At 32.2% G+C, this 115,343-nt stretch carries 91 protein-coding genes (2 of these 91 running past the window's edge); 28 read left to right on the forward strand and 63 right to left on the reverse strand.

Annotated elements, in window-relative coordinates:
• From rluF to Q4Q40_RS04100, 8 genes are all read right to left on the reverse strand, one after another.
• Positions 1–523 carry the 5' portion of a 23S rRNA pseudouridine(2604) synthase RluF gene (rluF, locus tag Q4Q40_RS04065; protein ID WP_303300424.1) on the reverse strand. Its footprint begins 257 nt before the window's first position, so the window shows 523 of its 780 coding nt (coding positions 1–523); the start codon lies at positions 521–523; its stop codon lies beyond the left edge, outside the window.
• A 19-nt stretch (positions 524–542) separates the two neighbouring features.
• The gene (locus tag Q4Q40_RS04070) at positions 543–1,370 is read right to left on the reverse strand and encodes an alpha/beta hydrolase family protein (RefSeq protein WP_303300425.1); all 828 of its coding nucleotides are present in this window, start codon (positions 1,368–1,370) and stop codon (positions 543–545) included.
• Positions 1,371–1,739, reverse strand: coding sequence for a cupin domain-containing protein (locus Q4Q40_RS04075; RefSeq protein WP_303300427.1), 369 nt, complete (start codon positions 1,737–1,739; stop codon positions 1,371–1,373).
• Between the two features lie 72 nt (positions 1,740–1,811).
• A complete protein-coding gene (locus Q4Q40_RS04080; RefSeq protein WP_303300428.1) occupies positions 1,812–2,783 on the reverse strand; it encodes a YitT family protein in 972 nt (323 codons plus the stop codon).
• 12 nt (positions 2,784–2,795) lie between these two features.
• Positions 2,796–3,356: a hypothetical protein gene (locus Q4Q40_RS04085; protein ID WP_303300430.1), complete on the reverse strand. Its 561-nt coding sequence runs from the start codon at positions 3,354–3,356 to the stop codon at positions 2,796–2,798.
• A gap of 243 nt (positions 3,357–3,599) precedes the next feature.
• Positions 3,600–5,147: a helicase HerA-like domain-containing protein gene (locus Q4Q40_RS04090; protein WP_303300431.1), complete on the reverse strand. Its 1,548-nt coding sequence runs from the start codon at positions 5,145–5,147 to the stop codon at positions 3,600–3,602.
• A gap of 203 nt (positions 5,148–5,350) precedes the next feature.
• Complete coding sequence (locus tag Q4Q40_RS04095) at positions 5,351–5,977, reverse strand: hypothetical protein (RefSeq protein WP_303300432.1); 627 nt, start codon at positions 5,975–5,977, stop codon at positions 5,351–5,353.
• A 243-nt stretch (positions 5,978–6,220) separates the two neighbouring features.
• Positions 6,221–6,898 (reverse strand): PA14 domain-containing protein, encoded by a 678-nt coding sequence (locus Q4Q40_RS04100; RefSeq protein WP_303300434.1) that lies wholly within the window; start codon positions 6,896–6,898, stop codon positions 6,221–6,223.
• Between the two features lie 119 nt (positions 6,899–7,017).
• Between Q4Q40_RS04100 and Q4Q40_RS04105 the strand changes: the two genes are divergently transcribed.
• Positions 7,018–7,647, forward strand: a complete 630-nt coding sequence (locus Q4Q40_RS04105) for a 7-carboxy-7-deazaguanine synthase QueE (RefSeq protein WP_303300435.1) — start codon at positions 7,018–7,020, stop codon at positions 7,645–7,647.
• A 140-nt stretch (positions 7,648–7,787) separates the two neighbouring features.
• Here the strand turns inward: Q4Q40_RS04105 and Q4Q40_RS04110 are convergent, their stop codons facing one another.
• The 4 genes from Q4Q40_RS04110 to Q4Q40_RS04125 form a co-directional block, all read right to left on the reverse strand.
• On the reverse strand, positions 7,788–9,065 hold the full coding sequence (locus Q4Q40_RS04110) for a YCF48-related protein (protein ID WP_303300437.1): 1,278 nt from the start codon (positions 9,063–9,065) through the stop codon (positions 7,788–7,790).
• A gap of 62 nt (positions 9,066–9,127) precedes the next feature.
• On the reverse strand, positions 9,128–12,469 hold the full coding sequence (gene gatB/aspS, locus Q4Q40_RS04115) for a bifunctional amidotransferase subunit GatB/aspartate--tRNA ligase AspS (RefSeq protein WP_303300438.1): 3,342 nt from the start codon (positions 12,467–12,469) through the stop codon (positions 9,128–9,130).
• Entirely contained in the window at positions 12,469–13,869 is a 1,401-nt protein-coding gene (locus Q4Q40_RS04120) for an amidase family protein (protein ID WP_303300440.1), read from the reverse strand. Before Q4Q40_RS04120 ends, gatB/aspS begins: the two co-directional genes overlap by 1 nt.
• Before the next feature lie 3 nt (positions 13,870–13,872).
• Entirely contained in the window at positions 13,873–14,142 is a 270-nt protein-coding gene (locus Q4Q40_RS04125; RefSeq protein ID WP_303300441.1) for an Asp-tRNA(Asn)/Glu-tRNA(Gln) amidotransferase subunit GatC, read from the reverse strand.
• A 1,528-nt stretch (positions 14,143–15,670) separates the two neighbouring features.
• Between Q4Q40_RS04125 and gyrB the strand changes: the two genes are divergently transcribed.
• The 5 genes from gyrB (at position 15,671) to secDF (ending at position 24,212) form a co-directional block, all read left to right on the forward strand.
• Complete coding sequence (gene gyrB / locus Q4Q40_RS04130; RefSeq protein ID WP_303300443.1) at positions 15,671–17,620, forward strand: DNA topoisomerase (ATP-hydrolyzing) subunit B; 1,950 nt, start codon at positions 15,671–15,673, stop codon at positions 17,618–17,620.
• 153 nt (positions 17,621–17,773) lie between these two features.
• Positions 17,774–18,775, forward strand: coding sequence for a DUF6588 family protein (locus Q4Q40_RS04135; protein WP_303300444.1), 1,002 nt, complete (start codon positions 17,774–17,776; stop codon positions 18,773–18,775).
• A 237-nt stretch (positions 18,776–19,012) separates the two neighbouring features.
• Positions 19,013–19,939: a malate dehydrogenase gene (gene mdh / locus Q4Q40_RS04140; protein ID WP_303300445.1), complete on the forward strand. Its 927-nt coding sequence runs from the start codon at positions 19,013–19,015 to the stop codon at positions 19,937–19,939.
• Between the two features lie 431 nt (positions 19,940–20,370).
• Positions 20,371–20,994 carry a hypothetical protein gene (locus Q4Q40_RS04145; protein ID WP_303300446.1) on the forward strand — a complete coding sequence of 208 codons (624 nt, stop codon included), beginning with the start codon at positions 20,371–20,373 and terminating at the stop codon, positions 20,992–20,994.
• Between the two features lie 233 nt (positions 20,995–21,227).
• Positions 21,228–24,212 carry a protein translocase subunit SecDF gene (gene secDF / locus Q4Q40_RS04150; protein WP_303300448.1) on the forward strand — a complete coding sequence of 995 codons (2,985 nt, stop codon included), beginning with the start codon at positions 21,228–21,230 and terminating at the stop codon, positions 24,210–24,212.
• 595 nt (positions 24,213–24,807) lie between these two features.
• On the opposite strand, the gene Q4Q40_RS04155 is transcribed toward secDF, so the two are convergent.
• The 7 genes from Q4Q40_RS04155 to rsfS all read right to left on the reverse strand — a co-directional run bounded on the left by Q4Q40_RS04155 (position 24,808) and on the right by rsfS (position 30,853).
• A complete protein-coding gene (locus Q4Q40_RS04155; protein ID WP_303300449.1) occupies positions 24,808–25,635 on the reverse strand; it encodes a hypothetical protein in 828 nt (275 codons plus the stop codon).
• 424 nt (positions 25,636–26,059) lie between these two features.
• Positions 26,060–26,338 (reverse strand): acyl-CoA-binding protein, encoded by a 279-nt coding sequence (locus tag Q4Q40_RS04160; protein ID WP_303300450.1) that lies wholly within the window; start codon positions 26,336–26,338, stop codon positions 26,060–26,062.
• Entirely contained in the window at positions 26,338–26,988 is a 651-nt protein-coding gene (locus tag Q4Q40_RS04165) for a phosphatidylserine decarboxylase family protein (protein ID WP_303300451.1), read from the reverse strand. The genes Q4Q40_RS04160 and Q4Q40_RS04165 overlap by 1 nt, the downstream gene beginning before the upstream one ends.
• A complete protein-coding gene (locus Q4Q40_RS04170; RefSeq protein WP_303300453.1) occupies positions 26,978–27,799 on the reverse strand; it encodes a phosphatidate cytidylyltransferase in 822 nt (273 codons plus the stop codon). The genes Q4Q40_RS04165 and Q4Q40_RS04170 overlap by 11 nt, the downstream gene beginning before the upstream one ends.
• A gap of 1 nt (position 27,800) precedes the next feature.
• Complete coding sequence (locus tag Q4Q40_RS04175) at positions 27,801–28,409, reverse strand: LUD domain-containing protein (protein ID WP_303300454.1); 609 nt, start codon at positions 28,407–28,409, stop codon at positions 27,801–27,803.
• Positions 28,410–28,531: 122 nt separating this feature from the next.
• Complete coding sequence (gene ftsH, locus Q4Q40_RS04180) at positions 28,532–30,472, reverse strand: ATP-dependent zinc metalloprotease FtsH (protein WP_303300457.1); 1,941 nt, start codon at positions 30,470–30,472, stop codon at positions 28,532–28,534.
• Between the two features lie 9 nt (positions 30,473–30,481).
• Positions 30,482–30,853, reverse strand: a complete 372-nt coding sequence (gene rsfS, locus Q4Q40_RS04185; protein ID WP_303300459.1) for a ribosome silencing factor — start codon at positions 30,851–30,853, stop codon at positions 30,482–30,484.
• Positions 30,854–30,946: 93 nt separating this feature from the next.
• Between rsfS and Q4Q40_RS04190 the strand changes: the two genes are divergently transcribed.
• Positions 30,947–31,678, forward strand: coding sequence for a biotin--[acetyl-CoA-carboxylase] ligase (locus Q4Q40_RS04190; protein ID WP_303300461.1), 732 nt, complete (start codon positions 30,947–30,949; stop codon positions 31,676–31,678).
• A gap of 25 nt (positions 31,679–31,703) precedes the next feature.
• On the opposite strand, the gene Q4Q40_RS04195 is transcribed toward Q4Q40_RS04190, so the two are convergent.
• Both Q4Q40_RS04195 and pyrE read right to left on the reverse strand, forming a co-directional pair.
• The gene (locus Q4Q40_RS04195; protein WP_303300462.1) at positions 31,704–32,099 is read right to left on the reverse strand and encodes an SRPBCC family protein; all 396 of its coding nucleotides are present in this window, start codon (positions 32,097–32,099) and stop codon (positions 31,704–31,706) included.
• Positions 32,100–32,124: 25 nt separating this feature from the next.
• Complete coding sequence (gene pyrE, locus Q4Q40_RS04200; protein WP_303300463.1) at positions 32,125–32,769, reverse strand: orotate phosphoribosyltransferase; 645 nt, start codon at positions 32,767–32,769, stop codon at positions 32,125–32,127.
• A gap of 131 nt (positions 32,770–32,900) precedes the next feature.
• On the opposite strand from pyrE, the gene Q4Q40_RS04205 reads away from it, so the two are divergent.
• On the forward strand, positions 32,901–33,482 hold the full coding sequence (locus Q4Q40_RS04205) for an NUDIX hydrolase (RefSeq protein ID WP_303300464.1): 582 nt from the start codon (positions 32,901–32,903) through the stop codon (positions 33,480–33,482).
• Between the two features lie 172 nt (positions 33,483–33,654).
• Here Q4Q40_RS04205 and Q4Q40_RS04210 read toward each other — a convergent pair whose 3' ends face one another.
• The gene (locus Q4Q40_RS04210) at positions 33,655–35,391 is read right to left on the reverse strand and encodes a M14 family metallopeptidase (protein ID WP_303300465.1); all 1,737 of its coding nucleotides are present in this window, start codon (positions 35,389–35,391) and stop codon (positions 33,655–33,657) included.
• A 158-nt stretch (positions 35,392–35,549) separates the two neighbouring features.
• On the opposite strand from Q4Q40_RS04210, the gene Q4Q40_RS04215 reads away from it, so the two are divergent.
• Positions 35,550–35,915, forward strand: a complete 366-nt coding sequence (locus Q4Q40_RS04215; protein ID WP_303300466.1) for a hypothetical protein — start codon at positions 35,550–35,552, stop codon at positions 35,913–35,915.
• Between the two features lie 109 nt (positions 35,916–36,024).
• Positions 36,025–37,647, forward strand: coding sequence for a SulP family inorganic anion transporter (locus tag Q4Q40_RS04220; RefSeq protein WP_303300467.1), 1,623 nt, complete (start codon positions 36,025–36,027; stop codon positions 37,645–37,647).
• 568 nt (positions 37,648–38,215) lie between these two features.
• Here the strand turns inward: Q4Q40_RS04220 and Q4Q40_RS04225 are convergent.
• From Q4Q40_RS04225 to Q4Q40_RS04235, 3 genes are all read right to left on the reverse strand, one after another.
• Positions 38,216–38,695: a hypothetical protein gene (locus Q4Q40_RS04225; RefSeq protein ID WP_303300468.1), complete on the reverse strand. Its 480-nt coding sequence runs from the start codon at positions 38,693–38,695 to the stop codon at positions 38,216–38,218.
• Complete coding sequence (gene coaD, locus Q4Q40_RS04230; protein WP_303300469.1) at positions 38,692–39,147, reverse strand: pantetheine-phosphate adenylyltransferase; 456 nt, start codon at positions 39,145–39,147, stop codon at positions 38,692–38,694. The genes Q4Q40_RS04225 and coaD overlap by 4 nt, the downstream gene beginning before the upstream one ends.
• Before the next feature lie 84 nt (positions 39,148–39,231).
• The gene (locus Q4Q40_RS04235) at positions 39,232–40,221 is read right to left on the reverse strand and encodes a D-alanine--D-alanine ligase (RefSeq protein ID WP_303300470.1); all 990 of its coding nucleotides are present in this window, start codon (positions 40,219–40,221) and stop codon (positions 39,232–39,234) included.
• Between the two features lie 246 nt (positions 40,222–40,467).
• On the opposite strand from Q4Q40_RS04235, the gene Q4Q40_RS04240 reads away from it, so the two are divergent.
• Positions 40,468–41,022, forward strand: a complete 555-nt coding sequence (locus tag Q4Q40_RS04240) for a PASTA domain-containing protein (RefSeq protein ID WP_303300471.1) — start codon at positions 40,468–40,470, stop codon at positions 41,020–41,022.
• A 43-nt stretch (positions 41,023–41,065) separates the two neighbouring features.
• Entirely contained in the window at positions 41,066–42,100 is a 1,035-nt protein-coding gene (locus tag Q4Q40_RS04245) for an RluA family pseudouridine synthase (protein WP_303300472.1), read from the forward strand.
• Positions 42,101–42,131: 31 nt separating this feature from the next.
• Here Q4Q40_RS04245 and Q4Q40_RS04250 read toward each other — a convergent pair whose 3' ends face one another.
• Positions 42,132–44,039 carry a lipoxygenase family protein gene (locus Q4Q40_RS04250; protein ID WP_303300473.1) on the reverse strand — a complete coding sequence of 636 codons (1,908 nt, stop codon included), beginning with the start codon at positions 44,037–44,039 and terminating at the stop codon, positions 42,132–42,134.
• A 332-nt stretch (positions 44,040–44,371) separates the two neighbouring features.
• Between Q4Q40_RS04250 and Q4Q40_RS04255 the strand changes: the two genes are divergently transcribed.
• From Q4Q40_RS04255 to Q4Q40_RS04270, 4 genes are all read left to right on the forward strand, one after another.
• Positions 44,372–45,028 (forward strand): VOC family protein, encoded by a 657-nt coding sequence (locus Q4Q40_RS04255; RefSeq protein WP_303300474.1) that lies wholly within the window; start codon positions 44,372–44,374, stop codon positions 45,026–45,028.
• A gap of 25 nt (positions 45,029–45,053) precedes the next feature.
• Positions 45,054–45,812 carry a peroxide stress protein YaaA gene (gene yaaA, locus Q4Q40_RS04260; protein ID WP_303300475.1) on the forward strand — a complete coding sequence of 253 codons (759 nt, stop codon included), beginning with the start codon at positions 45,054–45,056 and terminating at the stop codon, positions 45,810–45,812.
• 80 nt (positions 45,813–45,892) lie between these two features.
• Positions 45,893–46,615: a hypothetical protein gene (locus Q4Q40_RS04265; protein ID WP_303300476.1), complete on the forward strand. Its 723-nt coding sequence runs from the start codon at positions 45,893–45,895 to the stop codon at positions 46,613–46,615.
• 151 nt (positions 46,616–46,766) lie between these two features.
• Positions 46,767–47,447: a uracil-DNA glycosylase family protein gene (locus tag Q4Q40_RS04270; protein WP_303300477.1), complete on the forward strand. Its 681-nt coding sequence runs from the start codon at positions 46,767–46,769 to the stop codon at positions 47,445–47,447.
• 28 nt (positions 47,448–47,475) lie between these two features.
• Here Q4Q40_RS04270 and Q4Q40_RS04275 read toward each other — a convergent pair whose 3' ends face one another.
• Positions 47,476–49,329 carry a M1 family metallopeptidase gene (locus Q4Q40_RS04275; RefSeq protein ID WP_303300478.1) on the reverse strand — a complete coding sequence of 618 codons (1,854 nt, stop codon included), beginning with the start codon at positions 49,327–49,329 and terminating at the stop codon, positions 47,476–47,478.
• Between the two features lie 173 nt (positions 49,330–49,502).
• Here Q4Q40_RS04275 and Q4Q40_RS04280 point away from each other — a divergent pair, with 173 nt between their 5' ends.
• The 3 genes from Q4Q40_RS04280 to Q4Q40_RS04290 are packed head-to-tail and all read left to right on the forward strand — an operon-like array spanning position 49,503 to position 51,282.
• Positions 49,503–50,798: a DEAD/DEAH box helicase gene (locus Q4Q40_RS04280; RefSeq protein WP_303300479.1), complete on the forward strand. Its 1,296-nt coding sequence runs from the start codon at positions 49,503–49,505 to the stop codon at positions 50,796–50,798.
• Positions 50,799–50,803: 5 nt separating this feature from the next.
• The gene (locus Q4Q40_RS04285; RefSeq protein ID WP_303300480.1) at positions 50,804–51,022 is read left to right on the forward strand and encodes a DUF6500 family protein; all 219 of its coding nucleotides are present in this window, start codon (positions 50,804–50,806) and stop codon (positions 51,020–51,022) included.
• Positions 51,023–51,054: 32 nt separating this feature from the next.
• Positions 51,055–51,282, forward strand: coding sequence for a VF530 family protein (locus tag Q4Q40_RS04290; protein WP_303276709.1), 228 nt, complete (start codon positions 51,055–51,057; stop codon positions 51,280–51,282).
• Positions 51,283–51,361: 79 nt separating this feature from the next.
• Here Q4Q40_RS04290 and Q4Q40_RS04295 read toward each other — a convergent pair whose 3' ends face one another.
• The 10 genes from Q4Q40_RS04295 to Q4Q40_RS04340 all read right to left on the reverse strand — a co-directional run bounded on the left by Q4Q40_RS04295 (position 51,362) and on the right by Q4Q40_RS04340 (position 62,370).
• The gene (locus Q4Q40_RS04295; RefSeq protein WP_303300481.1) at positions 51,362–54,016 is read right to left on the reverse strand and encodes a chondroitinase-B domain-containing protein; all 2,655 of its coding nucleotides are present in this window, start codon (positions 54,014–54,016) and stop codon (positions 51,362–51,364) included.
• Between the two features lie 303 nt (positions 54,017–54,319).
• Positions 54,320–54,772: a tRNA (cytidine(34)-2'-O)-methyltransferase gene (locus Q4Q40_RS04300; RefSeq protein WP_303300482.1), complete on the reverse strand. Its 453-nt coding sequence runs from the start codon at positions 54,770–54,772 to the stop codon at positions 54,320–54,322.
• Between the two features lie 3 nt (positions 54,773–54,775).
• Positions 54,776–55,225 (reverse strand): DUF805 domain-containing protein, encoded by a 450-nt coding sequence (locus tag Q4Q40_RS04305; protein ID WP_303300483.1) that lies wholly within the window; start codon positions 55,223–55,225, stop codon positions 54,776–54,778.
• A complete protein-coding gene (gene trpA / locus Q4Q40_RS04310) occupies positions 55,218–55,988 on the reverse strand; it encodes a tryptophan synthase subunit alpha (protein ID WP_303300484.1) in 771 nt (256 codons plus the stop codon). Before trpA ends, Q4Q40_RS04305 begins: the two co-directional genes overlap by 8 nt.
• A 175-nt stretch (positions 55,989–56,163) precedes the next feature.
• Positions 56,164–57,345, reverse strand: coding sequence for a tryptophan synthase subunit beta (trpB, locus tag Q4Q40_RS04315; protein WP_303300485.1), 1,182 nt, complete (start codon positions 57,343–57,345; stop codon positions 56,164–56,166).
• 54 nt (positions 57,346–57,399) lie between these two features.
• Entirely contained in the window at positions 57,400–58,035 is a 636-nt protein-coding gene (locus tag Q4Q40_RS04320) for a phosphoribosylanthranilate isomerase (RefSeq protein WP_303300712.1), read from the reverse strand.
• A gap of 94 nt (positions 58,036–58,129) precedes the next feature.
• Entirely contained in the window at positions 58,130–58,912 is a 783-nt protein-coding gene (gene trpC / locus Q4Q40_RS04325; protein WP_303300486.1) for an indole-3-glycerol phosphate synthase TrpC, read from the reverse strand.
• A gap of 54 nt (positions 58,913–58,966) precedes the next feature.
• The gene (trpD, locus tag Q4Q40_RS04330) at positions 58,967–59,959 is read right to left on the reverse strand and encodes an anthranilate phosphoribosyltransferase (protein ID WP_303300487.1); all 993 of its coding nucleotides are present in this window, start codon (positions 59,957–59,959) and stop codon (positions 58,967–58,969) included.
• Between the two features lie 256 nt (positions 59,960–60,215).
• Positions 60,216–60,782, reverse strand: coding sequence for an anthranilate synthase component II (locus Q4Q40_RS04335; RefSeq protein WP_303300488.1), 567 nt, complete (start codon positions 60,780–60,782; stop codon positions 60,216–60,218).
• A 184-nt stretch (positions 60,783–60,966) separates the two neighbouring features.
• Entirely contained in the window at positions 60,967–62,370 is a 1,404-nt protein-coding gene (locus Q4Q40_RS04340) for an anthranilate synthase component I family protein (RefSeq protein WP_303300489.1), read from the reverse strand.
• Between the two features lie 316 nt (positions 62,371–62,686).
• Between Q4Q40_RS04340 and Q4Q40_RS04345 the strand changes: the two genes are divergently transcribed.
• The 5 genes from Q4Q40_RS04345 (at position 62,687) to Q4Q40_RS04365 (ending at position 65,270) form a co-directional block, all read left to right on the forward strand.
• Positions 62,687–63,232, forward strand: coding sequence for a TlpA disulfide reductase family protein (locus Q4Q40_RS04345; RefSeq protein ID WP_303300490.1), 546 nt, complete (start codon positions 62,687–62,689; stop codon positions 63,230–63,232).
• Between the two features lie 87 nt (positions 63,233–63,319).
• A complete protein-coding gene (locus Q4Q40_RS04350) occupies positions 63,320–63,952 on the forward strand; it encodes a thioredoxin family protein (protein ID WP_303300491.1) in 633 nt (210 codons plus the stop codon).
• 122 nt (positions 63,953–64,074) lie between these two features.
• Positions 64,075–64,395, forward strand: coding sequence for a rhodanese-like domain-containing protein (locus Q4Q40_RS04355; RefSeq protein ID WP_303300492.1), 321 nt, complete (start codon positions 64,075–64,077; stop codon positions 64,393–64,395).
• Between the two features lie 6 nt (positions 64,396–64,401).
• On the forward strand, positions 64,402–64,800 hold the full coding sequence (locus Q4Q40_RS04360) for a rhodanese-like domain-containing protein (RefSeq protein ID WP_303300493.1): 399 nt from the start codon (positions 64,402–64,404) through the stop codon (positions 64,798–64,800).
• A gap of 200 nt (positions 64,801–65,000) precedes the next feature.
• Positions 65,001–65,270, forward strand: coding sequence for a hypothetical protein (locus tag Q4Q40_RS04365; protein ID WP_303300495.1), 270 nt, complete (start codon positions 65,001–65,003; stop codon positions 65,268–65,270).
• A gap of 80 nt (positions 65,271–65,350) precedes the next feature.
• Here Q4Q40_RS04365 and Q4Q40_RS04370 read toward each other — a convergent pair whose 3' ends face one another.
• Positions 65,351–67,645, reverse strand: a complete 2,295-nt coding sequence (locus Q4Q40_RS04370) for a GH92 family glycosyl hydrolase (protein WP_303300496.1) — start codon at positions 67,643–67,645, stop codon at positions 65,351–65,353.
• A 671-nt stretch (positions 67,646–68,316) separates the two neighbouring features.
• On the opposite strand from Q4Q40_RS04370, the gene Q4Q40_RS04375 reads away from it, so the two are divergent.
• The 4 genes from Q4Q40_RS04375 (at position 68,317) to Q4Q40_RS04390 (ending at position 74,150) form a co-directional block, all read left to right on the forward strand.
• Positions 68,317–68,553 (forward strand): hypothetical protein, encoded by a 237-nt coding sequence (locus Q4Q40_RS04375; protein WP_303300497.1) that lies wholly within the window; start codon positions 68,317–68,319, stop codon positions 68,551–68,553.
• 387 nt (positions 68,554–68,940) lie between these two features.
• Positions 68,941–69,105: a hypothetical protein gene (locus Q4Q40_RS04380; RefSeq protein WP_303300499.1), complete on the forward strand. Its 165-nt coding sequence runs from the start codon at positions 68,941–68,943 to the stop codon at positions 69,103–69,105.
• Between the two features lie 388 nt (positions 69,106–69,493).
• Positions 69,494–72,538, forward strand: coding sequence for a SusC/RagA family TonB-linked outer membrane protein (locus tag Q4Q40_RS04385; RefSeq protein WP_303300500.1), 3,045 nt, complete (start codon positions 69,494–69,496; stop codon positions 72,536–72,538).
• A 16-nt stretch (positions 72,539–72,554) separates the two neighbouring features.
• Positions 72,555–74,150 carry a RagB/SusD family nutrient uptake outer membrane protein gene (locus Q4Q40_RS04390; protein ID WP_303300501.1) on the forward strand — a complete coding sequence of 532 codons (1,596 nt, stop codon included), beginning with the start codon at positions 72,555–72,557 and terminating at the stop codon, positions 74,148–74,150.
• 51 nt (positions 74,151–74,201) lie between these two features.
• Here the strand turns inward: Q4Q40_RS04390 and Q4Q40_RS04395 are convergent, their stop codons facing one another.
• From Q4Q40_RS04395 to Q4Q40_RS04515, 25 genes are all read right to left on the reverse strand, one after another.
• Positions 74,202–74,489 carry a hypothetical protein gene (locus Q4Q40_RS04395; RefSeq protein ID WP_303300502.1) on the reverse strand — a complete coding sequence of 96 codons (288 nt, stop codon included), beginning with the start codon at positions 74,487–74,489 and terminating at the stop codon, positions 74,202–74,204.
• 371 nt (positions 74,490–74,860) lie between these two features.
• On the reverse strand, positions 74,861–75,625 hold the full coding sequence (locus Q4Q40_RS04400) for an SDR family NAD(P)-dependent oxidoreductase (RefSeq protein WP_303300503.1): 765 nt from the start codon (positions 75,623–75,625) through the stop codon (positions 74,861–74,863).
• Between the two features lie 34 nt (positions 75,626–75,659).
• Positions 75,660–76,943 (reverse strand): MFS transporter, encoded by a 1,284-nt coding sequence (locus tag Q4Q40_RS04405; RefSeq protein ID WP_303300504.1) that lies wholly within the window; start codon positions 76,941–76,943, stop codon positions 75,660–75,662.
• A 197-nt stretch (positions 76,944–77,140) separates the two neighbouring features.
• Positions 77,141–77,851, reverse strand: coding sequence for a FadR/GntR family transcriptional regulator (locus Q4Q40_RS04410; RefSeq protein ID WP_303300505.1), 711 nt, complete (start codon positions 77,849–77,851; stop codon positions 77,141–77,143).
• A gap of 484 nt (positions 77,852–78,335) precedes the next feature.
• Positions 78,336–79,262 (reverse strand): polysaccharide lyase family 7 protein, encoded by a 927-nt coding sequence (locus tag Q4Q40_RS04415; RefSeq protein ID WP_303300506.1) that lies wholly within the window; start codon positions 79,260–79,262, stop codon positions 78,336–78,338.
• A gap of 40 nt (positions 79,263–79,302) precedes the next feature.
• Positions 79,303–80,610: a PKD domain-containing protein gene (locus tag Q4Q40_RS04420; RefSeq protein ID WP_303300507.1), complete on the reverse strand. Its 1,308-nt coding sequence runs from the start codon at positions 80,608–80,610 to the stop codon at positions 79,303–79,305.
• Positions 80,611–80,618: 8 nt separating this feature from the next.
• Entirely contained in the window at positions 80,619–81,539 is a 921-nt protein-coding gene (locus Q4Q40_RS04425) for a PKD domain-containing protein (protein ID WP_303300508.1), read from the reverse strand.
• Positions 81,540–81,594: 55 nt separating this feature from the next.
• Positions 81,595–83,040 carry a RagB/SusD family nutrient uptake outer membrane protein gene (locus tag Q4Q40_RS04430; RefSeq protein WP_303300509.1) on the reverse strand — a complete coding sequence of 482 codons (1,446 nt, stop codon included), beginning with the start codon at positions 83,038–83,040 and terminating at the stop codon, positions 81,595–81,597.
• An 11-nt stretch (positions 83,041–83,051) separates the two neighbouring features.
• On the reverse strand, positions 83,052–86,171 hold the full coding sequence (locus tag Q4Q40_RS04435) for a SusC/RagA family TonB-linked outer membrane protein (RefSeq protein ID WP_303300510.1): 3,120 nt from the start codon (positions 86,169–86,171) through the stop codon (positions 83,052–83,054).
• Between the two features lie 420 nt (positions 86,172–86,591).
• Positions 86,592–86,939, reverse strand: a complete 348-nt coding sequence (locus Q4Q40_RS04440) for a cupin domain-containing protein (protein ID WP_303300511.1) — start codon at positions 86,937–86,939, stop codon at positions 86,592–86,594.
• Between the two features lie 13 nt (positions 86,940–86,952).
• Complete coding sequence (locus Q4Q40_RS04445) at positions 86,953–89,223, reverse strand: alginate lyase family protein (protein WP_303300512.1); 2,271 nt, start codon at positions 89,221–89,223, stop codon at positions 86,953–86,955.
• 456 nt (positions 89,224–89,679) lie between these two features.
• Positions 89,680–90,630: a hypothetical protein gene (locus Q4Q40_RS04450; RefSeq protein WP_303300513.1), complete on the reverse strand. Its 951-nt coding sequence runs from the start codon at positions 90,628–90,630 to the stop codon at positions 89,680–89,682.
• A 5-nt stretch (positions 90,631–90,635) separates the two neighbouring features.
• Positions 90,636–92,882, reverse strand: a complete 2,247-nt coding sequence (locus Q4Q40_RS04455; RefSeq protein ID WP_303300514.1) for a heparinase II/III family protein — start codon at positions 92,880–92,882, stop codon at positions 90,636–90,638.
• An 8-nt stretch (positions 92,883–92,890) separates the two neighbouring features.
• Complete coding sequence (locus Q4Q40_RS04460) at positions 92,891–95,236, reverse strand: chondroitinase-B domain-containing protein (RefSeq protein WP_303300515.1); 2,346 nt, start codon at positions 95,234–95,236, stop codon at positions 92,891–92,893.
• 43 nt (positions 95,237–95,279) lie between these two features.
• Positions 95,280–96,236: a sugar phosphate isomerase/epimerase family protein gene (locus Q4Q40_RS04465; protein ID WP_303300516.1), complete on the reverse strand. Its 957-nt coding sequence runs from the start codon at positions 96,234–96,236 to the stop codon at positions 95,280–95,282.
• Positions 96,237–96,339: 103 nt separating this feature from the next.
• Positions 96,340–97,371 carry a T9SS type A sorting domain-containing protein gene (locus Q4Q40_RS04470; protein ID WP_303300517.1) on the reverse strand — a complete coding sequence of 344 codons (1,032 nt, stop codon included), beginning with the start codon at positions 97,369–97,371 and terminating at the stop codon, positions 96,340–96,342.
• A 491-nt stretch (positions 97,372–97,862) separates the two neighbouring features.
• On the reverse strand, positions 97,863–99,161 hold the full coding sequence (fucP, locus tag Q4Q40_RS04475) for an L-fucose:H+ symporter permease (RefSeq protein WP_303300518.1): 1,299 nt from the start codon (positions 99,159–99,161) through the stop codon (positions 97,863–97,865).
• Between the two features lie 20 nt (positions 99,162–99,181).
• Positions 99,182–100,759, reverse strand: a complete 1,578-nt coding sequence (locus Q4Q40_RS04480) for a solute:sodium symporter family transporter (protein WP_303300519.1) — start codon at positions 100,757–100,759, stop codon at positions 99,182–99,184.
• 99 nt (positions 100,760–100,858) lie between these two features.
• On the reverse strand, positions 100,859–101,737 hold the full coding sequence (locus tag Q4Q40_RS04485) for an inositol oxygenase family protein (RefSeq protein WP_303300520.1): 879 nt from the start codon (positions 101,735–101,737) through the stop codon (positions 100,859–100,861).
• Between the two features lie 119 nt (positions 101,738–101,856).
• Positions 101,857–105,891 carry a two-component regulator propeller domain-containing protein gene (locus Q4Q40_RS04490; RefSeq protein ID WP_303300521.1) on the reverse strand — a complete coding sequence of 1,345 codons (4,035 nt, stop codon included), beginning with the start codon at positions 105,889–105,891 and terminating at the stop codon, positions 101,857–101,859.
• Between the two features lie 32 nt (positions 105,892–105,923).
• Positions 105,924–107,762 carry a metallophosphoesterase family protein gene (locus Q4Q40_RS04495; RefSeq protein ID WP_303300522.1) on the reverse strand — a complete coding sequence of 613 codons (1,839 nt, stop codon included), beginning with the start codon at positions 107,760–107,762 and terminating at the stop codon, positions 105,924–105,926.
• 20 nt (positions 107,763–107,782) lie between these two features.
• Positions 107,783–110,749, reverse strand: coding sequence for a glycosyl hydrolase 115 family protein (locus Q4Q40_RS04500; RefSeq protein WP_303300523.1), 2,967 nt, complete (start codon positions 110,747–110,749; stop codon positions 107,783–107,785).
• Complete coding sequence (locus Q4Q40_RS04505) at positions 110,742–111,815, reverse strand: phosphatidylinositol-specific phospholipase C1-like protein (protein ID WP_303300524.1); 1,074 nt, start codon at positions 111,813–111,815, stop codon at positions 110,742–110,744. The genes Q4Q40_RS04500 and Q4Q40_RS04505 overlap by 8 nt, the downstream gene beginning before the upstream one ends.
• 1 nt (position 111,816) lies before the next feature.
• Positions 111,817–113,451 carry a sialate O-acetylesterase gene (locus Q4Q40_RS04510; RefSeq protein ID WP_303300525.1) on the reverse strand — a complete coding sequence of 545 codons (1,635 nt, stop codon included), beginning with the start codon at positions 113,449–113,451 and terminating at the stop codon, positions 111,817–111,819.
• A 16-nt stretch (positions 113,452–113,467) separates the two neighbouring features.
• On the reverse strand, positions 113,468–115,343 hold the 3' portion of the coding sequence (locus Q4Q40_RS04515) for a glycoside hydrolase family 3 protein (protein ID WP_303300526.1). It continues 683 nt past the right edge of the window; only the last 1,876 of its 2,559 coding nucleotides appear in the window; its start codon lies off the right edge, out of view — the gene reads right to left on this strand; the stop codon is at positions 113,468–113,470.

Below are 115,343 nucleotides of genomic sequence, written 5' to 3' on the forward strand. Positions count from 1 at the left end.
TACTTAATTTTTCGACTTTGCATTTTTTGGTGACTCTGTTTAATTCTGCTAACTGAATACCACCAGACATACGCTCTACAAATGTTTGCGATATAGGTTTGTCTACTTTTACAATATACTCTTTCTCATGGTTATTGCTAGCACGCAAAATCTTATTTACAATATCACCATCATCGGTTAAAAGAATTAAACCTTCACTAGGTTTATCTAATCTCCCAATTGGAAAAATACGTTTTGGGTAGTTTATAAAATCAATAATATTATCTTTTTCAACAGAAGTATCTGTGGTGCAAACTATTCCAATAGGTTTGTTAAAAGCTAAATAAACAAAATTTACTTTGTCGTTTTTTATTTCTTTGCCATCAACATGAACGATGTCTCCTAGTGCAATTTTTGTGCCCATTTCTGGCACAACACCATTTATGGTAACACGTCCAGCTTCAATAAGTTTATCGGCTTCTCGACGTGAACAATAACCAACCTCACTTAAAAATTTATTAATGCGTTTTAACTCTACTTCCATGTCTCAAAAGTACAACATTTTATGCGTTTAAGAAGTCGACAATATGATTGTAAACAATGTCATTTTTTAGACCATGACCAAAACCTTTTGTTCCAATAAATTGTACTGTTTCGTAGTTTTTTTTGAATTTTAATCCATCTGTATAGGGAATGATCCTATCCTTTTTATCATGGATAACTAATATTTTTGCTTTGATCTCTTTTGAGAAATTAGCAGCAGAATAGTATTCTGGTAAATGATTGTATTTTCTTAATAAAAACTGCTTGATGGCTTGAGAAACTTTTTTATTATAACCCATCATAACCTCATACCGTTTAAAAATGTCAACAAAATCTGATGGCGCACCTAACGATACTAATTTTTTTATTGATTCTAAAGGTGTCTTATACTGAGAAAAAATAGTTGCTGTACCCCCAACAGAGTGTCCTATAATAGCGTTTGCTTTAAACTTTTTTGCGATAACACTTATACACTCCGAATAAAGAATGGCGTTAAATAATTTCCCTCCAGAATCACCATGTGCTGGTGCATCGAGTGTAATAATTGTGTAACCCAAAGATTTTAAAATTTCAATTAAAGGTTTCCATCTATATGCATTACTCTCCCAACCATGAGCTAATAAAATAGTGTCTTTTTTACCTTTCCAATAATATGTTTTTATTGAGATATTTTCATGAATAATATCTTCTTGAATGGCAGTGCTGAGGTATTGGACTTCTTCTTCATTAAGTCTCCCTTTTTGTGGGATTGAAAATAACTTAATGGCTAATTTTGCAGCATATTTTGACGAAAAATAACTTATTAGGTTGATATAAAAACCAATAACTTTTAGGAGGCGCTCATTCATTTAATCTTCTCTGTTTACTAGGTCTATAGAAAAAGCAGGTGTACAAATAGCAATATACTCACATACTTCTGCGAAGGGATTAGAATATTGAACTCTAGTATGCTTCTCTACTTTAATAGATTGACCAGCCTTTAAAATAATAATTTCATCCTCAATTATAAATTGTTTTTTACCTTTTATTATAAAGGTGAATTCATCAAATTCTGGGGTTTGAAAAGGTTCGCCCCATCCAGAAGGTGCTTTCATATGTGCGATACTAATTTCTGAATTTCCATCAGTAGTTATTCCAAAATGTTCTTTTATGACTTTTCCATCTGTGGTTGGTACAATAAATGGACTATCTTGAATACTATATTTTTTTTGCTTCACAAATCTTTAATTTTGAACACTGAACACTGAACACTGAACACTGAACACTGAACACTGAACACTGAACACTACTCATTTCATAGGTTTCTTCTTAATCATACCGCCTTTTAGGTCTTTAACAATTCCCATAATAATAAATGCATTTCTATCAATTTTATCAATTTCGGTTTGTAATCTGGCGAGTTCTAAACGAGTTACTACAGTGTAAATAATATCTTTATCGTAACTATTACCTTGTTTGCCAAAACCGCCTTTGCCAGCATAAATAGTACAAGCCCGTCTCAGTTTTTCGGTTATCATTATTCTTATGTCTTCGTGTTTGTTAGATATTATGGTAACACCAATATATTCTTCTACACCATCGACTACAAAATCTACTGTTTTTGCTGCTGCTAAATAGGTAAGAATAGCATAGAGTGCTGTTTCAATAGATAACACGCAAGCCCCCACAGAGAATATTGCGATGTTTATTAATAATAATACATCACCAATGGTTAACGATAATTTTCTGCTTAAAAATATGGCTAAAACCTCAGTGCCGTCAATAACACTTCCGCCACGCATAGACATACCAATTCCTAAACCTAAAAAGAAACCACCAAAAACAGCAATTAATAACTTGTCTTCGGTAACAGTGGGATACTCTACAAAATGGACAACTAAGGCTAAAAGTGTAATCGCTATAATGCTTTTTACTGCAAATTTGAGACTAATAGTTTTAGACGCGAGAATTAAAAAAGGCAGATTTACTAAAATTAATAATAATCCTAATTCTAGAGATGTAACATTTTCTAATAATAAAGAGATCCCTGTAGCCCCACCATCAATAAATTTGTTTGGGAGTAAAAAACCTTTTAAACCAAATCCAGCAGAAAATACACCAATTATTATAAAAATGTATTCTTTAACGGCATGTGATAATTCAACTTGAAACGTTCTTACCAAAGGCACTATTTGTTTTTTGCTTACAGGCTTATTTGCTTGCTTTTTTTCAAGCCTTTTGCGAGCAAGGTCAACTAATAGTTTCGATAAGAATGGGTTCATTTTGTTTGTTTATTAATGCATATTCCAATTTAGGAAAAAGTATTTTATTTTTGCATTATCTGGAATATGTGTTGCTTCAATTTTTACATCCATATTAAACCTAAGATTGGCAGGTAATTCTTTTTTATCTATAACAAAACTTGCATTAAAATCATTAACAATAATAAGGACAGAGTTTATCAGGTTATTAATTTTTGAAATTTTATAGGTATTTGAAATATCTTTAAAAGTACTTAGAGTAGATATGCCTTTATCTGTTTTATAACGAGGATCTATAACTTGAATACTTCCGATAGTAGCTGTTGAGTCTAAAACCTGTTTTGGAGTTAGAATTAAAAGTTTTTTACCACCTTTTTCAAAAACATCTATATTGTTTTTGTTTACTACAAACTCACCTCCGCTAATAAAAGTTGTTAAAGAATCATTAGCAAAAATAAGCTTAAGGTCTTTAATTTGTGTTGAATCTGTTAGCGACCCGATATGCTGCTTTCCAATTTCAAAAGGGTCTTGTTCTTTTTTACAACTAGAAAATAAAAGGCTAATAATAATAAGGCTTAAAAATGATCTATACATTATTTAAAAATGATTTACGATTTGGTTAATATTGATTGTCATTGATTTTATTGGTCTCAAATGTAGTTAAAACTATGTGCTTTAGTGTATGTCGCTTTCAATTTCTATAAATTTTTGACACGAGTTTCACGAATTCACACGAATTAAGTTTTACCAGATTTATTATTTTATATTTCGGCATGTTACGAAATAGTCTTTTAGTCTGCCAAATCGAAACTATAAGCTTTCTGTCCAGTGGTTTAACTATTTCTTCAGAATTTTAGTTAAAATACCGAAAACACTTCTTATAAACGTAGCACTTGTAAGTACTTTAACAATGGGATTCATTCTAGAGCTTGTTCTTTTAGAACTTGTTGAGCGTGCACGCTGTTTAGACTCTGCTTTTTTTAGAGCCTCTTTTTCTTGTCTGGCTTTTTCTTTTGCTTCTTCTGCTTCGGCTAGTTCTATCTTTTTATTAAGCATCTCGTAAGCACTTTCCCTATCAATATCTTTATTGTATTTTTTTACCAATTTTGATTTTGAAAGTAATGTGCTTAATTCTATATCGCTTAAAACATCCATTCTACTCATTGGTGCTCGCATCATAGTTGCTGCCAGCGGTGTTGGTCTTCCTTTTTCATCTAAAGCAGATACTAAAGCCTCTCCAATACCTAAAGACGTTAAGACCTCTGCGGTATCATAATATTCAGAATCAGGATAGTTTTGTGCTGTCAATTTTATAGCTTTTCTATCTTTAGCAGTAAACGCTCTAAGGGCATGTTGTACTTTTAAACCAAGTTGGCCTAAAACGGCTTCTGGAACATCTGTTGGGTTTTGTGTTACAAAATATAAGCCTACACCTTTACTTCTTATTAGTTTTACGATACTTTCAATTTGATTTATTAATGCTTTTGATGCTTCATTAAAAATAAGATGTGCTTCGTCAATAAATAGAATCAATTCAGGTCTGTCACTGTCACCTTGCTCAGGAAAAGTAGAATAAATTTCAGCCAATAAACTCAGCATAAATGTTGAGAATAATTTAGGTCTATCTTGAATATCTGTTAATCGAATAATATTGATATAACCACGCCCGTTCTCATCAATTCTTAATAGATCTTGAGTATCGAAAGACGTTTCACCAAAAAATAAATCGGCACCTTGTTGTTCTAATTCAACTACTTTTCGTAAAATGGCTCCAGTTGAAGCCGTTGAAATTCTACCATAAGCTTCCGTAAACTCTTTTTTGCCTTCATTAGTAGCGTATTGTAAGATCTTTTTAAAATCTTTTAAATCTAAAACAGGTAATTTATTATCGTCACAATACTGAAAAATAACAGCTACGACACCAGATTGTGTTTCAGATAGATCTAAAATTCTTGAGAGTAGTACAGGTCCAAATTCACTAACGGTAGCTCTTAAACGCACACCATCTTGTTCGGAAAGCGTTAAAACTTCTACAGGGAAACTTTTAGCATCAAATGGCAATCCTATTTTCTCATGGCGCTCATCAATTTTTGGATGTCCTGGGCTCGGTTGTGCCAATCCACTTAAATCACCTTTAATATCCATAAGTAATACAGGGACTCCTTTATCACTTAAATTCTCAGCAAGTACTTGTAATGATTTTGTTTTTCCTGTCCCCGTAGCACCGGCAATTAAACCATGGCGATTCATAGTTTTTAAAGGTATTTTTACATGCGCATCTGTAACTGTTTCACCATCTAACATGGCTGCACCTATGGGGATAAAATCACCTTTAGTCGTATTGCCTTCAGTAATATGTTTTAAAAATTTTTCTTTATTCCCCATGAACTATAATTTTGCATAAAAATACAGGAAAAATAAGGAAGAAAAAAATAAGGTTTTTATTGTGAAAAAAGAACCTATAAACCTGAGTTCGACGTAAGGAAAATAAATGTGAATAGCATCACTATTGAAAGAAATTTTGTTGTAGAATGAGGGCTTAAGACGACAAAATAAGCTAAAGAATAAAATTTAAACAGCTTCTTAATCTATTCACGCCATTTAACCCAAATGATTGCCGCTGGATCTATAACGCCAGAACCATTATTTCTAGCTTTTAACATGATATAGTCTCCAGCATTAAAATCAATATTAAAAGTAGTTCTGGTAAAAGACCCTCCAGAAAGATTAAACCTTCCGTCTAGAGTTGGGTCTGCATTATTTGGAACTGCAGTTCCGTTAACTACAATTTCAAAACTTTTTGAAGTATTTCCTCCTGATGACTCAATTGTGATATAAACAATACTACCATCGAAAGGCATTTTTGGACCTGTATCATCCTCTGTTGTTGAATTGTTACCAATATCTCCACCAAACCAGAGCATTCGATCATCTGCTGTTGCTTCATAGCCATATTGAAGGGCCGTTGTTTCTACACTAAGCCATTTCACTCTAGTGGCGTCGTACATAAATAGTTTGTCACCTATAACAGCTAGTTGCCCTGTAACAGAGCCTACGGGGGCGGTTTGAGGATTGATCTCTAGTGCAGGCATACCTGTATTAGTAGTTTCTATTTCTAATTCTGCCGTAGGTGATGTTGTACCAATACCTACTTGGGCATGACCAAAATAATGCATACAAAAGAGTAGCATTATAGAATAAGCTATTTTTTTCATCCTTGAGAGAGGTTTTTAGCAATTTACTTTTATATTACTAATATATAAATAAAATGCTTATGTTATACAAATATTTTTAAGGCAATTTTATGTTTTATCTTCATTACAATTTTTATTTTGTTTAACCCGTTGTGTATTTATGAAAAAACACTCAACTTGTTAAAAGTTAGTAAATCGTAGTAATCACACTATAAGTCATATATGACTGTCTTTTCTAAATGCATAGTAGGTATTTTTGTTTACTTATTTAACAAAAAATTGATTCGCATTAATAAAAGAGCCTGCCGTATAGGAGTCTGGATTTGCTCCCCATGTAAATTGCATCAAACCACCTCCTGTATTTTGATAATACCAAAATTCTATTCTGTGTTCTCCTCGTGCTAATGTGACACTATTACTTATTGTAACAGGAGATTGGTCGGACCAGTTTTCAACAACCAGAACATTATCGATATATATCCTGCTTCCATCGTCAGATCTTGCGTTAAATGTAAAAACACCTGTATTTTTAACCCTTATTGTACCTGTATAATTAAGAATATACCCAAGATTGTCTGGTTCTATTGAGGCTTTTGCAGTATCGTCTAAATCGCCATTAAAAACGCCTTGAGTGGTAGGGACTCCAAGTGTACGTTTGTTATCAATATTGGGCTCTGTAGTATTTGCTGTGTCCCATGTGTAATATTGTAGTCCGGGTTGATTAATACCATTTAAGGAAGATTCAATGATATCTCCATCACTGTCTACACCTAAAAGATATGTTTCGGTTCCTGTGACAGCGCCAGTTCCATAATTAGAAAATCTGACATTACCGCCAGAGACATCAAGTTGTGCTTGTGGATTTGTTGTACCAATACCTACTTGGGAGTTACTATAATAACTACTGAATAACAGCATTATTAAACACGAGGTTTTATTCATTCTTAAGATAGATTTTAAGGGGCTAATAGTTTAAATCAATCTTCGCCAAATGTATAAAACCAAAACTGAAAATCAAAATTTAATAAAAAAAATAATGGAATTATGTATCTTTGCAAACTATGAAAAAAGCAGTTCAGTTGCAGGTCGATAAAGGCAATATGTTGCCTTTAATGGAAGCGTTTTATACTATACAAGGAGAGGGGTATCATAAAGGCACTGCGGCCTATTTTATTCGCATTGGCGGATGTGATGTAGGATGTCATTGGTGTGATGTTAAAGAAAGTTGGAATGCTGATTTACATCCACCTACCGAAACTGTTAAGATTGTAGAAAACGCTAAAAAATATAGTGATACGATTGTTGTTACTGGAGGTGAGCCATTAATGTGGGACATGACAACTTTAACAAATCAATTAAAAGATGAGGGGTTCCAAACACATATAGAAACCTCTGGAGCTTATCAATTAACTGGTACTTGGGATTGGATTTGTTTGTCGCCAAAAAAAATGAAGTTACCTACTAAGGAGGTTTATAATAATGCTGATGAGCTCAAAGTAATTGTTTATAATAAAGCCGATTTTCGCTTTGCAGAAGAACAAGCTGCTAAAGTTAATAAGGATTGCATTTTATACTTACAACCAGAGTGGAGCAAACGAGATAAGGTAGTACCAGAAATTGTAGATTATGTTATGGCAAACCCAAAATGGAAAGTGTCGTTACAAACACATAAATATTTGAATATACCTTAAGATATTAGTATTCAGTGTTCAGTGTTCGGTTAATTATTAAAATAAAAATGTTCCAGCGGTATAAAGCCATTGGAACATTTTTATTTTGTCTAACGTCTAAACTTATGGATGTTAAAGTTTACATTTTGATATAAAAAAATCTATTCTTTTAAGAATTTTATTGATTCTCTTCCTGTGTTATTATGAAAATTAATTAAATAAGTGCCAGATGAGAGGTCTTCAATATTGAACTTATATTTTTTTGTTGTTTTATTATTAATATGCTCTCTACTTAATTGTCTTATAAATTTTGCATTTAAATCATATAACTCAATAAGTAAATTATCATTCGAATCGAATTCAATATCAAACTCAAGAATTGATTTAGCAGGATTGGTTTTTAATTTAATTTTTAAAGGTGTTCTTTCTCTTTCGTCAATTCCATTAGTGCCTAAAGAATTATCATCAGTAAACTTATAGATTGAAGTTCCGCTAGCGTAAGCCAAAGTTGAGTTGACAATAAAAACTCTATTCAGATTGCTTCCAATGTTTAGATTTGTCCAAGATTCTCCACCATTTAAAGTTTCATAAAAACCTGTGGTATGACCACCCATCCATCCTTGGTTTTCGTTTATAAAACCAACAGCTTGTATCCCCGTTTCTGGTGCATCGTAGCTTATCCATGTTAAACCACCATCAACCGATTTAACTAATTTTCCTGGGTTAGGAGAGACGGCATCAATAGAACCAAAAAGTACATTTGTGTTGCTTTCTAATATTTGCATTTTCCATAAATATTCTCCCTCAAGGTTAGAATTATATATTTCTGTCCAAGAAACGCCACCATCAGTTGTTTTTAAAATGGTTGCTCCATTATCACTTTTGCCAGAAGCAAAACCAGTGTCTTCTGTTAAAAAATAAATTTCGACAAGCGCATTAGCATAGCTAGACATATCGATGTATTGCCAAGTGTTGCCACTATCGGTAGATTTGATAATAAACGCAGGCTCAAAATATGCTCCACAACCGTATATTGTAGATGAACCAACTGTATTCAGTCCACAAATTGCTTGTGGATTTGTAGATATATTGGTTACTTCTGTCCAAGTGGTTCCGCCATCGTTAGTTTTAAAAAACGCGCCATTTAATGTGCCTAAAAAACCAATGTTTTCATCTAAAAATTCAATATTTCTAAAGTAGTAATCTCCTCCAAGAATCGTTTCATTTAATTGTTCAGACCAAGTATTACCACCGTCTATAGTTTTGTATACAGCTGCATAGTAGCCATTTGCAGCCCAGCCAATATTTTCATCGATAAAGAAAACATCATCAAAACGTTGGTTATTAATATTGGACGGAATATTTGTGCATGTTTGCCAATTAGGTTGTGCATTTGCATAGAAGCAAAAAAGTAAACATATTAGCTTTAAAATTCTCATAAAATATAATTGTAGGTTAATAGGTGCAAGTTATTGAAATTTGTAAATATTCATTTAAGTAGTTAGTTATTTTTAATAACTTTAACATTCATTTCTTCTACCTTTTTATTTGATAATAAAGATGGCGCTCCAAATAATAAATCTTCACTGGTTCCTGTTTTTGGGAATGCCATGACTTCACGAATAGATGCTTTTTTCTCTAAGATCATCATCAATCTATCAATACCCCAAGCTATCCCGCCGTGTGGTGGTGCACCATAATGAAAAGATTTATACATCGTACCAACGCTTTTAAGCATTTCTTCTTTATTGTAACCCATATTTTTATAGGTTGCTTCGAGTATTTCAGGTTTGTGAGCCCGAACAGAACCACCGCCTATTTCGTAACCATTTAAGATTAAGTCGTATTGCTGCGCGATGATATCTCCAATGTTATTCTCGTTGCCCTTCATATGCTTGTCTAAATCATATATCGCTGGCATAGAGAACGGGTTGTGTGTAAATGTCCAACGCCCTTCATCCGTTTTTTCAAACATAGGAAAATCTACGACCCATGCAGGTCTTAATTCCTTTGGGTTGATTAAACGCAACATGCTACCAAGTTCTTGGCGAACGGCGTCTAATGCTTTATTTGCAGTCCCATAATCTGCTGCCGAGAAAAACACAATGTCTCCTACTTGTGCCTCAGTTGTTTTAATAATACCAGCCGCAATGGTTTCACCTAAAAACTTAATAATTGGCGATTGTAAATCATTTTCATTAACAATAATATAGGCTAAACCACCCAAACCATGCTGTTGCGCAATGGCGGTTAACTTTTCTATTTGTCCTTTAGATAAACGTTTTTTTCCTTGTTCTTCGGCAGATACTTTTATACATTTTACAATACCACCTTCTTCAATAGGTTTGCTAAATACTTGGAAGGTTGTATCTTTTACAATATCTGTAATATCCTGTAGTTGTAAACCAAAACGTAGATCTGGTCTATCACAGCCATAATTGTCCATGGCTTCTTTATAAGTAAGAACTTCAAACGGGTGTAAAATCCATTTTTTACCATATACCTTTTTAACAATATCATTGAACATATTGGTGTTCAAATCTATAATTTGTTGCATACTGGCATAAGCCATTTCTAAATCTAACTGTGTAAATTCTGGTTGCCTATCGCCACGAGAATCTTCATCTCTAAAACAACGTGCAATTTGGAAATACTTTTCGTAACCACTTACCATCAACATTTGTTTAAATTGTTGCGGTGCTTGTGGTAAGGTGTAAAATGCACCCGATTGTTTACGTGTTGGCACTATGAATTCGCGAGCACCTTCATCGGTACCTGCACTTAAAATAGGCGTTTCAATTTCTAAGAAATCTTGATCGTCTAAAATATCACGCATTAACTTGATAACCTTATGTCGGTTAACAATGACTCTACGAACATCATCATTTCTATGGTCTAAATATTTATATTGAAAACGAACATTTTCATTTGTTTTAGTGGCTCTTTTTATTTCAAAAGGCAGGGTTTTAGAAAGGTTTAAAATCTCTAAAGTAGCTGTTTCCATTTCTATTTTACCAGTTCGTAAAGCGGCATTATAATCATCTTCTTTACGCTGTACGATTGTTCCAGTAACACTGATAACCGATTCTGGTTTTAATTTTACTAACTCGTCTAAATTAGGAAATGATTCTCTGCTTAAACGTACTTGAAAAACCTCGTTACTAGAATCTCGTAAATCGATAAAAATAAGCTCTCCATGATCGCGAACACTCGATACCCACCCAGAAAAAGTCACTTCTTTAGAAATACTTTCTTCAGAAATATCTGAGATTAAATGCGTTCTGTATTCGTCTTTTATAATAATAGGAATTTCTGGTAAAACCTCTTCTTGTATTTTGGTTGTTTTTGTTTGAGCTTCGACTGCGCTCAGCCTGACATTTGTTGTTGGTTGTTTAGTCGTTTGAGAAGAATTTTGCAATTGACCAATAATCCCTTCACGAATTATTTTTCCAGAAGCGCCTTTTCCAATAATGGCAATTACTTTACCAACAAGAATACCTGCTTTGCCTTGATTTCCTGCTTTAATATCATTTGCAATAGTTTCGTTTTCTGAAATTACTGTTGCAATAGCATCCTGAATTTTAGATTCTGAAATTGTGTTTTCTTCAAAATAGTTATTGTAATCAAAATCTCTGTCTTTAAGATACGATGTAATGGCATTTTGAACTAATACAGAGGTTATTTTTTCATCCTTAAATAGTTTGAAAATTTCAATGAGGTGTTCAATTCTATGTATGTTGGCATACGCATCTGCACCAATATTATTTACTAATGTTTTTGCAACAAAAGATGGATCTTTAAGCTCATTATTGATGGCGACAAAAGTTTCAGAGCGTAATGAATCTGCTGTAAAAAATTTAGCGTCTTGTGGTAAAACGCCCCCTTTAATTAAAATAGATTCTATGGCGAACGGCAGTGTGCTAGTATCAACATTAATAGATTCTACGGCGTCTTTTATAGAAACAAAAGGTAGGTCGGGCTCTGAAATAAAACGATAATCGGCTTCAAACTCCTTTTTACGCATCGTTTTGGTTTGCTTTAAATCGGCATCCCATAAAACGGTGGTTTGATCTGGTCTAAACTCTTTATGTTCGATGTAATAGTCAAGCTGTTTTTCAATCTCTTCTTTTAAAGCCTCTACCATAAACTTAAACGAGTTTAAGTTTTTTATTTCGGTACGTGGATTTAAATTATAGCTGTGTTTTTTACGTAGCGATACAGAAACATCTGATTTAAACTCGCCTTTTTCAAGATTGGCTTCAGATATTTTTAAATTTTGAACAATACGTTGTATGTATTGTGCATAGGTTGAAGCATCTTCTATATGACGAATACAGGGTTCGGTTACAATTTCAATAAGTGGAACACCCGCTTTATTAAAATCGACTAACGACACAGTTTTTTCGTGCATCAATTTGGCAGCATCTTCTTCAATATGTACCTGTGTTAAATTAACGGTAAATTGAGAGCCATCATTTCGGAAACAAGATACTTGCCCGTCGGGTATAATGGGGTTATGAAACTGTGTTATTTGAATATTTTTCGGGTTGTCTGGGTATTCGTAATGTTTTCTATCCCAAGAAATCACTTCGTTTTCAAAAGATGATTTTACTGCTTTTCCAAAATAAATAGCTTTGTTAATAGCTTCTTTATTAATAGCGGGTAAAACACCCATTTGCCCTGTGCAAACAGAACATATATTTTCGTTTGGTGTTTCAATGTCGTCGTTCGGGCAAGAACAAAACAACTTGGTTTTTGTGTTTAATCGTACATGTGTTTCTAGTCCGATTACCAATTCTAACTCGTGGGCTTTTAATGCCGCGTCTAATTGTTCCAGTTCCATTATATCGTGTCTTTTAAGAAGTTAGCAAACTTCAAAACGAGTTCGTCATTATTTTTTGCTGCCGTAATTTGTAAACCTGTTTCTGTACCTTGAGGAACGGTTAAAGTTGGTAGTTGTCCCAAGCTAAAACCGACGGTGTAAGCATCAGATAGATACATGGCCAAAGGATTTTTTAAACTAGCGCCTATTTTTGGTGGTGTACTTGGTGTAACAGGGGATAAGATAATATCAACTTCTTCGAAATCTTTTTCAAAATTCTCAGAAATTGAATCTCTTAGGGCAAGTCCTTTTAAATATATTTCATCAGAAAACCCCTGAGATAATACTTGATTCCCCCCAACAATTCTGCGTTTGGTTTCTTCAGAGAATTTCTCAGACCGTGTTACAGCATAAGATTCTTTTAAATTTGTATCATCAATACGATCTCCATAATTGGTGCCATCTAAGCGCGATAAGTTAGAGGCTGTTTCTGCCATAGCCAATGTGTAGTAGGTAGAAACGAGAATATCAGATTTAAAGAAATCCAGTTCTTTTACTTTAATACCTTTTGCTTTTATTTTTTCAATGGATGCTAAAAAGTCTTCTTTAATTTGCGTATCAATCGCTTCGCTTTCAATAAAGTTTTTAAAGTAACCAACGGTTTTAATGCCTGTTGTGTCTAAAATGCTTGTTTCTTCAATGCTTTCTGAAGTATAAGTCGTTTGGTCTTTAGTGTCTTCTCCACTCATTGTATTTAAGACAATACGAATATCTTCAACAGATTTTGCTAAAGGTCCCACACAGTCTGTTGATGATGCGTAAGCCATTAAACCGAAACGCGAAATACGTCCATAAGTTGGTTTTAAACCATATATATTATTATAACCAGCAGGTTGGCGTACTGAACCACCAGTATCTCCACCAATAGAAAAAACGGTATAATTTTTAGCAACATTTACGGCAGAGCCACCACTAGAGCCACCACCAACTAGTTCTGGGTTTATAGCGTTTTTAACAGCTCCAAAAATAGTATTTTCACTAGATGATCCATGACCAAAACTATCACAGTTTTCTTTTACAATGGGAATAGCGCCAGCATCCAATAATTTTTGAATGGCTGTGGCGGTATATGCCGATTTATACTTTTTAAGTAAGTCTGAACTCGCCGTTGCATAAGTGCCTTGTAGCATATATACATCTTTAATTCCAAACGGAATCCCTTCAAGTAACCCAATAGTTTCGTTATTAGCAATTTTGGCATCTACCTTGGCGGCTTGTTCTAAAGCCAATTCAGTTAATAACGTGTTTACTGTGTTATAAGCGTTCTCTTTTAGGGCGCTTAACTTCTCTTGTATCAAGTCTACACAAGATATTTTCTTATTCATCAATTGTTGATGGATGTATCGTATTTGAGATTCCATAATCTATGCCTCTATAACTTTAGAAACTACTAAATAGCCATCCTTCTCTTTCGGGAAATTTTCTTTAATGATTTGTTTTTCTAAAGTAGAACTTTCAATCACTTCATCATTTCTCAAATTATTTATAGACACACAATTATTATGATTATTATTAAAGGAATTATTATTTGTTGTTTGTGCATTTTTAATCACATCAAATAATCTGTTCACAGCCTCAGAGGGTTGTGCGCCTTTAATACTCGACAATACGTCGACTGTCATAATTTTACTCATGGTTTCATTTATTAGATTAACAAAAAAAAGCCTTCCAAATTTGGAAGGCTTTATATATTTTTAAACAATAACCTTCCAATCCTAAAAATTAGGATTATTGAAATTATTATTGTTATTATTTGTCATAATGCTTGTTCTGTTGTCAAATATATATAGAAAAATTCACTAAACATCATTTTTTACTCATCTAATATTTTTATTGTCAAATTAATAAAAAACTTAAAATTAATTTATTGGTTTTATAATGATTATTCGTTTAGGCTTCATTCTTGATAGAATGTTTGGTAGTTATAAATCAGAAAAAAAGATTTTTATTTGTTTTGTTAATCATTTTGTTAAGGTTTTTAAACTACCATGTCCAGGCAGTTTTTATTTAGTTGTTTTACGTTTTTACCTCATAAGTTAATTTTAAATGGATTAAAATAAATGCTTTTTTAGTTGATAATTTAGATTTGTTTTTTTACGAAATTTTAAACCCAAATTTGTGAAAAAATGGATTGTTGATAAATAATTTTATTGATTAATATTTTTTAAAGCTGCCATGTTTTTGGTAGCTTTTTTATTAATGTATTCATTTTTATAAAAATAATGGCATAATATGTCCTTTCGGGCTATTTTGGTCTTTTTGGAGTGAATAGATGGTGTTTGAGTTTCTATTTTTGCATGAAATTTATAACCCTAATAATATGACTAAACCATTACTTTTTTTATGTGCCATCTTTTTCTATAATGTAGTGTTTTATTAAATAATCTGTCGGGAACTTCTACTTATAGAAGTGTTGAGAGCTGTTAGTGAGGATGTTGAACTTTCGATTTCTGATGAAAAACAAGGTGACTATTCTTGTAAATAACGATAGTAATACGTAATTATCAGTTTATGATATTAATGGTAGGGTGTTACTAAATCAATATTTAATGATAATGAAGCTAGTGTTGGTATTTCGGATTTTTGAAAATGCTATTTATCTGTTTAAGATTAAAATAACAACGGAAGAAGTCGTTAACGAATAACTAAAGACTAGAATAATATATTGATTAAGGCAAGTTGTAAAGCTCTTAGAGTACCGTCGTAGGTTAACATGGTGGTATTTGTTTTGTAAAATAGACACAAAACATTTTGTTAAATCTGTGAAAAAAACTGATAGTATTTAGGAAAGTAGGTTAGTTTATCAGTTTTTTAGCTGCCATGTATATTGGCAGCTTTTTTTTGTCTAAATACATTTATTTTTAAACTTTCTAATAAATAAAAACGTTAATACTGGTTTGAAATATCGTTTTTATGAGGTTTTCCTGTTTTTGTCTAAGATTCGAAAGAAAAAAATAAGTTAAAATCTAATTTAAGATGCTTTTTAGTTGATTTAAGACGTTTTTAAGTAATTAACAATTGTTGATAATTATTGTATAAAGTCTCTATAGAGCTTTTTAAAGGTATGATGATTTCGTATATTTGTTAATAACCAAAAATGATGCATTAGCATCATTTTTTTATGATATAAAGACAAAAATTAACTTATAGATACATAATAATATGAGTGAAGAGAAAGAAGAGTTTAATAAACACAATTATTCGGCTGATAGTATTCAAGCATTAGAGGGTATGGAGCATGTACGTATGCGTCCATCCATGTATATTGGAGATGTTGGCGTACGTGGTTTACACCATTTAGTATATGAAGTGGTTGATAATTCTATTGATGAGGCCTTAGCTGGACATTGTAATAATATTACAGTGACTATTAATGAGGATAATTCTATAACGACTGAGGATGATGGTCGTGGAATTCCCGTAGATTTACATAAAAAAGAAGGCGTTTCTGCGCTTGAGGTTGTTATGACCAAAATTGGTGCAGGAGGAAAGTTTGATAAAGATTCTTATAAAGTTTCTGGTGGTTTGCACGGTGTTGGTGTAAGTTGTGTAAATGCATTATCCGAACATTTAAAAGCAACGGTATATAGAGGAGGTAAAATTTATGAGCAAGAATACGAACGCGGTAAATCTATGTATCCTGTCAAGCAGATTGGAGAAACAGATAAAAGAGGAACTACGGTTACTTTTAAACCAGATTCTACAATATTTACGCAGACTTTAGAATATAGTTACGACACACTTGCAAGTAGATTACGTGAGTTAGCATATTTAAATAAAGGAATCACGGTTCATTTAATTGACAAAAGAGTAACTAAAGAGGATGGTGAATTTGAAGGTGAGACGTTTCATTCTAAAGAAGGCTTAAAAGAATTTATTAAGTATTTAGATGCCACTCGTGAGCCTTTAATGAAAGATGTTATTGCTTTTGAAGGTGAAAAGAATGGTGTACCTGTTGAAGTTGCGATGATTTATAATACATCATATGCAGAGAATTTACACTCTTATGTAAATAATATTAATACACATGAAGGAGGAACACACCTTTCTGGTTTTAGACGTGGATTAACACATACTTTAAAAAAGTTTGCCGATGGATCTGGGATGTTAGATAAACTGAAGTTTGATATTGCAGGTGATGATTTTCGTGAAGGGTTAACAGCTATTATCTCTGTAAAAGTTCAAGAACCTCAATTTGAAGGGCAAACAAAAACAAAATTAGGAAACAGAGAAGTCTCTGCTTCTGTAAGTCAGGCGGTTTCTGAGATGCTAACAGATTATTTGGAAGAGCATCCAGATGATGCAAAAACCATTGTTCAGAAAGTAATTTTGGCAGCTCAAGCACGTCATGCAGCACAGAAAGCACGTGAAATGGTGCAACGTAAAACTGTTATGTCTATTGGTGGATTGCCTGGGAAATTGTCTGATTGTTCAGAACAAGATCCTGCAAAATGCGAAGTTTTCCTTGTTGAGGGAGATTCGGCAGGTGGAACAGCCAAACAAGGTCGTGATAGAGCATTTCAAGCTATTTTGCCATTAAGAGGAAAGATCTTAAATGTTGAAAAAGCAATGGTTCACAAAGTATTTGAAAACGAAGAGATTAAAAATATTTTTACTGCACTGGGTGTTACTATAGGTACCGAAGAAGATAGTAAAGCGTTAAATCTTTCAAAATTACGTTACCATAAAGTCGTTATTATGTGTGATGCCGATATTGATGGTAGTCACATTGCGACGTTAATTTTAACATTCTTCTTTAGATTTATGAAGGAGCTCATTGAGAACGGTCACATATATATTGCAACACCACCATTGTATTTAGTAAAACGTGGTGCTAAAAAACAATACGCTTGGTCTGATCAAGAACGCGATGAGATCGTTAGTGAATATGGAGATGGAAGTAAGATTCAACGTTATAAAGGTCTTGGAGAGATGAATGCAGAACAACTTTGGGATACCACTATGAATCCAGAATTTAGAACCATGCGTTTAGTACAAATAGATAATGGTACTGAGGCTGACAGAATTTTCTCTATGCTTATGGGGGATGAGGTACCACCTCGTAGAGATTTTATTGAAAAGAATGCGATTTATGCGAATATAGATGCATAAATAAGATAAATTAATTATTTAAACAACCCTGATATTTATTAATGTCAGGGTTTCTTTTTTTGCAAAAACATCGTTGAAATGCATTTTTTTTCGACTAAAAGTTGTTTGACATGGTTTTTTTTGTACTTTTGCTTCAACCAAATTAATAAAAGGATGAAAAAAATAACCTTATTATGTTTACTTCTTTTGGTAACACATATATCTCGTTCTCAAGAACTAGAAAGTATTTTACTAGCATCTAAAGAGGATGCAAACAAGTTAATGAAAAGTTATATTAACCCTGCAATGAAAGGATTAATATATGGAATGAATAGTGGATGGTATCATACCGCTAAAGTCCATAAAAAATTAGGATTCGATGTTACTATTGGTCTTAACGCTTCTATGGTGCCGTCAAAAGATGAGCTCTTCGATATTGCAGGCTTAGGACTAACAAGTATAACACCTTCAGGATCATCTATAACTCCAACAGTTGCTGGATCTGGTGATGGTGCTATGTTAGATGTCAATGCAACCGTTGAGGGACAGACAGTAACAGCTTCTTTTGAAATGCCTTCTGGTGTAAGTGATGATTTACCCTTAGGAGCCGTACCAACACCATCCATACAAGTAGGTGTAGGCTTGCCTTATAAATTTGATGTGATGTTACGTTTAGTTCCAGAAGTAGGAAGTGATGATGTAAAAGGTAAGTTGTTTGGCGTTGGACTTAAAAGGGAAATAACAAGCATTTTTGGACCAGCAGATAAATTACCATTACACGTTTCTGTATTAGCTGCATATACATCTATGGATGTTAATTATGGTATTGATGGTGATATTATACCTGGTCAGAATCAAAATGCAGAATTTAAATTAAATGCGTATACAGTACAGGCCATAGGTTCGTTAAATTTTCCAATTATTAATGTTTATGGAGGTTTAGGATATACTGGAGGTAGCTCTACGTTAAAAATGCAAGGTACTTATGAGTTACAATATAACAACATTCCAACTTCTATATCTGTTACAGATCCTATAGATTTAGATTTTGATACAGGTGGTCTTAGAACCACACTAGGTGTTAGATTAAGTCTTGGCTTCTTTAAAATTTTTGCAGATTATACGTTACAGGAGTATAATACATTATCCGCAGGAATGGCGTTTAGTTTTAGATAAAAATTAAAAAATATAACAATTTAATTTTAGTTAGTTTATATTTCATAATTAGTTTAAAAAGTACAAGATTTTATCTTGTACTTTTTTTATTTAGAGTATATTAATTTGTAATTTCGCATGACTTAGGTCATATAATATAGGCTTTTATATTGTGAAATTTGTACTAATAAAAATTTCATTTGAAAAAGGAATAGTTAAAGAGTTACTAATAACAATAATAATAAAAATAATAAATACATGAAAGTAACAGTTGTAGGAGCAGGAGCAGTAGGTGCCAGTTGTGCAGAGTATATTGCTATTAAAGATTTTGCTTCAGAGGTCGTTTTATTAGACATTAAAGAAGGTTATGCAGAGGGAAAAGCTATGGATTTAATGCAAACAGCATCATTAAATGGTTTTGATACTAAAATAACTGGTATTACTAACGATTACAGTAAAACAGCAAATAGTAATATTTGTGTCATTACCTCAGGTATTCCTCGTAAACCAGGAATGACACGTGAAGAACTAATAGGTATTAATGCAGGTATTGTAAAAGCAGTATCATCTAGTTTAATAGAGCATTCTCCAAATACGATTCTTATAGTAGTTAGTAATCCTATGGATACGATGACGTATTTAGCACATAAATCAACTAATTTACCTAAGAATAGAATTATTGGTATGGGTGGCGCTTTAGATTCTGCTCGATTTAAATACAGATTAGCTGAAGCTTTAGGAGCCCCTATTAGCGATGTTGATGGTATGGTAATTGGTGGACATAGTGATACTGGTATGGTACCATTAACAAGTCAGGCAACTAGAAATAGTATAAAAGTATCTGAGTTTTTAAGTGATGACAGGTTAAATCAAGTAAAAGAAGATACTAAAGTTGGTGGAGCAACACTTACTAAATTATTAGGAACTTCTGCTTGGTATGCACCAGGTGCTGCTGTTAGTGCTTTGGTACAAGCGATTGCTTGCGACCAGAAAAAAATGTTCCCTTGTTCTACATTTTTAGAAGGGGAGTATGGTTTAAATGATATCTGCATTGGGGTGCCTGTAATTTTAGGTAAAAACGGTATTGAAAGTATTGTTGATATCGAGCTTAGTGATGCTGAAAAAGCACATATGCAATCGAGTGCAGAAGGTGTTAGAAAAACAAATGGATTGTTAGAATTATAATAATTTATTCTTTTAATATAATTTAAGGCTACCAAGATATTGGTAGCCTTATTTATACCAGTTATATTTAGAATTATGAAAACAATATATGCTTATTTAATTATTACTATAGTTTTGTTTTCCTGTGATGCCTTTAAAGAGAAACAAGACTATCGTCCAATAAAAGGGGGGGGCAGAAATCTCAGGTGATTTCACATTAAAAGAGGCGCAAGACTTAGCCATTATTTTAACATCACAAAAATATATTCTCAAATTAGAGCTATTACAGTATTCAAAAAGCAAAAAATAGTTTAATAATCATAATATTCAATACCTTAAGATATTTATTTTTTTATATTTGGAGATTGAAACATCCATCACGATTTTTTAATTTCTAAAAATAATTATTTGGATGCTACTTGTGATCACTGAAATACAATAGACACACACTCATGAAAACCAAATGGTACTTTAGTACTTTAGTTATTACCCTTACTTTATTAGGTATCTGTCAGGAGCGATTTTCTGTACCAAATCAGGAAATTGTAATGAAGTTTATCTATGAAGAGGTTTCATCAGGTGAAGTTCAAGAAGCCATTGCTGTTGTAAAAAAACAATTGCAAATTTTAGGAGCAGATAATATACAAGTAGGCGAGAAAGAAGATGGAAGCTTAAAGATTACGTATTACAGTGATGTTAATGTAGCTAACATAAAAAAAATACTTTCTAAAGGAAAAGATCTAGATATAGGTTTTGCCTCATCTAATCAAGATCAAGAACACTCCAAGTTTCCTTCTAGTGAAAATACTACTGGATATAATCTAGATGTATATGAAATCCAAAAAGGTACAGATGGTGATTCTAGTCTAAATGGAACACTTGTAGTAGAGCTAAAACACGAATACGATCGATTTACAAACCCTTTTCTATACGTAGGTGCTGTAAATAGCAAAGAAAGAGACCAAATTGTTAAAGTAGCGTATATATTACGCAGAAATATTGCTATTGCAATAGATAATATATCTCATAATGTTCCAGATGTTAGGGCAGGGCCAAACACACTAGGGAATTCTTAACCCTAAATAGTGCTTTTTTATTCTACAAACGGTAAAGCCCCTTTGTAGAAAACATTCAAAATATTAAAAAGCATTTTCCGAAAAACAAAAATACAATAAGATAAGTTTTCATCATTTATTTGAGAAAGCTATAAAATATCTTGTTTTTAATCATAAAAAAATAAATGTCAGATTATAAGGGAAACCAATATAGCAACCCGTTTTAAAAAATTTGACAAAAAAATAATAAAAGCATGCAAAATAAAGGATTAGTAAAGTTATTTGCTATTTTGTTCGGCTTGGTAAGCATTTATCAATTGTCGTTTACATTTAAAGCAAATCTAATAGAAGGAGATGCAGAGGAGATCGCAATCAATAAAATTCCAGAAACGGAAACTGATTATCGAGCTAAGAGAAGTGAAGAAGAAGTTAATTATTTAGCGTCTATAGCGACTGATACTGTTTTTAATCTTGGTATTTCCAAATTCACTTACAACGATGTAAAAGAAAAAGCAATGCCTTTAGGTTTGGATCTTAAAGGAGGTGTTAGTGTTACTTTACAAATATCTGTAAGAGATATTTTGGAAGGGTTAGCAAATAAAAGTAAAGACCCTGCATTTAATAAAGCTTTAGATGATGCGTTTGAACTTCAAAAAGATGCTCAAGAATCATATTTAGAATCTTTTTTTAGAGCTTTTAATGCCATTAAGGGAGATACAAAATTAGCCTCACCAGATATTTTTTATACAAAAGATTTAGATGGCGAAATTAACGCTAATATGTCTGATGATGAGGTAGAACAAGTCATAGAGCAGAAAGTAGATGAATCCATTGTTTCTGCTTTCGAAGTATTGCGTAAACGTATTGATGAGTTTGGTGTTACATCTCCAACGATTCAACGTCTTGGTAATTCTGGAAGAATATTGGTAGAGTTGCCAGGTGTTAAAGATAAAGAGCGTGCACTTAAATTATTACAGAATACGGCTCAATTAGAGTTTTGGGATGCATATAAAGGTGAACAATTCTTTAACTTTTTGGCACAAGCTAATGAGCTTTTAAAAGAAAAGGTTAAAAAGACCGAGGAAAAAGAAGAAGAGGAGCCTCAAGATGGAGAAAATGATGGAAGTGATACTATTGACGATCTTTTAGGAAATGCAACAACAGATTCTACAGCTGTGGAATCTGAAAACAATCCTATTTTTGATTTATTTAGAGGACAAGGTTATCAAGGAGGTCCTGTTATTGGGAGGTTTGAACTTAAAGATAAGGCAACACTTCTTGATTATTTAAACAGTTCAGAAGTAAGAGCGTTATTACCTGCAGAACAACGCTACGCAAAATTTGTTTTTGGGAAGCCAGAACAAGATAGTGAGATAGTAGATTTATACGCTTTAATAGGCAATAGAGATAATACACCTCCGTTAAGTGGTGCTGTTATTGTAGATGCTCGTAACCAATTTGACGCAGCAAATAGATCTGAAGTTTCTATGCAGATGAATGCAAAAGGCGCTAAGGTTTGGGAAGAAATGACAGGTAAAGCATATAACCAGCAAAGTCATATAGCTATTGTCTTAGATGATATTGTATATTCTGCACCAGGCGTTACAACAGGGGCTATTGCTGGAGGAAGTTCTTCTATTTCTGGGAATTTTACATTAAATGAAGCTGTCGATTTAGCAAACGTATTACGTGCAGGAAAATTACCAGCATCTGCTGATATTATTCAAAGTGAAGTTGTAGGTCCATCGCTTGGTCAAGAAGCCATTGATAGTGGTACTATGTCTTTTTTAATTGCTTTGGTGTTAGTATTAGTGTGGATGATATTTTATTATGGTAAAGCTGGTGGTTTTGCAGATATTGCCATGTTATTAAATATTTTATTAATCTTTGGTGTTTTATCAGGATTAGGAGCTGTGTTAACATTACCTGGTATTGCAGGTATTGTATTAACTATTGGTATGTCGGTAGATGCCAACGTACTTATATTTGAGCGTATTCGAGAGGAATTAACTAAAGGAAAAGGACAAAAAGAAGCTATTAAAGATGGCTTTAGTAATGCCTTATCTTCTATTTTAGATGCAAACATTACTACTGGTTTAACAGCATTGATTTTATTCATATTTGGTACAGGACCAATTAAAGGGTTTGCAACGACGTTATTAATTGGTATAGGCACATCTTTATTTACAGCTATTTTTATTACTAGATTGTTAATTGATTGGTACGCGAATAAAGATGGTAGATTAGATTTTTCTACGCCTATGACCAAAAACCTTTTCAGAAATATAAGCATCGAATTCTTAAAGAAACGTAAAATAGCTTATATCATTTCTGGTGTTTTTATTTTGGTGAGTTTAGGATCGTTATTTACGAATAAGTTAGATCAGGGTGTCGATTTTGTAGGAGGTAGAACGTATCAAGTGCGTTTTTCTCAAGATGTTAGTGCTTCAGAAATCACAGGTATATTGTCAAACCCAGATGTTTTTGGTAGTGCTGATGCTAAAACCTTTGGTAATGCAAATCAGTTAAAAATCACAACAAAATACAAGGTCGATGAGACTGGTGCTGAGGTTGATGAAGCTATTAGGAAATCATTATTTACTGCCTTACAACCGTATTTAGGCGACATGTCTTATGAAGATTTTTATAGTGATTCTGATACTAAGACAGTTGGTTTGATGAAATCTGATAAAGTAAGCCCAACCATTGCAGATGATATTAAACAAGCATCATTTTGGGCAATTTTTGGATCTTTAATAGTTGTATTCTTGTATATATTAATTCGTTTTAAAAGATGGCAGTTCTCTTTAGGTGCTGTTGCAGCTGTATTCCATGATGTACTAATCGTATTAGGGATCTTCTCTTTAACGTACAAGTTCATGCCATTTAATATGGAAATAGATCAAGCATTTATTGCTGCTATTTTAACGGTTATTGGTTATTCATTAAATGATACCGTGGTTGTGTTTGATAGAATTCGTGAATTCTTTAATGAGCATGGTAATTGGGAGTTTAATCGTGTTGTAAATGTATCACTTAGTAGTACATTGAGTAGAACATTAAATACGTCGTTAACAACTCTTGTTGTGTTATTAGCAATCTTTATTTTTGGTGGAGATTCCATTAGAGGGTTTATGTTTGCTTTAATAGTTGGGGTTATAGTAGGAACTTATTCCTCACTATTTATTGCAACACCAATCATGTATGATTCAGTTAAAAAACTAGACGATAAAAAGTAAGGAGGTTAACTAATTTAAATTAGTTTCTTTTTATAAAGAAAGCCCATCAGCATTTGTTGATGGGCTTTCTTGGTTAAGTGCGTTTGCAAAGTAGATACATGCTCCACAAACGTTGACTGGATTATTAAGGCTAATTTTAAGTGTTCCAGATTAGGCCCTAAGTAGGAGATCGTTCTTTTTATTGATAAATAAGGGGTTTTAATGTATTTGTTGGTAACATCTTCACGATTCTTATTAGTCCAAAAGTAAAAAATACATCATTTTCTAAAATTTTTAATTTGTGCAATGGCTACTATTATTAACAGTAGTTTTTAGCTAGTTAAATGATTCAATTTCCTAAATAAATAAACGTATTAACACTTAATGTTCTTGGTATAATTAACTTTTTATGGGAAGGGGTGAGTATACATTGGTAATTACTGATAAAATTTCCTCAACCACAATTTTAGTTGCTTCACTTGTAATTTGAAGTTCAGCAATTATCTCATTTAAATTTTTATTCATTTTGTTGTTTTGTTTTCAGGTATTACTTAGACATAACGGTTTGAATAATGGGGCGTTTTAATCTCGTTTATTTTTTGTTAGCAAATGTTTATTATTGTGCCCAATCAAGTTCATCATTTAGTAAGTCAATTTGCCCATTTCCTCCTCCCATGTTTGCGTTACCAAAACCTTCTTCAAATTCTATATAATATGGACTGAACCCTGGATTTGCTTGACAGGGATTAGCAGTTCCTCCAAAATGTGTTTTCCCCCAGAATCTTTCTTTTAATTTTAGTTTTTCTCCTTTTTTCGAATGCATATTAATATATGCATTTTCATCTTCTTCATCTGGCCAATCGTCAAGTTTAATACCAATATTAGGATCATTTTCTCTTTCAATTAACTTCACATATCTAGGTGGATCATCTTGAGCAAAACAGTTCCCATAATCTTCATAATCATATTCGGGATGAACTGAATTATCTTCATTGGGTAATTCGATTTGTTTAGAATCAAATTCTTCTTTTGTTAACCAAATCAATACCCACCCTCCATCTATAATATCTTCTAGATAGATCTCCATAGAATGTCTGTTTTTTGAATATTCTAATAAGGAGTCCCAAAATTTTTGAGCATCAGAGTCTTTAACTTCTTTTTTATCATTGATTACAGATTCTACTTCTTTAATTTCTTCTGCCACATGATCGTCTGCTTGAAAAAGAGAAATAGCAATATAATCACTACCTTTAACCCGATATTCTTTTGGCACAAGAAATGTCCAAATATGAGCCATTGGAAGTCCGTTAACTCTGCTTCTTGGCCATTGATTGATTTTTATTCCGACAGGTCTTCCAGCAAACCAACCTTCTCTGTTATCAGAATCGGAAACCTCTATATTAAATGCTTTTGTTAATTCTTTCGTATGTGTCAATTTTTCCATTGTATAAGTTATAAGTAAATGTAAAATATACTAATGATTTGAAATACTAATCACTAAAAAAATAATGGCGTAAAAGCATAAGGAGTTAGCAATAAGAAAATTAAAATAACCGATAAAATGCAATGGCCTCTTGGTATACTAAATCTGTTATTAAATTAGTGTTTTATAATTCTAATTTAGACGAGTTGTGGTTGGTGTTATATTGGTCTCAAATGGAGTTAAAACGATGTACTTTAGCGGATGTTATTTGCAGCTTCTAAAAACTTTTGACACGAATTTCACGAATTCATGCTAATTCGGTTTTGCTACGATTATTATTTTACACTTTGGTATTTCACGAAACAGACTTTTCGGTCTGTCAAAGCGGTTTAGTTTACAGTAATATCAATGGAGAAATGGTATGTTAAGTAGAAGGGATGATGCTTTATTTTCTATACAAAAAATAATTATTAACCAAATCTATATACATACGCTTGGCTTCTTCTTCACTAATTTTTTTAGCTTGAAATAAGGCATTGGTTTTAAAAGCGTTAATTATGGGTTCCCTGCTTCTAGGTCTACCATAATCGTTGGTAGCTTTTTTGTAGTATGCATAAAGCTTTAAAAGGGTATCGGCAGGAAAAGGTTCCGTATGCGCATTTACCCTACTAACAGCTTTTTCAAACTCTATGTTTAACGCTATGTCTAACTTTTTATCGCTCATTAAATTTCTGCAATAACACTTTCTCCACCACGAACTTTTTGGTTAAGTTGTACTTTAATATTTGTATCTAGAGGTAAATATAAATCGACTCTTGAACCGAATTTTATAAAACCAGAATCTTCACCTTGTAGCGCCTTATTATTTAGTTTAGCATAGTTTACAATGCGTTTTGCTAAGGCTCCAGCTATTTGTCTATAAAGCACTTTGCCATAGATTTCATTTTCTACAACCACAGTGGTTCGTTCATTTTCTTCACTCGCTTTAGGATGCCATGCTACTAAATATTTTCCTGGATGGTATTTACTAAAAATAACATGACCGCTAATTGGATAACGAGTTACATGCACGTTTATTGGAGACATAAAAATACTTACTTGTAAACGTTTTTCTTTAAAATATTCTTTTTCATAAACTTCTTCAATAACAACGACCTTCCCATCTACAGGAGAAACTACCTGTTTGTTATTAGGTGTGGTTTTGCGCTTGGGATTTCTGAAAAATTGAAGAATAAGGATTAAAAAGACTAACAAAATAATCAAGATGGCGGTTCTTAGCCATTCAATTTCAATAAAATTGCCAACCAATAAAAAGGATGCAATAATAAATATAAAAGTTATGAATATAATTTTATGACCTTCTTTATGAAACATATTGTAAAATTCTTAAAAATAAATATATAAATGGAGCTGCAAAAATAATACTGTCTAATCGATCTAATAACCCACCATGACCAGGCATAATGACTCCACTATCTTTAACTTTAGCTTGTCTTTTAAATTTAGATTCTATTAAGTCTCCTAAAGTTCCAAATACACTAATAATAATACTTAAAATTAGCCAACTTGTAAAGTTTAAAAGTTCTGTAAAGGTAGCAATAAAATAACTTGCTACACACGAAAAAAACAAACCGCCAAGAAAACCTTCTACTGTTTTTTTAGGCGAAATCTTTTCAAAAAGTTTTTGCTTCCCAAAATTTTTGCCAACTAAATAGGCAAAAGAATCATTTACCCAAACTAAAATAAAAGATCCTAATAATATATTTGCGTTGTAATTTTCATGATAGTTAGCTATCAGGATTAAAAAGACAAAAGCGCTAGATAAGTAAAATGTTGTAAGTATAAATCGTTTAGAAGCAAAGAGTGGAATTGTTTTTTCTGAAAACAAATCTTTTATTAAAAATAGCTCAACAAAGATCGTAAGAACCATAAGTATTTGAGTTGCTTCATCTAATCCCGTATCGGTATTTAAAACCGATTGCCAATATCCAAAAACGCCATAAAGTACGATGAAAATAAAATATGGCATATAGCTTTTAAGCTGAATAAGTTTTTTGAACTCACCTATGCAAATGAGACCGAAAATAAAAAAAACAGCAATTAGTAATTGTTCATAATTCGAAGACAGAATTAATAACAAGACATAGAGTAGCCCAGAAAGTGATCGAATAAGAATTTCTTTCATTCTATAAATCTTCTAAAAGTAGTAAGTATAGATTTTTTGCACTGCTACCGTAGCTAAGGAAATCTTTTTCCGCGCCAGATTTAAAATGTTTTATGGTTGTAATATTAGTTGGGATTTTTTGTCTGTTTTTAGATTTTATACCACGTAAGCCTTCTCCAATATTTTCAACAATTTGACTTGTTGTTGCAAATACAATAAAATTCACAGGTAATTCAGGTAGTTTTTTCTCGAAAATTTGTTTTGAGGTAATAAGCAGCGATCCATCATTAGCTATAAGATTTTCGCAAGTTGTTAAAAAAAAAGTTGATTCACTTATCTTGTTTGTCCCTTTTAAATTAGAGTTTATAAATTTGTTTTTTAAATTCTCATCAAGTAGCAAGGTCTTTTTTTCTTTCCAATTATTTTCTTCAATAATATGCTCTAAATTGAAAAATATCTCGTTTAAATTTTCACAATACAGAAACTTGCCACCATTAGCTTTAAAGTTTATAGTAAACCTTTCGTCTATTGGTAGTTTTATTTCAGGCATATACCTGCCCCGATCCCCAGATTTTAATTCTTCTCCTGAGTGATCAGACTTGGAACCAAAAATTTTTCTAAAAAGACTCATTTAAGTATTTGCTATTAACAGAATTCTTTTTGAAGGTTTATCAAATATAAAAAATCTTAAATTAACCATACGACTAATTTAAGATTTTTACTGAAGCTTGACAAAAATATATGTTTATCTTGCTATTTGTCTAAGTTTTCACGAGTTTCTTTTTCAAAAGGACGCTTTCCAAATATTTTTTCAAGGTTATCTTTGAATATAACTTCTTTTTCAAGAAGCACTTCCGCTAGTTCTGTTAACTTGTCTTTATTCTCTTCAAGTAATTTGATAGCTCGTTGATATTGCTTTTCTATAATATCTGAAATCTCTTTATCGATTAATTCTGCGGTTTGTTCACTATAAGGTTTAGTGAAACCATACTCACTTTGTCCAGAATCATAATAAGTTAAATTTCCAATTTTATCGCTTAGGCCGTATATAGTAACCATAGCTCTGGCTTGTTTAGTCACTTTTTCTAAATCACTAAGTGCCCCAGTAGAAATTTTGTCAAAAATCACTTTTTCGGCAGCACGACCACCAAGAGCGGCGCACATTTCATCTAACATTTGTTCTGGTCGAACAATTAAACGTTCTTCTGGTAAATACCATGCAGCACCTAATGAGCGACCACGTGGTACAATCGTTACTTTTACCAATGGTGCAGCATGTTCTAGCATCCAGCTTACAGTGGCATGACCAGCCTCGTGAAAAGCAACAGCTTTTTTCTCACTTGACGTTATTATTTTATTCTTCTTTTCTAATCCACCAATAATTCTATCTACAGCATCAAGGAAATCTTGTTTATCAACGGCCTTTTTGCCATTTCTAGCAGCAATTAAAGCAGCTTCGTTACAAACATTAGCTATATCTGCTCCAGAGAATCCAGGTGTTTGTTTTGAAAGGAAATCAGTATCTAAATCTTTAGCTTTTTTTAAAGGTCTTAAATGCACTTCAAAAATTTCTTTACGTTCTCGAATATCTGGTAAATCAACAAAAATTTGTCTATCAAAACGTCCAGCACGCATCAATGCTTTATCTAAAATATCGGCTCTATTGGTAGCGGCAATCACAATAACATTTGTGTTTGTACCAAAACCATCCATCTCTGTTAATAACTGATTTAATGTGTTTTCACGTTCATCATTACTTCCAGACATGGCATTTTTTCCTCTGGCACGACCTATAGCATCTATTTCATCTATAAAAATAATAGAAGGTGATTTTTCTTTGGCTTGTTTAAATAAATCCCTAACTCGAGATGCACCAACACCAACAAACATTTCAACAAAATCTGAACCTGATAAAGAGAAGAAAGGTACTTTTGCTTCACCTGCAACAGCTCTGGCTAATAATGTCTTTCCTGTTCCAGGAGGTCCTACAAGCAGAGCCCCTTTTGGAATTTTACCACCAAGGGTTGTATATTTTTCAGGGAATTTAAGGAAGTCTACAATTTCTTGAACTTCTTCTTTTGCTCCTTCTAAACCAGCAACATCTTTAAATGTTGTTTTTACTTCGGTATTTTGATCAAAAAGTTTCGCTTTAGATTTGCCTATATTGAAAATCTGACCACCAGCACCACCGCCAGCACCGCCAGACATACGTCGCATGATAAAGATCCAAACTCCAATGAGTAAGATAAAAGGGAGTATGCCCATTAAAAGATTTCCCCAATCGTTAGTTTCTGTATCAAACGTTACAACTGGTTTATCTGTTAGGTCTTTTGTAGCTTCATTTAAGCTATTCTCAAAATTTTGAAGATCACCAAATTCAAATTTATAGTTTGGTAATTTTGTAGTAGAAGGTATAAGGCTAGTAGGTTTAGACTTTTTATGCACTTCTTTAGCCTCGGCGTCTTTAGTTAAATAAACTCTAGCGACACGGGTATTTTTTACAATATCAACTTTTTCAACATCACCATCTTCTAAAAACTTAAAAAAGTCTGAAGGCGTGGTCATGTTACCATCTTGATAGCTTCCATTGCTAAATAATTGAAAGCCTAAGAAAACAGCTATTAATATACCATAAATCCAGTATGGGCTAAATTTTGGTTTTTTGTCTTTTATGTTTTTTTTATCGTTTGCCATCTGATTTTTTTAGTAACTAGTTTCTATAACTGTTGTTTTTGCATCGCCCCAAAGACTTTCTATATCGTAATATTCCCTTATGTGTTTTTGAAATATATGTACTACAACATTTACATAATCTATTAATACCCATTCAGCATTATCTGCTCCTTCGGTATGCCAAGGATTATCTTTAAGTTCTTTACTTACTTTTTTTTGTATTGAATTAACTATGGCGTTTACTTGTGTATTTGAAGTTCCTTCACAAATTATAAAGTAATCACAAACCGTATTTTCAATCTCTCTTAAATCTAGAATATTTATTTCTTTTCCTTTAACGTCTTCAATGCCATTAATTATTACAGATATTAGCTGGTCTGTGTTTATATTTTCTTTCGCCATTAATTTTATTTAATTTATGCAAAGTTATTATTTTTTTAGTTCTTTATACTTTAAAATAAATATAAGATTTTTCAGTGTCACAATAACTTCAATATGCTTATAATCAAACTTAATGCCATCGATTCCACAAATAGCTACTTACGTAAGCTTAGTACGGTAGAAATAGTAGAAGATTACACGACTGTTATTGCGAAAAAACAGACACATGGGCGTGGACAAATGGGAACAGTTTGGGATTCACAAACATCTAAGAACCTTACGTTTAGTGTATTTAAAGACCTGTCTGATATTTATTTGGAATCCCCTTTTTGTATTAGTATTGTTACCTCTTTGGCTTTGTTAAAGACCCTTCAGTTTTTTTCAATTTCTCGATTAAGTGTAAAATGGCCAAACGACATTTTGTCAGGAGATAAGAAGATTTGTGGTATCTTGATAGAAAATGTCATAAAACAGAATAAGATTAATGCTTCCATTATTGGTATTGGTTTAAATGTAAATCAAACAAAATTTGAAAATTTACCCAAAGCATCGTCGTTAAAAATTATATCTGGAAAAGTTTTTGACTTAGATGAAGTTGTTCATGTAATCCTAAAAAACTTAGAATATTATTTTCTTCTTTTGGAAAAAGGACAGTTTGATGTTTTAAAAAATGACTATGAAGCTTACTTGTTTAGAAAAAATAAACCTTCAACATTTAAAGATGAAGAAGGTCTTGTATTTTCTGGTTTTATAAAAGGAGTTTCCGAGTCTGGAAACCTTCAGGTTCTGTTAGAAGATGATATTATAAAAGAGTTCGATTTAAAAACAATTACGCTTTTATACTAATATAGTGTCTGTTTACTATTAGGTACTAAATAGCATTTGGAATACTAGTAGCAAGTGTTTCAATAAATTTACCAATAGGCCCTTTTATCATCATTGCCATCATAGGATTAAAATCGCCAGTAAATTCTAATTGTACTTCGCTCGAATTCTCATTAACTTCGGTAATATTTCCAATAAGTGAAAAATCCAATTTTCCGCCAGCTGCTCCTAAAATTATTTTATTTGGAGCTATAGCTTCTTTCTTTTTAAGAATAATTTCTGGCATCCCTTTTAAAGCAAATAAGAATTTATCATTATCTAAAACTTCAAACTTACTAATGTTTTCAGGCATTAAAGATTCGAAGTTTTTAACATCAGATAAAAAATCAAATACCTCTTGTGGTGATTTGCTAACGTTTATTTTTGGAGATTCTAAATTCATGATTTTTATTTTAGTAATGGATATATCAATTAGCGTTCCATTTTGCAGGGTCGCTATTCCATTCAGATAAGGTTTGTAATTCTTTTTCGGAAATATAATCGGTGTCTAAAGCCTGTTCTAGTAAACTTTCATAATTGCTTAGAGTTTGAAGATTAATAGCTTCTTTGTTAAAGTTTTCAGTAGCTACCTCAAATCCATAAGTAAAAATAGCGATCATGCCTTTTACATTTATATTCGCCTCTTTTAAAGCTTTTACGGCATTTAAACTGCTCTTTCCTGTGCTAATTAAATCTTCAACAACAACAACATTTTGTCCGCTTTCAATAAAACCTTCTATTTGGTTTTTTCTACCATGTCCTTTGGCATCTGGTCTTACATAAATAAAAGGTAATCCCATATAGTTTGCAACCAACATCCCTATACCAATAGCACCAGTTGCAACACCAGCAATAACATCGGGTTTTCCATATTGCTTTTCAATTTGTTTAGCCATTGTTTCGCAAATATAATTACGAATTAATGGAAACGATAATACAATACGATTGTCACAATAAATAGGTGAACTCCATCCAGATGCCCAAGTAAAGGGTTCTTTTGGGCTAAGTTTTATAGCATTAACTTGTAATAAAACCTCGGCAGTTTTCTTGGCAGTGTCTTTGTTAAAAATCATGTGGACAAAATTACATATAAATTTAGTTTTAACTAACTGTTACTTTGTGAATAAAAAATATTTTTTTCAACAATGGGTAGATTGTTACTAAAAATGATATTTTTACCATGTTGTAATGTTAATTGCAAAGTATGTATAAAATTTTTGTTGGAGATAAACCTATTATTTTAACAACTAAAGTTGAACAAGAAACCGACTTTAAAAACTATTTGCTTGATACTGTAAATATAGGGAAGGTTATAAAAAAACTTAATACGACTTCTTTAAAAGAAGCTAGGCTTATCCATAAGAATGAAAATAAACTTCTGAAGAAATTCTTAAAAAAACTACCTAATGTTATAGCAGGTGGGGGTAAAGTGTATAATGAGGACGATGCTATTTTGTTTATTTACAGAAATGATAAATGGGATTTGCCTAAAGGAAAGGTAGAGGGTAATGAGACCATTGAAAAAACAGCCATTCGCGAAGTGTCTGAAGAAACTGGGGTAGGTGGACTAGAGATTATAAAACCCTTAGAGACCACTTATCATATTTTTAAGCGCAGCGGACGACACAAAATAAAGATTACGTATTGGTTTGAAATGAGAACAAACTTTAAAGGTAATTTGTATGCCCAAGAAGAAGAAGGGATAACTAAAGTTGCATGGTTAAACCAAGATCAAGCTAAAGCTGCTCTTGGGAACTCTTATGCTAATATTAAGTTGTTGGTTTAATATTTTTACAGGCTTCAAAATACATTTAAAACGATATGTTTTAGAGTATTTCACTTTCTAAAAATTTTTGAAACAAATTCACGCGAATCCAATTTTACTATCGTTTATTTGGTATACAGAGCAGACTTTTAGTTTGTTAAAGCGTACCTACAGACTTCCAGTTTGTAATGGTTTAGTTTATTCTATAAACAGGATATTGCATATGGGCTTCTTCATAAAACTCACTTTGCTTGTGTATCCAATCTAATTGTGTGTACCAATTATTATTAAATTCGGTTAGGTCTTTTTTGCGATGTTCAAATGCTTCTTTTAGTTTGGGATTATTATTTAATAATTCTAAGGCTTTGTCTTCCCAAACATAAGGGGAGAATCCTTCTTTTTGCTGTAAAACGGTATCAAAGAAGTTCCAGTTAAAAAAGGAATCTGGTGCTTCTGGCTCTAAAGTTTCCAGTAAATATCTAAGAGCTTCTTGCTTTGTATAAACAATATAAGTGCCTTTTGTAAAGTTGATTTCTTTTTCAGTTTTAATAAGTTTGGTGTTATAATGTTGATAATGGCCTTCATAAGGTGCTTTTCGAGTATCATAACTACTAATTTTATACGATTCTACTTTTATTATTGAATCTTTTTTTAGTTGAGATAGTTCAACTTGATTCAGTTTTAAAAGATCGATCACATGATGCCAGCTTTGAGGAATGATATATGCCTTAGGAATTTTAACTTCGATACTAGGTTTAAAATAGTTTTGATAACGAACTGCTTTGGTAAACGGTTTGTTTCTGTCGTATTTTAAACGTTTGGCTCCAGAGATGTTACTTGTAATTAAATCGCCTTCAAAACCTTTGAAATTTAAAATAGTGGCTTTTGTTGTATCGATTTCCCAACTAATTTTATAGGTTTTACTCTCCTGTAATTCTGTAAAAGTACTTTTTCGTAATTCAGAAATTTTAGAACCTGTTTCTTCTGTGACTTCAATCATGCTTTTCATAAGTTCATAAGTCCCTTCAACACGTTGTTTGTATGGTTTTAACATGTGAGTTTCTACCATCATACCAAGTGTATTAAATAAGGTTGTGTATCCAGTTGAGTACCTGGGAGAATCCATAAATTGCGAGAAACCTTTTTCAGGAACTTCATTAAAAACGTTTACGTAAGGGGTGATGTCCCAATTTTTTGAGGCTAGTTTTTGTTCTAGTTTTGGCATCATATCGTTATGAAGATAGTTGCCTAAATTTCCACCTAATTTATTGTGTTGCGTGAATAAATGGGTGAGTGTATATTGGTAATCTGCACCGTTGCTTACGTGATTATCTATAAAAACATCTGGTTTTACTAAATGAAAAATTTGAGCAAAGGTTCTAGCGTTTTTAGTATCACATTTAATAAAGTCGCGATTTAAATCGTAGTTTCTTGCATTCCCTCTAAAACCATAGTCTTTTGGTCCGTTTTGGTTTGTACGTGTGCTGGAATTTCTGTTTAAACTACCACCAACATTATAAATAGGAATGGTTACTAATATGGTTTCTTTTGGAGCCTTAATTTTACCTTGAACTATATCTCTAAAAAGCATCATAGTAGCATCAATTCCATCACTTTCTCCTGGGTGGATGCCATTATTTATTAGTAAGATTCTTTTATCGTTTTTTCGAATTTCAGAAAAATCGAATATTCTATTTGGGTTAAGCGTTACTATATGCAAAGGTTCGCCAGAATCTGTTTCTCCAATAGCTTGTATAGAGATTTCTGAATAAATTTCGGCTAATGCTGTATAAAATTGGATGGTTTGTTGATAGGTTGCTGTCTCTAATCCTTTCGAGTTTTCGAAATGTGTTTCAAAATTATAGTCTGGTTTTTTATTTGAATTAGTACAAGAAACGCATAAAATCAAGGAGATAAGAACTAACCTCATAGGTTCAATAAATTTGGAGTTATTAAGTAAAGGTGTTTTAAAACGATTAAAATTAAAAAAAAATAATTAACTTGTAAGTAATATCATTTATAATTACAAGGGGTAGTGTTTTTTGAAGTTATTTGTAAATTTATTGATCTCTCAAAAAAAAGACTTATATGAAAAGTTTTAAACTGTCATTTGGTACTATTCTTATAATAAGAAATGATTTAGCTGAAATGATCGCAAATGATGGTGTTGAAATGGATGAAGTGATGGTTGCTGAGCTTCATGATTTTTTGTTAAGTAATTTAGATGCTCCAATCTTACTATTAATAAACAATAAACATTCCTATAGTTATACTTTTCAGGCTCAAATAAAGATTACTCATTTAAAAGAAATTAAAGCTATAGCTGTTATTATTGGTACTAGAGGAGCATTAATGTCTACCGAAACATTGATAAATATTAATGGAAATAATAATATTAAAATGTTTCGAGTAAAGGAAAATGCTTTAATGTGGTTACGAGGTTTAAGTGTTTGATTTTTAGTGTTTTTATCAGTGGTTTTCATGTGGTTACTTATCAAAATAAAGATTACTTGTTGCTTCTCAAGATTTTAAATGTAAATTTGCATCTTCAAAAAAATGAGTCATGACAGAATTTATTAGAAAGCGTACAGCGAATGCCAAAAACGATATTTTAAGTGGAATAACGGTAGCGTTAGCGTTAGTGCCTGAAGCTGTTGCTTTTGCTTTTGTTGCAGGTGTAGATCCTTTAGTAGGGTTATACGCTGCTTTTATGATTGGTTTAATTACGGCTATTTTTGGAGGTCGCCCAGGCATGATTAGTGGTGCTACTGGTGCTTTAGCTGTTGTAATGGTGAGCTTAGTTGCAGAAGGAAATGCTTTTGGAGCAGAAGGAGAAGATCTTGGTCTTTATTATTTATTCGCTACGGTTATTTTAATGGGAATGATACAAATGCTTGCTGGTATTTTAAAGCTTGGAAAATTTGTAAGATTGATTCCACACCCTGTTATGATGGGGTTTGTAAATGGATTGGCTATTGTGATTTTTATTTCCCAATTAGGAATGTTCAAGGATGTTAATGGCGATTGGTTTAGCGGATCTCAAATGTGGACTATGTTAGGGCTTGTAGCATTGACTATGGGGATTATGTTTGGCTTACCAAAATTAACTAAAAAATTACCAGAAGCTTTAATTGCTATTTTAGTGGTTTCTGCTATTGCTATTTTTGGTGATTTTGATGTGGCAACGGTTAAGTCTTTTATTATAGACGGAAGTGGTGGGGAGTCCCAAGGTTTAAAAGGAGACCTGCCAAAATTTCAAACAGATATATTTAGTAAAGTACCATTTAATTGGCAAACTTTAAGATTTATTGGTCCTTACGCTTTAATACTAGCGGCGATTGGTTTAATTGAGTCTTTAATGACATTAAACCTTGTTGATGAATTAACAGATACTAGAGGGAATACTAATAAGGAATGCATGGCACAAGGTGGTGCTAATATTGTTACTGGATTGTTTGGAGGTATGGGAGGTTGTGCTATGATCGGGCAATCGCTTATTAATATAAAAGGAGGCGGACGTGGTAGATTATCTGGGGTTGTTGCAGCACTAACGTTATTGATTTTTATTTTATTCGCATCTGGGCTTATTGAGCAAGTACCAATTGCTGCTTTGGTAGGTGTTATGTTTATGGTTGTTATAGGAACATTTGCCTGGAGTAGCTTTAGAATTTTAAATAAAATTCCAGTTACAGATGTTATCGTTTTAATAGCAGTATCTGCATTAACGGTTATTTTTGACTTAGCTATTGCTGTAATTGCGGGTGTTATTATAAGTGCTTTAGTATTCTCTTGGGAAAATGCAAAACGTATTAGGGCTAGAAAGCGTATGCGCGAAGATGGCACCAAAGTATACGAAATTTGGGGACCTTTGTTTTTTGGATCTATAATAGCTTTTAATGAAAAGTTTGATATAAAAAATGATCCAGAACATGTAGAGGTCGATTTTGTTGAATCACGTATTAGCGATCATTCTGCTTTAGAAGCTATTTTTAATTTAGTTAATAAATACGAAGCTGAAGGAAAGACTATAAAACTGAAACATTTAAGTGAAGATTGTAAGATTTTATTATACAAATCGAATCCGAAGTTTAGAGAAGTTATTGTAGAGGCTATTGATGATCCTCGTTACCATTTAGCCGAAAACCCTGAGGCGTTTACCAAAGCGCTTTCAGAATATAAGCTTTGATCTTGTTTGAAGTTTGAAGTTGGAAGTTTGAAGTTGAAAAGGGTTTATTTTTCATCATTACAATTAATCATCTTAAGAGCATTTAAAGCCGCAATGGATACATTATGGATTTTGTTGTCGTTAAAATGGCTTGAAAAGTATGGGGATTGAAGGCGTATATGCTGTTAGATGTAATTGTTTACTTATTAGTATAGAATACCTGCAATTTGCTACTATTTACAGTTTTTTGTTTTACTGGTTTCTATATTTAATTAAAAATAATGTCTTTAGGTCTGATTGAATTTTGTCCTTTAGTTTGTTTTGTCGTCTTAAACCCTCATTCTACATCAAAATTTCTTTAAATAGCGATGCTATTCACATTTGTTTTGCCTTGATTGAGAACGTAATCCCCTAAACTAATTCCAAAAAAAACTTAAATAGTTTCTTAGTGTATTTCGCTTTCAACTTCTAAAAAAAATGATACGAATTTCACGAATTCACAGAAATTCAGTTTTATCATGTTTATTGTTTTACGAAGCTGGCTTTCTGTCTGCCAAAGAGAACCTATGGACTCCTAGTCTATAATGGACTATTTTGAAGCTAAGTTTCTTGATTGTCCACTTAAGAATTTCCAACCATCTTTGCGTTTAATTAATGTTCCAGATTCAATCAGTTTAAACGTTAAAGGATTATTACTAGTGTCTACCTGTACACATTTTACAACACCCGAATAGTTGGCTATTTTGTTTGTTATGGGAAATATTTTAATGCTTTCCCAAGAAAACTCAATAAAGTTAAGGACTTTAGAATTTGTTGTTAGGATACTTTTTATGGTATCGTAATCTAATGTTTTCTCGTAACCTGGCGGTACCCAAAAAAAGTCTGATGAGTCATCTAAATACTTGAACTCACTTATTATACCTTTTGTTGTAATATCGCTATGATAATTGTCAAACATTTGTTGAATCTCGAGTGAGATAGCTTCTTTACGTTCACTGCTCAAGGCTTTTTGACCGTAACTATTAAAAGTAATTGTAAAAAGTAAAAATGTTTTGGTTAGTAGTTTCATTTATGTCTTACGCTTTTAGGTACTAATTTTGTGTAATCTCCATTGTTTCTTATTACATCTCTCACAATAGAAGATGCTATGTATGATGTTTTCGCAGATGTTAATAGAAAAACAGTTTCTATAGGAGCTAAATCGCGGTTAGTGTGGGCAATAGCTTTTTCAAATTCAAAATCTGCTGGATTACGGAGACCTCGTAAGATAAATTCTACATCAATCTCTTTACAAAAATCTACGGTTAATCCTTTATAAATAACTACTTTTATCCTTGGTTCATCTGTAAAAGCCTCTTCAATAAACTGTTTACGTTCTTCTAATGAGAACATATATTTTTTATCGGCATTTACACCTATAGCCACAATTACTTCATCAAAAAGAGTAACACCACGTTTTATAATGTCATAATGCCCCAATGTGAGAGGGTCAAAAGACCCTGGGAATATGGCTCGTCTCATGTTTTAAAGTTACAAGTTTAATTTAATTTGTATAAATTTATTCTTTTTAAGTTTACCAGATAATAAATAACAGTTTTTTTTTAGTTAAGTTGTTTGTTTTAAGGCTTCTTTAATAGCATTATCAAATAAATCTTCTAATGAAATATCTGCAGCAGCTGCTTGTTGTGGCAAAATACTTTCCTTAGTTAATCCAGGTACTGTATTCATTTCTAATAAATAAGGTTCGCCTTCTTTAAAAATAAATTCGGTACGTGAGAAGCCTTTCATTTTTAAAACTTCATATACCTTTTTTGCAAGAATATTTACTTTGTCTTCTTGTTCTTTACTTAATCGAGCAGGCGTTATTTCCTGAGATTTCCCTAAATATTTAGCTTCGTAATCAAAAAAATCATTTTCGCTAATAATTTCGGTGATTGGTAATACTTTGGTCTCGCCTTTATAAGTAATAACTCCAACAGAAACTTCGGTGCCATCTAAAAATGCCTCAATAATAATTTCATCATCTTCTTTAAAAGCAACATCAATAGCATTTTGCAAGTCTTCTTTTTTGTACACTTTAGTTATTCCAAAACTACTTCCTGCTCTATTGGCTTTAACAAAACAAGGTAAGCCAACTTTATTAATGATGTCTGTTTCATTAATGGCATCACCCAGATTTAAATAAAAAGATTCAGCTGCTTTAATGCCATAAGGTTTTAAAACACTTAAACAGTTACGTTTGTTATCTGTTAAAGCAGCTTGATACATGCCACAACTTGTATGTGGGATGTTAAGTAATTCAAAATAACCTTGCATAAGTCCATCTTCGCCAGGAGAACCATGAATAGCATTAAATACACAATCGAAAGTAATAACACGATTAGCCACCCGAACAGAAAAATCACTTTTATTAACTGGGAATTCAGCATTATTAGCATCTACATAAACCCATTTGTCTTTAAATATGTGAATGCGGTATCCGTTATATTTTGAAGTGTCTAATGTTTCATAAACAACATTTCCGCTTTTTAAAGAGATTTCGTATTCACTCGAAAAACCTCCCATAATTATGGCTATATTTTTTTTTGTATGCATATTTCTTTATATCCGTGAAGACAGAAATTTTTTTAATAATAATTTGTGTTAGTCTAAAAACCAATAATAAAACGTACTTATTATATATTGATGCCATTTTAAGTACAAAATAAGGCTCGTTTTCTTATTTTTAAAAGGACATTTGTCACTTAAATTGGTATAGGCTAAAATATCATATATATTGCAAAAGAAAAAACAGTTCTGTTTTTATATATTTGCCTTATTGAAAAATCTATAAATCTATAAATGAACCTATTTAAGTTTCTTACCAGCAAAACATTTTTAAAACAAGTTTTATTAGCACTAGTGGCTATATTTATTTTGTGCTTTTTTATGCTTAAATGGTTGAAGGTTTCTACAAATCATGGTGATTTTGAAACTGTTCCCAATTTAACAGGTAAATCTATAAGTGTTGCAGATATTGAATTGAAAGAGAATAATTTGGTTATGCAAATTCAAGATTCAGCGAATTTTGATCCAAATTACCCTAAGTTTTCTGTTATAGAACAAGATCCACCAGCAGGAACAAAAGTTAAGGAGCATAGAAAAATATATTTAACGCTTAACCCATCGGGGTATATAAAAATTCAAGTCCCAAATTTAAAAGAACGTACCTTTAGGGAAGCAAAGCCCATGTTAGAGGCTTTAGGGTTTCAAGTAGGTAAAATAACTTACGAAAATAATATTGGTAAGGATCTTGTGCTTAAGATGCGTTATAAAGGGAAAACTATTAAAAAAGGAGATAAGCTGGCCAAAACCTCAAAAATAGATTTAGTTTTAGGTAATGGTAAAAGACCTTAAAATTAGATAGTTATTACTTAATTAATATCTGATTTTACAACAAATGGACGATTATACACCACAATTACCCGAAGAGGATAGCCTTTATGAGCATTACGCTTTTACTGTTGATAAGGGGCAAACACCTTTGCGTATAGATAAATATTTAATGAATTTTGTTGAAAATGCTACCAGAAACAAAATTCAAGCAGCAGCAAAAAATGGCAGTATTTTTGTTAATGATGACGCTGTAAAATCCAGTTATAAAGTAAAACCTTTAGATAGTATTCGCGTGCTATTTACCCATCCGCCACATGAGAATTTATTAGTAGGAGAAGATATTCCTATCGATGTGATTTATGAGGATGATGAACTGTTGGTGGTAAACAAACCTGCAGGTATGGTGGTGCATCCAGGTCATGGTAATTATTCGGGAACACTTATAAATGCTTTAATACATCGGTTTGATAATTTACCAAATAACTCTAGTGATCGCCCAGGATTGGTACACAGAATAGATAAAGATACCAGCGGACTTTTAGTGGTTGCTAAAACTGAAAAAGCCATGGCACATTTGTCGTTACAATTTGCTAAAAAAACCAGTGAGCGTGAGTATGTTGCTATTGTTTGGGGACATATAGAGGAAGAGGAAGGTACGATTGAAGGGAATATTGGTCGCCATCCCAAAAACCGATTACAAAACACGGTGTTTTTTGATGATGAAGCCGATAAAGGAAAACCAGCCGTAACACATTATAAGGTTTTAGAACGTTTGGGCTATGTTACTTTGGTGTCTTGTAAACTTGAAACAGGGCGTACGCATCAAATACGTGTGCATATGAAGCACATTGGGCATACGCTTTTTAATGATGAACGTTATGGTGGCGAAAAGATTTTAAAAGGAACTACCTTTACTAAATATAAACAGTTTGTAGATAATTGTTTTAAAGTATTACCACGGCAAGCATTACATGCCAAAACATTGGGGTTTAAACACCCTAAAACGGAAGAGTTTATGCGATTTGATACGCCAATTCCAGACGATATGCAACAGTGTATTGATAAATGGAAAACTTATTCTAAGCATCAAATGGAGTAGCCTTTTATAAGTACACTTAAACCTTATAATCTTAGGTTTCTATATTCCTTGGCCATTGATATAATTGTGCTGAATGTGGAGCTTCAAACGATTCAATAAATTTTTGCATGAAGATCCGTAAATCAATAAGAGCAGCATTACGAGGTTCTTTTGGATCATTTCCCCAAATTAATTCTGTTTCATTACCTGAAATAGGGAGATAAGGAATATATGGTGAAGAGAATACAAAAGTGAATAAGAAAGTTATCATTTCTCCAATAGTCCCTGTTTTTGGTAAATAGGTTAGTAAGTCTGTAGTAGACAACTCATCTGTAGGTAAAGGAATTTGAGTTCGTTGCAAACAAGGTGGCAAATTCGGTACAAAAGAAAGTACAGGATTGGCAGTAGTGTTTAAACGAGAAGCACCATGAGCTGTGAGTCTAAAAAGTAAACTATTTAATATGGTAATTAAATTTTCACGACTATCTGGGGTTGGTATTCCTGCTACATTTCCATCTTCAGGGTTTGAGGATGAAGCAATCCAAGCTTGCAGTTGTTTGTCTTCAACTACATCTGCATCGGTTGCCCAGGTTTGTTGCACAAAAACGGTAACATATTTCCCAACTGCATTAAAAACGGAGAGTAATTCACCTGCAATAGGAAATTGATCCCAATCTGTTTTATCTGAAAAATCACTCATTTTAATTCCGTTATTTTTAAGCGTAGTGCCAGGGTCATCTTGTAAAAAAGTTCGTCCTTTAGCAAAATCATCCGTCATTTTTAAAAACTGTTCGGCACTGCTTACAGAAGTAGGCGGCGCTATATTTTTCCAAAGTAATAACAGTGTATCATTAAAAGGAATGATAAATTCGCTATGTGGAGCCATAAATACTCGAAGGGGATGCGTTTCTTCTACATTATTGTTTAATGTCATTAATAGAGCTGCAGATACTATATGCCAATGATATACGTGTCCCATCCAAATTCCATATAAAGTAATAGATGTTTTGGCTGCGATTAATGCATACAACCAACTTCCATTTGTACAAACTCCAAAAGAATAGATTGTTGTATCATTTTCATTTGGATGCACTAATAATACAGCAATAGGTTGCAAAGATTTATCAGTATTTTGGGCTAATAAAGTTAAAGTCGCAGGAGTGTATCTAGGGCTACCTTTTACTTCACTAACAGGTAAAGAGGAATACATACGTAAATCGATGGCGTATAATAATCCATCTTGCTGTAGCTTTTCGATATCTGATGTCCATGCACTTCCAAAAGCCTTTTTGTAATCGCTTACCAGGGTAGCGCCTTCTACTTTTTTTAGAATTAGTAAGTTATAGGCAAAACCATGTTTTGCAATCGTTGGCCAAAAAGCTTTATTCGCAATATCTACATCCGTCATCGTTCCAATCATTTCTGGAAGGAATTTCTGAGCGTTATCATATACTCCATTAAAGGTTGTCCAAGACATTGTAAATTGTTCAGGATGTGTAAGAGAAAGTAAGGTAATAGGATCTTCGTTATTACTTGCTTTAAGGTGTTTGTTAGTACTTAATCTGCTTTTTAATTTAGAGGAAGTTAATTCTACTGAAACAACCGATTTTTCTAGATCGCTTTTAAGTGATTGGCGTGCATCTTCGGCAGCAACTTCAACGTTTTTACCTCTACCATATAGATACGAATATCCATTTTCGTCGTTTTCATCAATTTGATAAAAATTATTCAGTCCCCATTTAGCTTGTGTGGTAGCATTCGCCCTTAAACCTAATCTTAAGAGCGTTTTAGGAATTTCTTTAAGTTGAAATGGTACCGCAGGAATATTTACAAACCCCAGAAGGCGCAAAGGAAGCTTAGGAATGTGTGAACCATAATCTTTCCGACGTTTCAGAAAATAAAAGATTGCAATTATTAGAAGCGCTAGACCAACTAATAGTAAGATAATTTTTAAATTCATAGGTTTTATTTAACGATTAAAGAATCTCTTTATATTGTTGTTTCTATTTATGATAAAAGAGGGAAATAATTATTGTTAACTTATATATGTGATTGTTTTTTAATGAATTAAATTTGTTTCTAAACGAAGTTAGTTAATTTTTCTTACAAAATAAAAAAGAGTGCCCAGAAGTTTAGATTCTTTCTCGTTGAAACAGGTTTAAGATAAATAGGTAAGTTTTTATCTTTTAACATTAGTCCTTGAAGCAAACCCATAAAAACATCTTATTTGTATATAAATTTTATCATTTTAAATCATAAAAATGATAAGATCTCCTAGCTTATATTTGACCTATGAAGATTAAAGAGATAATCCTTTTTACAACAAACATTCAAAAACAAAAGCAGTTTTATCAAAACGTTTTAGAATTTGAATTGGTTTTAGATTCCGAGGAAAAAATCTCATTTAAAACAGGAACAAGTCTATTGTCTTTTCAGTATGATAAAAAAGCGGTTAATGCGTCTCATTTTGCACTTAATATCCCATCAAATCAAGAAGAAGATGCTTTGCTGTGGTTGCAAAAACGCGTGAAAATATTACCTGATGGTGACGATCTTATCTCTGATTTTACAAGTTGGAATGCTAAAGCCATTTATTTTTATGATGCCGATAAAAATATTGTAGAATTTATAGCAAGAAAGAATTTGAATATTAACAGTAGGGCTTCTTTTTCTTCGAAAGGTATTTTATCCATAAGTGAAATGGCGATAGCTACCACTAATATTGAAATGGTTTATAATTCAATAAACAACATGAAAAGTATTCCTGTTTTTGATGGTGATTTTACACGTTTTTGTGCTTTGGGAAATGATGAAGGACTATTTATTTTAATAAATAAAACTATAAAAAAATGGCATCCAACCCAAGAGGAGGCTTTTACTTCAAATTTTATTATTAAAGGTGATTATAACTTTAGTTTTGAGAATGGAGAAATAAAAGAATTATTGTAATTTAGTTATCTAAAAAAAAGTTTTAATGAAATTAGTCCTATCACCGGCAAAATCCCTTAATTTTGAAAGTCCATTGCCAACAACTGTAAATACCGAAGCACAGTTTTTACCCCAATCGAAACGTTTAAATAAATTGCTTAAAAGTAAATCTGCTAAAAGTTTATCGAAACTTATGAGCATTTCTGATGCTTTGGGGCAGTTAAATCATCAACGTAATCAAGATTGGCAATTGCCTTTTACTCCAGATAACGCCCGACCAGCAATTTATGCGTTTAGTGGTGATGTGTATAGGGGTTTGGATGCTTACAATATTCCAGAGGAAAAAATTGATACTTTACAAAATACGGTTCGTATTATTTCTGGTTTATATGGGCTATTAAAACCAACCGATTTAATACAGCCATACCGTTTGGAAATGGGAACGAAATTTCCTGTAGGGAAAAATAAGAACCTTTATGAGTTTTGGAAAAAAACAATAACCAATGCTTTAAATGAAGAATTAGAAGATGGTGAATTGTTTTTAAATCTTGCCAGTAACGAGTATTTTAAAGCGATAGATACTAAAGCACTAAAAGTCCCTGTGATTACGGCGCATTTTAAAGATTTTAAAAATGGTCAATATAAAATGATTATGACATTTGCTAAACAGGCTCGTGGTTTTATGACTCGTTATATTATTGATACCAATGCAGAAACTATTGACGCCATTAAAGGTTTTAATTACGAAGGGTATAATTTTAGTGAACCCATGTCTACAGAAACCGAATTAGTTTTTATCAGATAATTTTAAAGTTATCCTGTGGAGCATGAAAGTGCGACGTAAGAACCTGTTTCATTATTGTTTAAATAACGTATCAATTATAAATGTATTTTTACTTAATTATCGCACTGCAAGTATTTTGCTTATATCATCTTTATAAAAATAAAAACTCTTATTATTGGGCATTTTTAATATTCTTTATTCCTCTTTTAGGCTGTCTTATTTATTTAATTACTCAGGTTTATAATAAGCGTGATGCTGAGAAAATTACAAACGAGATCACAAACATCATAAATCCAACTAAAAAGATAAAAGATCTAGAAAAGCAACTTCAATTTTCAGAATCGTATCAAAATAGGGTGAATTTAGCGGATGCGTATTTAGAAATAAAAGATTATAACAATGCCATTCCTCATTATTTAGAAGCTTTAGGCGATAGTTCGCAAAGTGACTTTTATGTTACTAAACAATTAATAGAAGCATATTTTAATATTGAAGACTGTGAAAGCGTTATTATGTATGTTGAAAGAATAAAAGAGTATTCAGAATTTAAAAAATCAAGAACACAATTTTTATACGGATTAGCATTGGAAAGAGTTGGTAAGTTAGAAGAAGCCGAAGACAATTTAAAACAAATAGATATTCGCTATTCTTTTTACGATGAGCGTTTAATATATGCCAAGTTTTTATTAAGCCGTGATAAAAAAGACGAAGCTAAAGAAGTGTTGGAGGATGTATTTACAGAATCTCAGCACATGACGAAACCGAATAAAAGGATTTATAGAGTAACTATATTGGAAGTAGAAAAACTTTTGGCTGGGTTTTAATGTTTTTGCATGTATCATATTCTTTCATTGCTAACATTTAAATAAGCGGACAAATGTATTTGCGATAAACTCTCCAACAGAAGTTTCATCTATGGAAAATTAACCTAATGGAATTAAAATTGAAAAGATTCCTACCTTCGTGGGAATGAATATGTTTAAACACACACATCCATACAAACCATTCATACAAAACGACACTAAAAAGTTAATAGTCGGGACGTTACCACCACCGCGGTTTACAACGGGAGAACTTTTAGAAAAGGACGTTGATTTTTGTTACGGGAGTTATTACAACTCATTATGGTTATTTATTGATAAAATTCACAATTTAAATTTACGTTACGACAATTCGCAAGAAGCCATAGAACAACGTAAGCAGTTTTTAATTAAAAACAAGATTGGTGTTTGTGATATAGTTGAAAGTGCAGAACGTGAAAAAGTGGACGCCTCCGATTTAGGTATGCAAAACATAAAGCTTCGAGATGTTATTGGCTATTTAAAACAGTATCCAACTATAGATACCTTATTGTTTACTGGTGGAAATAGTAAAAACGGACCAGAATACTTTTTTAGAAAACATATAAGAGATTATAATATAAAACTAGAATTGGTTTCAAACGAAGTTCCTCGGATTCATCAGTTTGTGATCCCGAACGAAACACCAGAATCTATTGAACCGAAACGAACTATCAAGACAGTATCTTTAACTTCAGGATCTGGTGCTGCTAATATTTCAATAAGCAGAATCCCTTTATACAAACAATTAAAAGCTAAAAACCCTAAATTCAATACGTTTGATTTTAGGGTGATGCAGTATCGTGAGTTTTTCTAAAGGGGCTTAGTTTTAACTTGAAATAGCGTTAGTTCTGTTTGAAATCCAACATATCATCAATAGTATTAGCTGTTACCGAATGATAATTTGACCTTGCTTTACTATAAATGGCTAATGCGGCATCCGTTTTTTCATTCCTTTTAAAAGCTTTGTAAATGGTAGAAACATACCAACGTCTGCCAACTGTCATTAAGAAATCTTCAATTTTAGCATCAATATTATTCCCGTGATAATCATGATTAATAGCTTGCTCATACCAAACCATAGCAATGTATGAATTGTTTGAATTGGTTAAATTGAAAGCATTATCAATCATCGTTAAATGCTCGGTTTTAATATCATTAGGGAAGTTTCTAACAAAGTGTACCCATTCTTGAGTGGTCCAATCTTTAGTAAGTGTTTTATCAACGGTATTCGTTATAACAAACTGTTGAATTGTTTTTTCTACGGTTTCGAATTTATCAGAAGAAATTATAGACTGATTATCTGGGATCCCTGCTGTATAAATCCATTCGTTTGTATTGAATGTTATGCTGTATTTTTCTAATAAGTTTTCATTTAAAAAAGTAACGAATTTTTCGGTATTGATTGTTGAAAAGGCATGCTTTTGAAAATAGCTTTTTAAGAAGGTATCGAACTTTTCACGACCAACAGTTTCTTCTAAAGTTCTTAAAAAGAGATAGCCTTTATCATAGGCAATACTATTCATCCCATCATCGGGGTTACGGCCTTTTAAATTTAGTTTTAGTTTTGTATTTTCTGGAGCATCTTTAAAGCCTTCCATTTCTTCTTCTAAATCTTGTCTTCCAATACGTGCTAGCATATTGGCTCTGTCTTTACCGTAAAGGGCTTCCATAATACGCATTTCAAAGTATACTGTAAATCCTTCGTTGAGCCAAAAATCATCCCAGGTAGCATTGGTTACCAAATTCCCAGACCAGGAGTGTGCTAATTCGTGAGCAATAAGCGATGTTAAACTTTTATCGCCTGCAATTACAGTAGGTGTCGCAAAGGTTAACCGCGGATTTTCCATGCCACCAAAAGGGAAACTTGGAGGTAAAACAATCACGTCGAATTGTTCCCAGGCATAGGTTCCGTATAAAGTTTCGGCAGAAGCCACCATGTTTTCCATATCTGAAAACTCATAATGCGCTTTTTCTACCATAGATTTTTCGGCATAAATCCCTGTTCGATTACTAATGGCTTTATATTCAATATCTCCAACAGCAAGCGCAATGAGATAAGGAGAAATAGGTTGTGCCATTTTAAAGGTATAATGACCATCTGGTGTTTTTGTTTTTGGATTTTCGGCACTCATTACTGCCATTAATTGAGATGGTACTTTTACTTTGGCGTTGTAAGTAATTCTAATTTGCGGACTGTCTTGAATAGGAATCCAGGTTCGTGTTAGAATAGCTTGTCCTTGAGTGAATAAAAAAGGCTGATTTTTATCTGCTGTTTGCTGAGGTTTTAACCATTGTAAAGCTTCTGTTTTATGAGTGGTTTTATAAAAAACAGTGATACGTTTGGTATTCTGTTTGATATCGATTTTTAAAGGATTCCCTAACTGCTCATTAAAATCCCCTAAAGTAAATGTCGTGTCTTTACCATCTGCTTGTACTTTATCAATAGTTAAAAATTTGGCGTCGAGAATAATTTGTGATGCCTCATTATTTTTAATTAAATAGGACGCTTTACCATGTATAATTTCATTATCAAAATCTACATTAATATCTAAATCCAGATGTGTAATAGCAGCATCGTTTGGTTGGGAAAAAGAATGAGGTTCTTCAATATAACTAGGCATAGTTGTATTTTGTTTTTTGGAACAACTTGATATTGAGATAATTAAATATCCTAGCAGTAATGCGATTTTTTTCATATTAAATTTTAGTGTTTTAAGCTTAGAACGAAGTTAGTCGTTTTTCCTTTAAAATCAATAATTAAAAGTTCGTGTAGAAAATTAGCTGTACATTTGCGCCTTAATTAAGGAGGTGGTGTTTAGTTTATAAATTGTCATCTCGCATACCCAGTAAAGGGATTCAAACAACTTATATGTCATTTAACTCATTAGGCCTATCTCAAGCCTTACTAAAAGCGATTAGTAAAAAAGGATACACTACACCATCACCAATACAACAAAAAGCAATTCCACCCATTTTAGAAGGAAAAGATGTTTTAGCATCTGCCCAAACGGGAACTGGAAAAACGGCTGGTTTTACATTACCACTTTTGCATTTTCTTTCTGAAAATCCGAAAGAAAAATACAGACCGATACGCGCTTTAATTTTAACTCCAACAAGGGAATTAGCAGCGCAAGTGTACGCTAATGTTAAAGAGTACAGTGAGTTTTTAAACTTACGAAGTGCTGTGATTTTTGGCGGTGTAAACCAAAAACCACAGGCGGCTACTATACGTCAGGGCATTGATATTTTAGTGGCTACTCCAGGACGCTTATTAGATTTAGAAAACCAAGGTTTGTTATCTTTAAAAAGAATTGAAATTTTTGTTTTAGATGAAGCGGATCGTATGTTAGACATGGGGTTTTTACGTGATATTGAACGTGTTATAAAAAAAATGCCAGAGAGAAGACAAAATTTAATGTTTTCGGCAACGTTTTCAAAAGATATAAAGAAGTTGGCACATGGTATTTTACACCATCCTGTGCAAGTGGAAGCAACACCAGAGAACACCACTGTTGATGCTATTAGCCAGAAGGTTTATCGTGTTGCCAAAGGGTTAAAAACAAGCTTGATTATTAAATTAATTTCTGATGGTAATTGGAAACAGGTGCTTGTTTTTACCCGTACTAAACATGGCGCAAATAAGCTTTGTAAAAAGATGATAAGCGCCAATATTAGTGCAGCCGCTATACACGGAAATAAAAGTCAAGGAGCCAGAACAAAAGCATTAGCAGGTTTTAAAAATGGAAGTATTCGTGTTTTAGTAGCAACCGATATTGCGGCACGAGGATTGGACATTCCGTTGTTACCACATGTTATAAATTTTGAGTTGCCTAATATTTCTGAGGATTATGTGCACAGAATAGGTCGAACAGGTAGAGCAGGAGCTAAGGGGGAAGCCTTGTCGTTAGTTAGTGCTGATGAAACGACATATTTACGAGGTATTGAAAAACTGATTGATATGAAGCTTCCTGTAGAAATTATTGAAGGATTTGAGCCCGATCCTAATGCTTCTACAGTTCCAGAAAAAAAGCAGCAACGTGGTGGTGGAAACAGGTCTAGAGGTCATTCTGGTTCTGGAAAATCAAAATCTGGTGGACAAAAAAGTAATCATTCCAGACGCCCAAAAAGAAGTAGAGACAGACGTAATAATGATAGAAGAAATTAGATAGCATGCAGAAAATTCTAAAAGATAAAATTATTGAAGTTTGCGATAAAAAAATAAAGGAGAAAGGCACTAATGTTGGTTTGTCTTTTTATGCTTTTTTTGCCAATAAAAATGATAATCCAGAGTTGCTTATGGAAGCAGCCACTTGGTGGATTATGGAACATAAGCTGGATCATTTTGAAAAAGCTGTAAAAATTAAGAGTTTAGTGAATAATTTAAAATAAAGGTCTCAACTGCGCTCGACCTGACACTGAGAATGAAACAACCCAATAATCCATTACATGGCATAAAGCTAGAACAAATTATTAATGATTTGGTTTCACATTATGGTTGGGAATATATGGGATATAATATAAATATTAGATGTTTTACAGATAACCCTTCTGTAAAATCGAGCTTAAAGTTTTTACGTAGAACACCTTGGGCAAGAACAAAGGTTGAAGCTATGTATTTAAAAATGTTGCAAAATAGCAGAGCTAAATAGTAGAAAAGAAAGGTTTAAGTATTTACTTGAACCTTTCTTTTTCTCTTGATAAATTAATTACGTATCTATATGCTAATATTTAGTGAGAAACAATAATCATTTTAGAAATATTCTGATGATTTTCACTTGATAAATTTATAATATAAGTTCCGTTAGAAATTAACGATGTATCTATTTCTAAGCTAGTAGAATTAATTGTTTTTTTAAGAATCGATCTACCATCCAAACTATAAATTTGCATATCATTAATTATATTTTTTGAGTTTTTAACATATAATATATTTTTAGCAGGCATCGGGTAAAGAACGATACTGTTATTTAAATCTGCTTCATCTGCAGATAAACTATCAGAACCATAAAATTCTATTTCGGTAATGGCAGTCCAAGCACTTTCTCTGTTATCACCAGCACTATTAAATCTTCCATAGCCTATTAATTTTACGTAACGTGCATCTACATCTACTAAATATTGATTAAAATCTGTTGTATTAGTTGCAGTAAATAATAAATCTCCAGAAGTTGGTAGAATCTTTGTTGTAAAATCTGAAGGATCGGTTCCTGTAGTAGATACCCAAATTTGAATACCAAAAGCATCCGATTTATTAGTGGTGTTAAATTGAATCATATTAAGATGATGTGTGCTTCCTAAATCGTAAATAACATATTCCCCATCACCTTTATAATCTGAAGGCAGAACAGCCCCATCATCCGCTGTCCACTCTGTATCCATGTCTTTATCTAATGACTTAATTGCTAACTCATCTTTTGAACTATTTTCTTTTGAAAACGAGTGCACAGTTACCTTATCTGTGGGCAAGCCTGTCCCTGTATTTATAAGATCGTACAAATCTGTTAAATTTACACCGTTTTGTGTTACATTTAAGACTCTTTCAATATCGTCTCCTCCTGGATCCTGTGTAAAAGTTACCGTACCAGCTCTAGCATTAATATCTGTATTTTCTGTAACAGTAACAGAAACTGTTTCATTACCAGTTCCTGAGTTGATATTAATAGTTATCCAGGTATCACTAGACGCAGCAGTCCAACTTACATTGGCATTAACTGTAACGTCATAACTTGCAGCTTCTGGAGAAAGCGGTGTAAGACTACTTATCGTTAAAGACTCAATGACTTCAATGGTACAATCACCACCAATTATATTATCACCTGCATAATCTAAAAAACAAGCACCAATTCCGTAACCAACCATAGCATCAGTTGTTGGTTCATAACTACCCATAACAGCACCTTTATCATCAGAACCAGTTCCTGAAAAAGTAAAGATTTCACCATCTGCAGTGGCCGTAATTCCTGCTTCTACAGAAAAACCTGTAGTTGTTGCTCCTAAGGAAGTTCCTGTATAAACGTTGCCAGTATAAGTTAACGCCGTACCAAGATTATCAAATGCACTTGCGCTATCTCCCGAAATGACATCTGTTAAATTTGGATCACTTGCAGCAAAATAAATTAAGTTATTAGATACTGTGCCAGTAGGATCTTCTGAACCTTTATCCTCATTATAAAATAATGGCGCATTAGTATTTATAATGGTATTATTGGAAAGATTTATGTTTTTAGATTCTTGGTATCCACTTGAAACATCGTCACTACTACAAGAAACATCAGCATCTTCACTTCCTCCCATAAATGTTATACCATTATTCCACTTGGCATTACTAGCAACGGTGATACAATCTTGAATATAATTATTAGTAATTGTGTGTTCACTATCTGTAATTCTAATACCTCCTGTACCATCAATATCTTCCCCTAAAAAATAATTTCCATCAACGGTAGCGAAAGAACCATGTCGAAGCACCAAAGATCCTCTACATCTTCTAAAAGTGTTATTGGTATACGTATTGCCTTTACTTTTATTAGTTATAATTTCATTTTCTCCATCAGACTGAACAAAATAGTTATTACTAACCGTTGCATTACTGTTTACCATTTGGTATGAACTAGTACCTATACGAATAGTTTCACTATCTCCAGAATTTGAATACGGGTCACCGTTGGCTTTGGTATATGGGTACAATTCTGTGATTTTTTCATAATTATAAAAATAATTGTTCGCTATGGTATGACCAACTATAGCGCAACTATTGTTTATTTGTGGTTCGCCATCTGGGACAATAGGAAATGCATTATAAGAATACTCCCCAAGAATAATAGCACCAGCACTTTTTTTATTCATGAAAGAACAATTAATAACAGTATTGTAAGTTCCATATAATACAATCCATCTGTGCTTAGGAATTTGCTCATTTGCTAAATCATCAGTTAATTCATCTGGTTCAATTCCTAGTCCATCAATGGCACAATTTTGAATGGTACTATGGTGTGCATAATTCTCACCATTTCTAAACTCAATAAAATTGCTGGCTCCGTAACCACCTTTCCAATGAAAACCATCAACAACTAAATATTCACCTGTTGCAATTTTGTCTTCTGTATCATCATCTGTTTCGCCACCAATTGTTAATCGTGGCCCTCCTGTAAAAATAACACCTCCAGGTGTTTCTGCTCTAAAAATTACTGGATTATCTGCTGTACCAGAACCAAGAAATATTATACGTTCATCAGTCGTGTAAGTACCATTTTTTAATATAATAACATCTCCAGGTTCATATATCACATCTTTTAGAGATTCAGGGTCAGTAATATTATAAGTAGTTTGTCCTATTACAGTAATAGAAAATAATAATAATAAATGAAAGAGAATTTTATTCATAATGTTAGTTTAAAGATTAATTTAGTTTTATTGGTAAACCAAACTGGTTATCCAATTTAGGTGATTAAAAATAGTTTATAAACCAACTTATTCGATAAAAAAACAGTTGAAACGTAATTTTAATAGATTAGGTGTAAGGCCTTAATTTGTTTAATAATGTTCCTGAATAAGAATATATTACGTGTCAGACCTATAAATTTAGAATTGCTCCCAAAGCTGATCTATAAATTGGTTAACCAATTTATAGGTGTAAATATACTATATTATTGTTGAAGAACTAAACGTTATGTTTTGTTATAGAGTTTATTGTAGATGTCTTAAGCCTTCATATACAACAATGCTTACTGCATTTGCTATATTCAAACTTCTAACATGTTCACTATATAGAGGTATTTTATATGTTTTTTCGGTATGAGTTTCAATAATAGACTTTGGAAGACCAACAGATTCTTTTCCGAAAATTAAAAATAGATCATCTTCAAAAGGAATCTCCCAATGATCTTTAGTTCCATGACTGGAGAGAAAAGCCATGTTTTTGTCTTTATTTTTTATGAAAAAATCATCGACATTATCATAATAAGTAACAGATAAATGTTGCCAATAGTCTAACCCAGCACGTTTTAATCGTGTATCATCAATCTTAAAACCAAAAGGTTTTACTAAGTGTAAATGTGACCCAGATGCTAGTGTCAACCGACCAATATTACCTGTGTTGTTGGGGATTTCGGGTTCTATTAATACAATGTTTAAAGCCATAGTTTAGTAGTTCGATAAAGGCTTTCCGATCTCATCAATTTCATCAAAATCATTGTTAACTTTAGGGTTAGGTCCGTACTGGTTTGAATTAGCGTTACCATCAGTACACATTAAAATTAGATACCAAATTCTTCCAATTAAAGGGATTAGATTCACAAAGAAATAACCGCCACTTTTTCCAGTATCGTGCAACCTCCTTATGTTAACAGCCAGCCAAGGAATAAGAGTTCCTAACAAATATATGCCTACAACGATACCAAACAATTGGGTTTCAAATAAGTCTTCTGTTACAGCCGACATAAAGCCAAGTGAAATAAATATAACAAATTGGAACAAAATAAATATCCAATATTCTTGTCGTCTTGCTCTACCAGAAAAATTAGCATAGTTATCAATTAAAACAGTTAGGTACCATTTTAAAAAACCATGTCTTTCTACTTTAGTTTTAATCATTATTTAATACAGAATTTACAAATTTATCTAAAGTGTTTATGCCTTGATTTGTAACATGTTTTACAAATGCGCTTCCAATAATAGCTCCTTTAGCATATTGTGTTGCTTGTGTGAACGTTTGATTATTACTGATGCCAAATCCAATAATTTGTGGATTATTTAGGTTCATGTTACCTATACGTTCAAAATACTTAGTTTGCTCTTCTCCAAAACCAACTTTAGCACCAGTCGTACTTGCACTACTAACCATATAAATAAAGCCGTTAGAAATAGAGTCTATATAACGAATACGTTCATCACTGGTCTGCGGTGTAATTAAGAACACATTTATTAAACCATATTTTTCAAAAATGGCTTGGTATTTTTCATGATACACATCTACAGGCAAATCGGGTATTATTAAACCATCAATACCAATTTCCTGACATTTTTTACAAAAAGCTTCAACACCATATTGAAACATCGGATTAAAATAACCCATTATGATTAAAGGGATTTGAACCGATTGTCTGATATCTTTTAATTGATTAAAAAGAACTTCGCTTGTCATGCCATTTTTTAAAGCTTGTGTAGAACTTGCTTGAATGGTTGGACCATCTGCTAAAGGGTCGCTAAATGGTAACCCTATTTCGATCATATCTATACCATTTTTTTCTAAATCTTGGATGATAGAAACAGTATCGTTAATATTTGGGTAACCTGCTGTGAAGTATATAGAGAGTAACTTCTTATCTTCTTTTAGTTTTTTATTTATTCTGTTCATTGTTAATGAATAGTTTTTTTTATTTCTGCGAAGGCGGAAATCTGTTTAATGCTTATTTTAAATATATTCAGAAAGATCTTTCCAATCTGGGTTAAGACTGTTTATTAGATTGATTTTCCATGCGCGATTCCATTTTTTATTCATGAGATTTCCGTCTTCACGGAAATGAAAAAAATCATAAATTAAAATAATTTATGTATGTATTTAAATCCTTATCCCCACGACCAGATAAACTCATCACGACAATATCATCAGGTTTAAAAGTTTTTTGTTCGAAAATAGCCAGCGCATGAGAACTTTCTATAGCAGGAATAATGCCTTCTAATTCGCATAACTTTAATCCAGCTTTCATAGCATCGTCATCTGTGATTGCCATAAATTCTGCGCGTCCTGTTTTGCATAAATGAGCATGCATAGGACCAACACCAGGGTAATCTAACCCTGCCGAAATAGAGTAAGGTTCTGTTATTTGCCCATCGTTGGTTTGCATTAATAAGGTTTTGCAACCATGAATAATACCTTCTTTTCCTAAAACAGATGTTGCTGCACTTTCGCCAGAATCAACTCCTAAACCTGCAGCTTCTACGGCAATGATATTAACATCGTCTTCATGCAAATAATGATAATAAGTGCCAGCGGCATTACTGCCTCCACCAATACAGGCCACCACGTAATCGGGGTTTTCTCTTCCTTCGTGCTCTTTTAATTGCCATTTAATTTCTTCTGAAATAACGGATTGAAATTTGGTTACCATATCTGGATAGGGGTGAGGCCCGATGGCAGAACCTATAATATAATGCGTATTTACAGGATTATTAATCCAATCTCGAATGGCTTCGTTGGTGGCGTCTTTTAAAGTGCGGCTTCCTGAAAGAGCAGGGACTACGGTAGCTCCTAACATTTTCATCCTGGCAACGTTTGGAGCTTGTCGCGCGATATCAATTTCACCCATGTAGACAATACACTCCAATCCCATTAAAGCACAAACGGTGGCGGTAGCAACGCCATGTTGTCCTGCTCCTGTTTCTGCGATAATTCTGTGTTTTCCTAAACGTTTAGCCATTAATATTTGACCAATAGTATTATTTATTTTATGTGCTCCCGTATGGTTGAGGTCTTCACGTTTTAAATAAATTTTGGTGTTATATTTTTCTGAAAGGCGTTTAGCAAAGTAGAGTGGAGAAGGACGTCCTACATAATCTTTTAAAAGTTGATCAAACTCCTTTTGAAACTCAGGTTCTGCCATCACTTTAAGATAGTTTTGGCGTAACTCTTCTACATTTGGATATAACATTTCAGGAATATATGCGCCTCCAAATTCGCCATAATATCCTTTTTCGTTTACGTTATAATTCATTTTATTCTTTTATATTTTTTGCTATGCTGAACGGGAGTCATGATGAGGTATCTTTTAATGAGATGCTTTACCATGTTCAGAATGACAAATTTTTTCAAATTCTTTTAATTTTTCAATATGTTTTAATCCAGGTTCTATTTCAAATTTGCTATTTACATCAATGGCATAACAATATTTTGAAGCTTTACTTTTTGTGAATGCTTTAATTTTTTCAATTTCATCAATACCAATACCACCGCTTAAAAAGAAGGGTTTTGTTGAGGGGTAATTGTTTAAAACATTCCAATCGAATGTATAGCCATTACCTCCTGGTAATTCTCCTTTTGTGTCGAACAAATAATAATCGCAAGCGTTTTCGTAAGATTTTAAAACCTCAAAATTGAATTCGTTTTTTATCGAAAATACTTTGATGACTTCTACATGTCGTAAAGCGTTACAATATTCAGGAGATTCTTTTCCATGAAGTTGTACTACTTGTAGTTGATGCGTGTTTATTTGTGAAATAACATCTTCTAAATTTTCGTCTACAAAGACACCAACTTTTTTAATTGAAGCTGGTAATTCTGGAATACTAGTGTTAAAATGCCTTGCAGATTTTTTATAAAATATAAATCCGAGATAATCGGGTTGCAAACTGGCAACTTGAGTTATGTTTTCTTCATATTTCATTCCGCAAACTTTGAGCCTCATTCGAGCCCTTTCTGAAGGAGCAGAGGCTTTGTTTGTGTTTGATATGTTTTTAATTTCTTTTTTCATAAGAGTAAGTGTTCCTTCTTTGGAGGAGTTAGAGAAGGCTCTTTATAAATTGTTTCGCACTTTCTCCAGCATTATCTGTTTTCATAAAATTTTCTCCTATTAAAAAACCTTGGTAGCCATAAGGTTTTAATTCTTGGATGGCTTCAATATTACTAATGCCGCTTTCTGAAACTTTCACAAAATCATTTGGAATAAGTTCACTTAGTGTTTTACTTGTTTCCAAGTTAACATCAAAGGTTTTTAAATTTCTATTATTTACTCCCAACATATCTAATGAGGACATCACAGATTTATGTAATTCTTCTTCGTTATGAACTTCTAAAAGAACATCTAGATTCAGACTTTTGGCGAATTCAGAAAATTGCTTTATTTCTTCTCTGCTTAAAATAGCAGCTATCAATAAAATAACATCTGCACCGTATGCTTTAGCTTCTAGTAATTGATATTCGTCTATGATAAATTCTTTACGTAATAGCGGTAAATTACAACTGGCTTTGGCAAGTAATAAATCGTCTAAAGATCCTCCAAAATATTTTCCATCTGTTAAAACCGACATACCACAAACACCTGCATCTTCATACCCTTTTGCTACATCTTGTACGTTTAAATTCTGATTTATTACAGATTTTGATGGTGAACGTCTTTTATGTTCTGCAATAATCCCTGAGTCGCTATGTCTTAATTTGTTTGCGAGAGAAATAGTTTCTCTTTCAAATAAAACGGATTGTTCTAATTGCGTTATTGGAATTAAGCCTTTACGTAGGTCGACTTCCTTTCGTTTATCTTTTACTATTTTATCTAGTATTGTCATTTTTAGTGTTCAGTGTTCAGTGTTCAGTCTGCAAGATTGCTACTGCATACTATTTTATTTACTCATTTCTATTAATGTCTCTAAACTTGCTTTCGCTTTTCCAGAAAGTAGGGATTCTTTTGCTTGTTCAAAGCCTTCTTTATGGCTAATTTGTTTTGTTGTTGCTATGGCTAAACCAGCATTAGCGCAAACGACATTATTTTGAGGTTCTGTTCCTTTTCCTGCAATAACATTTATAAATATTTTAGCGGCATCTTCTACAGTATTTCCTCCAAAAATAGATTCTTGGGTAATTGCTGAAATTCCTAAATCTTCTGGCGAAAACATAGTTTCAGAATTATTAGAAATTACTTTAGTATGTCCTGTTAAAGAAATTTCATCATAGCCATCTAATGCGTGGACTATGCTATAGTTTTTATCTGTTTCTTGATATAGGTAGCCATATAAACGTAATAGTTCTAAATTGAAGACACCTACCATTTGGTTTTTAGGAAACGACGGATTTACCATGGGACCCAGCATGTTAAAAAATGTTTTTACTCCCAGTTCCCGACGAATAGGCGCTACATTTTTCATAGCAGGATGGAATAGTGGTGCGTGTAACACACAAATGCCTGCTTTATCAATGGATCGTTTTAAGAAATCTTCATCATTAGAAAACTTAATGCCTAAATATTCCATAACGTTTGAAGATCCACATGCCGAAGAGACTCCATAATTACCATGTTTAGAAACCTTAATACCAGCTCCAGCTGATACAAATGATGATAGGGTAGAGATGTTAAAAGTGTCTTTTCCGTCGCCACCAGTTCCGCATAAATCAATAGCATTAAAATCCTTTAAATCTATAGCAATACATAACTCTAATAAAGCGTCTCGAAAACCACGTAATTCTTCAAGTGTGATACTTCGCATCATAAAAACCGTAAGGAATGATGCAATCTGACTTTGGTTATACATCCCATTAGATATGTTTACCAATACCTGTTTGGCCTCTTCACTGGAGATGCTTTCGTGATTTATAAGTCTGTTTAATAAGTTTTTCATTTTTTTTCTTTTTATTTTTTCATTTTGTCTTGATACAAAACGAACCAAAAAATCATATCAAAATTAGGAAATTGCTAAAGCACCATTCACTTTCGGAATTACGTGCTTGAAGCTGCGCTGCGCTTCGCATCTTCATTCCTTCATTCATTATTTCTGAATTTTGATGATTCCGACTGTGTCGGAAATTCAAGTTCAATTTAAATTTCATTTTTAATTATAGTTTTTTCAATTGAGTAAGCACTGTTTACTGCTACTGTTAACTATTAAGCCAGTTTTCCAATATTTTTTTTCCGTTTGGTGTTAATACCGATTCGGGATGGTATTGAACGCCTTTTACATCGTAGGTTTTATGTCGTAATGACATGACTTGTCCGTTTTCGTCAAACGAAGTCGCTTCTAAACTATCTGGTAAATCGGGATTGACTACCCAGGAATGGTAACGTCCAACTTCTATGCTTTTATCTAGATTTTTAAAAATAGGTTCGTCATCAACACTTATAGTAACGTTTGTTGAAACGCCATGATAGACTTCATCTAAATTAATTAAAGCCCCACCAAATACTTCACTAATGGCTTGTTGCCCTAAACAAACCCCCAAAATGCTTTTAGTAGGGGCAAACCTTTCTATGATTTGCTTTAGCAAACCTGCTTCATCTGGAATACCTGGTCCTGGCGATAATACAATTTTATCGAAAGGTTCTACATCGTCTAAATTCAGTTTATCATTTCTAACAACGGTTACATCACAATTTAAATCTTCTAAGTAATGGACTAAATTGTATGTGAAACTGTCGTAATTATCTATAACTAATACTTTTGTCATCTTTATTTTTTTTTGCCACGAATACACGAATGTTTTCTAGACTTTTATCCTTGTTTTTTTACTATTCTACCAACTAAGGTTTAATCATGCTGGTTGATTTGCGTTAGGGATTGCAGCGGCATCCTTTTGCTTTTTTTGCAAAAGATATAGCGGAAAGCCCGACCCCTGTGGTAACGCCATAATTTTAAATATTTTCGGCTAATTCAATAGCTTTCGTTAAGGCTCCTAATTTGTTATATACTTCTTGCAGTTCGTTTTCTGAATTAGATTTAGAAACAAGTCCTGCTCCTGCTTGCCAATGTAATTTGTGGTTTTTGCTTAAAAAGGTTCTAATCATAATGGCATGATTAAAGTTGCCTTCAAAATCCATAAAACCTATGGCGCCTCCATAAAAAGAACGACTTGTTTTTTCGTATTGTTCAATAAGTTGCATGGCTCTGTGCTTTGGTGCACCACTTAAAGTGCCTGCAGGGAATGTGTCGGCAACCACTTGCATGGTTGAGGTGTCTTCATGTTTTTGCCCTGTAACTTTACTTACTAAATGAATAACATGCGAAAAAAATTGAACTTCTCTATAGGTATCTACGGTAACATGACTTCCGTGCCGACTTAAATCGTTTCTTGCTAAATCGACCAGCATCACATGTTCTGCATTTTCTTTGTCATCTTTTACTAATTGTTTTGCTAATTCGGCATCTTTGGAATCGTTTCCTGAGCGTTTAAATGTTCCTGCAATAGGGTGAATTTCTGCTTTACCTTTGCTTACAATAAGTTGTGCTTCTGGTGAGCTTCCAAAAATCTTAAAGTTTCCGTAGTCAAAATAAAACAAATAGGGGGAAGGGTTTATACTTCGTAAAGCACGATACACATTAAACTCATCTCCTTTAAATTCTTGGGCAAAGCTTTTTGATAATACTAACTGAAATACATCGCCTCTTGCACAGTGTTTTTTGGCGAGATCTACATGGGTTTTATATTCATCATCAGTTAAATTAGACGTAATGTCTCCTTTCGAATTAAAGTTATAAGATGCAAAATTTTTAACTTTGATTAAATGGTCTATCTCATCAATATTGCTTTCGGTATCATGGCAATGTGCAAAAATATAGGCTTCATTTTTATGATGATTTATAGCGATTATGTTTTGATAAACAGCATAATAAACATCAGGAATATGTATAGAATCTTCTTTTTTAGAAATCTCAACATCTTCAAAATACCTTACAGCATCATAAGCGATGTAACCAAAAATACCATTGTTTATAAATTTAAATTCGGTATCTGAATTAACATTAAACCGTTTTGTGAATTGATGTATTTCTTCCGAAACATCAATACTATCTGTTATTGGTTTTTCTAAAGAACTTCCGTCAGGAAATGTTTGATTAATAATTTCATTTTCAACCTTAATGGAAGCTATTGGGTTAAAACAGATATAAGAAAAACTGTTATCGTTTGCATGGTAATCACTACTCTCTAACAAAATACTGTTAGGGTATTTATCTCTAATTTTTAAGTAGATGCTTACTGGCGTAATGGTGTCTGCCAGAATTTTTTTGTAGTGCGTGTATAAATTAAATGTTGTCATATTAACTTGATGTCTTTTCCGTAAAAGCGGAAATTTTAATTGATTTTATTATAAAAATATGCATTAAAAAAAGGCTTGTCGTGAATGACAAGCCTTTTTTGATATTTTGAGTTTTAAATATACTAGGTTTCCTTCACGAACGTAAGTTTCTGAAGCTCCACCACCAAGTATTATTTAAAATTATATTCATCTTATTCTTTTAATTGGTTCAAATATAGAAATGAAAATATAAATACACAATAGTTTAAAACATTTTTTATATAAAAATTTGTTAAACTATCATATAGATAATGAAGTATTAATTAAATTTAAGGCTATGAAGTTAAAATTATTAATTGTTGCAATATTAATAATAACAAGTTGCAAGCAGGAGAACAAAAAGGTTGTAAAAGATATCGCCATAGCTAAAAAGGAGGTTAGTAGCGATGTTAATTCGAACGATGTTGAATTAGAAGTATACGATTATGAGGGCTTTAAGAAGTTCTTGAATAAGAAAGATGATAAAGTATACGTTATTAATTTTTGGGCTACTTGGTGCGCGCCTTGTGTAAAAGAATTGCCATATTTTGAAAAGCTAAATTCTGAATATAGTGATAAAAATGTTGAGGTTATTTTGGTAAGTTTAGATTTTCCACATTTATATGAATCTAAGCTAAAGCCTTTTATCAAAAAAAGAGATTTAAAATCGAAAGTCATTGCTCTAGATGATGCCGATATGAATACATGGATACCACAAGTGAGTAAAGACTGGTCGGGAGCTATACCAGCAACCGTTATATATAGAAATGATAGCAATAAATTTTTTGAGGGATCATTTACTTATGAAACATTAGAAACCGAAGTTAAATCTTTTTTAAATTAGATATAAGGAAAGCCATAATGGCATTTAATAGGAAAAGGTTCGTGCTTAAACGAAATAATAAAAATATTAACTACAAATTTTAAAAACATGAAAAAAGCAATTCAAATAATGTCAGTGATATGTGCCGTACTTTTTATAAGTGCATTTACGGTATATGAAACAACTCCTCAAGAAGGGGTAGGTTCGGGATATAGTATAGGCGATGTAGCTGAAGACTTTTCGCTTAAAAATACAGATGGTAATATGGTGTCGTTATCAGATTATAAAGACGCTAAAGGTTTTATTGTAGTATTCACATGTAATACATGTCCCTATGCCGTTATGTATGAAGATAGAATTATTGCTTTAGATAAAAAGTACGCATCAAAAGGGTATCCTGTAATTGCTATTATGCCAAATAATACAGATGTTAAACCTGGAGATAATATGGAAGCTATGAAAGATCGTGCAAAAAGTAAAGGATTTACTTTTCCATATTTAATTGATGAAGGCCAAAAAGTATATCCTAAATATGGTGCTACTAAAACGCCACATGTTTTTTTATTAGAAAAAACAGGAGCTGGCAATGTTGTAAAATATATTGGAGCTATAGATGATAATTATAAAGATGCTTCGGCAGTAAAAACAAAATATGTAGAGGATGCTGTTGATGCACTTTTAACAGGAAAAGAAGTTAAACAAACAGAAACCAAAGCTATAGGTTGTTCTATTAAAGTTTAATGAAAAAAATAATAGTATAGTTACATACGAAAAAAAAAATCTAAAGTGTAATACTTTGGATTTTTTTTCGTCTACAATTTTATATGTATTAATTTTGTATAATACATAACATATTTAAATAAATGGAAGATTTAACACAAGAAGAATGGGCATCACAATTGGCTGATGATAATAACGCTATAGTATTAGATGTAAGAACCGATGCTGAAGTTGCAGAAGGCATTATATCTAATGCGATACATATAGATATATACAAAGGTCAGGCGTTTATTTCAGAAATCGAAAACTTAGATAAAAGCAAAAATTATTATGTTTATTGCCGTTCTGGTAACAGAAGTGGACAAGCTTGTAATATCATGGAAGAATTAGGTTTTGAAAATGCTTATAATCTTGAAGGTGGTATTTTAGAATGGACAGGCGATTTAGTTGATCTAGATCAATAATAATAAATGAAGCGGTTATTAATATTTTTATGCTCTCTATGTACTTTAGGTACAATTAATTGTAAAGAGTCACCATACAAAGGGACTAAAAAAGTAGTTTCTCCACAAGTCGCACAAACACTTTTAATTGAAAACTCCATCCAACTTGTGGATGTTAGAGCTCCAAAAGAATTTAAGCAAGGTCACATAGATGGTTCACAGAATATAAATTATTTATCGGAGGCTGCTTTTAATTCAGGGATCAAAAATTTAGATAAAACGATCCCTATTATTTTGTATTGCAGATCAGGAAAACGTAGTGCAAAAAGTGCCCAAAAATTACTTAAGGCTGGTTTTATGGAGGTATATGATCTTAGGGGAGGAATTCTTAGATGGAAAGAAGAAGGGTTTGAAACTAAAATTTGAATATAAGACATCAAATTTATAACAATGACTCCTTTGCTTTTAACTAATTAACTCATTCAACTATTTTTTGAGTACTTTACCTTTTTTATTTTTAAATGAAACTCTATTTTTTTTATCTTTAGATAAAAGTTTTACTATTTTATTAGTTAAATAGCTTCTTTTTAAAGTTTTAGATTTGAATTACATTATTTAAAGAAAAGATGGAAAACGGATACGTAATATTAGGCATAATTGCATTATTATTTTTAAGTATGTATGGTTACTCGTATATGTCGGTAGCTATGGAGAACATGAAGCATAATAAAGAAAAGAAAAAAGAAGAACAGAAAGAAGCATTAAGACGTCAAGAACGTGCTAAAAACCAAGAAGCCAGAGATGAGAAGTTTCGAAAGTTTAATAAACGAAAAGAAGAAATTAAGCATGAGTTAATGTTGTTAGAGAAAATGAAGGAAAAGCAAAAAGTAAGTTAATTAAAGATTATACATAAAATAAAACCCCTTTTGAAATATATTGCAAAAGGGGTTTTATATTTATTAGGAGAGTGGTTTATTTATTCATTAGATAGGGAATATGGATAATCTTTTTTAGAAATTCCTCTCTCTTTATTTGGTTTGTCTGACATTTCAAAATCTAAAACTGCACCTTTTAGTAATTCCTTATGGCTTAACCAGTTTTTAGTATAGTTTGTACCGTTAAATTTTAGTGTATTTATATAACGGTTATCCGCATTGTTATCTTTAGCATTAATAACTATTTTGTTTCCATTTTGGAGGTGAACCGTAGTCTTTTTAAATAATGGTGCCCCCAAAACATATTGATCTGTAGCAGGAGTTACAGGATAGAATCCCATAACAGAGAATACATACCAGGCAGAGGTTTGTCCATTATCTTCATCACCACAATAACCATCTGGGTTAGGGTTATACATTCTATCCATCGTTTCACGAACCCAATATTGTGTTTTCCATGGTTGTCCACTATAATTGTATAGATAAATCATGTGTTGTATAGGTTGGTTTCCATGTGCATATTGCCCCATGTCTGCAATTTGCATTTCACGAATTTCATGAATAACACCGCCATAGTATTTATCTCCAAATATAGGAGGTAAAGAGAAGACATTATCAAGTTGGGCTACAAACTCATCATTTCCTCCCATAAGATCTATCAAGCCCTGCATATCATGAAAAACAGACCATGAGTAATGCCAACTATTACCTTCGGTAAAATCGCCACCCCAATCATAAGGACTAAAAGGTGTTCTCCATGTTCCTTTGCTGTCTTTTCCACGCATTAGTTTATGTTCAGGATCATATAGATTTTTATAGTTTAAGCTACGTTTTTTGTATAGATTGATTTCTTTTTTAGATTTTTTTAAAGCTTTTGCTAATTGATAGATTGTAAAATCATCATAGGCATACTCAAGCGTTCTTGCCGCAGTTTCATTAAGCCCTATATCATGTGGTACGTAACCTAGTTTATTGTAATATGGAGCACCTGCTCTTCCTACAGCTGGCATCGGACCTTCGTTATTCGCACCATGAACTAAGGCTTCATACAAATTCTCAATATCATATTTGTAAGCGTCACTACTTTTTAAATAGGCATCAGAAACGACCGAAGCAGAGTTATTACCTACCATAATGTTGCGTAAACCAGGGCTAGCCCATTCTGGCAACCATCCGCTCTCATCATAAGCATTAGATAAGCCTTCTTGCATTTGCGCGCTTAATTCTGGATACATTAAGTTTAAGAATGGAAATAGTGATCTAAATGTATCCCAAAAACCAGTATCGGTAAACATATAACCTTTAAGAATTTTACCATTATATGGACTGTAATGTACTACATTGCCCTCGGCATCGTATTCGAAAAATTTTCTAGGGAATAGTAAAGAACGGTAAAGACAAGAATAAAAAGTTCCAATTTGATTTGGAGTAGCTCCTTCAATTTCTATTTTACTTAACTCTGCATTCCAGATTTCTTTTCCTTTTTCTTTTAATTGATTAAAGTCATTATTACCAATTTCTTCAAGGTTTCTTTCTGCTTGTTCGAAGTTAATAAAAGAAGAGGCTACTTTAAGGTTAATTATTTGTCCTTTTTTTGTTTTAAAACCGATTATAGCACCTGCATGATTAGATTTTACCTCCAAAGTACTAGATAAATCACCGTCATTATAAGTTTTTGAAATTTCAAAAGGTGTATCAAATTTTACAACAAAGTAATTTTTGAAATTTTTAGGAACACCGCCACTGTTACGAGTTGTATAGCCAATAATTTTTTGTTCCTCTGGGATTATTTTTACATAAGAACCTTTGTCGAACGCATCAATAACTATAGATGCTTCTTCGGTTTCTGGGAATGTAAAACGGAATCTTGATGCTCTTTCAGTTGGAGTAATCTCTGTTGTTATATCGTGGTCGGCTAAATATACACTATAATAATATGGTGTTGCTATTTCAGCTTTATGTGAAAACCAGCTTTCGCGTTCTTCTTGTTTAAAACGTAATTTACCAGTGACAGGCATAATTGAAAATTGCCCATAATCGTTCATCCAAGGAGAAGGTTGGTGTGTTTGTTTAAATCCTTTTATCTTAGTTGCATCGTATGTATAAGCCCAACCATGGCCCATTTTACCTGTTTGTGGTGTCCAGAAATTCATTCCCCAAGGCATTGCAATTACAGGATATGTATTTCCAGTAGAAAGCTCAGGATTTGAATCTGTTCCCATTAGTGGATTAACCCAATCTACAGGGTTCTCAATTTTAGATATTTGGTTGTTTTGAGCTTGTTGTACTTGCACAAATACTATTATAATAATAAAAGAGATAAATGATTTTTCCATAAGGGTTGTTTAATGGTGGTTTTCACTTTAATTTATTGGTCTCAAATGCAGTTAAAACTATGTGCTTTAGTGGATGTCACTTTCTGCTTCTAGAAACTTTTGACATGAATTTCACGAATCCAAACGAATTCAATTTTGCCATGATTATCCTTTTACATTTCGGTGTTTCATGAAGTAGACTTTCAGTCTACCAAAGCGAATCTATGGACTTTTAGCCCTGATCGGTTTCGTTTTTTCATGGATTGAATATAGTTTTTGATAAATATAATAAAACGTTTTAGTTAAAAACAATTACTATTTGTTGAATTAATTTAGACCATGCTGTGTCATTCTCATAGGTTTATGAGTTTCAATATAAACTCTTTGTGAGGGGACAAAACAAAATAGGGGGTAGTTTTCTACATCAGAAATATATCTTAAAGTAAAACTTATTCAAATATTTTTTTTAAAAGACTAAAGAAGATGTGTTTTTAATTGGTTGGTACGTAGGATTTTATGTGCTGGTGTAATATTTGGTTTTTTTGAGTTCCTCACTAATATCTTAGCTTAATTTATTCATATACTAGTTTTTATGTTAAAATTATTTGGAAAACATCAAAACATTTATATATTTGGAAAACCAATTTGGTTTACCAAATTGGTTTTCCAAATAACACTTAACCTTTAAAACTATGAAGCGAAAATTATTTATTACATGTTTACTTTTTTCAACATTCGCTTTTGCGGAGTCTGTAGAAGACATTATCATAACAGACCCATTAATTAGTACTGAGTCAGATGCAGAATGGTTAGAGGTTTTTCTGGAAGCCCATGTTCCGTTAATGGAATTATACAACCAATTTGGAGAAAAAATAATTTCCGAGAAGAACTTAGTTAATAACAAATTAAATATTTTCAGCTTTAAGTAGTGGTGTTTATTTTTTTAAAGTAAATGCGGCAAGTAGAAACTTAAATTAAATAAATAGTTATTTGTTTAGCGAAAAAGAGGGTTTTTTCTTATTGTAAAATATATTTTTTCTTACCTTTTTAAAGAATTTATTAAAATCATTTTATGTTTAAGATATTTTCCTTTTTAGCAATGATTTTGTTAAGTGTTTCATGTATTAATAAACCTGATCAATCGGAGATTTTAATAACCAATGTGAAGAATTTGAGTTGGCGATTAAAAATGAATAATGATATTCTCTTGTAAAAATGAATCTAAATTACATTGTTATCAAGTTGAATTTAAAGGAGATCATCCCATTTAATTATGTTTAATAAAGGAGTCAATGATATTAAAAATCAATTAGGAAATGTTCCAAATATTTGATGCGTTTTTTGAGAATACAAAAACTGAGTTTGATGCAGAAATTACTTTAGGAATCGATGTGGCTATTCCTAAATATTTCAGCAAGCGTTTTCAAAAGAAATTTGGAGTTACACCAACTCAATTTGCTAATGAGTTTTCTGGTTATTAGTAGTACTCCATTAACTATTATCTTCTTAATTAAGGGGATATAAATTTAATACACTAAATAGTATTGTGTTTTGGTTTCATGATTTAATTCTTTTTATGTATATTTGGTTGTCCAATTTGGTAAACCAATTTGGTAAACCAAATTAAATCGATAAATATAAGTAGAGTTACAAGCTGAATTCTATACAATTTTATACCGATTTTGAATTTTAAAACTTTACAATTAATCTAATTTTTAAAACCTAAATATTTATGAAACTATAGAATAACACTCATGAAAAAAATAAATTGAATAAAGTATATGTTGAAGATTTAAAGGTCTTTACCATTATTGTATTCGGTTTAATAATTATTTTTTTAAGCTAATATTTAAACTAATTTACAAACAAATGAAAAAAAACAAACAACTAAAAAAATCATTCCTTTTACTATTAGGATTCTGTTTTGCGTTTACTTTAAATGCCCAACAAAAAACTATAAAAGGAGTAGTAACCTCAGGAGCCGATGGTATGGCGCTTCCAGGTGTTAATGTTATTGTTAAAGGAACTAATACAGGAACATCAACAAATTTTGATGGAAACTATTCAATAAATATAAGTGGGGACAATGCCTCTTTGGTATTTAGTTATATAGGATATCTTACTAAAGAAGTAAGTGTTGGTAGTGCAGGTACTATTAACGTAATTTTAGAAGAGGACTTAGCTGCACTAGAAGAAATTGTAGTTGTTGGTTATGGTGCTCGTAGAAAAAGTGATATTACAGGTTCTGTATCTTCGGTAACATCTGATGAATTAAACGCTTTCCCTGTATTGGACGCAACACAAGCGCTTCAAGGACGTGCAGCGGGTGTAGTTGTTCAATCTAATAATGGTGGTGAGCCTGGTGCCCCTATCAATATTAAAGTTAGAGGAAATGCTTCTATTGGAGCAAACAGTGCACCACTTATTGTTGTAGATGGTTTTGTAGGTGCATCTATGCCTCAAGCAAATGACATCGCTTCTATAGAAGTTTTAAAAGATGCATCAGCAACTGCTATTTACGGTTCTAGAGGTTCTGGAGGAGTCATATTGGTAACTACAAAAAAAGGTAAAAATGGTAAATTATCTGTTGAATTAAACACGACATATTCTGTCCAAAATACAGCAAATGAATTGGATTTATTAAATGCAGATCAATTTGCAACTTACCAACAAATGATAAACCCTGCTTATGTTCAAGGAACTGAAAATACTGATTGGCAAGACATAATATATAGAACAGGTAGCGTTCAAAATCACCAATTTTCTTTTTCAGGTGGAAGTGATAAAATAAATTTTTATGCTTCTGCAAATTACTTTCAACAAGATGGAATTATAATAAATTCTGATTTTGAAAAAATAACTTTCCTATCTAATATTGATGCTCAAGTAACCGATAAATTGAAGTTAGGTATGAACCTTTTTAGTAGTAGAGGAGTTCAAAATGGAGTTCTTACACAATCTACAGGTTCAGATCCTATAGGTAATGTAAATGGAGGGGGAGACGATGTTGTTTCGCTAGCATTTAGATTTACGCCAGATAGAGGAATATTTGATGATGATGGTAATTTTACACAAAACTCTGTTGGAGATGGTATAGAAAATCCTTATGCGGTTGCTAATGAGTTGGTTAATGAGACTAAAACTGACAATAGCAGAACAAACCTTTATGCAAATTATGATATCTTACAAGACCTTAGTTTTAAAACTACGTTTGGTTTTAGTACACTTAATGAAACTATTGGGTATTTTAAGCCACAAACTTTTCAACTTTCAACTGGAGGTGCAAGTTTATCTAATAGAAGACGTACCAATATATTGAGTGAAAACTATTTGACTTATAATAAGGAAATTGGTAAAGGTGCTTTAACATTATTAGCTGGATATTCTTATCAAAAAACTTCTACAGAAAGATTTTCTGCATCTACTCAGGAACTTCTTACTGATGATTTTAGTTATTGGAATTTAATAGCTGGTCATATCGAAACTAGAATAGTAACGTCTTCTTTGATAGAAACAGAAATTATATCTCAATTCGGAAGAATAAATTATGACTTTGATGATAAATATTTATTAACAGCTACAGTAAGAAGAGATGGGTCATCTAACTTTGCTGAAAATGAAAAGTATGCGATCTTCCCTTCAGGTGCTTTAGGATGGAAAGTATCAAATGAAGATTTTTTAAAAGATAATGACGTTATTTCTAACTTAAAATTAAGAGCGAGTTATGGTGTGACTGGTAATCAGGGTATTACTCCTTATCAGTCATTGGCAGCACTTCAGGTTACACCACCAACTGCCCCAGGAACAGATTCTACGGTTTCGGTATTTCAAGAAGATAATCCAGATTTAAAATGGGAATCATCTTACCAAACAAATATTGGTGTTGATTTAAGTTTACTAAACAGTAAAATTTCACTTTCTTTAGATTATTACAATATAGATACTAAAGATCTTTTATTACAAGCTACAACAATCCCAGTATATGTTGGTGCTACAAATTTGCAAGTTTTTCAAAACATAGGTGAGGTTAATAATAAAGGGTTTGAGATTTCTTTAAACACAAGAAATATTTCTAACGACAATTTTACTTGGACTACAGATTTTAATTTGTCTACCAATAAAAATAAGATTGTAAAGCTAATTAATGGTGTAGATATCATTGCCAGTGCAGCTCCAGGTTATTTTGCTGGTAAAAACACATATATATTAAGAGAAGGTGAAGCTGTTGGTCTTTTTTGGGGACATGAATATAGAGGTGTATATCAAGGTGGTGATTTACCAGCAGGCACAGCCATTTTAGATGGTGCTGAAGCTGGAGATCCATTGTTTACTGATGTAGCAGATGAAGATGGTAATTTTGATGGAGTAATTAATACGGATGATGAAAAAATAATAGGAGACCCTAATCCTGATTTTACTTTTGGTTTTACAAATAATTTTTCTTATAAAAACTTTGATTTAAGTTTATTTTTCCAAGGAGCTGTAGGTGGAGATATTTTAAACCTTACAAATGTACAGTTGTTTAATGGTGATTCTAATTCAGTTACAGATGTTCTAAATTCTTGGACACCAACAAATACTGATACAAACATACCACGTGCTGTAGCTTCTAGAGGTAGAGAAATTTCTACTCGTTTTATTGAAGATGGTAGCTATGTAAGATTAAAAAATATAGCTTTAGGTTATAATTTTCAGTCAGATGTTGTTAAAAAATTAGGAATGAGTAGTTTAAGGCTTTCAGTTAGTGCCCAGAATTTGTTAACTTTTACAAATTACTCTGGTTTAGATCCTGAAGTTAGTTACTTTGGTAATGGCGGTTCAACTTCTGGAAAAGCTAATGTAGTTCAAGGACATGATTTTGGAAATTACCCAACGGTAAGATCTGTAAGCTTTAATCTTAATTTAAAATTTTAATTAAAAATTGAAAAACATGAAAAACATGAAAACATATAAATATATATTCATACTATTGGCAAGTTTGTCAATCGTTGGGTGTTCAGATTTAGAGGAAGAGCCTATAACACAATTAGATCCAGAAAGTTATTTTGAGACTTTAGGTTTAGAACAAATAGAAGGTTTTGTAAATGGCGCATATGCTCATATGCATCACAGAAATTTTTTGTCAAGAGAAATGGCGCAAGTACTTATGTATCGTAGTGATATGATGGCTATTGGAAGAACTGGTGCGCAAGAAAGAATAGATCATGATAACTTTACTGTTCAATCTAATAATGCATTAATTGCTGGTGGTTCTAACGTTTATTGGCCAAAAGTTTATCAAATTATTAATGCTGCCAATGAAGCTATTAAAAATGGCGCTTTTGTAGAAGGAGAAGACCCAGCTGAACTAAACGAAGTTCTTGCTAGAGCACGTTTTGCAAGAGCATTTTCTTATTTTCATTTAGTTAGACAATTTGGAGATATTCCTTATGTAGATGATACATCTGTATTGTCAGAAATAGTTATTGCAGAAAGGACTCCTGTAGCTGATGTGTATGTTAAAATTATTGAAGATTTAGAGTTTGCTAAAACACATTTGCCAAATACACAAGCTTCTAGAGCTTTGCCAGCTAAATCTGCAGCAAGTGCTTATTTAGCTTTGGTATATTTAACTATGGAGAATTGGCAAAAAGCGTATGATGAAGCTAAAGATATTATTAATAAAGAAGGTACTTATAACTTAGGTTTAGAACCAGATTTTCAAGATTTATATGATTCTGTTAAAATTGATGATTCTTTAGAACCGATATTTGTATTAGATTTTACGGGTACTTCTAATGGGGATCAAGGTAGAGACTATCAAGCAGCATATACAGGTGTAAGATCTGATGAACAGTATGGTCAAGGAGGAGGTTGGTCTGTAGAGGTTCCTGCTCTTAAAGTGTATACTGAATGGGATGAAACAGATTATAGAAGGGCGGTTACTTTTGATGCTACTGTAATTCATAATGGTGTTGAAGTACCTTATACCAATTTTACAGATGGAGATAGTAGAGCTGTAAATCGTCCACATGTTGCAAAATACACACGTATGGCAAGTAAAACAGATACTCAAGATGGTAATGCCAGAGGGTCAAACTCTAATTATATGATGATGCGTTATGCAGAGGTATTGATGATTGGAGCTGAAGCAGCTAATGAATTAGGAATAACCGTTGATGCAGAGGCTTGGGTAAATAGAGTTATGGCTAGATCTAGAGCTGGTGGAGTTGCTAATGGTATTCCAGTAGCACCAAGTACTGTTCCTGCAGATTTTTCAGGTTTATCTAAAGATGGTTTTAGAACTAGAATCTTAGAAGAACGTAGATTAGAATTTGCTTATGAGATGAAAAGATGGTATGACATAGTTAGAAGAAAATTAGGAGATGTGGCTTTTGGTCCTGATGGATTGGAATCAGAAGTGTCCACAGAATCTGGAGTTGGACCTGGTCCAAAATCATTTGATCCATCTAGAGATTATTTATTACCAATTCCTTTTTCTGAAAGAATATTAAACCCTAATTTATCACAAAACGATGGGTACTAAAAAATATTGAATAGGTTTTAATAGTATATATTTAAATTTTAATAATTGGGTTTACAACTTTTTTCTAAATTGTAAACCCAATTTTAGTTTTAAAGGAAAAATAGGTAACATACAGAACAGTGCTTTTAAATAATCTGGAGATACTTCCTGGTAGAAACGGATGCCCTGTACTTCGCCAAATAACAGGGAAGGGTTTGATTGGGCTGCCTCGTCTACGGTTATTTCCAGAGAAACGGACCTCCTAGTTCTACTCCATGTTGATGACGGTTCTATAAATGTAATGCCACTCTCTGAAGGTTGCTGCTGTAATCTCGTGCATCTCACAGAATTCTTTCTCACTTACGTTTTTGCTACGTCCTAAGTCTTCAAGTATACGGATGATACTTGATTTATTAGGGACGGACTGTTGGTTGGTATTACTATCGGGCTTAGTACTCATAGGAAGGTTCGTTTTTATAAACCCCCAAATTAATCACTCTCATTATATCTGGCAATAGGAATCAGACCGTAGGCTTACAGTTTACGTCGTCAATACCCCAATTCTGTTTTGAATTACTGCAAATGAAAATAGCCTGTCCTGATATAAAGTAAGCTTACTAAATAAAAAAACGTTTATTATAAAAGTTATAACAACTTTTATAATAAACGTTTTAGTTTTTAAACAGTAAAATTATAAACTGCTTAAGTTTTACTTATAAAAATGTTTAATATTATATTCCTAAAGCTTGTCCGCCACCAATTTGGATAGTCTCTGCTGTTATGAAAGCTGCATCTTTACTAGCTAAGAAAGAAATAACACCAGCTACATCTTCTGGTTGACCTAATCTTCCTAACATAATGTTATTTGCCCAAGAAGCAAAAACCTCAGGCTTCGTTGCTTTAATTTGAGCATGAAATGGTGTATCAATTGTTCCTGGAGATACGGCATTTACTCTAATCCCATATTCAGCTAAATCTTTTGCTAATGCTCTGGTTATTGCATGCACACCAGCTTTAGAAGTTCCGTAGATTCCTGCTCCTGGTCCGCCAGCTGTCCATCCAGCATTAGACGTATAGTTGATTATAGAAGGGTGCTCTCCCTTTTTAAGGAAAGGTATTGCTGCTCTTGAAGCGAAAAACACAGAATCTAAGTTTAATGCCATTACAAATCTATAAAAATCTGTTGTCATTTCTTCAAATCTAGATCGTCCACCTAAGCCACCTGCGTTATTTACAAGAACGTCAATTCTTCCATGTTTTTCACCAATTTTGGTGATATTTGCTGTTACTTCTTCATCTTTTGTAACGTCGAATCCGTAATATTCAGCAGTAATTCCTTCTGCAGTAAGTTCTTCAACTCTTTTAGCTCCTGCCTCATCTTCGATACCATTTAAAACTACAGTGTATCCATCTTTACCTAATCTTTTTGCTACTTCGAAACCAATGCCACCTGTAGCTCCCGTTATTACTGCTATTTTTTCGTTTAAATTACTCATATTATAAATTTTACTTATTTATTTATTATTAATTTTATTCTACTGTTTTTCTTACTGGTTCTATTTTTTTAATAAATACGAATATTGATAAAACACCTAACAACACTGCAACACATATTGCTATAAATGCAGGCGTGTAAGAGCTTGCCGTTATTTGACCAACAAACCAGTTCATTATCATAGGAGAAACAGCTGCAATTGTTCCCGCTAATCCAGCTAAAGTACCTACAGATGGACCTCTAAATAGGTCGCTCGAGATAGTTTGTATATTACCAATTGCAAACTGAAATCCAAATAATGCAAGTCCAGCAAGGTAAATAAAGGTCATGAAGTTGTTCTCTCCTACAAATGTGATTATACATACAAAGGCTATCAATATTAAAAGACCTCCTACAGCAATAGTTGTTTTTCTAGAGAAATCTACAGAACGCTTTTTCATTAATTCTCCTGCGAACATACCTCCTAAAATACTACCAGCTGCAGCCATTAAATAAGATATCCACATGGTATTTGCTATTTCTTCAATACTCAAATCAAATTTATCATTTAAATAAATTGGCAGCCAACCAGCAAAAAACCACCAAACTGGCTCTATAAAGAAACGACAAGATAATACCCCCCAAGATTCTTTATAACTTAATATTTTAGTAACAGGTAAGCTTTTAACTTTTTTATTCTGAATAATTTCTTCTTTTTCGATCCTATCGGCTATTATTAGATTTCTTTCTTCTTCAGTTACCCATGGATGTTTTTCAGGGGTAGATTTATTTAAGAACAACCATGGAATGACCCATAACATACCAACCGCACCTAAAATAATATAGGTTGTTTTCCACCCAAATAGTGAATACAAGAAAACAATTACAAAGGGCGCAATAACATTGCCTATAGATGCACCAGCATTAAATATACCTTGAGCTGTTGCTCGTTCTTTAATAGGAAACCATTCTCCATTACTTTTTACTGCACCTGGCCAATTACCTGCTTCTCCAATACCTAATAGACCTCTAAAAATAGAAAGCGATATTATGCCTCTAGCAAATGCATGAAAGGCTGATGCAAGAGACCATATAATAATAGAAACTGTAAAACCTAAGCGTGTTCCTATTTTATCATATAATTTGCCTGATGCAAATTTACCTAGGGCATAACAAGCCATAAATACATTTAACATAATAGCATAATCCGATTTACCCATGCCTAAGTCTTTTCCCATTTCTGGCCATAATAGGGCAAAAGCAGTTCTATCTATATAGTTAATAACGGTTGCTATAAAAATTAATGTAATAATCCACCAACGTAATCCTTTAATCTTCATATTTTAATGTTTTTGCAATATTATCTATGCACAACTACTTCGTAATCATGAATTAAGTATAGAAAATATTGATTTTGTTTACTCTTTTTTTTAATCTATTTGAAGAAATACTATTGGTAGAATTTCTTCCCTCCTAATACTTTATTATTATTATTATTATGAAAAATAAAATCGTGCAATTCCATTTTTCAATTTATTTATACTGATTCAACTTTATAACAATATTGATATAAAACACTAAAATGATCTTTCATTTTTTGTTTTGCCAATTTAGGGTTTTGTTCTTTTATAGCTTCGTAAATTTCTGTATGCTCCTTAATTCCAATAACTGCCTGGTTTTTATCGCATACATGATATTTTTCAAAATCAATAATTATTTGTGGCGTTATAGTTAACATAAACGTATTTATGGTACTGTTACCGCTTGCTTTTGCTATGGCTAAGTGAAAAAGCAAATCTTCCTGTACAGCATCTTCTCCCGATAAAGCTTTACTTTCGTAAGCATCTAAAGCCTCTTTTATGTTTTTTAAATCGTCTTCAGAACGTCTTAAAGATGCTAATTTTACTGTTTTTAATTCTAATAATATTCTTGTTTCAACCAATGATTTAAAATCGGGGTCTTCAAGCCTTAAAATATCATCAACCATCCCGTTAATAGCTACAGCACCAATATTCGCTATAAAAGTTCCACTTTGAGGAATAGATTTTAATATGCCATAAAATTCTAATTTCTGAATAGTTTCTCGTACATTACTTCTGCTAACATTAAACTTATCAGATAACATTCTTTCTGAAGGCAACTTGTCGCCTGGTTCAAGGTTTTTATAATTTATTAATTCTTTAATCTTACTGATTATTGAGTTTTGTATCCCCTTATTATCATTTACTGCAAGTCCCTCTAATTTCATATGCTAAAATTTAATCCCCTATTGTGTTATTGTAACAACTCTTCTAATTATTAATTTATTTTTTTAAAATTTTTATAAATTGGTTAACCAAATTATGCGGCTAAAATAAAAAAAAACAGTTGACTCAATCTATGTTTTTAATGAAATATTACTAGTTATATCTGCATCTAGTAAAATTCAACTTAACAACTTTATATATTGTTATTTATATTCTTACAAAATGATTTAAATCTCAATAAAATCTTACTAATGTGTCACTTTTTAAATCATAATATTTAATTTTTTAAAAAGTTACTTTCCAAGTATTTATATTTGAAAGCTGATAGTTGTGTGATTCTGCTCTTCTTCAACCTTCTCAATTTTTCTTCAATTTGAGTATCAATTGATTCAACATCATTTTTTACACAACTATAATACCTTTATTTCAAAGAACGGTTTCATTAAATTACTTAAAAAGGTATTTTTTTATTATCATTTTATTGCCTTAATGGCTTACTTCCAATTCATAAAATCTAACTTTCGAAAAAGAGCCTTTATCTCTAGATTGAAAATAGTTACCAGCTTTAAAATAGTTTTCAAAAACTCCCCACTTTCTCATGTGAACATTTTCATAAACTTTAAATTCATTTCCATTTAAAATAATTACCATTTTACCATCAGAAACTTTTACTTCAAGGGTGAATTTTCGAAACCCTACTTCTTCTTTAAAATTAAAACCTTCGTCATTACCCCAAGCATCTTCATGAAGTATTTCTGGAACCGTAGCATTCAGATTTTTCAATACTTTAGTTTTTATACGGATTTTACCTTTATCCCAATAAATTTTTAAAATAGGTGGCGCATTATTATCATCTTCTCCTATTAAATCGCGTTGTTCATTTGTTAAACGGCCATGAATTTGCATAATAATAGTTCTGTGATACTTTCCATTCGAATCTTTTGTTGAGGCATCCATTGCTATTTTTCCTTTCATGTAAGCGCCTTGCTTAAAAGTCCAATTCACATTGTTATTTCCAGGCTCCATTTGTTCTCTTAACTCAGACCTTGTATACTTTGTATTTCTAGTTTTAGAATTGGTTGGCATGGCATGAAATACAATAGCACCTTTAGTAGAATCTATATACATGTATGGCTTAGCAATGTCATTTTTTGCAAAATCAAATATCTCTGGTGGCTCAATTTCATATGGCTTTCCTTCTTCATTAGTAACTGGTAAGGTCACTTTCCAGTGGCTTAAATCAATGTTTGGTAACTTGATCTTCTTTTTTTTCTTCTTCTTCTTCTTCTTCTTTTTAATTTCAACTTTCACATCCGATTCTGAAACGCTACTTGTCTTTTCTTGGCAAATAGCGTTTGCAGAAATAAAAATTACCCCTGTTAAAAAAAGTAATATTTTTAGGAATCTCTTCATGTTTTTTAATGTACTACTTAAATTATTATTATTATAAATATTACAATCCTGGTGTTTCTATAACGATATCAGTTAGGAACACTTCATTATCTCCAGTTACTGTATTAGTAGGAACGAAATAGAAAATAACAAATTTCTGATCTGTTGATACTAAAATATCATTTGTGTTTTCACTAACTCTACTTTCAGGAAAGCTAAATGTAGCATCTGCTGAAAAGCCAAATGAAACTTGTTGCCAACCATCAACAGCATCTGAAACCACTTGTTGGCTAGTTAGTGTTAAAGAGGCTAAATCATTATCGCTAGTAGGTTGATCGGATAAAATGTAGAATGTACCTTCTATATTCCCTACAGGAGTAGATTCTGTTCTTACAAATGCAGAAATTGTGTATTCTACTCCAGTTTCAACTTCAAATGGCTGATAAGCTCTTTCCCCTGAACTATCAAACTTAAGTGATCTAGCTGAAGTACCACCAGCAGACATAGCATTTGCACCAGAAGAACTCCCTTTATCTGTTGTTCCACTTCCTCCATTATTAGCAGGCATTGAAACCCAATTTTCTAAATCGTCATTCCTCCAGAAATTAAATGGTGTATCTGTACCATCATTAAACATATTATCTGGATCTATAGTCCAAGCATCAACAAGATCATTGTTATTGTTCTCAGAAGTAGGGTAGGTTTGCATGTCAGCATTTTGTAAAACAGCTGCAAATGTAGGTATCACTATTGGGTCGGGGTCAACAACACTTATTGTTTGTACTAGCGTTGTAGAATCATCAGAATCATTTGTTGCTGTAAGTGTAACCATGAAATCTCCTGCTTCTGAATACGTTTTTGTAGGCTCAAAATCTGTAGAAGATGTATTGTCACCAAAATCCCAAATATAACTAACTGCGTTTGTTGTTGAATTTGTGAACGTATAGGTTTGCCAATCATTACTGTCTACTGTAAAAGAGAACCCTACAACTGGAGCATCTGGATTGGTAACTACAATTGTTTTTTCAACAGTATCACTGTTTGATGAACCCTGAGAAACTGTAAGCGACACTTTATATGACCCTGCTTGTGGAAACGTATTAGTAGGTTCTGCTTCACTAGAAACATTACCGTCACCAAAATCCCACTCATAACTTGTAGTATTCGTAGATCTATCTGTAAAGCTATAGGTTTTATAATCATTAACATCAACAGTTTCTGTAAAGGCTGCAATTGCAGATGGTGTTATTATAATTGTCTCTTCATTTTCATCATCTTCTGAACATGAAAATGCTAGCACTAATAGCAGTAAAAAAGCAGCTTTAATAAGTCCTTTTTTACTAAAGTCTTTATTTTTTTTTGTAGCCATAATATATTTTATTCTTTAACTTTATAAAATTCAATTTGAGAAAAATTACTCCATGGACTTGTACGTGTATCTCCAGCTTCATTAAACCTTCCAAAGCTGACTAATTTAACATATCTAGCACTTACAGGGGTAGGCAAAATTTTCGTTTGAAATTCTGCAGTAGCAGCTTGAGAAAGCATAATATCACCAGACTCAGGAACTAATTTTATAAAATCTGAATCTTCTGTACCTGTATTGGAATACCAAAGTTGATAACCGTAAGGGTCTGATTTAACATCTGTTGTGAATTGAATCACCGTTAAATCAATTGTTTCAGAAAAGTCATAAATAACAAACTCTCCGTCAGATTTATAGTCTCCATCTAAAATATCACCATCTTGTGCTGTCCAAAGTGTTCCAGCGTTCTTGTCTAATGTATTTGAAGCAAATGCGTCTTTTTCTATTTGATAAGAAGAGAAACTATGAATAGTAACAGGTTCTCCTGCATCGCCAATATTAACTAAGTCATAAAACAAATCAAGAGCCCCTAAAGGTATACCGTTATCTATAATTGTAACAGAATTAATATATTTATCTGTAAGCCCATTAGAATCGTATACTGTTAAAGTTACATCGTAACTTGCACTTACTGGTGGATAAGGATGAGCATCTGGTTCAAACTCTGTTGAAGTTTCACTACCATCTCCAAAATCCCAAATAAAACTACTAGCACTACTAGATTCGTTTGCAAAAATGACTTCATTCCAATAGTCATCTTCTCCAACTGTAGCACCAAAAAATGCTGTTGGTGGTGTTTGGTCTTCTTTAGAATTAGCTTCTGCTAATTCGTATGCATAATCACAAGCGACTAATGATACTAACATCAATGATAAAATAATGGCTGGTAATACCTTAGCAACCTTTATTTTTATATTATTAATATTTTTCATTTTTTCATTTTTTTAAATTAGAATTATACTTATAAATAGAAACATAAAAGTCCTATTATCTCCAATTAATATTTTGGATTAGAGCTATTTCACCATTACTATTAAGAGGACTTAGATTGATTTCTCTTAGCGGTATTGGCAATGTAACTTCAGAAGAATTAAAATCATAACCACTTGCTGCTGCAAAAGCAGATAACACTTCAGTTGCCACACCAAAACGTTTTAAATCAAACATCCTTTTATTTTCTGAAAAGAATTCATATCTTCTTTCATCAATTAATTCATCTTTAGTTATAGTTGTTACCGCTGTTAAACCAGCTCTTGTTCTAATTTTATTATAATTGTCTGCCCAAGATCCGGACACGTTAACCTCATTTGATGTTCCCATATTTGCTTCGGCGTATAACATAACCACATCGGCATACCTTAGTACGATAAAATCTGTACCTGCTTGTTCATCATCAGAACTATTTGTAGTATGTTTTGCTGTTTGATATTTGTCTTCAGAATCATTATCGTCAATGTTATAAAGTTGACGATTAGTGCCGCCAAAATTTGATAGTTTAGCTTGTAAATCTGTAGTTAAATAATTTACCCCACTTGAATTACCTGTTGCAGCAAATTCTGCTGAATAATTCTGACTATCGTTTGCAGCATCATTTACAAAACCGATTGAGAAAATAATCTCGCTATTTAATTCGTTTGCTGGATCAAAAATATCAGCATAATTATCTAACAATGCATAATTAGAAGCTACTTGATCTAAATGCACTAAAGCTTCTGAATAATCAGCATTATCAATAGTCATATAAACCATTGCTAAAAACGTATGTGCAGCACTTTTAGAAGCTCTTGATTTATAAGTGTCATCCAACCCTTCGGTAGCATTTAGAAAGTCTTCTATGATTAAGTCATAAATTTTATTTTCTGAAACTCTTGTATATTGAATGGCCTTTTCTTCTTCTGTTAAAACATGATCTACTAATGGTAAACCTAGATTTTCTACATCTTCACCATACATTCTTATCAAGTTAAAATATGCGTATGCCCTTAAAAACCTTGCTTCTGCTTCAATTCGTGTTAAAGATGATGCGTCCTCTAGAGTTTCAACAGCATCTAATACCACATTGGCTAAATATATGACTCTATACATACTAGAATAATAATTAGCAGATATACCATTATTAGATTCTACAGAGAAATTTTCAAACTGTCCTGCATCAGCAGAATCATTTGCATCTGGAGTTCTAGTATTAGCATTGTCCGATAACATTTCAGTAACATAAAACTCTACTTGAATACCTCTGTTATCATTTAATTGATTAGAATTAACCCCTTGAAGTGCATCATAAATAGCAATTACTCCTAGTTCTAACTCTTCAGCTGTTTGATAAAAATCTTCTGTTTTTATTGCTGAATCTGGATCTGGGTCAAGAAAATCTGAACATGAATTAAGTAGGAAACCTAAAAATACGATTATTATATATTTTGAATATTTCATTATATTTTTTTTTAAAAATCAATATTAACACCTAAAGAAACTGTACTTGTAACAGGAGAACCACCTCGTTGATACCCATATTGTGTTGGGCTTGTTTTATCTAACGCTTCTGGATTCCAACCTGTATAATCATCTGAAGTTAAGTACATTAAATTTTGACCTGCTACATAAATCTTAAAATTAGTAATACCTTTTAATTTTGATAAGATACTTTCAGGTAAACTATAACCAATATTAACATTTCTCAACGCAATATAAGAGGCATCTTGAATGATGCTATTTGTGAAGATTTTCTCCACAACAAACTCATCATCTACTACATTAGTATTTACTTCATCAAAGGCCGTATGATTAAACAAATACTGATCTGCAATATTCCTAACTTCAGCGCCATGACTTCCTTGAAACATGAAAGACAAACTTAGACCACCGTAATTAAATTCATTCGAGAAACTCCAAATAAGCTCAGGATAAGGATTTCCTAATATAGTTTTATCTTCTTGATCTAAAACACCATCTCCATTTAAATCCTTTACATATACGACTCCTGTTTCTTGACCTACATGTCTATAAAAATTACTTGAACTAAAATCTTCTATTGGTATTTCTGCATCAACTACATAGCCATAAAAAGAAGAAATAGGTTGCCCTACTGAATTGATCCATTCTGTAGGTCTTTTAGGGTCTAAATCTGTTATTTGTCCATCAGAATCTGCAAAATCGACTAGTGTGTTTTCATTTGTTGTTAATAAAATGGTAGAATTCCAATTAAATTTTTCTGATCTTACATTTTTAGTTCGTAACTCAAACTCCCAACCTTCATTCTTAACCTCTCCAATATTCTGCAAAGACTCTGAAAAACCAGTAGTAGAAGAAATAGGGTTGTTTAATAATAATTGATCACTAGTTCTTTGATACCAATCTACTGAACCTGAAATTCGATTGTTAAATAAACCAAAATCAATACCAGGATTAATTTCAATTAAACGTTCCCATTTTAATTCAAGATTACCAATATTAACTGGTGCATAACCAGACTGAATAGTGCCATCTTCTACATAACTTACATTTGAAACTAAATCTAAACTTGGGTAGTAATCAACTAATATATTTCCAGTACTTAACTGAGATGTACTACCTTGAGCATCTGGATCAACACTTCCCGTATTTAATCTATCGTTACCTGTAACACCATAACTTGCTCTAAATTTTAATTTTGAAATAATATCACTTTCTTCTAAAAAGGATTCTCTATCAATATTCCATCCGATAGATGCCGATGGAAAGTTACCATATTTAAAGTCTGACCCAAAAATGGAGCTACCATCTCTTCTTAAACTCAGATTTACTAAATATTTATCGTTATAAGCATAATTAACTCTAGACACATAAGAAACTCCTCTTTTCGTCCATTCAAACCCATCTGAATCTGAGGTGATTGAAGCATTTGATAATTGTTGTACTTTATCATTTACTATACCAATTCCTCTGACAAAAGAAAAGAAGTAATTTCTTTTCTCTATAGAATTTCCTAAAGTTGCACTTATATCATGATTACCAAAACTTTTATTATAGTTGAAGAAATTATCAAAAATGATATATTGATCTCTTTGAGTTATTTCGTCAATATACGCGTCTGAAGTTTCTCTACGAGCTAAAGTTCCTAGGTAATCTTTTCGTTGCGTATCTTGAATAGAAACAGATAATGAAGATTTGAAGTTTAAGTTATCTGTAATTTTGTATTGTCCATATATATTATTAAACAATTTAAATTTGTTATCTGTTCTTTCTCTTTCAGCGATTCTAGCATATGGGTTTTGATTACTCGAGTTTCCTAAATTACTAGTAAGTTCCTCTTCGTAAATTCCATCACCATCAAGATCTGTAAATTCAAAATGACGCATCTGCGCATAGTCTCCTACTTGAACATCAGCAAAGGCTCCATTAGGGTCTATATAATTAAGTGTATGTTCTGTATGATAAATAGGTAACCAAGGCATATGTCTTGCAACATTATGTATATTCTCAGAAAATCTTTTTCTGATAGTATAACTTGGAGAAAAATTTATTCCTGCAGAAAACTTTTTATTAATTTTAAAATCAATTTTAGCTCTTGCCGCAAACTTCTCATAATTATCTAACAATAAAACACCTTCATCGTTTGAATAATTAATACTAGTTGCAAATTTGGTTTTATCATTACCTCCTCTTAACGAAAGGGCATGATTGGTAATAATTCCACTTCCAATAAATACATCTTGCCAACTACGGTCTGTACCTGTTGATAATCCGAATTTAGTATAATCAGATAGTTCAAGCCCTAAATCTTCTTGTTTTTTTGCCCAGCTAGCTACTGTTTGTCCATATGCATCACTTTTTCTACCTGTTTTTATACCTGTATATGAAGAATAATTTACTTTTACTTTACCCTCAAGACCAGATTTCATGGTAATCATGATAATACCATTTGAACCTTTCGATCCAAAAATTGATGAAGAGGCGGCATCTTTCAACACTTCAAATGATTCCACATCATTCATATTTAATGATCCTAGAAAATCTGAATCTACAATAACACCATCTACAACAATAAGTGGTGTAGAATCACCTGCCATAGAACCAATACCTCTAATTGTAATAGTTGGAGCGGCTCCAGCTTCTCCATCTGTAGTTTGTATATTAACCCCAGATACTTGGCCAATTAAAGCATCGTCTACTCTTGATACAGCAATTTGATCTAAATCATCATTTACTACTTTAGAAATAGACCCCGTTAAATGTGATTTTTTCTGAGTACCATAACCTATTACTACAACTTCATCTAATTGGCTTACATCTTCAATTAAAGAAACGTTAATAGTTGTTTGTTTGTCAATAATAACTGTTTGAGAGATAAACCCTAAATACGAAAATTGTAAAGCACCTCCCACTTTGGCTTTTATTTGATATTTTCCATCAAAATCAGTTGAAACTCCATTAGATGTTCCTACTACAATAACATTTACACCAGGTATGGGAATACCATCGGATGCAGAAGTAACAACCCCTTTTAAAACAGTTACGTTTTGCGCAAATAATACACTATTGAAAAACAATACTGCAATTAAGGTTAGCTTATTTTTTGAATTCATAATAAATAGATTGTTTATTTTTATTTGTTAAAGGGTTTTTAAATTATCAATAACAAGTTGAGATTATTATAAAGCCTCTAAAATTTCTTTTTTTACTGACTATTTTATTCTTATAAATTGTATTAAAAACATCTGTTCTTATAAAATTTCCGTAATTTTGTGGAACGCATGTTTTATTAAAGTAATACATGTTTTAAGTTTTACTTCCCTCCTAAAAGAAGTGAACGATTTAAAAAGGATAGGCGTGCACCTGTCCTTTTTTTTGTACTATTTTTTTATATAAAAATTATTATTTTTTTAAAGTATTATACATTGATTTGTAATTTGTTATTATTGAAAACCAGATTGGTTTACCAGATTGGTTTTCCAAATATATGTCAATTTTTTGTTAAAACAAATTAATTCTGTTTATTAGTAAACTTATTCCATGAAATCCTCACGGATTGGGCTAAATACATCAATTAGTTTTCCTGCTTTTTTACAAATTGCACCATGCATCACATGTGGTGGAATGTAAAATGAATCACCAGCTTTCATCATTTTGGTTTCATCTCCAATAGTTAACTCAAACTCGCCACTTACTACATAGGTTACTTGCGAATGGTAATGCTCATGCATCGGGCCAACGCCACCTTCTGCAAAATTTACATCTACTAGCATGATTTTATCATCATAACCCATTATTTTTCTTTGAACGCCTTCTCCAACAGTTTCCCATTCCATGTCATCTCCTAATAAAAATTCTTTACTTGCTCCAAATGTTTTCATTTTGATTTCTTTTTTAATTTATAGTTGTTATATAGGTATACGATCCTACCCATTTATATTCTTTATTCTTTATTTCTAAATGATGTTCATTTTTATTTAATGCATCATTATTGGCTATAACCAATATTTTTATTTTCCCATTAACATTTTCAATTTGAACTGCTGTATAATTCTCGTTATTATAAATAACTTTTAAACTTGAAACACTACCATAGGCATTTACTGCAGATTCTGATATAGGACTATAATTTCCATGTGATTCAATTACAGACGCAAATGTTGTGCTTTTAGCATGTCTTCTAATTATAAAAGCGGGTTCTCGTCTTAAATTAAACTCTGGGTCTTTTGCTCCTATTCTTGCCAAGATTAAATTATCTGTAGCATCGGATGTTGTTGTTATGGTATAAAATTTACCATGGTTTAACCATGAAAACGTTACATTATCTGATGATGGCATACCTTCGGCTTCTTTCCATAAATGTTGATATCCGATTGATTTACCCAAAGGTTTTAACTCTGAAGGTACTTTATATTCAAAATTGGTTTTCATAATTTGCCCAAAATAATAGTATGGGAAATCATATTGATTCTTATTTTCTGATGCCACATTCATTATATCTACCACAAAAGGTTTTTCAAAATCTTCATCATCGATAATTGCTAAGGTTCGATGTAATTGTGTGCCTGGATATGCATTCGTTTCTTTTGCGCTTACTATTTGCACCTGCGGATTGGTAGCATCATAAAAATGCAATTCGGAATGGTGTTTACTTCCAACTTCGTACTTTCCTCCAAAATGGCTAACTTCATTTTGTGTTATCGTATTATGTGCTATGGTTTGTTTTGCCCATGTTTTGTTTTCTTTTAAATAATTACCGCCTCCTTTTTGTTCTATATTAACAAATCGGGATAATCCATAATCTTGGAGAACTTCTTCGCCTTCTTCATATAAAGAAAAGGACAATTTATCATAATGACCATGACTTAAGCCTTGTCCTGCATATTTAAAAACAAGTTCTAAACCTTTACTTCTTAAAATGCCAACACCGCCTTCATCACCATTGGAACCATCAGATAAATTGATGGATTTTTTATCAAATGGTTTGTCTTTTCCTTCTTTAATACCTAATGCTACTGCTAATCCTGAGTCATTTAATAAAACACGGTCTTGTTTTTTAGCAATACTTAACAACTCTGGATTGTTTCCTCCATAATGGTAGGCAACATCTACAGCCGTAACCAATTCTTTTGAGTAATACGACATCCCTTTTTGCCCGTCGTTTAATGGGAAAAATTCACCATCAGCATCTGATAAGTTTATTAATGTATTCACAGACTTTAATAAAACCCCTTCTTTATATTCAAAAATTTTAAGTTCGGGTTTTACATGATGTAATGCTTCTGCAAAGACTAAAAATGGATACATAGCATAACGTTGATAATAAGGGCCTTCGGTGTAATATCCGTCTGGCGAAAAAGGTTCATCTACATTAGCCAGAAAACCAACTTTTTGACCTTCAACTTTTATAAATCCGCCATCATTATCTTTCATTCCTACTTTTAGGTTGTCGGTTTTTAATCCATTTAATGCTTTTTCTAACAATTCGTCATGATCCATAACCAAAGCAATCATACCTACAGCTACATTTCCCCAGGTACTATGATTATGTACGCGATTAAAAAACTGTGGATTTCCTTCTGAAATGAAATTAGCAAATGGTATAAATAAATCATTTTCTAAAGTATCACGTTCTTCTTTACTAAGCCATTCAAAAATACAATCGTAAGCTTGACTTGAGTAAACCAGCCAGTTAGAATCGTTTAAGCATTGCCAAAACAATTTTCCTCTTGCATAAGATCTGGTTTGCGGATGTACAGGTAATGTTGGATATAATTTAGCATAGGCCATTAACATATCTCGAACATAAACAGCATACTTTTCGTTGTCTAAAATTTGAAATAATACGCCTGCTTTTTGAAGCATTAAAAAGTTACGTTTATGGCGCGCATGTGTATAACCTCCCGAAAGATCTTTTGGAATTGGCACATCTATACCTAATTCAATTTCGGCATCAATCTCGTCTTTTGTAGCTTCTAAAGATGCATCAAATATGGGAATGCTCCCCAACTGAGATTTAATTTTTTCAACGCCAGATTTTGTTAAAATCAAACTAGGATGACCTTGACTATCTGATTGATCATTATACTTTTCTAATGCTTTTTCTTTGCAAGAAAGTGCCATAAGGACAATAACCAAAAGCGTCGTTTTAATTTTTGAATTCATATTAAGTATTAAAAATTATTTCTAAATTTAATTAATCTGTTCCTTCTCCTTGTAAGGAATCTTTTAAGAAAACACATAAATGATTTCTTAAAAACCTGAATTAAAAATCCATAGATTCTTTAGGTTATGTTTTTTGTGATTACTAACCTGAACATCTTCTGACTTGATTCCTAAAAAAACTCTTTCCATATTGATTATTACAAAAAGTAAACAATAAATTATTTAAAACTAAAATTGGTTTACCAGATTGGTTTACCAAAAATACATCAATTTTACAATTAACCAAACATTCGATGGATATTTAACATAAATCTATGTTGTTTTTATACAAAATGGAACTCGTTCTTAAAAGAATTCAACATTACTAAGATTCTGTTAGACCAAATCATTAATGAGAAGTGTAGGGCACTTCAATACTGCTTTTTAACTCCTGAAACACTCATTATGACTATGGTCTTATTCAAAATGTTCTGGGGTTTTTTTATATTTTTTGAATTCTTTTTTGCTGAATTCTTTTAGAAATGCTTCATCATCAAACACAATTTTATATTTGTTTTTGTTTTCTAATTGAACAGCACCTTTTTCTGTATAATAATAAGGCGTTATGTATGCATAATTCCTTTTTCTCTTTGTTAAAGTACTCTTTTCTTTACTATTAAGACTATCTGTTTTAAGATAATATATGTTAAAATACAATCTGTACGATTCATTAAAGATGTCTAAAATACCGAGTTCAGTCTGTGGATATACTTTTTGTCCGAGTTTTACAAAAATGGCATCTTTTTTAAAGCCTTTATAACTTGCAAAAGTCCCATCTGCATGCTCAATTAAGATACGATTTATTTGAGTAGTAAATTTCTTTTTGACTAAGGTATCTGTATCAAACTTATTGGTGATTTTAACAACAATGCCTTTTCGCATATTAGTAACAGTGTCTGCTTGTTTTCTCTTTATTCCATACGATTTCCAGTTTTTAGGTTTTTCGTCATTAAAATACTTTTCTCCAACATTATTATTTTCATGTATTATAACATGTTTTCCTTTTTTAAATGGCAAAGTATAGGTGAATAAACTATCAATTTTAGGATTTGGAATGCCTCTTATATATGAAGTTCTATAAGAATATTTTATAGATTCGTTAGCATTTTTTGGTTTTAACTTAAACAAAAAACCATAATTAGATTTAACAACCTCTCTATAAGTATAAGCTTTTGTGTTTTCTAAAGTTGTGAATTTTATTGTTAAATGAAAGCTTCCAGGAAGATTCTTTTTGTAATAAAAATCAACACTTTTGTCTTTGTTTCTTTCAGTTTTAATCTTAATGGTTTTTTCCTGAGAAAGAATATTATTACTAAAGCCAATGAAAAAGAAAAGTATCAGTAAACCACTTTTTGTTTTTTTTTTCATGTGTATTAATTTTTAATTGTAGCCTCTATTTTATTTCCAGGTTCAATCGTATACTTTCTAATTTCTGAAACACCTTTAATTGACATTTGAATGACTTCATCAGATAAAGATTGTATTACTAATTTATCATGGTTTAATTTTAAAAATGCATCTGAAATATTAGAAAACTCAATTTTAATATTATTTAATTGTAATTGTTTTACCGAAAAAAACATATCAGCGCCATCTTTTGTTATTGATACCGATTGTACTCCAGTAATTTTCCATTTTGAAGCATGTAATTCCCAACCCTTCAAATCTGGGTTTTCTTTATCTTCATCAAGTCTGTTTGAATACCCCTTATAAGGATATAAAGCCGTGATAAAACTAAAATTGGTTTGGTCTTTTTTAGAAACCACAGACCATCCTTTTCCACGTTGACCAGAATTAGAAACGTCATCTATTTTTCTTAATTGATAAATGTCTAAGCCAGAGGCATTATCAAATGTAGATCTTATTAAATTTGGTGTCATTTCTAAGCTATAGTGCCCTTGCCAAACTTGTTTATAGGTGTGTTTTTTATTAGATTTAAAATTATCTTTTACAATCCAAAAATCATCCTTTACATAAATAACCTGTCTGCTATATGCGACATCAATATTTTCAAAACCATTATGGCTTCCAATAAAAACATCTAAATCTTTATCGGTTTTCCAAGCTATCGTTTTTGGTTCTGGTAATTCTCTATATTTTCCAAAACCACTCCCTCCTTTATTAGAAGTGTATTGCTTTCCTTGTAACTCATTATCTACTAAAGCCACATTTTTAGTCATTGAGTTTTTAAACAATTCTAAATCTTTAAGAGAATACCTTACTTGATAATTAGGTAATATCACCTTACCATTTGCCATAGCTTGTACGCCTAACATATCGCCGTGTTGATGGTCTGGTTTTTTATCATCTAAGCCATTAGAAATGATCATCATTTTATCATGATCATTCCAACCTTCTCGCATAATGTAATACCCCGTTGTTGGAAATTCTACAGATTTCATAGTTGGTTTTGTAGCTTCCACTTTTTCAAGCATTTTTAATTGGGAGCCACTTAAATACCAATACATATTAGCTTTTACATAATTATTAGCGAAATAGCCCATTTTAGGAGAATCGAATAGTAAATATCCTAAAGTTAAAGCACCAGAAATATCATTGGTTTCCGCCCAAGGTTGATCGGTATCATCAGAAAGTACAGGAGCAGATTTATCTGGATATGCTACTTTTGTTAATGTTATAAACAAAGATTTTAATTTGTCTTTCCAAAAATCATTGACTTCTAAACCACTTAGCTTTGCCAATTGATATACGTAATAATAATTACCTATATCACTCATATGATAATGTACTGTGCGCTCAAATTGAAAGCCATCATCATTAATTTCTTTTGACAGATGTTCTTCTAGTAAACGCATGGAGCGTTCGTACCATGCATCTGTATTTTGAAAGTCTCTTAATAAAATGGAAAGCATTGCTAAAGCAGAAAGCCCCCGTGTTTGGTGATTTCCAGAATGAAATTCGGTATTGTTAGCGTATAAATGCGCACCATGTTGTAATAAGGTTGCTATGGTCGTTAACTGGTCATTATCTGTATACGATGCTTCACCCAAAAACATATTATGAATTTGTAGCCAATTCAGGATACGATACCCAGAACGAAAGGCTTCATAAATACCATTACCATTTTCAATTTTTTCGTATTCGCCTTTTTCTAAAGCAACATTTAAAGATTTTAATTGGTTTGTAAAATAGCTTAAATACTTAGGGTTTTTATCTTGGTAATTATAATAAAAAGCAACATCAACCATTTTATGCTGGCGTGCCAAATGTCTTAAAGCATACGTATTTACGGGTTCTCCAAACAAGTAGTTAAAAGGAAGTTTCCATTGCGTAGCATCCGAGTATTTAGATATATGGTCTAATGCCCTTTTCTCATGATTCTTTTCTATTTGATTATAAATCGAGTTATAATCCTTAAAACGCATATCAAATGTTTTCCAATCGTAGAAGTAACGTTTAGAAAATTTCTCTCTAAAATACTGTGCTAAATCGGCTTGAGTAATAGCTCCTTTAGAGGTAAATTTATCTTTAACTTCTACTTTTAAAAAATTAGAAAGCTTTTCATTAGAAATAATAGTTGTAGTTGGTATTTCCTGTGAAAAAACATTTTGGAGTACAAAAAGTAATCCCAGAAAAAACAACTTTCTTGAATTCTTCATTTATGAGATTAATACATTAATTTCAATTTTAAATTTTGAACAACTTTAATTTCTCCTGAATTTTTAATAACGTTATCGACTGGTTTCTGTCCTTTTTCTCCCCATAAAACAGCAATTACTTTTACAGGATTGTTAGTAAATGTATTATTAGAGAAATCAACATTTACAATGCCGCGATTTTTTATTAAAATATGGTCTTTTGAGTCTTTACCACAGTTAGTAAACGTGTTGTTTTGAAGTTTTAAGTTGCCACCTATTGTAGACTCATCGTAACCACCACGATAATAATCTAAAGCAGTTTCATTTATGTTATCGAAAGTAGAATTAGTAATGTAAACAAATGCAGCATTATAATCGCCTTTGTCGTTAGTTTCTTTATTTAATTGAATCCCTCTAATACAATCTTTAATAATTGAATTTGAAACAGAAACAGTATCGGCAAATGATCCTTTTGAAACGCTTAGTACATTTTTAAAATGGCTTATTTCAGAATTTTTGACCCATAAATTATAGGCCTTTGTCATATTTTTATCTAAAGTAGCAAAAGCATCTTGTGTGTTATTTCCCCTTAGTACAATGTCTTCAATAATCAGATTTCCTTTAGGGTTCATTTCGAATGCTGTATGATTTGATGTAAATACTAATTCTGCCTTATTGTTTTTATCTTGAGATGTTATGGTTACCTTTTTATCAATAACTAAAGAGGTATCCATGGCATAGCTTCCTGATTTTAATGACAAGATATCACCTGAATTTACGCTTTTAATATGCTCTAGTAATTCTTGGTTTGTTGCAACTGAAATTGTTTTAGGTTCGTATTTTTCTTTTTCAATAGAAAACCAATCGGTTCCATACTTCGTTTTATCAACTAATACAGCATTATCTTTTACTGGGTTTACAATAGCACCAACACTATTGTTTTCTGAAGTTCTCTTATTTCCGAATAAATCTGTGGTAATGGTTTCAAAATCAAAGCCATAATAGACATCTTTATCATTTTCTGTTGGAACAAACAATACGTCTGATATTTTATTGACTTTAAAACTTTTAGTTAGGATGCCTTTTGGCTTTACGTCACTTTTGTTTTCAACATTTAAAATATTGTTTTTAAATAAGACGCCATCAACTTTATCATAATTCTTTATTGGATAAGTACCTCCTTCATGACTAAATATTAAATTATTAGCCACAGTCGTTCTAGTTGGTCTCGCTGAACGGATTTCAGATTTTGGTAATACATCGCTTTGACTTACGTTGGATCCTACACTAAAATGAAATGGTGTTACGCAATCTACATAAGTATTATGTGCTATAACAGCATCTGTAACTTGAAGGTATCTGTTTTGTGGTGATTTTGGAATGCCATTCATAACTGCTAAAGGTGCTCTAAACATGCTTCCTTTTAACTTATAGAAATAGTTATTAGTAATCCAATGTCCTGTATTTATAACACGAATCCCTCCAATAAACTCCGAATTATCATTACCAATAAAAACATTACCGTCAATAGTAGCATAGTTACCATGCCTTAAAACTAAAGAACCTTCACTTTCAAAAAACACATTATTTCTAAACTCATTATAGTTTGATTTGCTCGATATTATTTCAACCTCACCATTACAACGCTCAAATAAATTATTAGCGACATACGTATGCGATGGTGCCATTGAGGTACCGCTATCTCCAATTTGCATAGTTTCACCATGTGGCCCCCCTTTTCTAGGCCTTGGTCCAAAATGATTGTTTATTATTTGGTGGTAGTTTTTAATATGTTGATTTCCTTTTAACTGAACCATTATGGTAGGACCGAAGTTCGATTTTCCTGTTATATAACAATTGCTTAATTCGTTATGTCTGCCCCAAAACTCTACCCAATGATCTGTATCGTCTCTATTTGGTTGTGTAAATTCTTCAATCACGCAATGTGTCACTTTACAATGATTGGCAATAGAGTCTTTACTTATTCCAAATTGGATAACATTTCGAGTAGGGGTATAGCCATTTTTAAAGTACAGATCTCTAACTTCTAAATATGTGCCTCCTATTTGTAAATTTGATGCACCTTCAATAAAAACGTCGCCTGGTGTTTCTGCTTTTAAAACAATGGGAGCATCTTTTGTTCCTGTTCCATAAAATTGAATTTGTATGTCTTTCCAGGCTCCATTAGCCAGTATAATTTCATCTCCAGGGGTTGCTTTAGTAATAGCATTATTAAGTTCCTCTTCTGTATTTACTGTTATTTTATTAACTGTTGGTGTGTTTTCGCATGCGCAACATAAAAGTAAAACACTTAAAAAGAATAACGCTTTATTTTTAGCGTTGAATTGAGTAAAAAAATTAAAGATGTAGGTCATGAATATTGGTTTTTGTTTTTTGATAATTGATATATTATTAAAATTAAGCATGTCGCCATAGTTGTTGTAAAGCATTCAGGTCTCTAACCATGGCATCAAATACTACTTTTTTATCTACAGAAATTTTACTAAGTCCTTTTTCGGCACCACCTAAATCATATTCCAGATGAAGTGAAACGGGTGGTTTTAATTTGTATGTTTTCAATAATTTAAAATAGGCATCAAAATTAACCATGCCTTCTCCAATTGGCACATTAACGGCTTTCCATTTTCCGTCTATCTTTTCCCATTTAAAATCTTTCAACACAATACCTTTTATATGATTCTGTAACAGTTTTAATCCATTTTTCCAAGAGTGACCGCCTTCTGCAACGGCGTGACGAATATCGTATTGGGTTCCAAAATAATTTAAATCTGCCCCTTCAAGTATGGCATTAATCTCCCAAAAAGATGCTCCAACATTTGTACCTGCATGATTTTGGTAGTAACCAACAATATTATTTTCTTTGTTAAGATCGCTTAAATTCTTGACTTCTTGTTTATAGATCTCAAGTGATTCGTTCATGGGTTTTCCTTCTAAATATTTAAACCAATGTGTGCGGTAATATTTAACCCCTTGTTTTGCAGCCGTTTTAATGATATCAACATCTAATGGATTGTTAATGCTTTCAATACTTGTGGTTATCATTTTACAGTTAGATCCTGCCGATTTAATATCTGATATTGCTTTGGGTAAATCTGTTTTAACTAATTCTGGTAATACGTGCCCTTTGGGTCTAACCGTTAAATCGACTCCAGAGAATCCCATTTCTGCAGCCATTTCTCCAGTGGTTTTATAATCTAAAAACTGGAGATGTTTAGAGAAAATATGAATTGAAAGATCATCATGGGGTTCTATACTAATTGCTGCCATGGCTTCCTCAAGAAGCCCAAAATTGGCTATAAACCCCGTTGTTAAAATTGTCTTTTTTATAAAGTTTCTACGGCTTTCTGATTCCATTATTAAGTGAAATTTAAATACTGAAGTGCACTAAAATATAATCTATTAAAAAAAAGCCTTTTATTTTACTAAAAGACTTTTTTTAAAACTAACTCAAAATTTTCTATTGCACTACTATTTTCTTTGCTAAACTTTTACCTTCAGATTCCAATTTTAATAAGTAAATACCTTTGCTAAAATTAGAAACGTTTATTTTATTATCACTTGGTTCAATTTTACTATAAATACTTTTACCTAGAAGGTCAAATATTTCAATTGAATTTATTTTTAAATCTTTTGATTGTATTGTTATATAGTCTTTAGCTGGGTTTGGATATATTTTGAAATTTGAAGTTGAAATATCATTTAGAGATAATGTTGATGTCTCATAAAGCTCTATATTGTCATAAAACACTTCATCATCACTATCAACAGTGTTTGGAGATTTAATATAAATAACAATAAAAGAACCTGATGGCGTAAATTCCAATGAACTTTTAGTAAAATTATCCGTTGTTGCATTTGATTTACTTGAGTTAAAGTCATTTGTGATCTCTAAAAAAGCATCAACAGTAGAACTAGAGCTAGTAAGACCAACTTCATCAGCAATTTCGGTATTTAAAATATATACTTCTGAAGGGTGGTCAGCTAACTCAGAACGAGACTCAAGTAATAAAGTATAACTAACACCTGCCGTAACTGGTACATACTGATATAAACGACGACAAGCTTCATTTATTTTTAATCCTCTCGTTGGTACACCCATGGTAGGACCAGCACTATAATCAAAATTACCATCGGAAGAAGAACCAGGTATCTCACTATTGTCACCGCAATTAGTAGCAAGCCAGGTATCTAAATCACCATTGTTCCATAATGCTCTATAAGGGCTTGGACTAGTATTATTAGTGGTCTTAGCATCTGCATCATAAACGACTGTACTGGGTGGTGACATATCAAAAGCATCGGCATTATCTGAATCATTTCTATTCCATCCATTAGCGTCAGCATCATCCTGAGTAATAGTAAACAAATCACCCGTACCATTTAATACAAGGTTAGTTTGACTCCATCCGTAATTAAAACACAAACAGCATACCAATAGGGTGTAAAATGTGTAAGAATTTTGTTTTGCAATAAGTAATTTTGTTTTCATAATTTAAAGTTTAATAGTTTGTAAAAATTTTCCCTCAATTATTTAAGTTAAGAAGTGGTTTTTTGGTTTTCCAATCTGGTTAACCAGTTTAGTTTTTCGAATATATACATATTTATCTATCTAATCAAATATTTTAACAAAAAATGCAAAATATTAACAATGAAGTATTTATATAATTACGAATGTTTTGGAAATGCAACTAATATTTGAAGGAAGTTCCTGAAGTTAATCCGTTGTAAATCAGGTTGTTGAAAAATAAAAAACCTCCAACCAAAAAAGGTTGAAGGTTTTACATGTAAAACTTATACAAATTATTATTTAAAACGAACTATAAATAATTTGAATTATATTTTGTTCTAATAAGATAGAAAATTTAATAATAGTTTTAGTTCTGATTTTATTTTATATTGAAATATGACTAGTGAACTAAACAAATTATATGGGTTATTTTGAGTTATAAATTGGTATTATTACTCAAAAGATGTTAAAAATTAGGCCATGTATTTTTTATATACATTTCTACCATAAAAAGCAATAAACAAAAAGCAAACTAATGGTAATATAAAAGAAAAGTTAACCTCGGATATTCCAACAATTTTTATATCATCTACATCATTTCCACCTGCATCAATAATCATACCTTGGAGTTTAGGCATTAAAGCGCCTCCTACGATGGCCATTACTAACCCCGCTGCACCAATTTTAGATTCCTCTTCATTTAATCCATTTAAAGCTATACCATATATAGTTGGGAACATGAGTGACATACTAAATGAAACTCCTACTAAACAATAAAGTCCAAATTGACCTTCAATAAACATCGTTCCCAGGGTAAATATCATTGATAAAATGGCAAAATACATTAATAATTTGCCTGGACTAAAAAAGCGTAACATGTAAGTTCCTATAGCTCTTCCAACCATAAACAATAAGAATGCCGCAAATTGATAGTTCGCTGCAACATCACTAGTAATATCTATAGCTTCTGCATACTGATAAATGTATGTCCAGCACATAATTTGTCCACCAACATAGCAAATCTGCGATATAACACCCATAACATACTTTTTGTTTTCACCCAAAGATTTAAATGTGTCTCCAATACTAGGAATGTTACCGTCGCCTTTTGCCTGAGGCATTTTATTTATTAAAATTAATACAAATACAGATAAAATAACCAAGCCTAAAATAACATACGGATTACGAATTACCATTAAGTCTGAAGTTCTTATCAATGCCTTTTTTGCTTCAACCAAAGAACTAAAATTCTCAATGTCGTCTGATTGTAACCTTTTAAGAACAAATTGTTGGGCAACTAATAAGCCTAAAATTAACCCAACAGGGTTAAAAGCTTGTGCTAGATTTAAACGTTGTGTTGCTGTTTCGGGCGAGCCCATTGCTAACACATAAGGATTTGCCGTAGTTTCTAAAAAAGCTAATCCAAAGGTTAAAATATACAATGCCAGACAAAAAAACCAGAATTTCTCTGTAATGGCTGCAGGATAAAATAAAAGGGCTCCACCTGCAAATAGTGCCAGTCCGATTAGAATACCTACTTTATATGAATATTTACGAACAAAAAGAGCTGCTGGTAATGCCATACAAAAATAGCCTCCATAAAAAGCCATTTGTACCCAAGCTGCTTGTGAATTAGATAATTCTAAAACTTTTTTAAAGGCTTGTACCATAGGATCTGTTACCGCATTGGCAAAACCCCACAATGCAAATAAAGATGTTAATAGGATAAAAGGTAATAATACTTTTTTGGATACAATAACTGGTTTACTCATCTTTTAAATTGTTTTGTTGATTAATTCCTGCCCAATAACACATATATAGTTATAGTTATAAGACATAAAAAAATAGACATTTGTTTAGTGTACTTCCACTCTTTCATATCTACGATTTGTAAATCTTCTTGTTTAAAGTCTTCATTTGGTGGATAAAAATAGGAGACTCCAAACATTACAGCCAAATTTAATAAAAATTCTATCCCCCATATATGTACAAAATGAACATTTACCTTAAAAACAAAGGTTGTTAGAATATAAAATGCTAATCCCACGAATAATGCGACTTTAGCGCCCATTGCCGATATTTTACTAAGAAAAAAGCCAGCTATCATTATAGATGCAATGGGGATAAAGAAAATACCGTTTAATTGTTGTAATAATTGATATAAACCATCTGGAGCGCTTGCTACCATTGGTGCTACGAGAATTGCAAAAACTGCTAAAACCGCAGAAGTTCCCTTTCCAACTTTAACTAATTTTTTATCGCTGCATGATTTCCCAAAATGTCTTTTATAAACATCTATGCTAAAAATAGTTGCGGCACTATTTAAAACACTATTAAAAGTACTTAATACGGCTCCCATAACAATTGCAGCAAATATGCCCACTAAACCTACAGGTAAAACTTTTTTAATAAGCTCTGGATATATCATATCTTGATTATCGTAAAGAGAATCACCATAGTAGTAAAACCCAATAACGCCTGGTAAAATTATTATGATAGGAACTAATATTTTTAAAACACCAGTAAATAATAATCCTTTTTGGGCTTCTACTAGATTTTTAGCACCTAAGGCACGTTGAATAATAGTTTGGTTCATACTCCAAAAATAGAGCTGGTTTATAATTAAACCCGTAAAAAGAACTCCAAAAGGTAGTACGGAGTCTTTAGCACCTATAACATTAAACTTTTCTGGGCTGTGTGCATATACTTTGCTTAATCCAGTAAGAGGATTGCCATCACCTATGCTTACAAGTGCTATTAAAGGAATGGCAAGTCCTCCTATTAAGAGCCCATATCCATTAATAGTATCAGATACAGCTACTGCTTTTAATCCCCCAAATATGGCATAAACAGAGCCCAAAATTCCAATGGCTATAACAGTAATCCATAGACCTTCTTTTTTTGATATGTCTAAAACTTCTGAGATATTGAAAATACTCTCAATATTAATAGCTCCCGTATAAAGCACAATAGGCAATAAGGTTACTATAAACGAAATCATTAAAAACAAAGCCACTAAAGTTCTTGTGGTACTATCAAAACGTTTTTCTAAATATTGAGGTATGGTAGTAAGTCCCATTTTTAAATATTTAGGAACAAAATAAATAGCAGCAACAACCAAAGCTAAAGCAGATGTGACTTCCCAAGCTATGATAATAAATCCGTTTTTATACGAAGACCCATTCATACCAATTAAGTGTTCGGTAGAAATGTTAGTAAGTAGCATAGAGCCAGCAATTACAACGCCTGTTAAACTTCTTCCGCCAAGAAAATAACCATCTTTCGAATCTAGTTTTTCTTTTCTTAATTTATACCAGGAATAAAAAGCAACAAAAGCCGTAAAGGCAATAAAAGAAATAACAGTATACATTATGGTTGGTTCGTTTAGTTTAGTTAGTGTGAAAGCAAAAAAATGCCTTATGTAATGATATCATTACATATTCAAAAAAAATATGTGCTATGTTTTAATTTAGAAATTCAATTTTTCTGGAAAAAATTTAGCTACTAATTCTTTATAGTAAGGAAGTAATGCCTTGGCATCTGGAGGTACTGGTGCTTTTGAATATAAGTCGTAAGGATTAAATTTTTTGACCCATTCAAACATCTCAATATCCTTTTCATTCATTAAATGGGTATAATCATTTTCGCGATGTTGAGAATAAAATGAATGATAGCGTATTATATACAGGGCAGGATCGGGTAAAAAGTCTTTAAATATTTGATATAAATATTCATCGTGACCCCAGCTCATTTTTACGTTATCCAATCCGCAGTTTGGTTTGTAAATCCCGTATTTAGTATTAAATCTTTCATCTGTATAATCTGGGTTTTCTTTGAAAAACTCTGAATACACAATCTTATCTGAAAACGCACAGCCAACAGGAAATGTATCTCCTACTACGGCCCATTGAGGTTCTCCAAACAAACATAAAATTTTACCTAAATCATGTATAAAGCCAGTGATCACAAACCAATCTGGATGGCCATCTGCTCTAATCGCTTCTGAAGTTTGTAATAAGTGCTGTAATTGGTCTAAATCTATATCTGGGTCGCTATCATCAACTAGAGTATTTAAGAAATCTACTGCTTCCCAAATAGACATCTCCTTTTTGTCAAACTTCAGGTATTCTTCTTCTTTGGAACATACAAAATCATAAGTTTGATAGGTGTGGTTTAATCTGTAAAATTCCTTAACGGTATCTAAACGTTCGGAATCTATATAATTACGAAATGCTTCTTTCTCTTTTTTTGTTTCAGAAGCATCTGGATATCTTACTAATAAATCATCTTCCCAATCATCAACACTTTCCATAGGGTTGTCAGAATTAATATTCAATGGCTTTTTCATATACTTAAAATTATAATAATTAAATAAGGAAACAACTAAATTATAATTTAAGGGATATATCAAAATGGACAAATACACCAAAATTATGGACAAATTCAATATGAAAAATAGTATTTATACTATTTGATTAGCTTACTAGGAGGGAAGCCAAACTGTTTTTTAAAGCATCTACTAAAATATAAAGGGTCGTTAAAACCTATTAAATCAGTGACTTCTGATACATTATACTTTTTTGTTTTTAGAAGTTGAGCTGATTTTTTTAATCTTATTGTTCTAATAAATTCATTAGGAGATAAATCGGTTAGTTCTTTAATTTTTCGATATAATTTGGAAGAACTCACCCCTAGTTCTTTACATAGAAAGGAGGTAGTTAAATCAACTTTATTTAGATTAGTTTCAATTAAATCTAATGCTTTTTTCATTAATTCTTCATCTATAGGTGAATGGGTTAATAAACCTATCTCACTTTCAACTTCGTTAGAAAATGTAGCCTTTAACTCTAATCTTGTTTTAATGATATTAGCAATCATAGCTTCAAGCAGTGATGGGTCGAAAGGTTTTACCAAATAACCATCTGCGCCAACGTTAAAGCCTTTCACTTTATCTTCACTTTCAGAAAGTGCAGTTAATAAAACTACTGGGATATGGCTTATAAATTCGTCGTTTTTCAACTCAGAACAAAATTCAAGCCCGTCCATAACAGGCATCATCACATCTGCTACACACAAAATAGGTTTAACCTGTCGGCAGACTTGAAGTCCTTTTTTACCATTATCGGCCTCGTAAACTTTGTAATAATCAGATAAATAATCTATCAAATATTTTCTAAGTTCTATATTATCTTCAACAACTAGTATCTTTTCTTTAATTTGAGTATTATTAATAATTTTTTTGTTTGGGATATTTGGTATAATTTCTGTTTCTGTTTCATTTGTAACAAATTCAAAAACTTCTTCTTCGCTATAGTATTTACGGTTTATAGGGATTTCTACAATAAAGACACTACCTTTATTACGTTTACTCTGTACTTTTATAGTGCCTTTATGAAGTTTTACTAAAGATTTTACTAGCGACAATCCAATTCCAGAACCTGTATTGTTTTCTTTACTGTTTGTGGCTTGATAGAATCTTGTGAAAATCTTTTCTTGACTTTTTGACGGAATACCAATACCATCATCGCTTACTTCAATTATTAAGGAGTCTTTCTTTTCTTCCTTTAGTCTTACAAATAAATCTACATGACCATATTTATTGGTGAATTTTATAGCATTTGATAATAGATTGTATAATATTTTATCGTATTTGTCTCTGTCTACCCAACCAAAAAGCGTATCATTTTCAGTATTAAAGTTGAGTTGAATGTGTTTATTAAATGCTAATTCTTTAAAAGAATCAAATGTGTTCTGAGTATATAAAAGTATATCGGTTTTTGAAACTTTAAGTTTTAATTCTCCTGTTTGTGCTTTTCTAAAGTCCAGTACCTGGTTTACTAAATTTAATAGTCTACTGGCGTTTTGATGAATGAGGTTGTACCTGCTTTTTTGGTAATCGGTACCATTAGTTTTAGATTCTTCCAGCAATTGTTTTGCTGGGCCTAAAATAAGTGTTAATGGTGTTCTTAATTCGTGCGAAATATTGGTGAAAAAGCGAAGTTTTTCATTATTTAATTTAACATCCCGCTCTCTATTTACTTTTTCTGTAACGAGTTCTTGCTTTAATCGTATTCTATTTCTAATATCTCTTCTGATAAAATAAAGTATTATAAACGTAGATAATAGAAATATAAGAAGGGCTTGATATGTTAGCCAAAAAGGAGGTTCAATTTTTATTTTATATGAAACAACATCACTCCAATGCCCATCACTATTACTAGATTTTATATTAAAAATATAATCTCCAGGAAACAGGTTTGTATATTGAACAGTTCTAGAGTTACTATTGGCAAGTATCCAGTCTTTATCGAAACCTTCCAGCATGTATTCAAACTTATTTAGTTTTTCGTTTGCATAAGAAGGGGTTGAAAATTGTAATGAAAAATTTCTGTTTTTATAATTAAGCTGAATGTCTTTTAATACGTTTAAATCTTTTTCTAATGGGACTTGATTATTAACTTTATTACCAGGAAACACCTCTTTATTCTGAACCTTGAATTCTGTAATTGCAGGTAAAGGTGACCATTTATTTTCGTTAATAGTGTATGGTGAAAAATAAATAATACCATTTTTACCACCTAAATAAATATTGGAGTTATCAAAATTATAAAACCCGCTTGAGCTAAATACATCCAATCTATTACCACTATTTACATGATATATATTAAAATCCTTAAGGCTTGTTTTTAATCTTGCTACACTGTTATTATTTATATTTAGCCACAAATCTCCATTGGAATCTGTAACCATATCTGTAATCCATTTACCAGCAATTTCCTTTGGTTCTTTTACTGGTTCAAACGAATCTTTATAACTATTATAGGTGCTTAAGCCAGTACGTGTCGCTGCCCAGATTCCCCCGTATTTACCTAATATAATATCACTTACATTATCATGTGGAAGCCCTATCTGCCCGGTGAGATTATTATTATATGATTTGATTTCGCCAGTTTTAATAGCATATTTTACAACACCACTTTCAGTAGCAAACCAAACGTTTTTATAGGAATCTACTTCAATGGCATTTATTTCAAAACCAGGAAGCAAGGTGCCTAATGATTTATTTAATGTTAAGTTTTTTGTGTTTAAAACGACCACACCCTCACCAAAAGACCCCAACATAAGGGTGTCTTTTTCTATTTTCTTAAAAGCAAATACCGGCGATTGTTCAAAACCTACATCTATTACTTTTGATGTGTTTTTTCCATAATTATAAACCAATATTTTTCCGTTCCAGAGCCCACAATAGAAAATGTCTCCATCATCAGAATAAATACTTGCTATATCTTTTTGATTGTTATACAAGGGAACAAAATTGGCGTCTTTTGAAATAAAAAGACCGTTATGTCTTGTCGCAACAATAATTCTATCATCTATTGTTTTTGAAAACCCTCTAATACGTGGTGCTTGATTCCCTATATATTTTGAAATATCTTTATTAAGGTTGAATTGATTTTCATAAGGATCATATTTATCTAAGCCATCTTCTGTTCCAATCCAAAGCACTCCAGAAGCATCAAAATACAATGCCGAAACCAAGTTGTCTATTAAAGATGTATCGTCTGAAAGCACTGCATAATGCCATTGGAAATCGCCATTAATTATATCTTCCAATTGATTACAAACCAGTAGACCTCCTAAAGTTCCAACCCAATATTTTCCATCAGGAGCTTGAGCTACAGACAAAAAATAAGGGCCTAAACTATCTCTCGTATCGTCATCTTCAATATAAAGATTTGTAAAGGTATTTGTTGCTTTGTTAAGTTTATAAAGTCCTTCTCGTGTTCCTATAAATATATCCGATTTTGAATCTTCGTATATAAAGTTGATATACGGGTTCTTTTCATTCGAATTAGGAATAGATAACATGTAACTAACCAATTGAGACACATCCCCAGTGGTATTTAAAGTTATTTTTGCTACAGATGCTGTTCCATAACTACCAATCCAGATATTCCCTTTTCTATCTTCAAAAATTGCTTTTACATAATTGAAACCTTTAATTTCAATTTTTTCAAATCGGTTTTCGTCTACAAAAAACACATAGACACCTTTTGTTTTAGTGCCTACCCAAACCCGTTTAAATTTATCTACATAAACAGAACGAATTTCTTCATCTGGCAAACTATTAGGGTTATTTGCCTCAGGTAAAAATGTTGTGAATTTTTGGGTGTCTGTTTTAAAAAGAGTCAGTCCTTTTCTTGTACCAATCCAGAGATTATTTGAGTCTTCATCAAGATGTAGTGCTGTGATATCGTCATTATTAATTTTGTTATCGCCAGGTGATGAGCTTAAATGCGTTTTAAATTGATACCCATCAAAACGGTTAAGACCAGAAAATGTTCCCAGCCATAAAAACCCATGTTTATCTTGAACAATATGACGTACAGAGTTATGAGACAATCCACTATTGTCATTATAATGTTCGAATTTTATATTCTGAGAATTAGAACTAACAAAAGAAAAAATACCCAAACATATTATAATAAAATGGTGTCTCATAAGATAAATTATGTATACAATTTAATCATTATTTATGGATTTATTCGTTCTATTGTACTTGTTTTTAAGTTGATTTTGAAATGATTTGAAGGGTATCCGTTTGCTGTCTTCTTCAATATACTTTGCCACAATGCAAATGCTTTATTTCCAGATTTTGATAACTGATCACAAACAAATTGATAATGCTCCAATCGTTTTAACCCAATATCGGCTAGAGCTAACTCATCTGCACTTCTTAATCTGTAAAAATCAAAAATCATATCGAAACCTGTCCAGCTTTCAAAATCGTTTAAAGACCATTTTTTTGATGCTAATTGTTGATTGATTACTTGTTTATTATCCTGAGCCATCAATAACAAATCTTTACCTGAAGATTTTAAAACAGCATCCGTAAATGTTTTAGGCCAATCTTTTGGTATAAACCGAAGCCGCGTTAATTCTTTTAAATGCCATTGTGTAAATTCCCTATAGTTTTTGGTTTTAAGAATGTCTTTATTCCAAATATTAATCTTCTTTATACTTTCTAAATGTGTATGCTCTTGCTCGTAAAGGGAAAACAGTTTATTGAAATTATGAACAGAGTCTGTAACCACAGTTTCTATATCAAATTCAGAATCTGAATGTATGGTTAATATTTTATAGGCTGGTATATATGCTGCTAATGATGGTGTTTGTATATTGAATAATGTTCCTTTTGCAGTCGTCCGAACACCTGTATCGTTTATATGCATATGTCCTCCAAAATGTATTTGAATACCTGCATTTGCAAATGTTTTTGCAACATCTTCGTTCGGGACACGATGTAATTGCATCTTATTCGAACCAAAAAACGTCTTCATTTCTGAAGAGGCATCGTCATTAAAATCGACCATAGGATAATGGCTAAAAGCAATTAATGTTTTACCATGTGCTTTAGCGTTTTTTGATACCCTTTCAACCCAATCTACGAGATGGTTTTTATGAGATAACACATTATTAAAACCAATACTTGCTCCTGTATAATCATCTTGACTGGATTCTAAATCTAATGTTTTTTCCTTTGGAATATATACATTAGCATCTATTGCCAAAAGCCAAACATCTTTTATAGGTTCCACTAAATAGCTTGCGTCTGGAAGAAAAGCAGTATTATGTTGAATGGGATATACTCTTTTTTCTAAAGGAGATGCTTCACTTGCTTTTTTAAAATTATAGTTTGTATAATTATAGTTTGAAAATGGGGTTTCCCAATATAGGTAGTCTTGTTTTGGATAAAACCCAAAATCGGACATTTCATTTAAAATCTCTTGATAGCCCCAGTTTTTTATTCCAGATGTTATGATTGGTTTTAATTGATCGTCTTCTACTATTTTTAATTTACTTTCTGAACTTGCGATAATTTGTTCTTTACCGCCTTCACCCAAAAAGTCTTTTTTTATGGCTTCTCTGGAAAAAGGTCTAACAGGATCATGGTTACCTGTTGTGGCAAAAAACGAGATCCCGTATTTCTCTGAATAGTTGTCTAGAATACGTCTTAAGCCTTTAACATGTATTGGTTGGCCATCGTCACTAAAATCTCCTGGAAGGACTACTATTTTAATACCTCTTTTAGAAATATCATCCAAAGCGGCTAAAAAAGCAAAGTAATTTTCATTGAAAATTCTGGTGGACTTTAATTGTGACCCCATGGTTCTTATATTGACAAACTCATCTGATATTGGATTTTTTATGCCTTTATAGTTGGCATCTTTAAATTCTGCATAAATATCTTGAAAATGAACATCTGCCAAAAATGCCATTTGCACATTTTTAGGTTGTAAATTTTGTTCTGTTTTGCATTTTGTAAGTGCAAACAATAAAAAAATGAATATTAAATTTTTTAAAACTTGCATTAAAATAGAGTTTTTAGAAATTATTTTTTATATGTTTCTTTTGGAAACATGTAACTTGGTTTCCAACCCCCTAAATCTATTAAAATTTTATCTAACATAACGCCAGAATCAACCATCCAAATTTTTAAAGTATGTTTTCCTGCTTGTGTAATCGTTTGTTTTACAGATTTTATTGAGGCATTTTTTAAAACGTTTTGTTTCCATGCATCACTTCTACCAAAGGTTTGAAAATCTACAATTACAGGTTCAGCATCGTCAATGGCAACAGCACAACGCACCCCGCTTTGGGCATAAAATGCATGTGTTGGAATGGCCTGTAATCGAACATCTGCCTCCCCAAAATTGAAGGCATAAAAATCATATTCAAGTAACGGACTTTCTTTTTGAACAGTTTTTAAATCGATTACCGATTTTGCACTTCTGGGCAATGCTGTAATAACATTATTTGAATAACCAATACCTTCAAAAATATCCCATTTGGCTTCTTTTCCGTCTTCTTTTCTACTAAAATTTTCGGCATCAATGGAAATAAAACCTTTATCTTCTACAAAACCTGAGTAGGTTTCTAATTCTTTTAATTTGGGATTAAAAGCAGAGATGCCTATGGTGATCGTTTTACCACCCGACACAAAATCGATTGCACTATTTACTTTGTAACTTGGAGGGATTAACTGGAAATCGTGTCCTAGAGGTGCTTCTTTTTTATTTTCGCCTTGTGGAACTTTATCCCAATCTATATGAACCCATAATCTTTTTTCAGCATTTCCCGAAAGATTGCTTAAAGCGCCTTCTGTTTCCGATATTTTAATCCAATCTGCTTTAGGAATAGCTTTCCATGTTATATTTCCATGTCCTTTTAAAAAAAGGTCTACAAAATATTTATTATTGGTATAACTATTAAAAACGGGTAATACATCTGCATAACTATTTACAATGTCATGGTTAACTTCCATTTGATAGCCTTCTAAAGCTAAACCTATGGAAGCTTCATCGTTTTTTGTATGGTATAATGCTGGTTCTGAAAACACTGGTAAAAATCGTGGTGCCATGGTCATGATATGATCCCATTTTCCATTTTGAAGTGTTTTGTTATAGTAGTCTGTTTCTTTTTTTATACGTTGATATGCCTTAATGGATTGCTCCCCAAAATAATTGGCACTTTCCCGACCTTGTTTTGCCGTAAATTTGTTCTTGAAACTGTATAACCATTTCTGATTTAATTTTGAAGCGCCAATTACAGGATAATATACCAATTGGTAAAAAGCAGCTTTACGGTTTTCATTTATTTTTCCATACAGTTTCTCTGTAGTCTCTACTAAATGTTGGTAGGTGTTAATTCGAGCATCAACCTCATCGCCATAATGAAACTGAGTGAGTTCGGTTTCTCCAGATTTAGTTACTGGTTCTACTTGACTCCATGCCATAAACTCTGGGCGTCTTATAAATGCTAATCGATTGTTTTCAAATAGCAGATCGGTTATTTCTTCTGATGTGTTTTTGCCAAATTCTCGAGCCGCCCACTGTATTGTGTGGCTTTTTACAGAACTACTTTTTTTAAAATCACCCATATTCCAAGCCATATCTAAAAACAGCTCAATATTGTATTCGTGTGGTTTTATATCACCACAATTTAAAATCCAGATATTTCGAGATTTAAACTCATAGGCTTTAGACATTTCTTCCCACATTAATACGGGATTGGTTGAATTTAACCATAAATAATCATGGGGTCTGCCCCAATATGAGGTATGATAATACACGCCTGCACCACCTGGGCGTTTTTGTTCCTCCAGATTACTTAATTGGCGAATATAACCGTAATTATCATCTGTCCAAACCAACGTAATGTCCTCTGGTAACTTTAAACCACTTTGGTAATATTTTAGAACCTCTTTATAGGGGACAAAAGCTTGTGGAATTTTGTTTGGATTCTTTTTTGTTTCTTTTTTTAGAATGTTTCGTTGGTCTGTAATTACTTTTTCCAATAATTGTACTTGAGCATCGGTATCATCTTCACCAACAATCATAGGCGAATCGTGTTCTCCTCGCATTCCTGTGGTATAAATGCCTTCATATTTAGAGGTTTCTTTTACACGTTTTTTGAATAAGCCTTTTATGGTTTCCGAATTAGTGTCATACCGATATTCACCCATGGTTTCATGATCCCATTCGGTATTAATATTAGAGAGCATGGGTTCTGCATGAGATGTCCCTATAACAATGGCATAGTTGTCTGCTATTTCTTTGTTTTTAGGGTATGAATAAAAAGGTTTTGTACTAGAGTGCATGGCAGGCCAAATGGTATTTGCTCGCAACCTTAACAGCAATTCAAAAATTTTGGCATACGTTTTTGGACCAATATCTCCTGTTTCTGGTTCATAATTTAGAGCTGCCCAACGTTGTAAACCCCAATCTTCATCATTTAAAAAGACACCTCTATATTTAACAGAAGGGACTTTAGATACTACACTCTTAATAGATAAACTAATTTCATTCTTTTTTTCAGGTGTTACATCTGCCCACCATTCCCATGGTGAAACTCCAATCATTCTAGATAATTCTAAAATACCATAAGCGGTTCCTCTTCTATCACTTCCAACAACAACCAATGCCTTATCAATACCTTTTAAAGGGCTATTTACTACTTGAATGGCGTAACGTTCCCATTGTCCTTTAAGCTCAGAAACGTTAATTTTTCCACTTGATATAAGTGCATCAATATATTTGTTTTTACCAATGGTTCCAGCAATAATTACATGGGATTGATTTGTTTTTTTTGTAATGACTGATATTTTTTTGTCTGAAATTTTAAACACATCTTCAGCAAAAATTTGCGAAGCGATTTCAACAACTTTAGCATCTTTTTTATCAATTAAAATCGAGGTCGATTTCGTATTATCTACAATTGTGAATTCTGAAAGATCTTGTTGTGCCTTTAAGATTCCAAATTGACAACAAATAATTATTATAGCTATTTTTTTAATCATGTACCTCATTTTTTAGTCGTTCATATTTATTTTTTTCAAAGCTCACTTTAAAAGTTGAAGGAAATAATGTTGATGGTAAGTAATAATCTGTCGAAATAACTTGCGCTCCTGATGCTTTTGCTTTTTCGAATCGATTATAATTATTTTCGCGAGCTTCTTTAGTTCCTGCATCGGCTCGTGTACGCACTAAATAGCCTTTTTTAACTAATTCTTTTATATAGTCGAAATCTGTAATAGGGTTGTTTACAATTCTAAATGCAGCTTCTGGGTTTCCTTCTTTACTGTTTACAAATAAGACTCTGTTTTTTAAAGACGGATGGTTTTCTAAATACCTGTTTATTTTATCTTCTTTTTCATCTAAAACAAAAATAAACCGCCCTTTTAGTGCTTCTAATTCTGGCCATCCTTTTGTTAAAATAGCTGTTTCTAAAGTTTCAAAATCACCCCGAACTAAATCTGGTGTTATTAATTTATCATTAGAAAAAACACTTTTAATTTCAACATCAATACTATCCAATGCCTCTTTTGTAAAGGCTAGCGGTTCTTTAGTACCCGTTACTTTTTGATCTTTGGCATTTATCAATATGAAAATAGGGGTGTGGCTTGGGTTGTTACTGGACCAATTTTTTAGTGCTTGTAATCCTTCTTTAAATAATAAATAATGACTTCTGAAATCGACATCTTGAATATGGAACATTTTAAGACCAGGACGTTTTAATTTTTCTTCTTTATCAAATCCTAAAGGTTTTTTTTCCATAGATTTAATGATATCTAAGCCTTTTGGATTTGTAAAATACCCCCCTGATGGGTCGTGAAACACATCTAGCTCCAAATTACGCAATCCCAAATCTAATTGTGTTTTTAATGACATGTGACCATATTGCAATGCTTTTGCTTTTGAAGAATCTACACTATGTAAATAGTGCCAAAGTGGTTTTTCAATAGGAATCTTATAGGAATTATGACTGCCAATAACTTGAATATCATTAAGCCGAATATCACTGTTATGACATGCGATAAAGGAAAATATAAATATAAAACAGATGCTAGTATTCGTTTTAAACATGCTATTTGTTTTTTGGTTTTATGAGTTCAATATATGCTTCTGCAAATCGTTTTCCCATCATTCTTTGACCTTCTGAGTTAAAATGCACTTTATCACCTTTGTCTTTAAAATCGGATGTTTTAACAACAGAAATGTATTTGTCTTTTGAAGCATGTTTATTTATGATGTTATTTATTGCTATCCAGGATTCTTTCTTTTTTGAGTAAGAACCAAGTTCACCCATTAAAATGGGTAAGGTTTTATTTCCAACAGATTTTCTAAATGCTTTAAATAGAATCGCTACGTTTTTATTGTATTGCGGAATCGTTTTTTTATTTGCATCACTTTCTCCTTGGTGCCATAATATGCCTTTTACTGTTCCATATTTTTTAGCTAAAACGACTTTCTCTTTAAAATTTGATAACAACTTTACACCGCGATGTACAGAATCATTAACCCATTTATTTATAGAACTACCGCCAACTGCCGTGGGAATTAGTAATATGGATACGTTTTCGGGGATGTCTTTTAAAAGGCTTTTTGCAAACGACAAGCCACTGTCTAATCCTCCCATATTGGGCTCGTAAAAATGGAGTGGTTCTTTGGCTAGAATAATGTCATTTTCTTTATTTATTGTTAAAATACGTTTAGAAGGAATGGTGTCTTGTGGCTCCACAAATCCACGACCTGCCATGTTGGATTGTCCAGCCATCATAAAAACCCAGACATCTTTCTTTTTTGGAATTTTTTTAGGTGATTCAGCAACTTGTGGAAAATTAATAGTTCTTTCATACTTGGCTAGTGCTCTGGATTTAACCATCTTATTCAACCATATTTCAGCTAAACCTGGCCATGTTTCAGCAGCTATATTCCCTTTTCTTAAGCCATAACCATGCCCGCCTTCAGATAACATGTGTAATGCTACGGGAATTTTTTTATTTCTTAAAGCGGTTGCCATTACTAAAGGACTGTTTCCATAACGGTCATCCATAGTACCGAAAATAAAAAATGGTGGTGTATTTTTGTTAATCTCTAATTCTGGGCTTATACTTTTATTTTCTCCTTTATCAAGGTATGCTGGATAAATAAGCATTGAAAAATTTGGACGACTTGATAATTTATCAATAGCGTCTATTTTGGGGTAAGCGTCTTTTTTATAGCTTGTTGAGGCCAGAGCAGATAAATGACCTCCAGCTGAAAAGCCCAAAACACCTATTTTTCGAGGATCCAGATTATAAACAGAAGCCTTGCTTCGTACGGTCCGAATGGCACGTTGTATATCTTGCAATGCGCCTTTTCGTTTTTTTGGCACACGATATTGTAATACAAAAGCTGTATATCCCAAAGTATTAAGCCATTCTGCTATTTCATATCCTTCTTTATTTGCTGCCAAAATACTATACCCACCTCCAGGAGATACTACGACTGCTGCCTTAGAATCATTAGATTTTTCTGGTTTAAAAACGGTTAATGATGGATTGGTAATATTGGTTAGCCTTATAACATCTCCACTTGTGTTATCTGTTTGAACAGGTTCATGCTTAGGTTCCTTTTCTCCAGGTACTTCATTTGGCCATAAATAAAGAACCTCCTCTTTGGTTTGTGCTGAAATTAAACAAGAAAAAAAGATACTTATAGCTATAAAAATAGGCTTCATAATGGACTTATATTATTTAAAAAGACATTGTTTTATGCAATTTAATATCTTTTGATGATCCCCCAATCATAAATTCATACATACCACTATCAAACACCCATTTTTTTGTTTTATCATCCCAATATTGTAAGTCTTTTTTGGAGACCTCAAATTGAACGGTTTTTGATTTACCCATTTTTAAAGGGACTCTTTTAAAACCTATAAGCTTCTTTAATGGACGTTTATGAGATGATTCTTTAGCTCGATAATAGAGTTGTACAACCTCATCACCATCATAATTACCTATATTCTTAATTGTGCTAGAAATTAATAATTTTTCATCTTTCTTTTTAATTTTCATCTGGCTATATTCGAATTTCGTATAACTCAAACCATAACCAAAAGGATATAATGCATCTCCTTCAAAATACATATAGGTTCTTCCGTTAGATATTTCATAATCATCCATAGGGGGCAAGTCTGATACCGATTTGTAACATGTAAATGGGAGTCTGCCTGCTGGATTGTAATCTCCAAATAGTACGTCGGCTATAGCGGTGCCTCCAGCTTCTCCAGGATACCAGGCGTCAACTATAGCAGGGATATTTTCGTCCACCCAATTTATGGCTAAAGAGCTTCCTGCTACTAATACCACAATAGTATTTTTATTTATAGCATAGATGGTTTTTAAATAATCAATTTGGTCTTTTGGAAGTTCTAATGACTTTCTGTCTTTTCCTTCTTTTTCAATGGTTTTATTAATACCCATAACTGCAATAACGTAATCGCTTGTTTTTGCTGCTTGAATATCTTCATCGTATAAATCACCATTTGTATCACCTGGTACTTTCCATAGTAATTGACAAATGGCATCTCCACCATTATCGAAATATTCGAGCTTAATAGCATATGTCTTATTAGCTTGCATGGTTATTTCGACTTGGTCTGTTGTGGCACCTCGGTTATGCCATGCGTCGACTACTAATTTGTCATTTAACCATAAGCGTATACCATCATCTGAGTTAACGCCTATTTTATACGTTCCAGAAACATTGGGGGCTATGTAACCTGTCCATCGGATGGATTTATGTAGGTAGTTGGTATATGGATCTGGAGGGTTGTTTACTGGGTCGAAATTAACTTCTTTATCTACTCGGGTTTGTGGTGTGCCCTCAAGAAATTTATCGTCAAAATATTCGGCATACAATCCAGGTTCGTCATTAAAGTCATTTCTTAGATATTCCGAATTAATAAAGTTTAAATTTCTAGCTGCTGTTTTCCATTTAGCATAGGTAACTTCTATGTTGTTACCCACTTTATTCTTTATACCTTCAAGAGGTGAAATAGGTTTAATGACGGGTAAGCCACTGTAATCTCCAAAAACCACTTGGTTGGCATTAAAACCAACAACAGCAATTTTTTTAATCTTGCCAGCATCTAAAGGCAATGTGTTATTTTTATTTTTTAGCAATACGATGGATTGTCTGGAGGTTTCAAGAGCTAATTCTTGATGCTTTTTTGAGCCAATAACTTCTGGAGAGATTTTTGAATAGGGGTTGTTTTCTGTAGAATCGAATATGCCTAATTTAAATCGTGCGGTTAAAACTCTAGTTACAGCTTTATCTATGTTTTTTAGAGAAATTAACCCGTTTTTATATGCGGGAAGCAAATAATTATTGTAAATATCATCGCCACATTCTAAATCTAAGCCCGCTTCTATAGCTACTTTTGCTGCTTGTTCTTTAGTCTCTATAAATTTGTGTGATTTTACTAAATGTGTAGGAGCGCCACAATCGCTTACTACATAGCCTTTAAATCCCCATTCGTCTCTCAAAACAGAATTTAAAAGCCAATTGTTTGCTGTGCTTGGCACAGTATTAACGGCATTATAGGCACTCATTATAGATTGGGCA

This window comes from Flavivirga jejuensis (assembly GCF_030540765.1).
Taxonomy (GTDB): Bacteria; Bacteroidota; Bacteroidia; order Flavobacteriales; family Flavobacteriaceae; genus Flavivirga; species Flavivirga jejuensis.

Coding starts and splice junctions, on each gene's coding strand:
- Q4Q40_RS04070 (WP_303300425.1), bottom strand. CDS start 1,370: ATGAATGAGCGCCTCCTAAAAGTTATTGGTTTTTATATCAACCTAATA.
- Q4Q40_RS04080 (WP_303300428.1), bottom strand. CDS start 2,783: ATGAACCCATTCTTATCGAAACTATTAGTTGACCTTGCTCGCAAAAGG.
- Q4Q40_RS04085 (WP_303300430.1), bottom strand. CDS start 3,356: ATGTATAGATCATTTTTAAGCCTTATTATTATTAGCCTTTTATTTTCT.
- Q4Q40_RS04090 (WP_303300431.1), bottom strand. CDS start 5,147: ATGGGGAATAAAGAAAAATTTTTAAAACATATTACTGAAGGCAATACG.
- Q4Q40_RS04095 (WP_303300432.1), bottom strand. CDS start 5,977: ATGAAAAAAATAGCTTATTCTATAATGCTACTCTTTTGTATGCATTAT.
- Q4Q40_RS04100 (WP_303300434.1), bottom strand. CDS start 6,898: ATGAATAAAACCTCGTGTTTAATAATGCTGTTATTCAGTAGTTATTAT.
- Q4Q40_RS04105 (WP_303300435.1), top strand. CDS start 7,018: ATGAAAAAAGCAGTTCAGTTGCAGGTCGATAAAGGCAATATGTTGCCT.
- Q4Q40_RS04110 (WP_303300437.1), bottom strand. CDS start 9,065: ATGAGAATTTTAAAGCTAATATGTTTACTTTTTTGCTTCTATGCAAAT.
- gatB/aspS (WP_303300438.1), bottom strand. CDS start 12,469: ATGGAACTGGAACAATTAGACGCGGCATTAAAAGCCCACGAGTTAGAA.
- Q4Q40_RS04120 (WP_303300440.1), bottom strand. CDS start 13,869: ATGGAATCTCAAATACGATACATCCATCAACAATTGATGAATAAGAAA.
- Q4Q40_RS04125 (WP_303300441.1), bottom strand. CDS start 14,142: ATGAGTAAAATTATGACAGTCGACGTATTGTCGAGTATTAAAGGCGCA.
- gyrB (WP_303300443.1), top strand. CDS start 15,671: ATGAGTGAAGAGAAAGAAGAGTTTAATAAACACAATTATTCGGCTGAT.
- Q4Q40_RS04135 (WP_303300444.1), top strand. CDS start 17,774: ATGAAAAAAATAACCTTATTATGTTTACTTCTTTTGGTAACACATATA.
- mdh (WP_303300445.1), top strand. CDS start 19,013: ATGAAAGTAACAGTTGTAGGAGCAGGAGCAGTAGGTGCCAGTTGTGCA.
- Q4Q40_RS04145 (WP_303300446.1), top strand. CDS start 20,371: ATGAAAACCAAATGGTACTTTAGTACTTTAGTTATTACCCTTACTTTA.
- secDF (WP_303300448.1), top strand. CDS start 21,228: ATGCAAAATAAAGGATTAGTAAAGTTATTTGCTATTTTGTTCGGCTTG.
- Q4Q40_RS04155 (WP_303300449.1), bottom strand. CDS start 25,635: ATGGAAAAATTGACACATACGAAAGAATTAACAAAAGCATTTAATATA.
- Q4Q40_RS04160 (WP_303300450.1), bottom strand. CDS start 26,338: ATGAGCGATAAAAAGTTAGACATAGCGTTAAACATAGAGTTTGAAAAA.
- Q4Q40_RS04165 (WP_303300451.1), bottom strand. CDS start 26,988: ATGTTTCATAAAGAAGGTCATAAAATTATATTCATAACTTTTATATTT.
- Q4Q40_RS04170 (WP_303300453.1), bottom strand. CDS start 27,799: ATGAAAGAAATTCTTATTCGATCACTTTCTGGGCTACTCTATGTCTTG.
- Q4Q40_RS04175 (WP_303300454.1), bottom strand. CDS start 28,409: ATGAGTCTTTTTAGAAAAATTTTTGGTTCCAAGTCTGATCACTCAGGA.
- ftsH (WP_303300457.1), bottom strand. CDS start 30,472: ATGGCAAACGATAAAAAAAACATAAAAGACAAAAAACCAAAATTTAGC.
- rsfS (WP_303300459.1), bottom strand. CDS start 30,853: ATGGCGAAAGAAAATATAAACACAGACCAGCTAATATCTGTAATAATT.
- Q4Q40_RS04190 (WP_303300461.1), top strand. CDS start 30,947: ATGCTTATAATCAAACTTAATGCCATCGATTCCACAAATAGCTACTTA.
- Q4Q40_RS04195 (WP_303300462.1), bottom strand. CDS start 32,099: ATGAATTTAGAATCTCCAAAAATAAACGTTAGCAAATCACCACAAGAG.
- pyrE (WP_303300463.1), bottom strand. CDS start 32,769: ATGATTTTTAACAAAGACACTGCCAAGAAAACTGCCGAGGTTTTATTA.
- Q4Q40_RS04205 (WP_303300464.1), top strand. CDS start 32,901: ATGTATAAAATTTTTGTTGGAGATAAACCTATTATTTTAACAACTAAA.
- Q4Q40_RS04210 (WP_303300465.1), bottom strand. CDS start 35,391: ATGAGGTTAGTTCTTATCTCCTTGATTTTATGCGTTTCTTGTACTAAT.
- Q4Q40_RS04215 (WP_303300466.1), top strand. CDS start 35,550: ATGAAAAGTTTTAAACTGTCATTTGGTACTATTCTTATAATAAGAAAT.
- Q4Q40_RS04220 (WP_303300467.1), top strand. CDS start 36,025: ATGACAGAATTTATTAGAAAGCGTACAGCGAATGCCAAAAACGATATT.
- Q4Q40_RS04225 (WP_303300468.1), bottom strand. CDS start 38,695: ATGAAACTACTAACCAAAACATTTTTACTTTTTACAATTACTTTTAAT.
- coaD (WP_303300469.1), bottom strand. CDS start 39,147: ATGAGACGAGCCATATTCCCAGGGTCTTTTGACCCTCTCACATTGGGG.
- Q4Q40_RS04235 (WP_303300470.1), bottom strand. CDS start 40,221: ATGCATACAAAAAAAAATATAGCCATAATTATGGGAGGTTTTTCGAGT.
- Q4Q40_RS04240 (WP_303300471.1), top strand. CDS start 40,468: ATGAACCTATTTAAGTTTCTTACCAGCAAAACATTTTTAAAACAAGTT.
- Q4Q40_RS04245 (WP_303300472.1), top strand. CDS start 41,066: ATGGACGATTATACACCACAATTACCCGAAGAGGATAGCCTTTATGAG.
- Q4Q40_RS04250 (WP_303300473.1), bottom strand. CDS start 44,039: ATGAATTTAAAAATTATCTTACTATTAGTTGGTCTAGCGCTTCTAATA.
- Q4Q40_RS04255 (WP_303300474.1), top strand. CDS start 44,372: ATGAAGATTAAAGAGATAATCCTTTTTACAACAAACATTCAAAAACAA.
- yaaA (WP_303300475.1), top strand. CDS start 45,054: ATGAAATTAGTCCTATCACCGGCAAAATCCCTTAATTTTGAAAGTCCA.
- Q4Q40_RS04265 (WP_303300476.1), top strand. CDS start 45,893: ATGTATTTTTACTTAATTATCGCACTGCAAGTATTTTGCTTATATCAT.
- Q4Q40_RS04270 (WP_303300477.1), top strand. CDS start 46,767: ATGTTTAAACACACACATCCATACAAACCATTCATACAAAACGACACT.
- Q4Q40_RS04275 (WP_303300478.1), bottom strand. CDS start 49,329: ATGAAAAAAATCGCATTACTGCTAGGATATTTAATTATCTCAATATCA.
- Q4Q40_RS04280 (WP_303300479.1), top strand. CDS start 49,503: ATGTCATTTAACTCATTAGGCCTATCTCAAGCCTTACTAAAAGCGATT.
- Q4Q40_RS04285 (WP_303300480.1), top strand. CDS start 50,804: ATGCAGAAAATTCTAAAAGATAAAATTATTGAAGTTTGCGATAAAAAA.
- Q4Q40_RS04290 (WP_303276709.1), top strand. CDS start 51,055: ATGAAACAACCCAATAATCCATTACATGGCATAAAGCTAGAACAAATT.
- Q4Q40_RS04295 (WP_303300481.1), bottom strand. CDS start 54,016: ATGAATAAAATTCTCTTTCATTTATTATTATTATTTTCTATTACTGTA.
- Q4Q40_RS04300 (WP_303300482.1), bottom strand. CDS start 54,772: ATGGCTTTAAACATTGTATTAATAGAACCCGAAATCCCCAACAACACA.
- Q4Q40_RS04305 (WP_303300483.1), bottom strand. CDS start 55,225: ATGATTAAAACTAAAGTAGAAAGACATGGTTTTTTAAAATGGTACCTA.
- trpA (WP_303300484.1), bottom strand. CDS start 55,988: ATGAACAGAATAAATAAAAAACTAAAAGAAGATAAGAAGTTACTCTCT.
- trpB (WP_303300485.1), bottom strand. CDS start 57,345: ATGAATTATAACGTAAACGAAAAAGGATATTATGGCGAATTTGGAGGC.
- Q4Q40_RS04320 (WP_303300712.1), bottom strand. CDS start 58,035: ATGAGGCTCAAAGTTTGCGGAATGAAATATGAAGAAAACATAACTCAA.
- trpC (WP_303300486.1), bottom strand. CDS start 58,912: ATGACAATACTAGATAAAATAGTAAAAGATAAACGAAAGGAAGTCGAC.
- trpD (WP_303300487.1), bottom strand. CDS start 59,959: ATGAAAAACTTATTAAACAGACTTATAAATCACGAAAGCATCTCCAGT.
- Q4Q40_RS04335 (WP_303300488.1), bottom strand. CDS start 60,782: ATGACAAAAGTATTAGTTATAGATAATTACGACAGTTTCACATACAAT.
- Q4Q40_RS04340 (WP_303300489.1), bottom strand. CDS start 62,370: ATGACAACATTTAATTTATACACGCACTACAAAAAAATTCTGGCAGAC.
- Q4Q40_RS04345 (WP_303300490.1), top strand. CDS start 62,687: ATGAAGTTAAAATTATTAATTGTTGCAATATTAATAATAACAAGTTGC.
- Q4Q40_RS04350 (WP_303300491.1), top strand. CDS start 63,320: ATGAAAAAAGCAATTCAAATAATGTCAGTGATATGTGCCGTACTTTTT.
- Q4Q40_RS04355 (WP_303300492.1), top strand. CDS start 64,075: ATGGAAGATTTAACACAAGAAGAATGGGCATCACAATTGGCTGATGAT.
- Q4Q40_RS04360 (WP_303300493.1), top strand. CDS start 64,402: ATGAAGCGGTTATTAATATTTTTATGCTCTCTATGTACTTTAGGTACA.
- Q4Q40_RS04365 (WP_303300495.1), top strand. CDS start 65,001: ATGGAAAACGGATACGTAATATTAGGCATAATTGCATTATTATTTTTA.
- Q4Q40_RS04370 (WP_303300496.1), bottom strand. CDS start 67,645: ATGGAAAAATCATTTATCTCTTTTATTATTATAATAGTATTTGTGCAA.
- Q4Q40_RS04375 (WP_303300497.1), top strand. CDS start 68,317: ATGAAGCGAAAATTATTTATTACATGTTTACTTTTTTCAACATTCGCT.
- Q4Q40_RS04380 (WP_303300499.1), top strand. CDS start 68,941: ATGTTCCAAATATTTGATGCGTTTTTTGAGAATACAAAAACTGAGTTT.
- Q4Q40_RS04385 (WP_303300500.1), top strand. CDS start 69,494: ATGAAAAAAAACAAACAACTAAAAAAATCATTCCTTTTACTATTAGGA.
- Q4Q40_RS04390 (WP_303300501.1), top strand. CDS start 72,555: ATGAAAAACATGAAAACATATAAATATATATTCATACTATTGGCAAGT.
- Q4Q40_RS04400 (WP_303300503.1), bottom strand. CDS start 75,625: ATGAGTAATTTAAACGAAAAAATAGCAGTAATAACGGGAGCTACAGGT.
- Q4Q40_RS04405 (WP_303300504.1), bottom strand. CDS start 76,943: ATGAAGATTAAAGGATTACGTTGGTGGATTATTACATTAATTTTTATA.
- Q4Q40_RS04410 (WP_303300505.1), bottom strand. CDS start 77,851: ATGAAATTAGAGGGACTTGCAGTAAATGATAATAAGGGGATACAAAAC.
- Q4Q40_RS04415 (WP_303300506.1), bottom strand. CDS start 79,262: ATGAAGAGATTCCTAAAAATATTACTTTTTTTAACAGGGGTAATTTTT.
- Q4Q40_RS04420 (WP_303300507.1), bottom strand. CDS start 80,610: ATGGCTACAAAAAAAAATAAAGACTTTAGTAAAAAAGGACTTATTAAA.
- Q4Q40_RS04425 (WP_303300508.1), bottom strand. CDS start 81,539: ATGAAAAATATTAATAATATAAAAATAAAGGTTGCTAAGGTATTACCA.
- Q4Q40_RS04430 (WP_303300509.1), bottom strand. CDS start 83,040: ATGAAATATTCAAAATATATAATAATCGTATTTTTAGGTTTCCTACTT.
- Q4Q40_RS04435 (WP_303300510.1), bottom strand. CDS start 86,171: ATGAATTCAAAAAATAAGCTAACCTTAATTGCAGTATTGTTTTTCAAT.
- Q4Q40_RS04440 (WP_303300511.1), bottom strand. CDS start 86,939: ATGAAAACATTTGGAGCAAGTAAAGAATTTTTATTAGGAGATGACATG.
- Q4Q40_RS04445 (WP_303300512.1), bottom strand. CDS start 89,223: ATGAATTCAAAAATTAAAACGACGCTTTTGGTTATTGTCCTTATGGCA.
- Q4Q40_RS04450 (WP_303300513.1), bottom strand. CDS start 90,630: ATGAAAAAAAAAACAAAAAGTGGTTTACTGATACTTTTCTTTTTCATT.
- Q4Q40_RS04455 (WP_303300514.1), bottom strand. CDS start 92,882: ATGAAGAATTCAAGAAAGTTGTTTTTTCTGGGATTACTTTTTGTACTC.
- Q4Q40_RS04460 (WP_303300515.1), bottom strand. CDS start 95,236: ATGACCTACATCTTTAATTTTTTTACTCAATTCAACGCTAAAAATAAA.
- Q4Q40_RS04465 (WP_303300516.1), bottom strand. CDS start 96,236: ATGGAATCAGAAAGCCGTAGAAACTTTATAAAAAAGACAATTTTAACA.
- Q4Q40_RS04470 (WP_303300517.1), bottom strand. CDS start 97,371: ATGAAAACAAAATTACTTATTGCAAAACAAAATTCTTACACATTTTAC.
- fucP (WP_303300518.1), bottom strand. CDS start 99,161: ATGAGTAAACCAGTTATTGTATCCAAAAAAGTATTATTACCTTTTATC.
- Q4Q40_RS04480 (WP_303300519.1), bottom strand. CDS start 100,759: ATGTATACTGTTATTTCTTTTATTGCCTTTACGGCTTTTGTTGCTTTT.
- Q4Q40_RS04485 (WP_303300520.1), bottom strand. CDS start 101,737: ATGAAAAAGCCATTGAATATTAATTCTGACAACCCTATGGAAAGTGTT.
- Q4Q40_RS04490 (WP_303300521.1), bottom strand. CDS start 105,891: ATGAGACACCATTTTATTATAATATGTTTGGGTATTTTTTCTTTTGTT.
- Q4Q40_RS04495 (WP_303300522.1), bottom strand. CDS start 107,762: ATGCAAGTTTTAAAAAATTTAATATTCATTTTTTTATTGTTTGCACTT.
- Q4Q40_RS04500 (WP_303300523.1), bottom strand. CDS start 110,749: ATGATTAAAAAAATAGCTATAATAATTATTTGTTGTCAATTTGGAATC.
- Q4Q40_RS04505 (WP_303300524.1), bottom strand. CDS start 111,815: ATGTTTAAAACGAATACTAGCATCTGTTTTATATTTATATTTTCCTTT.
- Q4Q40_RS04510 (WP_303300525.1), bottom strand. CDS start 113,451: ATGAAGCCTATTTTTATAGCTATAAGTATCTTTTTTTCTTGTTTAATT.